At 71.1% G+C, this 98,537-nt stretch carries 89 protein-coding genes and 1 pseudogene; 40 read left to right on the top strand and 50 right to left on the bottom strand.

The window, feature by feature from the left end; all coding sequences use genetic code 11:
* Positions 1–27: 27 nt before the first annotated feature.
* Both KBX08_RS12235 and KBX08_RS12230 read right to left on the bottom strand, forming a co-directional pair.
* Entirely contained in the window at positions 28–978 is a 951-nt protein-coding gene (locus KBX08_RS12235; RefSeq protein ID WP_112583765.1) for a malate dehydrogenase, read from the bottom strand.
* A 139-nt stretch (positions 979–1,117) separates the two neighbouring features.
* Positions 1,118–1,978, bottom strand: a complete 861-nt coding sequence (locus KBX08_RS12230) for a bifunctional methylenetetrahydrofolate dehydrogenase/methenyltetrahydrofolate cyclohydrolase (protein WP_088950132.1) — start codon at positions 1,976–1,978, stop codon at positions 1,118–1,120.
* Positions 1,979–2,459: 481 nt separating this feature from the next.
* Between KBX08_RS12230 and KBX08_RS12225 the strand changes: the two genes are divergently transcribed.
* From KBX08_RS12225 to KBX08_RS12205, 5 genes are all read left to right on the top strand, one after another.
* Positions 2,460–4,061, top strand: a complete 1,602-nt coding sequence (locus KBX08_RS12225) for an ABC transporter substrate-binding protein (protein WP_210783391.1) — start codon at positions 2,460–2,462, stop codon at positions 4,059–4,061.
* Positions 4,062–4,258: 197 nt separating this feature from the next.
* Complete coding sequence (locus KBX08_RS12220; RefSeq protein ID WP_091406336.1) at positions 4,259–5,197, top strand: ABC transporter permease; 939 nt, start codon at positions 4,259–4,261, stop codon at positions 5,195–5,197.
* Positions 5,198–5,239: 42 nt separating this feature from the next.
* Positions 5,240–6,196: an ABC transporter permease gene (locus KBX08_RS12215; RefSeq protein WP_145789084.1), complete on the top strand. Its 957-nt coding sequence runs from the start codon at positions 5,240–5,242 to the stop codon at positions 6,194–6,196.
* A gap of 7 nt (positions 6,197–6,203) precedes the next feature.
* On the top strand, positions 6,204–7,235 hold the full coding sequence (locus KBX08_RS12210) for an ABC transporter ATP-binding protein (RefSeq protein WP_210783389.1): 1,032 nt from the start codon (positions 6,204–6,206) through the stop codon (positions 7,233–7,235).
* A complete protein-coding gene (locus KBX08_RS12205; protein ID WP_210783387.1) occupies positions 7,216–8,250 on the top strand; it encodes an ABC transporter ATP-binding protein in 1,035 nt (344 codons plus the stop codon). Before KBX08_RS12210 ends, KBX08_RS12205 begins: the two co-directional genes overlap by 20 nt.
* A gap of 117 nt (positions 8,251–8,367) precedes the next feature.
* Here KBX08_RS12205 and purH read toward each other — a convergent pair whose 3' ends face one another.
* Positions 8,368–9,939, bottom strand: coding sequence for a bifunctional phosphoribosylaminoimidazolecarboxamide formyltransferase/IMP cyclohydrolase (gene purH / locus KBX08_RS12200; protein WP_210783385.1), 1,572 nt, complete (start codon positions 9,937–9,939; stop codon positions 8,368–8,370).
* Positions 9,936–10,556, bottom strand: coding sequence for a phosphoribosylglycinamide formyltransferase (gene purN, locus KBX08_RS12195; protein ID WP_091406347.1), 621 nt, complete (start codon positions 10,554–10,556; stop codon positions 9,936–9,938). Before purN ends, purH begins: the two co-directional genes overlap by 4 nt.
* A 289-nt stretch (positions 10,557–10,845) precedes the next feature.
* On the opposite strand from purN, the gene KBX08_RS12190 reads away from it, so the two are divergent.
* Entirely contained in the window at positions 10,846–11,400 is a 555-nt protein-coding gene (locus KBX08_RS12190; RefSeq protein WP_210783383.1) for a DUF4190 domain-containing protein, read from the top strand.
* A 95-nt stretch (positions 11,401–11,495) separates the two neighbouring features.
* Here the strand turns inward: KBX08_RS12190 and KBX08_RS12185 are convergent, their stop codons facing one another.
* Complete coding sequence (locus KBX08_RS12185) at positions 11,496–12,785, bottom strand: DUF6350 family protein (protein ID WP_210783381.1); 1,290 nt, start codon at positions 12,783–12,785, stop codon at positions 11,496–11,498.
* A 200-nt stretch (positions 12,786–12,985) separates the two neighbouring features.
* On the opposite strand from KBX08_RS12185, the gene KBX08_RS12180 reads away from it, so the two are divergent.
* The gene (locus tag KBX08_RS12180) at positions 12,986–13,252 is read left to right on the top strand and encodes a DUF4190 domain-containing protein (protein WP_196919730.1); all 267 of its coding nucleotides are present in this window, start codon (positions 12,986–12,988) and stop codon (positions 13,250–13,252) included.
* Positions 13,253–13,312: 60 nt separating this feature from the next.
* Here KBX08_RS12180 and sucD read toward each other — a convergent pair whose 3' ends face one another.
* The 3 genes from sucD to KBX08_RS12165 form a co-directional block, all read right to left on the bottom strand.
* On the bottom strand, positions 13,313–14,200 hold the full coding sequence (sucD, locus tag KBX08_RS12175) for a succinate--CoA ligase subunit alpha (RefSeq protein WP_210783379.1): 888 nt from the start codon (positions 14,198–14,200) through the stop codon (positions 13,313–13,315).
* A gap of 2 nt (positions 14,201–14,202) precedes the next feature.
* Positions 14,203–15,381 carry an ADP-forming succinate--CoA ligase subunit beta gene (sucC, locus tag KBX08_RS12170; RefSeq protein ID WP_210783377.1) on the bottom strand — a complete coding sequence of 393 codons (1,179 nt, stop codon included), beginning with the start codon at positions 15,379–15,381 and terminating at the stop codon, positions 14,203–14,205.
* 431 nt (positions 15,382–15,812) lie between these two features.
* Positions 15,813–16,217: a cobalamin B12-binding domain-containing protein gene (locus tag KBX08_RS12165; RefSeq protein ID WP_210783375.1), complete on the bottom strand. Its 405-nt coding sequence runs from the start codon at positions 16,215–16,217 to the stop codon at positions 15,813–15,815.
* A 486-nt stretch (positions 16,218–16,703) separates the two neighbouring features.
* Here KBX08_RS12165 and KBX08_RS12160 point away from each other — a divergent pair, with 486 nt between their 5' ends.
* Both KBX08_RS12160 and KBX08_RS12155 read left to right on the top strand, forming a co-directional pair.
* Complete coding sequence (locus tag KBX08_RS12160) at positions 16,704–17,411, top strand: M23 family metallopeptidase (RefSeq protein WP_210783373.1); 708 nt, start codon at positions 16,704–16,706, stop codon at positions 17,409–17,411.
* A 273-nt stretch (positions 17,412–17,684) separates the two neighbouring features.
* Entirely contained in the window at positions 17,685–18,455 is a 771-nt protein-coding gene (locus KBX08_RS12155; RefSeq protein WP_210783371.1) for a M23 family metallopeptidase, read from the top strand.
* Between the two features lie 96 nt (positions 18,456–18,551).
* Here KBX08_RS12155 and pcrA read toward each other — a convergent pair whose 3' ends face one another.
* Entirely contained in the window at positions 18,552–20,957 is a 2,406-nt protein-coding gene (pcrA, locus tag KBX08_RS12150) for a DNA helicase PcrA (RefSeq protein WP_210783368.1), read from the bottom strand.
* A gap of 326 nt (positions 20,958–21,283) precedes the next feature.
* Between pcrA and KBX08_RS12145 the strand changes: the two genes are divergently transcribed.
* Positions 21,284–21,673: a chorismate mutase gene (locus tag KBX08_RS12145; protein ID WP_210783366.1), complete on the top strand. Its 390-nt coding sequence runs from the start codon at positions 21,284–21,286 to the stop codon at positions 21,671–21,673.
* A gap of 170 nt (positions 21,674–21,843) precedes the next feature.
* Here the strand turns inward: KBX08_RS12145 and KBX08_RS12140 are convergent, their stop codons facing one another.
* The 7 genes from KBX08_RS12140 to KBX08_RS12110 all read right to left on the bottom strand — a co-directional run bounded on the left by KBX08_RS12140 (position 21,844) and on the right by KBX08_RS12110 (position 30,112).
* The gene (locus tag KBX08_RS12140) at positions 21,844–22,857 is read right to left on the bottom strand and encodes an ABC transporter ATP-binding protein (RefSeq protein ID WP_210783364.1); all 1,014 of its coding nucleotides are present in this window, start codon (positions 22,855–22,857) and stop codon (positions 21,844–21,846) included.
* On the bottom strand, positions 22,850–23,878 hold the full coding sequence (locus tag KBX08_RS12135; RefSeq protein ID WP_210783397.1) for an ABC transporter ATP-binding protein: 1,029 nt from the start codon (positions 23,876–23,878) through the stop codon (positions 22,850–22,852). Before KBX08_RS12135 ends, KBX08_RS12140 begins: the two co-directional genes overlap by 8 nt.
* A gap of 25 nt (positions 23,879–23,903) precedes the next feature.
* Positions 23,904–24,872, bottom strand: a complete 969-nt coding sequence (locus tag KBX08_RS12130) for an ABC transporter permease (RefSeq protein WP_210783362.1) — start codon at positions 24,870–24,872, stop codon at positions 23,904–23,906.
* Positions 24,865–25,791, bottom strand: coding sequence for an ABC transporter permease (locus KBX08_RS12125; RefSeq protein ID WP_210783360.1), 927 nt, complete (start codon positions 25,789–25,791; stop codon positions 24,865–24,867). The genes KBX08_RS12130 and KBX08_RS12125 overlap by 8 nt, the downstream gene beginning before the upstream one ends.
* A gap of 148 nt (positions 25,792–25,939) precedes the next feature.
* Positions 25,940–27,577, bottom strand: coding sequence for an ABC transporter substrate-binding protein (locus KBX08_RS12120; protein ID WP_210783358.1), 1,638 nt, complete (start codon positions 27,575–27,577; stop codon positions 25,940–25,942).
* 580 nt (positions 27,578–28,157) lie between these two features.
* Entirely contained in the window at positions 28,158–28,844 is a 687-nt protein-coding gene (locus KBX08_RS12115; RefSeq protein ID WP_030337843.1) for a response regulator transcription factor, read from the bottom strand.
* Positions 28,845–28,846: 2 nt separating this feature from the next.
* Positions 28,847–30,112: an ATP-binding protein gene (locus KBX08_RS12110; protein WP_091406533.1), complete on the bottom strand. Its 1,266-nt coding sequence runs from the start codon at positions 30,110–30,112 to the stop codon at positions 28,847–28,849.
* A gap of 155 nt (positions 30,113–30,267) precedes the next feature.
* Here KBX08_RS12110 and KBX08_RS12105 point away from each other — a divergent pair, with 155 nt between their 5' ends.
* The 3 genes and pseudogenes from KBX08_RS12105 (at position 30,268) to KBX08_RS12095 (ending at position 34,116) form a co-directional block, all read left to right on the top strand.
* Positions 30,268–32,040, top strand: a complete 1,773-nt coding sequence (locus KBX08_RS12105) for a PspC domain-containing protein (RefSeq protein WP_247669273.1) — start codon at positions 30,268–30,270, stop codon at positions 32,038–32,040.
* Positions 32,037–32,276: pseudogene (locus tag KBX08_RS34690) on the top strand (hypothetical protein); the annotation flags it as partial. The gene KBX08_RS12105 and the pseudogene KBX08_RS34690, both read left to right, overlap by 4 nt.
* Positions 32,277–32,862: 586 nt before the next feature.
* The gene (locus tag KBX08_RS12095; RefSeq protein ID WP_210783356.1) at positions 32,863–34,116 is read left to right on the top strand and encodes a phosphatidylserine decarboxylase; all 1,254 of its coding nucleotides are present in this window, start codon (positions 32,863–32,865) and stop codon (positions 34,114–34,116) included.
* Between the two features lie 61 nt (positions 34,117–34,177).
* Here KBX08_RS12095 and KBX08_RS12090 read toward each other — a convergent pair whose 3' ends face one another.
* The 3 genes from KBX08_RS12090 to KBX08_RS12080 all read right to left on the bottom strand — a co-directional run bounded on the left by KBX08_RS12090 (position 34,178) and on the right by KBX08_RS12080 (position 37,722).
* Positions 34,178–35,122 (bottom strand): phosphatidylcholine/phosphatidylserine synthase, encoded by a 945-nt coding sequence (locus KBX08_RS12090; RefSeq protein WP_210783354.1) that lies wholly within the window; start codon positions 35,120–35,122, stop codon positions 34,178–34,180.
* 345 nt (positions 35,123–35,467) lie between these two features.
* Entirely contained in the window at positions 35,468–36,418 is a 951-nt protein-coding gene (locus KBX08_RS12085; RefSeq protein WP_210783352.1) for an NUDIX hydrolase, read from the bottom strand.
* Between the two features lie 353 nt (positions 36,419–36,771).
* Positions 36,772–37,722 carry an NUDIX hydrolase gene (locus tag KBX08_RS12080; protein WP_210783350.1) on the bottom strand — a complete coding sequence of 317 codons (951 nt, stop codon included), beginning with the start codon at positions 37,720–37,722 and terminating at the stop codon, positions 36,772–36,774.
* 143 nt (positions 37,723–37,865) lie between these two features.
* Between KBX08_RS12080 and KBX08_RS12075 the strand changes: the two genes are divergently transcribed.
* Positions 37,866–38,234 (top strand): PspC domain-containing protein, encoded by a 369-nt coding sequence (locus KBX08_RS12075; RefSeq protein WP_210783348.1) that lies wholly within the window; start codon positions 37,866–37,868, stop codon positions 38,232–38,234.
* A 7-nt stretch (positions 38,235–38,241) separates the two neighbouring features.
* On the opposite strand, the gene guaA is transcribed toward KBX08_RS12075, so the two are convergent.
* Together guaA and KBX08_RS12065 are read right to left on the bottom strand one after the other, a co-directional pair.
* Entirely contained in the window at positions 38,242–39,798 is a 1,557-nt protein-coding gene (gene guaA, locus KBX08_RS12070; protein WP_124856346.1) for a glutamine-hydrolyzing GMP synthase, read from the bottom strand.
* 66 nt (positions 39,799–39,864) lie between these two features.
* Positions 39,865–41,562 (bottom strand): FAD-dependent oxidoreductase, encoded by a 1,698-nt coding sequence (locus KBX08_RS12065; protein ID WP_210783346.1) that lies wholly within the window; start codon positions 41,560–41,562, stop codon positions 39,865–39,867.
* A 145-nt stretch (positions 41,563–41,707) separates the two neighbouring features.
* Here KBX08_RS12065 and KBX08_RS12060 point away from each other — a divergent pair, with 145 nt between their 5' ends.
* Positions 41,708–42,826 carry an LCP family protein gene (locus KBX08_RS12060; protein WP_210783344.1) on the top strand — a complete coding sequence of 373 codons (1,119 nt, stop codon included), beginning with the start codon at positions 41,708–41,710 and terminating at the stop codon, positions 42,824–42,826.
* A 7-nt stretch (positions 42,827–42,833) separates the two neighbouring features.
* Here the strand turns inward: KBX08_RS12060 and KBX08_RS12055 are convergent, their stop codons facing one another.
* Both KBX08_RS12055 and KBX08_RS12050 read right to left on the bottom strand, forming a co-directional pair.
* The gene (locus tag KBX08_RS12055) at positions 42,834–44,291 is read right to left on the bottom strand and encodes a M1 family metallopeptidase (RefSeq protein ID WP_210783342.1); all 1,458 of its coding nucleotides are present in this window, start codon (positions 44,289–44,291) and stop codon (positions 42,834–42,836) included.
* A gap of 110 nt (positions 44,292–44,401) precedes the next feature.
* Positions 44,402–45,802: a M1 family metallopeptidase gene (locus tag KBX08_RS12050; protein ID WP_372494797.1), complete on the bottom strand. Its 1,401-nt coding sequence runs from the start codon at positions 45,800–45,802 to the stop codon at positions 44,402–44,404.
* A 209-nt stretch (positions 45,803–46,011) separates the two neighbouring features.
* Between KBX08_RS12050 and KBX08_RS12045 the strand changes: the two genes are divergently transcribed.
* A complete protein-coding gene (locus KBX08_RS12045; protein WP_210783338.1) occupies positions 46,012–47,127 on the top strand; it encodes a sugar phosphate isomerase/epimerase in 1,116 nt (371 codons plus the stop codon).
* A gap of 71 nt (positions 47,128–47,198) precedes the next feature.
* On the opposite strand, the gene KBX08_RS12040 is transcribed toward KBX08_RS12045, so the two are convergent.
* Positions 47,199–48,317: a GuaB3 family IMP dehydrogenase-related protein gene (locus KBX08_RS12040; RefSeq protein ID WP_112589254.1), complete on the bottom strand. Its 1,119-nt coding sequence runs from the start codon at positions 48,315–48,317 to the stop codon at positions 47,199–47,201.
* A gap of 30 nt (positions 48,318–48,347) precedes the next feature.
* On the bottom strand, positions 48,348–49,910 hold the full coding sequence (gene guaB / locus KBX08_RS12035) for an IMP dehydrogenase (RefSeq protein WP_210783336.1): 1,563 nt from the start codon (positions 49,908–49,910) through the stop codon (positions 48,348–48,350).
* Positions 49,911–50,096: 186 nt separating this feature from the next.
* Between guaB and KBX08_RS12030 the strand changes: the two genes are divergently transcribed.
* Positions 50,097–50,516, top strand: coding sequence for a DUF5319 domain-containing protein (locus tag KBX08_RS12030; protein ID WP_030337860.1), 420 nt, complete (start codon positions 50,097–50,099; stop codon positions 50,514–50,516).
* A gap of 170 nt (positions 50,517–50,686) precedes the next feature.
* On the opposite strand, the gene KBX08_RS12025 is transcribed toward KBX08_RS12030, so the two are convergent.
* A complete protein-coding gene (locus KBX08_RS12025) occupies positions 50,687–51,502 on the bottom strand; it encodes a response regulator transcription factor (RefSeq protein ID WP_210783334.1) in 816 nt (271 codons plus the stop codon).
* A 253-nt stretch (positions 51,503–51,755) separates the two neighbouring features.
* Here KBX08_RS12025 and KBX08_RS12020 point away from each other — a divergent pair, with 253 nt between their 5' ends.
* Together KBX08_RS12020 and KBX08_RS12015 are read left to right on the top strand one after the other, a co-directional pair.
* Entirely contained in the window at positions 51,756–52,139 is a 384-nt protein-coding gene (locus KBX08_RS12020) for a WhiB family transcriptional regulator (RefSeq protein WP_091406539.1), read from the top strand.
* Positions 52,140–52,857: 718 nt separating this feature from the next.
* Entirely contained in the window at positions 52,858–53,424 is a 567-nt protein-coding gene (locus KBX08_RS12015; protein ID WP_210783332.1) for a hypothetical protein, read from the top strand.
* Positions 53,425–53,710: 286 nt separating this feature from the next.
* On the opposite strand, the gene KBX08_RS12010 is transcribed toward KBX08_RS12015, so the two are convergent.
* The 3 genes from KBX08_RS12010 to groES all read right to left on the bottom strand — a co-directional run bounded on the left by KBX08_RS12010 (position 53,711) and on the right by groES (position 57,556).
* Positions 53,711–55,396: a molybdopterin-dependent oxidoreductase gene (locus tag KBX08_RS12010; RefSeq protein WP_210783330.1), complete on the bottom strand. Its 1,686-nt coding sequence runs from the start codon at positions 55,394–55,396 to the stop codon at positions 53,711–53,713.
* 134 nt (positions 55,397–55,530) lie between these two features.
* A complete protein-coding gene (gene groL, locus KBX08_RS12005) occupies positions 55,531–57,171 on the bottom strand; it encodes a chaperonin GroEL (RefSeq protein WP_210783328.1) in 1,641 nt (546 codons plus the stop codon).
* Between the two features lie 70 nt (positions 57,172–57,241).
* Positions 57,242–57,556, bottom strand: a complete 315-nt coding sequence (gene groES / locus KBX08_RS12000) for a co-chaperone GroES (RefSeq protein WP_030330046.1) — start codon at positions 57,554–57,556, stop codon at positions 57,242–57,244.
* Between the two features lie 258 nt (positions 57,557–57,814).
* On the opposite strand from groES, the gene KBX08_RS11995 reads away from it, so the two are divergent.
* The 8 genes from KBX08_RS11995 to KBX08_RS11960 all read left to right on the top strand — a co-directional run bounded on the left by KBX08_RS11995 (position 57,815) and on the right by KBX08_RS11960 (position 65,359).
* The gene (locus tag KBX08_RS11995) at positions 57,815–59,011 is read left to right on the top strand and encodes a methyltransferase domain-containing protein (protein ID WP_210783326.1); all 1,197 of its coding nucleotides are present in this window, start codon (positions 57,815–57,817) and stop codon (positions 59,009–59,011) included.
* A 25-nt stretch (positions 59,012–59,036) separates the two neighbouring features.
* A complete protein-coding gene (gene ybaK / locus KBX08_RS11990; protein WP_210783324.1) occupies positions 59,037–59,516 on the top strand; it encodes a Cys-tRNA(Pro) deacylase in 480 nt (159 codons plus the stop codon).
* A gap of 179 nt (positions 59,517–59,695) precedes the next feature.
* Complete coding sequence (locus KBX08_RS11985) at positions 59,696–60,781, top strand: sugar ABC transporter substrate-binding protein (protein WP_210783322.1); 1,086 nt, start codon at positions 59,696–59,698, stop codon at positions 60,779–60,781.
* Between the two features lie 114 nt (positions 60,782–60,895).
* Positions 60,896–61,714, top strand: coding sequence for an ATP-binding cassette domain-containing protein (locus KBX08_RS11980; RefSeq protein WP_196919761.1), 819 nt, complete (start codon positions 60,896–60,898; stop codon positions 61,712–61,714).
* Positions 61,711–62,973: a sugar ABC transporter permease gene (locus tag KBX08_RS11975; protein WP_210783320.1), complete on the top strand. Its 1,263-nt coding sequence runs from the start codon at positions 61,711–61,713 to the stop codon at positions 62,971–62,973. Before KBX08_RS11980 ends, KBX08_RS11975 begins: the two co-directional genes overlap by 4 nt.
* 22 nt (positions 62,974–62,995) lie before the next feature.
* A complete protein-coding gene (locus KBX08_RS11970) occupies positions 62,996–64,177 on the top strand; it encodes an ROK family protein (RefSeq protein WP_112737048.1) in 1,182 nt (393 codons plus the stop codon).
* Between the two features lie 19 nt (positions 64,178–64,196).
* Positions 64,197–64,493, top strand: coding sequence for a DUF1707 domain-containing protein (locus KBX08_RS11965; protein ID WP_210783318.1), 297 nt, complete (start codon positions 64,197–64,199; stop codon positions 64,491–64,493).
* Positions 64,494–64,618: 125 nt separating this feature from the next.
* Positions 64,619–65,359 carry a DUF4142 domain-containing protein gene (locus tag KBX08_RS11960; RefSeq protein WP_210783316.1) on the top strand — a complete coding sequence of 247 codons (741 nt, stop codon included), beginning with the start codon at positions 64,619–64,621 and terminating at the stop codon, positions 65,357–65,359.
* 33 nt (positions 65,360–65,392) lie between these two features.
* Here the strand turns inward: KBX08_RS11960 and KBX08_RS11955 are convergent, their stop codons facing one another.
* From KBX08_RS11955 to tsaB, 4 genes are read right to left on the bottom strand one after another with little or no spacing between them, the layout of a single operon-like run.
* The gene (locus KBX08_RS11955) at positions 65,393–65,647 is read right to left on the bottom strand and encodes a hypothetical protein (protein WP_053660576.1); all 255 of its coding nucleotides are present in this window, start codon (positions 65,645–65,647) and stop codon (positions 65,393–65,395) included.
* 14 nt (positions 65,648–65,661) lie between these two features.
* Positions 65,662–66,708, bottom strand: coding sequence for a tRNA (adenosine(37)-N6)-threonylcarbamoyltransferase complex transferase subunit TsaD (gene tsaD / locus KBX08_RS11950; protein ID WP_210783314.1), 1,047 nt, complete (start codon positions 66,706–66,708; stop codon positions 65,662–65,664).
* Positions 66,701–67,183 carry a ribosomal protein S18-alanine N-acetyltransferase gene (gene rimI / locus KBX08_RS11945; protein WP_210783312.1) on the bottom strand — a complete coding sequence of 161 codons (483 nt, stop codon included), beginning with the start codon at positions 67,181–67,183 and terminating at the stop codon, positions 66,701–66,703. The genes tsaD and rimI overlap by 8 nt, the downstream gene beginning before the upstream one ends.
* Positions 67,180–67,857, bottom strand: coding sequence for a tRNA (adenosine(37)-N6)-threonylcarbamoyltransferase complex dimerization subunit type 1 TsaB (gene tsaB / locus KBX08_RS11940; protein ID WP_210783310.1), 678 nt, complete (start codon positions 67,855–67,857; stop codon positions 67,180–67,182). The genes rimI and tsaB overlap by 4 nt, the downstream gene beginning before the upstream one ends.
* A gap of 217 nt (positions 67,858–68,074) precedes the next feature.
* Between tsaB and KBX08_RS11935 the strand changes: the two genes are divergently transcribed.
* A complete protein-coding gene (locus tag KBX08_RS11935; RefSeq protein ID WP_210783308.1) occupies positions 68,075–68,779 on the top strand; it encodes a helix-turn-helix domain-containing protein in 705 nt (234 codons plus the stop codon).
* 43 nt (positions 68,780–68,822) lie between these two features.
* Here KBX08_RS11935 and ung read toward each other — a convergent pair whose 3' ends face one another.
* From ung to KBX08_RS11905, 6 genes are all read right to left on the bottom strand, one after another.
* Positions 68,823–69,524: a uracil-DNA glycosylase gene (ung, locus tag KBX08_RS11930; protein ID WP_210783306.1), complete on the bottom strand. Its 702-nt coding sequence runs from the start codon at positions 69,522–69,524 to the stop codon at positions 68,823–68,825.
* 65 nt (positions 69,525–69,589) lie between these two features.
* Positions 69,590–70,072 carry a tRNA (adenosine(37)-N6)-threonylcarbamoyltransferase complex ATPase subunit type 1 TsaE gene (gene tsaE, locus KBX08_RS11925; RefSeq protein ID WP_210783304.1) on the bottom strand — a complete coding sequence of 161 codons (483 nt, stop codon included), beginning with the start codon at positions 70,070–70,072 and terminating at the stop codon, positions 69,590–69,592.
* Positions 70,069–71,172: an alpha/beta fold hydrolase gene (locus KBX08_RS11920; protein WP_210783300.1), complete on the bottom strand. Its 1,104-nt coding sequence runs from the start codon at positions 71,170–71,172 to the stop codon at positions 70,069–70,071. Before KBX08_RS11920 ends, tsaE begins: the two co-directional genes overlap by 4 nt.
* Positions 71,169–72,287, bottom strand: coding sequence for an alanine racemase (gene alr, locus KBX08_RS11915; protein ID WP_210783298.1), 1,119 nt, complete (start codon positions 72,285–72,287; stop codon positions 71,169–71,171). The genes KBX08_RS11920 and alr overlap by 4 nt, the downstream gene beginning before the upstream one ends.
* A gap of 90 nt (positions 72,288–72,377) precedes the next feature.
* On the bottom strand, positions 72,378–73,847 hold the full coding sequence (locus KBX08_RS11910; protein WP_210783296.1) for an NAD(P)H-hydrate dehydratase: 1,470 nt from the start codon (positions 73,845–73,847) through the stop codon (positions 72,378–72,380).
* Between the two features lie 55 nt (positions 73,848–73,902).
* The gene (locus KBX08_RS11905) at positions 73,903–74,271 is read right to left on the bottom strand and encodes a holo-ACP synthase (protein ID WP_210783294.1); all 369 of its coding nucleotides are present in this window, start codon (positions 74,269–74,271) and stop codon (positions 73,903–73,905) included.
* A 174-nt stretch (positions 74,272–74,445) separates the two neighbouring features.
* Here KBX08_RS11905 and KBX08_RS11900 point away from each other — a divergent pair, with 174 nt between their 5' ends.
* Positions 74,446–74,742, top strand: coding sequence for a hypothetical protein (locus KBX08_RS11900; protein ID WP_210783292.1), 297 nt, complete (start codon positions 74,446–74,448; stop codon positions 74,740–74,742).
* The gene (locus tag KBX08_RS11895; protein ID WP_210783290.1) at positions 74,739–76,331 is read left to right on the top strand and encodes an alpha/beta hydrolase; all 1,593 of its coding nucleotides are present in this window, start codon (positions 74,739–74,741) and stop codon (positions 76,329–76,331) included. Before KBX08_RS11900 ends, KBX08_RS11895 begins: the two co-directional genes overlap by 4 nt.
* Before the next feature lie 3 nt (positions 76,332–76,334).
* Here KBX08_RS11895 and glmS read toward each other — a convergent pair whose 3' ends face one another.
* The gene (gene glmS / locus KBX08_RS11890) at positions 76,335–78,248 is read right to left on the bottom strand and encodes a glutamine--fructose-6-phosphate transaminase (isomerizing) (RefSeq protein WP_210783288.1); all 1,914 of its coding nucleotides are present in this window, start codon (positions 78,246–78,248) and stop codon (positions 76,335–76,337) included.
* Positions 78,249–78,628: 380 nt separating this feature from the next.
* Between glmS and KBX08_RS11885 the strand changes: the two genes are divergently transcribed.
* Positions 78,629–79,786 carry a pyridoxal phosphate-dependent aminotransferase gene (locus KBX08_RS11885; protein ID WP_238689187.1) on the top strand — a complete coding sequence of 386 codons (1,158 nt, stop codon included), beginning with the start codon at positions 78,629–78,631 and terminating at the stop codon, positions 79,784–79,786.
* Here the strand turns inward: KBX08_RS11885 and KBX08_RS11880 are convergent.
* Positions 79,752–80,384, bottom strand: coding sequence for a PadR family transcriptional regulator (locus KBX08_RS11880; RefSeq protein WP_210783284.1), 633 nt, complete (start codon positions 80,382–80,384; stop codon positions 79,752–79,754). The genes KBX08_RS11885 and KBX08_RS11880 overlap by 35 nt on opposite strands.
* Positions 80,385–80,456: 72 nt before the next feature.
* Between KBX08_RS11880 and KBX08_RS11875 the strand changes: the two genes are divergently transcribed.
* Both KBX08_RS11875 and KBX08_RS11870 read left to right on the top strand, forming a co-directional pair.
* Positions 80,457–83,282, top strand: coding sequence for an ABC transporter permease (locus tag KBX08_RS11875; RefSeq protein WP_210783282.1), 2,826 nt, complete (start codon positions 80,457–80,459; stop codon positions 83,280–83,282).
* 5 nt (positions 83,283–83,287) lie between these two features.
* Positions 83,288–84,034, top strand: coding sequence for an ABC transporter ATP-binding protein (locus KBX08_RS11870; RefSeq protein ID WP_210783280.1), 747 nt, complete (start codon positions 83,288–83,290; stop codon positions 84,032–84,034).
* A gap of 18 nt (positions 84,035–84,052) precedes the next feature.
* Here KBX08_RS11870 and glmM read toward each other — a convergent pair whose 3' ends face one another.
* The 9 genes from glmM to KBX08_RS11825 form a co-directional block, all read right to left on the bottom strand.
* Complete coding sequence (gene glmM / locus KBX08_RS11865; RefSeq protein ID WP_091402319.1) at positions 84,053–85,408, bottom strand: phosphoglucosamine mutase; 1,356 nt, start codon at positions 85,406–85,408, stop codon at positions 84,053–84,055.
* A 116-nt stretch (positions 85,409–85,524) separates the two neighbouring features.
* Positions 85,525–85,998, bottom strand: a complete 474-nt coding sequence (gene rpsI / locus KBX08_RS11860) for a 30S ribosomal protein S9 (RefSeq protein ID WP_112626216.1) — start codon at positions 85,996–85,998, stop codon at positions 85,525–85,527.
* Positions 85,999–86,018: 20 nt separating this feature from the next.
* Positions 86,019–86,462, bottom strand: coding sequence for a 50S ribosomal protein L13 (gene rplM, locus KBX08_RS11855; protein ID WP_053653864.1), 444 nt, complete (start codon positions 86,460–86,462; stop codon positions 86,019–86,021).
* Positions 86,463–86,671: 209 nt separating this feature from the next.
* Positions 86,672–88,054: a NarK/NasA family nitrate transporter gene (locus KBX08_RS11850; RefSeq protein ID WP_124854248.1), complete on the bottom strand. Its 1,383-nt coding sequence runs from the start codon at positions 88,052–88,054 to the stop codon at positions 86,672–86,674.
* Positions 88,055–88,214: 160 nt separating this feature from the next.
* Complete coding sequence (locus KBX08_RS11845) at positions 88,215–88,508, bottom strand: hypothetical protein (protein WP_091402325.1); 294 nt, start codon at positions 88,506–88,508, stop codon at positions 88,215–88,217.
* The gene (locus KBX08_RS11840; RefSeq protein WP_091403518.1) at positions 88,498–88,755 is read right to left on the bottom strand and encodes a DUF6364 family protein; all 258 of its coding nucleotides are present in this window, start codon (positions 88,753–88,755) and stop codon (positions 88,498–88,500) included. Before KBX08_RS11840 ends, KBX08_RS11845 begins: the two co-directional genes overlap by 11 nt.
* Positions 88,756–88,843: 88 nt before the next feature.
* Positions 88,844–89,539: a class I SAM-dependent methyltransferase gene (locus tag KBX08_RS11835; protein ID WP_210783278.1), complete on the bottom strand. Its 696-nt coding sequence runs from the start codon at positions 89,537–89,539 to the stop codon at positions 88,844–88,846.
* A 282-nt stretch (positions 89,540–89,821) separates the two neighbouring features.
* Positions 89,822–90,019 (bottom strand): DUF397 domain-containing protein, encoded by a 198-nt coding sequence (locus tag KBX08_RS11830; protein ID WP_210783276.1) that lies wholly within the window; start codon positions 90,017–90,019, stop codon positions 89,822–89,824.
* Positions 90,010–90,777: a helix-turn-helix transcriptional regulator gene (locus tag KBX08_RS11825; protein WP_210783275.1), complete on the bottom strand. Its 768-nt coding sequence runs from the start codon at positions 90,775–90,777 to the stop codon at positions 90,010–90,012. The genes KBX08_RS11830 and KBX08_RS11825 overlap by 10 nt, the downstream gene beginning before the upstream one ends.
* Before the next feature lie 371 nt (positions 90,778–91,148).
* Here KBX08_RS11825 and KBX08_RS11820 point away from each other — a divergent pair, with 371 nt between their 5' ends.
* From KBX08_RS11820 to KBX08_RS11790, 7 genes are all read left to right on the top strand, one after another.
* Positions 91,149–91,373 carry a hypothetical protein gene (locus tag KBX08_RS11820; RefSeq protein WP_210783393.1) on the top strand — a complete coding sequence of 75 codons (225 nt, stop codon included), beginning with the start codon at positions 91,149–91,151 and terminating at the stop codon, positions 91,371–91,373.
* Entirely contained in the window at positions 91,370–91,645 is a 276-nt protein-coding gene (locus KBX08_RS11815; RefSeq protein ID WP_210783273.1) for a hypothetical protein, read from the top strand. The genes KBX08_RS11820 and KBX08_RS11815 overlap by 4 nt, the downstream gene beginning before the upstream one ends.
* A 115-nt stretch (positions 91,646–91,760) precedes the next feature.
* Positions 91,761–93,935 (top strand): molybdopterin oxidoreductase family protein, encoded by a 2,175-nt coding sequence (locus KBX08_RS11810; protein ID WP_210783271.1) that lies wholly within the window; start codon positions 91,761–91,763, stop codon positions 93,933–93,935.
* Positions 93,932–95,371, top strand: a complete 1,440-nt coding sequence (locus tag KBX08_RS11805) for an FAD-dependent oxidoreductase (RefSeq protein WP_210783269.1) — start codon at positions 93,932–93,934, stop codon at positions 95,369–95,371. Before KBX08_RS11810 ends, KBX08_RS11805 begins: the two co-directional genes overlap by 4 nt.
* Positions 95,368–97,905, top strand: coding sequence for a nitrite reductase large subunit NirB (nirB, locus tag KBX08_RS11800; protein WP_210783267.1), 2,538 nt, complete (start codon positions 95,368–95,370; stop codon positions 97,903–97,905). The genes KBX08_RS11805 and nirB overlap by 4 nt, the downstream gene beginning before the upstream one ends.
* Positions 97,902–98,249, top strand: coding sequence for a nitrite reductase small subunit NirD (nirD, locus tag KBX08_RS11795; RefSeq protein WP_210783265.1), 348 nt, complete (start codon positions 97,902–97,904; stop codon positions 98,247–98,249). Before nirB ends, nirD begins: the two co-directional genes overlap by 4 nt.
* Positions 98,249–98,537, top strand: a 289-nt coding sequence (locus KBX08_RS11790) for a uroporphyrinogen-III synthase (RefSeq protein WP_210783263.1), incomplete at its 3' end; no start/stop codon positions are given. The genes nirD and KBX08_RS11790, both read left to right, overlap by 1 nt.

Here is a 98,537-nt window from a genome sequence, read left to right as displayed (position 1 = left end):
CTTCGCTGGTGCTGTGGTTCGGGGGAACTACATGCTGGAGATGTCGCCCTGCTTGGCGCGGACGGCTTCGGCGGCCTCCAGGAGGCTGGCGCGCTCGTCGGCGTCCAGGTCGGTCTCGACGACCCGCTTGACGCCCTCGGCGCCGATCTCGGCCTCGACACCCAGGTAGACACCGGAGATGCCGTACTCGCCGTCGACCCAGGCGCAGACCGGCATGACCTCGCCGGAGTCCTCCGCGACGGCCTTCGCCATCCGGGCCGCGGCGGCGGACGGGGCGTAGTAGGCCGACCCGGTCTTGAGCAGCGCGACCACCTCGGCGCCACCGTTGCGGGTCTTGACGACCAGTTCCTCGATCTGCTCGGCCGGCATGGCGTCGCGCAGCGGCTTGCCGTTGACGGTGCTCTTCGACGGCACCGGGACCATGGTGTCGCCGTGCGAGCCCAGGGTCAGCGTGCGGACCGAGGCCACCGGCACGTTCAGCGCCTCGGCGACGAAGTTGCTGAACCGCGCGGTGTCGAGCATGCCGGCCTGGCCGAGCACCCGGTTCTTCGGGAACTGGGTGGCGAGCTGGGCCAGCGCGGTCATCTCGTCCAGCGGGTTGGAGACCACGATGACGACGGCGTTCGGGGCGTACTTGGCGACGTTCTCGGCGACCTGGCGGACGATCTTGGCGTTGGTCTCCAGCAGGTCCATCCGGCTCATGCCGGGCTTGCGCGGCAGACCAGCGGTGATCACGACGACGTCGGAGCCCTCGATGCTCTCGTAGCCCTCACCGTTGGGGCCGGTGGTCACGCCGACCACCTTCGTCTCGAAGCCCTCGATGGCCCGGGACTGGTTGAGGTCGAGCGCGAGGCCCGCGGGCTTGCCCTCCACGATGTCGGTGATCACTACGGTGTCGAAGACGTCGTACTCGGCCAGGCGCTGTGCGGTGGTGGAGCCGTAGAAGCCAGCCCCGACGACAGTGACCTTCTTACCCATGGTCGTCCCACTCCCTGATACCAGTCGGTTTTCCGGACCGTATCAGTCATCCTGGCACCGATCAGGCCAGGGGCGGCGGCCATCGCCGGGATGGGGCGAACGTCACCGCCGTCCTGGTTCGGCGCCGCCGATGTGCGGGTCAGCCGCGCTCGGCGCGCTCGACGACGTTGGTGAGCAGCATGGCCCGGGTCATCGGGCCCACGCCGCCGGGCATGGGGACCAGCGCGCCGGCCGTCTCGGCCACCTCCGGGTCCACGTCGCCGGTGTAGCGGCCCTTGCCGTCCGCGCCGATCACGCGGGTGATGCCGACGTCCACCACCACAGCGCCGGGGTTGATCATGTCGGCGGTGAGCAGACCCGGTACGCCGGCCGCGACGATGACGATGTCGGCGGCCCGGGTGTGCGAGGCGAGGTCGAGGGTGCCGGTGTGGCAGAGGGTGACAGTGGCGTTCTCGCTGCGCCTGGTGAGCAGCAGGCCGAGCGGTCGGCCAACCGTGTTGCCGCGACCGACCACCGCGACGGTGGCCCCGCGCAGCGCCACGTCGTGCCGGCGGAGCAACTCGACGATGCCGCGCGGCGTGCACGGCAGCGGACCGTCGTAGCCGAGCACGAGCCGACCCAGGTTGACCGGGTGCAGGCCGTCGGCGTCCTTGTCCGGGTCGATCAACTCCAGCACCCGCTGGGTGTCCAGGTGGGCCGGCAGCGGCAGCTGAACGATGTAGCCGTGGCACGCCGGGTCGGCGTTCAGCTCGGCCAGCACGTCGTCGACCTGCTGTTGGGTGGCGTCGGCAGGCAGTTCGCGGCGGATCGAGGCGATGCCCACCTCGGCGCAGTCGCGGTGCTTGCCGTTGACGTACGCCTGGCTGCCCGGGTCCGCCCCGACCAGGACCGTGCCGAGCCCTGGAGTGATGCCGCGTTCCGCGAGTGCCTTCACCCGGATGCGCAGCTCGTCCTTGATCTCCGCTGCGGTTGCCTTGCCGTCCAGAAGCGTCGCCGTCACGACCAGATCGTCTCACGGCCACCGCCTGCGGATCAGACGACCTCGCTCGGGCCGTCCGCCGCCCGCTTCGGTGGGGCGGTCATCGGGCCGGCCGGCCACGGTGGGGTGACCGCCGCTGGGGTAACCGTGTGTGAGGTGTTGCTAGTCACTTTCGGTGACGATCTGTGGGTTCGATCACGGTCGAACCAGACAGGCCGAGTCGGTACTGCGGAGACCGGACGCCTGCCCCAGGCGGCGCTGGGACGGCCGAGCGGGGCCAAACGCGCCGTCAACCATCGCGATTTCCGCAGGCCACCGCCGCTAAACCCGGCCTGGGCTAGCAGATTCGCTCGTCCCCGACAAGAGGGGCACCCCCGGACCGTTACTCACTCGCAACCGCGTCGTTGTCGAAGGCCCGTCGCCGACCTACCGTTACCGCTTGTTGCGCAGCGTAACCCAGCGTCGGGCCTGACTGCGCAGCGTGAGGAGATGAGGAGGCTCAATGCGAGTTCGTAGACTCGCCGCCTGGACCGCCCTCCCGCTCGCGGTGACGCTGGGCCTCGCGGCCTGCGGCAGCGGCGGAGACGGTGGATCCGGTGGCAGCGACAGTTCGGTGGTCAGCATTCAGATCGCCGAGCCGAAGCACCTGGTTCCCACAAACACCACCGAGGTGTCCGGCGCGCAGGTGCTCACCGGCCTGTTCAGCCCGCTCGTCGACTACGACGCCCAGAACAAGCCGTACGAGGTCGCAGCGCAGTCGATCACCTCGTCCGACAACAAGGTCTGGACGATCAAGCTCAAGGACGGCTTCACCTTCCACAACGGCGAGAAGGTCACGTCCGAGGACTACGTCAACGCGTGGAACTACGGCGCGTACGCCCCCAACGGTCAGGACAGCAACTACTTCTTCGAGAAGATCGCTGGCTACGCGGACCTGCAGGGCAAGACGCCCAAGGCCAAGGAGATGTCCGGTCTGAAGAAGGTCGACGACCTCACCTTCACCGTGACGCTCTCCGAGCCGTACATCGACTTCAAGACGGTGCTCGGTTACACCTCGTTCTACCCGATGCCGGACGCCGCATTCTCGGCCCCGGGCGTGCTCAAGGACTCCTACGAGCAGGCGCCGATCGGGCAGGGCCCCTTCAAGATGAAGGGCACCTGGCAGCACGACAGCAAGATCGACGTCGAGCGCTACGACGCGTACCCGGGCGAGAAGCCCAAGGTCAAGAACATCGAGTTCCGGATCTACCAGCAGCTCACCGCGGCCTACGCGGACGTCCTGGCGGACAACCTGGACGTGCTGCCCACGATCCCGACCGAGAGCCTGAGCACCGCGCCGAGCGACCTGGGTGACCGGTACAGGACCAGCCCGATGTCGTCGTTCCAGTTCCTCGCGTTCCCGACGTTCGACAAGGACTACAGCAGCCCGGACGTGCGCAAGGCCATCTCGATGGCGATCGACCGTGACGAGATCACCAAGTCGGTCTTCAAGGGTTCGCAGACGTCGGCGCGTTCGTTCGTCTCGCCGGTCCTGCCGGGCTACCGGGAGAACACCGCGGGCAAGGCCGCCGAGTTCAACCCGACCGAGGCCAAGAAGCTCTACCAGGCCGCCGGCGGTCCGTCGAAGATCGTCATCTCGTACAACGGCGACGGCGGGCACAAGGACTGGGTCGACGCCACTGTCAACCAGCTCAAGGCCAACCTGGGCGTCGACGCGGTCGGCTCGGCCGAGCCGAAGTTCGCCGACCTGCTGACCAAGGTCGAGAAGAAGACGCCGGTGGGTGCGTTCCGGATGGGTTGGGTCATGGACTACCCGACCATGGAGGACTACCTCGGCCCGCTGTACAGCACGAACGGCTCGTCGAACTACTACGGCTACAGCAACCCGGAGTTCGACAAGCTGGTCAAGGAGGGTTCCGCCGCCAAGACGCAGGACGAGGCGATCGCCAAGTACCAGCAGGCGGAGGACATCCTGGCCAAGGACATGCCGGTGATCCCGCTCCGCTTCGGCGAGAACGTGTTCGGCCACTCGTCCAAGGTCAAGAACGTGGAGATGGACCTGTTCCAGCGGGTCAACCTCGTCAAGATCGAAGCAGCCAGCTGAGCTGACCATGGTGCGGGCCATCCGGGCGACGACGCCCGGATGGCCCGGACCGCACCACCGGGGCCGGGCCGCAGCAGCGTGCCCGGCGTCGGTGGTGCCGGCTCCCCCGGGCCGGACGGCACGTCTCGGATATTTCGGGTACGACCAGAGATGCCGTCCTGCGACCCTTTCGCACATTTCCGGAGAGACTGCTAAGCATGTTCCGCTACATCCTGCGGCGCCTACTGCAGATGGTCCTGGCGTTCTTCGGGACCACCCTGATCGTCTACGCGCTGACATTCGCCGGGCAGGGCGACCCGATCCAGGCGCTCGCCGGCGAACGGCCGGTGACGCCAGCCCAACGGGCCTACCTGACCGAGAAGTACAACCTGGATCAGACGGGCGTCGGCGGCTTCTTCTACCGCTACTTCGACTACGTGAAGGACCTGCTCCAGGGCAACCTGGGCGAGTCGCTCACCGGTCGGAGCATCGGGGACATCCTCCAGCAGGCCTGGCCGGTCACCGTGCGGCTCGCGCTCATCGCGCTCGCCGTGGCGATCATCTTCGGCGTCACCGCCGGGGTGCTCGCCGGGATCCGCCGGGCCAGCATCTTCGACAACTCGACGCTGGTGCTGACCCTGCTGGTGCTGGGCATCCCGACCATCGTGCTGGCGCCGCTGGCGCAGTACTTCCTGGGCGTCAAGTGGCAGCTCTTCCCACCCACCGCCGGCTCCGACCCGACGTTCTACGCGCTCCTGCTGCCGGGCATCGTGCTCGGCTCGCTGTCGCTGGCGACCGCCCTGCGACTCACCCGGGCCTCGGTGGCGGAGAACCTGCGCGCCGACTACGTCCGGACCGCCCGGTCCAAGGGTCTGGTCAAGCGGCGCATCGTCGTCGTCCACGTGCTGCGCAACTCGCTGATCCCGGTGGTCACCTTCCTCGGTGTGGAACTGGGCAACCTGATGAGCGGCGCGATCATCACCGAGGGCGTCTTCAACATCCCCGGCGTGGGCTTCAACCTCTTCCGCGGCATCCGCACCGAGGACGGCCCCCTGGTGGTGGGCATCGTCAGCGTGCTCGTCGTGGTCTACCTGGTCTCGAACCTGGTGGTGGACGTCCTGTACGCCGTACTCGACCCGAGGATCCGCTATGAGTGAGCGCAGCGACAGTGCCGGCGCCGAGCGCAGCGAGGTGCAGGCATGAGTGACTTTGAGACCGTGGCGGCCACCGAGAACCAGGCCGCGCGACGTGGCCCCTCGGGGGAGCCGGGCACGCCCAATCAGGTCGGCGCCGCGAACAAGCCCCGCAGCCTGGCCGGGGACGCCTGGCGCGACCTGCGCCGCAACCCGATCTTCTGGATCTCGCTGGCACTGGTCGTCATCTTCACCCTGATGGCGCTGCTCCCGGGGGTCTTCACGGCCAACAACCCGAACGACTGCCTGCTCTCCCGGCAGCACGCCGGGCCGTCCGGCGGGGCCATTTTCGGGTACGACTTCCAGGGCTGCGACACGTACTCCCGGGCGGTCTACGGCACCCGGGCGTCGCTGCTGGTGGGTGCGCTCGCCGCGTTGGGCACCGGCATCATCGCGCTGGTGGTCGGCATGCTGGCCGGTTACTTCGGCCGCTGGGTCGACGCGGTGCTCTCCCGGGTGATCGACGTGGTGCTCGGCATTCCGCTGCTGCTGGCCGCGATCGTGCTGCTCAAGCGGGTGTCCAGTGACAGCCAGGCGGCTCGGATCGGCGCTGTCGTCTTCGTGTTGGCTCTCCTCGGCTGGACCACGGCCGCCCGCGTGGTCCGGTCCTCGGTGATCACCGCGAAGGAGCAGGACTACGTCGCGGCGGCCCGGATGCTCGGCGCCGGCAACAGCCGGATCATGTGGCGGCACATCCTGCCGAACTCGCTGGCCCCGGCGATCGTCGTACTGACCATCGCGCTCGGCTCCTTCATCGCGGCCGAGGCGACGCTGTCCTTCCTCGGCATCGGCCTGAAGGCGCCCACCATCTCGTGGGGCCAGGACATCGACACCGGCCGGATCCACATGCGGGAGGCGGCCACCCCGTTGATCGTCCCGTCGGCCTTCCTGGCGCTGACCGTGCTGGCGTTCATCATGCTCGGCGACGCGATCCGTGACGCCTTCGACCCGAAGCTGCGGTGAGAACACCATGACCGTCAATCCAACTCCCGCCTCTGCCACACCTGAGGGCGGTCACCTGCTGGAGCTGCGGGACCTGCACGTCGAGTTCCGCACCAACGAAGGTGTCGCCCGGGTGATCAACGGTGTGTCGTACCACCTGGACGCCGGCGAGACCCTTGCCGTGCTCGGCGAATCCGGCTCGGGCAAGTCGGTCACCGCCCAGGCGATCATGGGCATCCTGGACACCCCGCCCGCGTTCGTCCGCTCCGGCCAGATCCTCTACCGGGGTGAGGACCTGCTCACCCGCTCCGAGGAGCAACGCCGGCAGGTACGCGGCAAGGAGATCGCGATGATCTTCCAGGACGCGCTCTCCGCCCTCAACCCGGTCTTCCCGGTCGGCTGGCAGATCGGTGAGACGCTGCGCCAGCGTGCCGGCATGTCCCGGGCCGACGCTCGACGTCGGGCCGTCGAGCTGATGGACCTGGTCAAGATCCCGGGTGCCGCCAAGCGGATCGGCGACTACCCGCACCAGTTCTCCGGCGGCATGCGGCAGCGCGTCATGATCGCCATGGCGTTGGCGCTGGACCCGAAGGTGCTGATCGCCGACGAGCCCACCACGGCCCTCGACGTGACAGTGCAGGCCCAGATCATGGACCTGCTGGCCGACCTGCGCCGGGAACTCAACATGGCGATGATCCTGATCACCCACGACCTGGGTGTGGTCGCCGGTGTCGCGGACCGGATCGCTGTCATGTACGCCGGCCGGATCGTCGAGCACGCCGACGTCCGCTCGCTCTACAAGGCGCCCGCCCACCCGTACACCAAGGGGTTGTTGGAGTCGATCCCGCGCCTGGACGTTCGCGGCCAGGAACTGTCGACGATCAAGGGGTTGCCGCCGAACCTGATGCGCATCCCGTCCGGCTGCCCGTTCCACCCCCGGTGCCCGTACGTCCAGCAGGTCTGCGTGGACGAGGTGCCGCACGACCTGGTCCTCGGCGACGGCCGGACCAGCGCTTGCCACTTCGCGCAGGAGGTCCGTGATGACAGCGTCGCCCGCTAACCCCACCAAGGTCCGCGGCGAGACCATCCTCTCCGTCGACAACCTGGTGAAGCACTTCCCGATCACTCAGGGCGTGCTGTTCCAGCGGCAGATCGGGGCGGTGAAGGCCGTCGACGGGGTGAGCTTCGAGCTGCGTCGGGGTGAGACGCTCGGCGTGGTCGGCGAGTCCGGCTGCGGCAAGTCCACCCTCGCCCGGCTGCTGATGCGGTTGGAGACGCCCACCTCCGGACGCGCCACCCTGGAGGGCAAGGACCTGTTCAAGGCTTCCGGGGCTGAGCTGCGCCGGCTGCGCCGCAACATGCAGATGGTGATGCAGGACCCGTACACCTCGCTGAACCCGCGGATGACCGTCGGCGACATCATCGGCGAGCCGTTCGAGATCCACCCGGATGCCGCGCCGAAGGGCAGCAAGGCCAAGCGGGTCCAGGAGCTGTTGGACCTGGTCGGGCTCAACCCGGAGCACATCAACCGGTACCCACACCAGTTCTCCGGCGGTCAGCGTCAGCGCATCGGCATCGCCCGCGCCCTCGCGCTGAAGCCCGAGGTGATCGTCTGTGACGAGCCGGTGTCGGCGCTCGACGTCTCCATCCAGGCCCAGGTGATCAACCTACTCAAGCAGTTGCAGGGCGAGCTGGGGCTCTCGTACATCTTCATCGCGCACGACCTGTCGGTGGTGCGGCACATCGCCGACCGCGTCGCGGTGATGTACCTCGGCCGGATCGTCGAGATCGGCACCGAGGACGAGATCTACGAGCGGGCCACCCACCCGTACACCCAGGCTCTGCTCTCTGCCGTGCCGGTGCCGGACCCGGAGGCCCGCGACCAGCGCAACATGATCCGGCTGGTCGGCGACGTGCCCAGCCCGGCCGACCCGCCGAGCGGGTGCCACTTCCGGACCCGCTGCTGGAAGGCCCAGGACATCTGTGCCGTCGAAGACCCGGCGACGGTCCCGCGGGCAGCCGACCCCCACCCCTCCGCCTGCCACTTCGCCGAACTCCGCCCCACCCCGGCCTGACCGCGCCGGACCCCTGCGGTTGATCATGAAGTTGTTGCCCAGACACGCCGACGTGCAGGGCAACAACTTCATGATCGCCGGGGTCGAGCGCCGGTGGGACGGGGAGCCGGGGTGGGGTTAGTGGTAGAAGTGGCGGGTGCCGGTTAGGTACATGGTTACGTTGGCCTTCTTGGCCGCTTCGATGACTTCTTCGTCGCGGATGGAGCCGCCGGGCTGCACGATGGCGCGGACACCGGCGTCGATGAGGATCTGCGGGCCGTCGGCGAACGGGAAGAACGCGTCCGAGGCGGCGACCGAGCCGCGGGCCCGGTCGGCGCCGGCGCGGCTGACCGCGAGCTGCGCCGAGTCGACCCGGTTGACCTGACCCATGCCCACGCCGACGGTGGCGCCGTCCTTGGCGAGCAGGATCGCGTTGCTCTTCACCGCGCGGACCGCCCGCCAGGCGAACGCGAGGTCCCGCAGCAGCTCCTCGTCGGCGGCCTCGCCGGTAACCAACTGCCAACTCGCCGGGTCGTCGCCGGGGGCGTTCACCCGGTCGGCGACCTGGGCCAGCACACCACCGGTCACCGGCCGCAACTCCACCAGCGCCGGCTTCCAGGCCGGTGCCCGCAACAGCCGGATGTTCTTCTTGCCCTGCAACACCTCGACCGCGCCCTCGTCGAAGCCGGGGGCGACCACCACCTCGGTGAAGATCTCGGCGACCTGCCGGGCCAACTCGACCGAGACCGACCGGTTGACAGCGATGACACCGCCGTACGCCGACACCGGGTCGCAGGCGTGCGCCCGGCGGTGCGCCTCGGCGACGTCCGCGCCGACCGCGATGCCGCACGGGTTGGCGTGCTTGATGATCGCCACCGCCGGCTGGTCGGAGAAGTCGTTCGCGGCCCGCCAGGCGGCGTCAGCGTCGACGTAGTTGTTGTACGACATCTCCTTGCCGTGCAGCTGCTCGGCCTGGGCCAGCCCGGCCGGGGCGTCCGGGTCGGTGTAGAGCGCGGCGGGCTGGTGCGGGTTCTCGCCGTAGCGCAGCGCTGTCGACTTGCGCAGCGCCAGCCCCGCGAACTGCGGCCACCAGTCGTCGGCGGGTGCCAACTCCTGGGCGCACCACTGGGCCACCGCGACGTCGTACTCGGCGATGTCGGCGAACGCCCGGGCGGCCAGCGCACGACGCTGGGCCATTGTGAAGCCACCCTCGCTGAGCGCGCCGAGCAACGCCGGGTAACCGGCCGGGTCGGTGAGCACGGCGACCGAGGCGTGGTTCTTGGCGGCGGCCCGCACCATGGCCGGACCACCGATGTCGATCTGCTCCACGCACTCCTCGACGTCGGCGCCGGAGGCGACGGTCGCCTGGAAGGGGTAGAGGTTGGAGACCAGCAGGTCGAACGCCGCCACGCCCAACTCGTCGAGCTGGGCCAGGTGCGTGTCCTTGCGCAGGTCCGCGAGGAGACCCGCGTGCACCTTCGGGTGCAGGGTCTTCACCCGGCCGTCGAGCACCTCGGGGAACCCGGTCACCGTCTCCACCGACGTCACCGGCACCCCGGCTGCCGCGATGGTGCCCGCCGTGCTGCCGGTGGACACGATCTCCACACCGGCCGCGTGCAGGGCCTGAGCCAGCTCGACCAGCCCGGTCTTGTCGTAGACGCTGACCAGCGCCCGCCTGATCGGGCGGCGCCCGTCCTGAGTGGGACTCACGGAACCGTGACCTTCCTTCCGGTGATGGTCCAGCCTTCACGGACCAGCCGACCGACCTGCTCGACGAGCTGGCGTCGCTCGGCTTCCTTGATGCGCTCGGTGAGCGTGTCGACGTCGTCGTCGTCCAGCACCGGCACCGCGACCTGCGCGACGATCGGCCCGGTGTCCATGCCGGCGTCGACGAAGAAGAGGGTGGCTCCGGTGAGCTTCACGCCGTAGGCGAGGGCGTCACGCGGGCCGTGGATGCCGGGAAACGCCGGCAGCAGCGTGTTGTGGGTGTTCAGGTAGCGGTCACCGAAGGCGGCGAGGAAGTGCGGGCCGACCAGCTTGAGGAAACCGGCGGAGATGACCAGGTCGGGTTGGTGCTTCGCGACGTGCGCGGTGAGCGCGCGGTCCCAGTCTTCCCGGGTGTCGTGGTCGCGGACCCGCTCGACGAAGGTCGGCACCCCCGCCGCGTCGGCCCGGTCCAGGCCCGCGATGCCGTCGCGGTCCGCGCCGACCGCGACGACCTGTGCGCCGTACGCGGGGTCGGCGGCGGCATCCAGCAGCGACTGAAGGTTGCTCCCGGAGCCGGAGATGAGGACGACGATGCGGGCGACAGGCGCGGGCTCGGTCACCGGGCCACCCTATCGGGCAGGTCAGGGACACCCTTCGACTGGGCGGTACGCCGATCTTCGGCAGTGCCGACGTGCGTCGACCCGGTACGCTGCCGCTCGCTCGGGCCGAACGCCGCGCCGGCCCACACACCGCCCCTGATCCGGCACACCAAGCGGTTGACAAGGGCCTTTTGCCTGCTTTGGGAGACATGTCGTCCTGTTGCTGTACTGGGCTTTGGGAGGACTGACCGCGATCATGGATGGAAACAAAGAGCACCAACTGACGGAACCAGTCCAAGGAGCTTCTCGAATGCAGCCCGGTAACCCCGGTCAGGACCCGTACGGCCAGCAGCCCAACCAGGACCCGACCGCTCCCCAGCCGCCGGCCGCCCCGTACGGCCAGCAGCCCACCTCCGGCCAGCCGTACGGTCAGCAGCCGCAGGACCCGTACGCCGCGCCGCAGGCCCCGTACGGTCAGCAGCCCACCTCGGGGCAGCCGTACGGTCAGCAGCCGCCGTACCAGGACCCGTACGCGCAGCAGCAGCCCCCGTACGGCGCCGGCCCGACCTACCCGAACGCCGGGTACCCGCAGGCACAGGGGCAGAACAACACCCTCGGCCTGGTGTCGATGATCCTCGGTATCGCGTCGATCCCGCTGATCTGCTGCCTCTACCTGGGCATCCCGGTCGGCATCGCGGGCATCGTGACCGGCTACCTCGCCAAGCAGAAGGTGGCCCAGGGCCAGGCCAACAACGCCGGCCAGGCCAAGGCCGGTCTGATCTGCGGCGCGGTTGGCGTCGGGCTGGGCATCCTGCTGCTCATCCTGAGCGTCGTGGCGCAGGTCAACCTGCCCACCCAGCCCTGACGGGCTCAGATTCGACGGGGCGCTCCGGGTTCCACCCGGGGCGCCCCGCGCTCGTCTACAGCGCGGGTCGACAGGTCAGCGCCCGGGTGGCGGCTCTACTGCGCGGGACCGCGGCTCAGCGCCCGGGTGGCGGCGGCGCCGAGCAGCGCGCCGACCGCTATGACACCGGCCGCCACCGCCCCGACCTGCCAACCCACCGGCCCGACCTGGGACAGCCGACCGACGCCGAGCGGCCCGCCGGAGACCGCTGCGGCCGCCCCGAGCACCACCCCGGCCACCGGCCCGGCCAGCACCGCCGGCGCCAGCAACTCGGCCCAGCGCTGCGCGGCCCGCTCCTGCACGGCGAGTCGAGCCACCCGCCGGGCGAGCAGCCAACCGGCGACCATCCCGGCGAGCACCGGCACCGCGAGCAGCAGGGTGCCGAAGCCGTCCACCGGGCCACGCGGCAGGCCAGCGAGCAGCGGCACGGCCGGCAGCGCGCCGACCGACACCTCGCTGGTACGGACCGCGGTGTCGGTCCCGACGGCGAACCCCGGCCCGAGCAGGTAACTGGTCGACCAGACCGCCGCGTTGGGCGCGTACGCGACGCTGACCAGAGTGATGCCGGCCTGCCCGGCGACTCCGGTCCGGTACGCCCCGATCATGTCGGCCGCGTCGCCGCCGCCGGTGGCCACCGCCAGGCCGGCTGCGCCCGCGCCCGCGCCGAGCAGTAGCAGCCCGGCCACCAGGCCGGTGCGAACCCCGTCGCGCACCGGGCACGGAAGCTGGGTGACGAGCAGCCGGGTCACTGCGGTGATCCGGACCGCGCCGACCAGCGCGGCGAGTGTGCCGACCGCCGCGAACGTGGCGCCCGCCCGGACCAGCGACACATTCGGCCCACCCGTGCCTACCAGCACCGCCGCGAGCGCGCCGAGCAGCGCGTACGCGATGCCGACCGCTACCGCGGCGAGCAGTGCCCGGCGCGGTGAGCGGGTGTCGCGAGCACCGATCGCGCGGCTGACGTGCACGCCGGCGCGGGTCAGCCGCCAGAGCGCGAGCACTGTCAGCGCCAGCGGGACGAGCCCGAGTGGCCCGGTCTCGGTGTGCAGGGGCACGCCGTGCCCGAGCAGCCAGCCGGCCAGCGCGGTGCGCAGGGTGCCGGTCACTGTGGTGGAGTCCGCGCCGAGCTGCACCAGGCCGAGCACGACGGCGACCGGCAGGTAGGAGGTGAGGGCGGCCCAGCAGGCGGCCACCCCGGCGGCGACGGGCAACGGCGCCCGCCCGCGCGGCGACCCGCCCGCGCGAGGCGCGGGCACCCGCCGGGCCGGTGCGGCGCGGTCGACCGGCCGGTCGTCGGCGCTCACACCGCCGGGACGGCTGGGACGATCAGGGGTGACGGGGGACATCCGCTCTACTCTGGCACGTCGCGCGGGCGGTGGCAGTCCGTTAACCCCTCCTAAGGTCGGCGAGTTCACCGAACCGACGTCCTGCCCACCCGGGCCGGTCTAGCCTCGGCCCTGAGGGGGCGCGAGTCGCCGCCACCCGGGACGGGCCCGCCGGTCGCGGTCCGGGCCGGCACGTCGCCCATGACCGCTCGGAGGACGCTGTGACGACGCCATACCCGCCTCCCCCACCACCACCGGCCCGAGGACGCGACCGGACCACCCTCTGGGGCGTGCTGGGCATCGTGCTGGGGCTGATCTGCTGCGGCATCTTCGGCATCGTCTTCGGCTACCTGTCCATCCGCGACGCCCGGCGGTACGGGCAGTCCCCGCTGCTCGGTTACCTCGCCATCGCGTTCGGCGTGATCAACATCATCGGCGGGGCGATCCTGCGCTCGACCGGCAACTACCCGTTCTGGAACAACGACTGACGCGTACGCCGAAGGGGGTCGACCGTGACCGGTCGACCCCCTTCGTCATGCCTGACCGGCTCAGTTGCCGGACATGATTTCCCGCATCAGCTTCGCGGTCTCGGTCGGCGTCTTGCCGACCTTGACGCCGACGGCCTCCAGCGCCGCCTGCTTCGCCTCGGCGGTACCGGCGGAGCCGGAGATGATCGCCCCGGCGTGACCCATGGTCTTGCCGGGCGGAGCGGTGAAGCCGGCGATGTAGCCGACCACCGGCTTGGTGACGTTGGCCTTGATGAACTCGGCGGCCCGCTCCTCGGCGTCGCCACCGATCTCACCGATCATGACGATGGCGTCGGTCTCCGGGTCGGCCTCGAACGCCGCGAGGGCGTCGATGTGGGTGGTCCCGATGATCGGGTCACCGCCGATGCCGACGCAGGTGGAGAAACCGATGTCGCGCAGCTCGTACATCATCTGGTAGGTCAGCGTGCCGCTCTTGCTGACCAGGCCGATCCGGCCGGAGCCGGTGATGTCGGCCGGGATGATGCCGGCGTTGGACGCGCCCGGCGAGGCGATGCCCGGGCAGTTCGGCCCGATGATCCGGGTCTGCTCGCCCTGCGCCACGTTGTACGCCCAGAACGACGCGGTGTCGTGCACCGGGACGCCCTCGGTGATCACCACGGCCAGCGGGATCGCGGCGTCGATCGCCTCGACCACGGCGGCCTTGGTGAACTGCGGCGGTACGAAGATGACTGTGACGTCGGCCCCGGTCTCGGCCATCGCGTCCGCGACGGACGCGAAGACCGGCAGCTCGGTGCCGTCGAAGTCGACAGTCTGGCCCGCCTTGCGCGGGTTGACGCCACCCACCACGTTGGTGCCGGCAGCCAGCATCCGCCGGGTGTGCTTGGAACCCTCGGAACCGGTCATCCCCTGGACGATGACCTTCGAGTCCTTGGTCAGCCAGATAGCCATGATCAGACCCCCGCAGCTGCCAGCTCGGCGGCCCGCTCGGCCGCACCGTCCATGGTGTCCACCCGCTGCACGAGCGGGTTGTTCGCGCTGTCCAGGATCGCCCGGCCAGCCTCGGCGTTGTTGCCGTCGAGACGGACGACGAGCGGCTTGGTGACCTGCTCGCCGCGCTGCTCGAGCAGGGCCAGCGCCTGGATGATGCCGTTGGCGACCTCGTCGCAGGCGGTGATGCCGCCGAAGACGTTGACGAAGACGCTCTTCACGGCCGGGTCGGACAGCACGATCTCCAGCCCGTTCGCCATCACCGCGGCGCTCGCGCCGCCGCCGATGTCGAGGAAGTTGGCCGGCTTGACGTTGCCGTGCCGCTCACCCGCGTACGCGACCACGTCGAGGGTCGACATGACCAGACCCGCGCCGTTGCCGATGATGCCGACCTCGCCGTCGAGCTTGACGTAGTTGAGGTCCTTGGCCTTGGCGGCCTGCTCCAGCGGGTCCACAGCGGCCTGGTCGACGAGCGCCTCGTGGTCCGGGTGCCGGAACCCCGCGTTCTCGTCCAGGCTGATCTTGGCGTCGAGCAGCAGCATCCGGCCGTCGCCGTTCTTGGCGAGCGGGTTGACCTCGACCAGGGTGGCGTCCTCGGCGACGAACGCCTGCCACAGGCCGACGGCGATCTCGACCACCTGGTCGGCGACCTCGGCCGGGAAGCCGGCAGCGGTCACGATCTCGCGGGCCTTGGCCTCGTCCACGCCCTTCACGGCGTCGATCGGGGCCTTCACGACCTTGTCGGGGGTCTCGGCGGCGACCTGCTCGATGTCCATGCCGCCGGCGACGCTGGCGATGCAGAGGAAGGTGCGGTTCGCCCGGTCGAGCAGGTACGAGAAGTAGTACTCCTCGGCCACGTCCGCGGTCACCGTGATCATGACCTTGTGGACGGTGTGACCCTTGATGTCCATGCCGAGGATGTCGGTGGCCCGGGCCACCGCCTCATCCGGACCCTCGGCCAGTTTGACGCCGCCGGCCTTACCTCGGCCGCCGACCTTTACCTGCGCCTTGACGACCACACGGCCGCCAAGGCGTTCGGCGATCGCGCGGGCCTCTTCCGGGGTAGTGGCGACGCCGCCGGCCAGCACGGGCAAGCCGTGCCGCTCGAACAGGTCCCGCCCCTGGTACTCGTACAGGTCCACGATTGCGCGTCCCGTCCCGTCTCCGCGGCGCGCCGTCGCGCCGCCACCAGCGTTCAGAAAACAGTTTGACGCCTGTCATCAGTTGAAACAGGCCATTGGCCGCAGCCTAGCGAGGTCGGCACCACCGGCAACCGAGCGGGTGCACGGTGTGCGGTAATGCACAACCGGAGATCAGGTGTGGCCGGTTTCCGGCCATGACTCGGGTGGCATCCACCGTCCGGGCGATGTTGTCCGGCTTGCGTAACCCTGCCGTGGGGGCGTCGTTGAGTCAGATGTCGGAGCGCTGAACAGCGCAAAGACGGGATACGGCCGATGCCCTGTCGGTCGAGGGGTGGCGGCGGGGCATCGTGCATAGAGGGGCCGGACGTGTGAGGGGTGCGTCCGGCCCCTCCCCCGTGCCCAAAATCGGTGGCGCAGCAGATCGGCGTGCCTCAGGAAACCGGCTGGGCCACGTTCTGTCGGACCCACTCGACAATCGCCTGAGTGGTGGCGCCAGGCGTGAAGATCTTCGCGACGCCCAGCTTCTGCAACTCGGGAATGTCGCCGTTCGGAATGATGCCGCCACCGAACACGACGATGTCGCGGGCGTCCCGCTCACCGAGCAGTTCCAGCACCCGCCGGAAGAGCGTCATGTGCGCCCCGGAGAGCACTGACAGACCGACCGCGTCGGCGTCCTCCTGGATGGCGGTCTCCACGATCTGCTCGGGAGTCTGGTGCAGGCCGGTGTAGACGACCTCCATCCCGGCATCCCGCAGGGCGCGCGCGACGACCTTCGCGCCCCGGTCGTGGCCGTCCAGGCCAGGCTTCGCGACGACGACCCGAATCCGAGAGCTCATCAGCGCACACCTTTCACCGGCTTGACCGCCTTCACCTTAACGAACGGTAACCCGGCGGGCCCGGCCCGGGAAATCCGGGCTCCGTCACCGGCCGTTACCCGGCGTGTCCACCGCGCAACCCGGAGAGGTCCGGTCTGGCGCCGTCACCGCTTCGTCGCCACCGCGCCGCCGGCAGGGCCGGGGACACCATCCCGACACTGCCCGGAGTCAAGCCGGACGACTCCGCCGGAACGGTCACGGTCGGCGACGAACGGGCAGCGACGGGGGCACCGTTCGGCGTCGCGATGCATGACAATCACGGACGCAAACGGACAGATCGACACGCCAATTTTTCCGTCTAGCTTGTGACTCGCCTGGCGGTTGGCTAACGTGTCCACGGTTGTCATCAGGTCCATGGACGGGTGACGACGCGGTCAGCGGACGTCTCACTGGACCTTCAGGGGACGCCCACCGGCCGCTTCGGAACCCCGACAACGGAGGGTGTGCGTGCGCCAGCGCCTGTCGTCTGAGCCCGATCGATATCGCGGTCGCCGCCGCGTACCCACCCCACCCCGCAGCCGTTACGCCGCTGTCGTCACCACCGCGTTCGTCGGTGCCGGCATCGTGGCCCTCGGCGCGAGCGCCCTGCCGGACGCCAAGGACGTCAGCCCGACGGTCCTCGACGAGCTCAAGCAGGCGTCGGTCACCAGCCAGGACGCCGCGGCCCGTGCGGACAACGCCGACCGCGCCTCCCGGGACAGCCGCAGCAAGGACAGCGTCGAGCGCGAGGTCTGGCTGCTGCCGCTGCAGGGCTACGACTTCAACTCCCCGTACGGCGTCCGCTGGGGCAAGATGCACACCGGCGTGGACCTGGTCGCCGGCGAGGGCACGCCCTACGTGGCGATCCACGACGGGTTGGTCACCAAGGCCGGCTGGTTCGGCGGGTACGGCAACGCGGTGATCGTCCAGCACGCCGACGGCAGCGAGGCCATCTACGGCCACTCCTCCGCGGTGAGCGTCAAGGAAGGCCAGCAGATCAAGGCGGGCGACCAGCTCGGCCTCGTGGGTCAGACCGGCCACGCGTACGGCACCCACCTGCACCTGGAGATCCATGTCAAGGGGCAGCCGATCGACCCGGTGCCGTTCCTCCAGGAACGCGGAGTGGACATCAAGCTGCAAGTCGAGGCAATCTACAGCGAGGTAGCCGCCGGCTGACGTTGTGTAACGACCGTTGACCGCCCGGATCTGTCGATCCGGGCGGTTTTTCGTTGCCTCGGCCGGGTGGATGTATCCCGGGTCACACCGGCGATTGTGATCGGCGACACCACACAGCATGATCACTTTTCCGGATAGAGCGCCGTAGAGCGGGTCATATCCGGGCAGCCATCACTTCGCCCGCCGCGCGGTCACCCGGTCCCCGCGCCCACCCCGGCTCGGCCCGACACCAGTATTTCGAGGTCAAGTGCCCCTCGACTCTGAAGGTCCGCCGTGCAGGAAGACAGCCCCGTCCAGAACGAGAACACCCCCGACACCCCCCACACCGAGCAGCCGCAGCGCGCCGGCCGGCGGAACCGCCTCGTCGTGCTCAGCGCCGCCGCCCTGGTGGCCCTCGGCCTCGGTGGCGTCGCCGTCGCCACCACAGGCGGCGACCACCCGGCACCCGCCGCCGTCTCCCTCGACGCCCAGGCCCGGGCCGAGGCCGCGAGCCGGGCCGACCGCTCGGTCCGTGGGTCGAGCACCCCGGTCGCCCCCTCGCTCAGCCCGACGCCCAGCCCGTCGGCGGTCAGCGCCAGCCCGACCCCCGCGAAGAAAGCCGCCGCGAAGGCCAAGCCGAAGCCGAAGAAGACCACCAGGCCCACACCCGCCTGGGTCGACCCGATGCCGGGCGCAGCCGTCACGTCCTGCTACGGGCAGCGCTGGGGCACCCTGCACGCCGGTATCGACCTGGCGCTGCCCTCCGGCACGCCGATCCACGCAGCGGCCGCCGGCACCGTGACCCAGGCCGGCGACGCCTCCGACGGGTACGGCAACTCCGTCTTCATCGACCACGGCAACGGGTACCTGACCCACTACGCCCACCAGAGCCGCATCGCTGTCACCGTCGGCCAGAAGGTCAAGGCCGGCCAGGTCATCGGCTACGAGGGCGCCACCGGCGATTCCACCGGTCCGCACCTGCACTTCGAGGTGCACCAGGGCATGTGGAACCAGATCGACCCGGCCCCGTTCATGCGGGCCCGTGGCGTCGACCTGGGCTGCTGAGGCGGCATCCCCCTCGGTCCACGCGCAACAGCAGGGAAGGAGTGGCGTGAGGCCACTCCTTCCCTGCTTCAGTGCGATGGTGCGGGCGCGACGGGGTCAGAGCTTGTCGACCGGGGCGTGCCGGAGCACCAGCCACATGGTCTGGTCGCCGAAGTCGATCTGCGCGCGGGCACCCGGGCCGTGCCCCTCGACGGCGAGCACCCGCCCCAACCCGTACCGCTGATGGTTGACCCGGTCGCCCGCTGACACCTTCGGCCCCTGCGGCAGCTCGCTGGCCGTGGTCAGCCGGCTGGCGTCCACGCCGAGCCGCTGGGCCAGCTGCGCCGCCTTCGGTGTGCCTCCGGTGAAGTTGCCGCGCACGCCGGGCGCGCGGTCCGCGCGACCACCGACGCCGCCGCCCCCGCCAGCCCACGAGGTGTACGACCCCTCGGTGCGCTCCCAGTGCACCAACTCGGTCGGCAGCTCCTCCAGGAAGCGCGACGGCGGGTTGTAGGACGGCTGCCCCCAGGCCGAGCGGGTCACCGCCCGGGACATGTAGAGCCGCTGCCGGGCACGGGTGATGCCGACGTACGCCAGGCGGCGCTCCTCCTCCAACTCGCGGGTGTCGCCCAGCGAGCGCAGGTGCGGGAAGACGCCGTCCTCGAGCCCGGTCAGAAAGACCACCGGGAATTCCAGTCCCTTGGCGGTGTGCAGCGTCATCAGGGTGACCACGCCCTGGTGGTCGGGGTCGTCGGAGGGGATCTGGTCGGCGTCGGCGACCAGCGCCACCTGCTCCAGGAAGCCGGCCAGGGTGGCCCGCTCGCCCTCCTCGCCCAGCGCCTCGATCCGCTCGGTGTACTCGCGGGCGACGCTGACCAGCTCCTGGAGGTTGTCCACCCGGCCGGCGTCCTGCGGGTCGAGGCTCTCCTCCAGCTCGGTGAGGTAGCCGGAGCGGGTCAGCAGCGCCTCCAGCACCTCCTCCGGGGTCCCGGTCTCGGCCAGCTCGCGAGCGCCGTCGAGCAGCGCCACGAAATCGGCTATGCCGTTGGCCGCCCGACTGGAGATGCCCGGCGCCTCCCGGGCCCGGCGCAGCGCCGCGCCGAAGGAGATCCGGTCGCGGCTGGAGAGCGCCTCGACACAAGCCTCGGCGCGGTCGCCGATGCCCCGGCGCGGGGTGTTGAGCACTCGCCGCAGGCTCACCGTGTCGTCGTCGTTGACCACCGAACGCAGGTACGCCAAGGCGTCGCGGACCTCCTTGCGCTCGTAGAAGCGCACCCCGCCGACCACCTTGTAGGGCAGGCCGACCCGGATGAACACCTCCTCGAAGACGCGGGACTGCGCATTGGTGCGGTAGAAGACGGCGACGTCGCCGGGGCGGGTCTCGTCGGCGTCGACCAGCCGGTCGATCTCCCGGGCCACCCAGTCGGCCTCGGCGTGCTCGGTGTCGGCCACGTAGCCGACGATCTGCTCGCCGGCGCCGGCCTCGCTCCACAGCCGCTTCGGTTTGCGGGAGGTGTTGCGGTCGATCACCGCGTTGGCCGCGTTGAGGATGGTCTGGGTGGAGCGGTAGTTCTGCTCCAGCAGGATCGTCCGCGCGTCGGTGAAGTCCCGTTCGAACTCCAGGATGTTGCGGATCGTCGCACCCCGGAACGCGTAGATCGACTGGTCGGCGTCGCCGACCACGCACAGCTCGGCGGGCTCCAGCCCGTCGGTGCCGGAGACCAGCTGCTTGATCAGGACGTACTGGGCGTGGTTGGTGTCCTGGTACTCGTCCACCAACACGTGCCGGAACCGTCGGCGGTAGCTCTCCGCGACATGCGGGTGGGACTGGAGCAGGTGCACCGTGGTCATGATCAGGTCGTCGAAGTCCAGGGCATGTGCCTCACGCAGCCGACGCTGGTAGAGCGTGTACGCCTCGGCCAGCGCCCGCTCGTTGGGCCCGGTGGCCCGCGCCGCGAACTGCTCCGGGTCGACCAGCTCGTTCTTGAGGTTGGAGACCTGGGCGGCCAGCCCACGCGCCGGGTAGCGCTTCGGGTCGAGATCCAGCTCGCGGGTGACCAACTGCATCAACCGGCGGGAGTCGTCCGCGTCATAGATCGAGAACGTCGACTTGAGGCCGGCGTGCTGGTGCTCGGCACGCAGGATCCGCACGCAGGCCGAGTGGAACGTCGACACCCACATCAGGCGGGCCCGGGGGCCCACCAGCGCGGCGACGCGCTCCTTCATCTCGCCGGCGGCCTTGTTGGTGAAGGTGATCGCGATGATCTCACCGGGGTGCACGTCCCGAGCGGCGAGCAGATAGGCGATCCGGTGCGTGAGCACCCGGGTCTTGCCGGACCCGGCGCCGGCCACGATCAGCAGCGGCGAGCCGGCATGGCTGACGGCGTCGCGCTGCGGCCCGTTCAGACCGGCGAGCAGCTGCTGCGGATCGAGGCGCGCGGCGGCCGCCCCGGGTCGGTGCGGGCGGGCCGGCGCGGACTCCGGCGCAGGCGGGGACGCGGGGATGTCGAAGAGAGGATGCATCGCCCGACAAGTCTATGCCGCGGGCCGGACACTGCGCCTCTGGCGCTCAGCAGCTCGTGCCCGACGGCGCGCACCACCATTCGGGACGCCCAACCGCCGGGAAGGTGCCCTTCACGACGCCGAATGCTTGCGCACCCGGCAACGACGTGGGCATACTCGACGGCGTGATCGCTGCGCGCTTCTACTTTTACTATGGCACCGGGAGTCCGGCTGCCGTAGGTCGCGCCTGATCGATTCAGACCTGCTAAAGCCCCGGGCTCCTGGAGTCCGGGGCTTTTTCCGTCCCAGGTTCCGGGCACCGGGCACCACAGTGCGAGAGGTACCCGATGATGACAGACGTGATGGAGCAGAGCGGCAGCCCGATCCGACCGGGGCAGCCCGTCGTGCAGGGGGCTGAGCCGGCGGTGGCCACACCACCGACGGGTGCGGACGCCGAGCCGGCCGAGCAGCAGACCGGCACCCAGGAGCCGTCCGCCTCGGCGCGGATCGTGCAGATCAGGGAACGGATCGACGAGATCGACCACGCATTGATCACGCTCTGGCAGGAGCGGGCCGCGTTGTCCCAGGAGGTCGGGGTGACCCGGATCGCGTCCGGTGGGACCCGCCTGGTGCTCTCCCGGGAACGGGAGATCCTGGAGCGTTTCCGGGTTGCGCTCGGCGCCGACGGCACGCAACTGGCGTTGCTGTTGCTCCGCGCGGGCCGCGGCCCGCTGTGAGCCGCCCCCAGCCCGCGCTGAACCGGGCCACGGCCACCTGGTGAGCCGCACCGCCCGTCGTGCTTGCTGACGCCGCGTGGGCGGCCGGGTGCCGCGCGGCCGATGCGGGTCACGGACAGACGAAACCGCCTGCCGTCGTCGTGGCGACGGCGGCAGGCGGTTTCGGTGACTCACACCTCGTGGCTGGCGACGATCTCGCGCTTCTCCGCGAAGTGGCAGGCGCTCGGGTGGTCCGAGTCCCGACGGATCTCCAGCAGCGGGACCTGCTCGGCGCAGACGTCCTGCGCCTTCCAGCAGCGGGTCCGGAACCGGCAGCCCGACGGCGGGCTGATCGGCGACGGCACGTCACCCGTGAGCCGGATGATCGTCTTGTTGTGCCGCTGGGTCGGGTCCGGCACCGGCACCGCGGAGAGCAGCGCCTGGGTGTACGGGTGGGTCGGTCGCTCGTAGATCTCGTCCTCGGTGCCGATCTCGACGATCTTGCCGAGGTACATCACCGCGACCCGGTCCGACAGGTGGCGGACCACCGACAGGTCGTGCGCGATGAAGACGTACGAGAGGCCGAACTCGCCCTGCAACTGCTCCAGCAGGTTCATGACCTGGGCCTGGATGGAGACGTCCAGCGCCGACACCGGCTCGTCGCAGACGATGATCTCGGGCCGCAGCGCGAGCGCGCGGGCGATGCCGATGCGCTGACGCTGACCGCCGGAGAACTGGTGCGGGTACCGGTTGATGTGCTCCGGGTTGAGCCCGACCAGGTCGAGCAGCTCGCGAACCTTGGCCCGGCGGCTGCCCTTCGGGGCCACCTCGGGGTGGATCTCGAACGGCTCACCGAGCAGGTCACCGACGGTCATCCGCGGGTTCAGCGAGGTGTACGGGTCCTGCATGACCAGCTGGATCTGCCGGCGCAGGCGCCGCAGCGCCCCACCGGACAGCTTGGAGATGTCCTGGCCCTTGTAGACCACGTTGCCGGCGGTCGGCTTCTCCAGGTTCATCAGCACCCGGGCGAGCGTCGACTTGCCGCAGCCGGACTCGCCGACCACACCGAGCGTCTCACCGGCGCGCAGACCGAACGAGACCCCGTCGACCGCCTTGACCTGACCGACGGTCTTCTTGAACACCACACCCTGCGTGACGGGGTAGTGCTTGACCAGGTCATTGACCTCGAGGATGTTCTCAGACACGGTTCACCAGCTCCTCGGCGAAGTGGCAGGCGCTGGCCCGGGCGGGGCCGACCTGCAGCAGCGGCGGGACCTTCTCCCGGCACACCGGCTGAGCCATCGGGCACCGCGGGTTGAACGGGCAGCCCGGCGGGATGTTCATCAGGTTCGGCGGGAGGCCCTTGATCGTCCGGAGCTGCTGCCCCTTCTCGTCCATGCGCGGGATCGAGTCGATCAGACCCAGCGTGTACGGGTGCGCCGGCTTGGCGTACAGGTCGTACACGTTGGCTTCCTCGACGATCCGGCCCGCGTACATGACCGCGATCCGGTCCGCGACGTCGGCGACCACACCGAGGTCGTGGGTGATCAGGATCATGCCCATCTGCCGCTCGCGCTGAAGCTCGGCCAGCAGGTCCATGATCTGGGCCTGCACTGTCACGTCGAGGGCGGTGGTCGGCTCGTCCGCGATCAGCACCTCGGGGTCGAGCGCCAGCGACATCGCGATCATCGCGCGCTGCCGCATGCCGCCGGAGAACTGGTGCGGGTAGTTGTTGAACCGGCCCTTGGCGTTCGGGATCTTGACCTGGTCGAGCATGTCGATCGCGCGCTTCTTGGCCTCGGCGCGGCCCATGCCCCGCCGGACGCGGAACTGCTCGGCGATCTGGAACCCGACGGTGAAGACGGGGTTCAGCGCGGAGAGCGCGTCCTGGAAGATCATCGCGATGCCCTCACCGCGGATGCGGCGGCGCTCCTCGTCGGCCATGCGGAGCATGTCCTTGCCGTGGAAGCGGACCTGCCCACCGGTCACGAAGCCGGGCGGCGTGTCGAGGATGCCCATGATGGTCTGTGCGGTGACGCTCTTACCGGAGCCGGACTCGCCGAGCACGGCGAGGGTCTCCCCCGCGTCGACGTGGTACGTGACCCCGTTGATGACCTTTGCGACGCCGTCCCGGGTACGGAACTCCACCCGCAGGTCTTCGACCTCGAGCAGGCGGCCGGAGGGACGCCCGGACCCGCCGGGTCCCGGCGCGGACTGCTCGGACACGAGAATGTCGGACACTGGATCTCCCCTAGCGGAGTTTCGGATCGAGGGCCTCGCGGACCGATTCACCGAGCATCACGAAGCTCAGCACTGCGGTGACGAGGAACGCGGCGGGGAAGAACACCAGCCCTGGCGCGACCCGGACGAAATTCTGCCCGTCACTGATCATGATGCCCCAGGACACCACCGGCGACTTCAGACCGACGCCCAGGAACGACAGGGTGGCCTCGGCGCCGATGAACGAGCCGACCATGATCGTGCCGTAGACCAGCAGCGGGGCCAGGCAGTTCGGCAGCAGGTGCTTGAGGATGATCCGGCCGGTGCCGGCGCCCAGCGCGCGGGCCGCCACGATGTAGTCGGCCTCCTTGGTGGCGAGCACCGAGGAGCGCATCAGCCGCATCACGACCGGCCAGCTCAGCACGATCAGTGACGCGATCACCAGGCCCATGATCTGGGCCTTGCTGTTGCCGGCGCCCGACCCGTTGAACGTGGTCAGGATGACGATCGCGCCGAGCACGAACGGCAGACCGAAGAAGACGTCGGCGATCCGGCTGAGCAGCCCGTCCACCCAACCACCGCGGTAACCGGAGATGATGCCCATGGTTCCGCCGATGAGCAGGGTGCCCATCACGGAGAGCACGGCGACCACGATGGAGGCCCGTGCGCCGTAGATGACCCGGGCGTACACGTCGCGGCCCTGCACGTCGTAGCCGAACCAGCCATTTGCGGACGGCTTGTCGAGGCTGCGGGACAGCGAGCCGTTGACCGCGTCGCCCGGGGCGAACAGCGCCGGGAAGGTGGCCATCAGCAGGAAGATCACGATCAGCGTGGCCGAGATCCAGAACAGCGGCTTGCGCCGCAGGTCCCGCCAGGCGTCGCCGAGCAGGCCGCGCGGCTTCTCGTTGCTCTGCGGCTGGCCCGCGGTGGCGGGGGCGGCGGAGTCGGTCGGGTGTGCGCCAGGGGTGCTGACGATCGATGCGGTACTCGGGTCACTCATAACGGATCCTCGGGTCCAGGGCGGCGTAGAGCAGGTCAACCAGCAGGTTCATCACGAGATAGACCAGCACCAGGACGACCACGATTCCTACCACCGTGGCGCTTTCCTTGGTGATGATCGCCCGGAAGACCTGGCGGCCGATTCCGTTGATGCCGAAGATTCCCTCGGTGACGATCGCGCCACCCATCAGGGCACCGAGGTCGGTGCCGAGCAGGGTCACCACCGGGATGAGCGAGTTGCGCAGCAGGTGCACACCGACCACCCGGCGCATCGGCAGGCCCTTGGCGATGGCGGTGCGCACGTAGTCCGCGCGACGGTTCTCGGCGATGCTCGTTCGCGCCACCCGGGCGATGTACGCCACTGACGCGCTGCCCAGCACGAAGCCCGGCACGATCAGCTCGGACCACCGCATCTCGGAGGAGACGGTCGGCTTGATGATGCCCCACTGCACGCCCAGCAGCCACTGCAGCACGAAGCCGACCACGAAGACCGGCAGCGCGATCAGGAAGAGGGTGGAGACCAGGACCAGGTTGTCCAGGAAGCCGTTACGCCGAAGACCGGACAGCACGCCGGCGCCGAGGCCGATGATCGCCTCGATGGCGAGCGCCACGAGGGCCAGCTTCAGGGTGTTCGGGTACGCAGTCAGGATGATGTCGCTGATCTCGCGTTGCTGGAACGTCTGACCGAAGTCGCCCTGGAGCAGGTTCTTCATGTAGTTGCCGTACTGCACGAAGACGTTCTGGTCGAGGTGGTACTTCTCGGTCATGAAGGCGATGTACTGGTCCGGGCAGCGACGCTCGCCGCACTTGCCGGCGAACGGATCGCCCGGAACGGCCCAGACGAGCCAGTAGATCAGGAACGTCGTACCGATGAAGACCGGCACGAGTTGGAGCAGCCGTCTCAACAGATAACGGCCCATGGGGTGGTCCTCCAGACAGGGGGCGCGTCGGACGGCCGACACGGTGGTGACAACGTGCGAGTGGAGTGTTGTAACACCCAATCGCGGAACGGCCCCGGGTCGGGCTCACCGGATGTGGCGAGCCCGACCCGGGGTCAGACCGTTCGGATCAGAGCTCGACCGAGGTGATGTCGATCTCGCCGACGTTGTTCAGCTCGAGCTTCTTGATCTTCTCCGAGTGGCCGGACTGCTGACCGTAGAAGTAGACCGGGATGCTCGGGACGTCCTGGTCGACCTTCTCGACCGCCTTGGCGAACGCCTCGTGCGAGGCCTCCAGGCTCGGAGCGCCGCTGGCCTGCTTGGCAAGGGCGTCGACCTCGGTGTTGCTGTAGAGGCCGTCGTTCGAGGAGCCGTTGGTGACGAACAGCGGGTTGACCCAGTTCTCGACGTCCGGGTAGTCCTGCTGCCAGGCAGCACGGTACGGGCCGGTCATCTTGTGGGCGTTGATGTTCTGGCGGAACACCGCGAAGGTCGGCACACCCTCGGCCCGAGCGTTGATGTTGAGGTTGGTCTTGACCTGCTGCGCGACGGCGTCCATCCAGTCCTTGTGGGCGGAGTCCGCGTTGTAGTAGAAGACCATCTCACCGGTGAAGCCACCGGCCTCGGCGAGCAGCGTCTTGGCCGTGGCCGGGTCGAACTTGCAGGCGGTGCAGTTGCCCGGCTTGGCGCCAGGGGTCAGCGGGTTCGCCCAGCTGTCGGCCGGCTTGCGGGTGCCGAAGAAGATCTTGTCCGAGATCTCCTGCCGGTTGACCGCCAGCGACACGGCACGACGCAGCTTCGGGTTCTGGAAGCGCTTGTCGTAGATCGGGAACGCGATGAACGCGGTCGACGGCGTGACGGTCGAGCGGCCCCGGTCACCGAGGTCGGTCTTCCACTTGTCACCGGCGAGCGCCGAGGTGGGAACAACCTCCATGAAGTCGAGGTTGTTGGCCAGCAGATCGGCGTAGGCGGCGTTGTCGTCCTGGTACAGCTTGACGTCGACGTCCTTGACCTTCATCTTGTCGCGAAGGTTGTAGTCGTCGAAGCGCGTCAGCTTGATGAGGGCGTTGTCCTCCCAGGACACGAACTTCACCGGGCCGTTGGCGATCGGCTTGCGGCCGAACTCTTCCGGCTTCATGGTGAAGAACACGTCCGGCAGCGGCATGAAGGCGCTGTAGCCGAGCTTGGTCGGGAAGACCGCGGTCGGCGCCGCCAGGGTGACCTCGAAGGTCTGGTCGTCGATGACCTTCAGGCCGGACATCTTGTCGGTCGTCGGCGTCGGGGCCTTCTTCGGGCCGTCCGCGCCATCCGGGTCCGTGGTGTAGGTCTGGTCGAAGCCCGCGATGTCCGCGAAGAAGGTGCCGTTCTGCGCGCCGTTCGGCGAGTAGGCGGCCCAGTTCCAGGCGTCGACGAAGTTCTTCGCCTTGACCTCGGTACCGTCGTGGAACTTGGTACCGGCCTTGATCTTGATCGTGAAGACCTTGGAGTCCGTGGTGTTGATGGACTCCGCCAGCGCGTTACGCGGGGCCCCACCGTCGTTCGGGTACTCGACCAGGCCGGTCCACATCCAGTCGATGATCTTGCCGCCACCGGTCTCCGTGGTGTTCGACGGGACCAGCGGGTTCTCCGGCTGGACGCCGTGAACAACGATCGAGCCATCCGTGCTGGCGGCAGTGTCGCCGTCGCCGCCGCTCGAGCAACCGCTCGCGACAAGCGCGGCAGCCGCGCTGAGCGCGATGGCGCTCGTCGCCCGCTTCGAGACTCTCATTCCGAGGGGCCTCCTCTTTCTAACCAGGTTCCGTCGTGGGTTTCACGCACGTTTGGGGGTGACACCGCCCGACCACCCCGGGGCGCGGGTCGCCGGGACCACAGGGAAGTTGGGGACACCCCTGATGTTCCGATCCGCCGGGCTCCCCCACCAACGAGGCTTGGCACGACGCAATCGACACAGCCACGGGCCGCCGAGATCGGCGAAATCGTGGTCGTGGGGCGTACGGAGTGCCACACACCGATGGTGAGGTGCTGCCACTGTGACACCCACTGGCCTCTTCCGTGAAGGTGCCGTTATCAAGCCGTTAGTTGCCCGCCACGTTGCCGATACTTGAAAAATGATCATAAAACGCCCGACGCGGGCGGCACTGAGCAGGAAATACGTTGCGCCACCCGAACAGTCGGCCTCGGCCCCCGCACGAGCCCCGAGGTCACCCGAGCCCGGTGGGACGTCCGTCACGACTCATGTTTCGACCCATCCGGATGAGGGCCCCCACGGCTACCCGGACACGATCATCGGCTGGGTGTACGAGGGCGCGCCGGACGTTTCTCTGATCCTCGTCGGTGCCGACCCGCCGTCACACGAGGCGGCGATCCGCCGCCCAACGGGAGAGCTCGTAGCGGTTGGACATCTGAAGCTTGCGCAACACGTTCGACACGTGCGTCTCCACCGTCTTGATGGAGATGAAGAGCTCCTTGGCGATCTCCTTGTACGCGTACCCCCGGGCCAGCAGCCGCAGCACCTCACGCTCACGGTTGGTGAGCTGGTCCAGCTCCGGGTCGGCCACCGGCGCGTCCGGCCGGGCCGCGAAGGCGTCCAGCACGAACCCGGCCAGCCGTGGGCTGAACACCGCGTCCCCGTCGGCCACCCGACGGATCGCGGCAGCCAACTCGTCCGGGGAGATGGTCTTGGTGACGTACCCGCGGGCGCCGGCACGGATCAGCCCGATCACGTCCTCCGCCGCGTCGGAGACGCTCAACGCGAGGAACTTGACCTGCGGGTGCGTACGCCGCATCGCCTCCAGCACCGCGCGACCGCCGCCGTCGGGCATGTGCACGTCGAGCAGCACCACGTCCGGGCCGACGGCGGCGATCCGGGTGACCGCCTCGGCCACGGTGCTCGCCTCGCCCACCACCTCGACGTGGGCGCCCAACTCCGCGCGCACCCCGGCTCGGAACATGGCGTGGTCGTCCACCAGGAACACCCGCAGCCGCTCGGGGCGGGCATCCGCCGGGTCGAGGTGCTCGGTCGACTGCTCGGCCATGGTCATCTGTTCCTCTCCGCTGCGGACGAGTCCCGGGAGATCGGCAGGATCAGCCGGACCTCGGTCCCCTCCCCCGGGCCGGACCGTATTTCGGCCCGTCCGCCGTGCCGCTTCATCCGCCCGATGATCGAGCCGCGTACGCCGTGCCGGTGGTCCTCCACGGTATCCGGATCGAAGCCCTTCCCCCGGTCCCGGACGAAGACACTGACCTGATCCGGTTCCACCTCGGCGTAGAGCGACACGGTCTGCACACCGGCGTGCCGGGCGGCGTTCACCAACGCCTCCCGCGCGGCCGCGACCAGCGCCCCGACCTTCTCGTCGGTCTCCCGGTCCCCCACCACCACCGTCTCCACGCTGATCGCGAAGGTGTCCTCGACCTCGGCCGCGGCCTGCTCCAGAGCGGCGGCGAAGCGCTCGCTCGGCGAAGCGGTCGGCTTGTAGAGCCAGTTGCGCAGCGAACGCTCCTGCCCTCGGGCCAGCCGCTGCACCGTCTTGACGTCGCCGGCGTTGCGCTGGATCAGGGCCAACGTGTGCAGCACCTGGTCGTGCACCATCGCGGCCAACTCGGCCCGCTCCTGCTCGCGGATGCGCCCCTCGCGCTCCGAGCGGAGCTGGCTGTACGTCCGCCAGAGCACCGGCGCGGCGACCACTCCGACACCCGCCAGCCCGACCAACGCGAAGATCACGCCATTGATCACCGCGTCGAAGTTCTGTGCCGGTGAGTAGACGGCCGCGACGCCGATGATGCCGACCGCGACCAGCACTCCCCCGCCGATGAACCGCAGCACGAAGGCCCGCCGGTCGCTCTCCTCGACGACCGCGCCGAGCCAGGGCACCGGCATCGCGTCGCCCCACTGCCGCCGCCGCTCGGGCGCGGACTGGTGCCAGATGACCCCGGCGCCGACCGCGATGATGGCCACCAACCACCCGGCGGTGCCCGCCGCGCCGACCGAGTCGAAGACCATCACCTGGATCAACAGCACACCGAGCCCGATCCCCACGAACGGCAGGAGTTGGGCGACGTCCCGCCGGGGCGGCACCGCTGTGTCACCGGGACGCAGCGGCACCACCGCCCAGAAGGCGGCGTAGAGCAGCAGGCCGAGCCCGCTCAGCCCGAGCAGGACCATGAACGCGACGCGCACCCGCAGCACCGAGATGCCGAGATGGTCGGCGATACCGGCGGCAACGCCGGCGGCCATCCGGTGCTCCGGGGCGCGGTACAGGCGCGGGGGCGGGGTCACGGTGCTGATCGGAGGCTCCCTGGTCACGGTGGCGGACAGGTCGAGGTCGGTGACTCGATCGTCACACGCTGCGGCGTCCGCGACCACGGGGACGCCCCCGACATTCCGGCCGCCGGATCTCAGGGTGGGGTCAGGGTCGGGTCCTGAGGTCGTTCGGGTGGACCGGGCAGCAGGATCGAGGCATGACCGAGGAAGCTGCCCCGCCGCCCCGACCGGGGTCGGCACAGCCGGGCGGTTCAGCACCGCCCCCGCCCACCACCACGCCCACCGAATGGACCGAGCCCAGCACGTTCGGTCCGCACTCCGGCACCGACGCGACCGCCGGCACCGCGCCCGGCGAGCCGGCCGGCGGTCACGCGCCGCCCACGGCCGGCTACGGCCCTGGCCCGGGGTTCGCGGCGGGCACCGGCTACGGCCCGGGCGGCACGCCAACCGGGCCGGGCGGTCCCGGTCCGTCCGCGCCGCCACCGCCGCTGGGCGGCACCGGCTTCACCTCGCGGTACGGGCTGGTCCGGCCGCGCGAGGGCCGGTATCTGGCCGGTGTCTGCGCGGCGATCGGGCGGGCCACCAACACCGATCCGGTGCTCTGGCGGGTGCTGCTCGCGGTGCTCGGGTTCTTCGGGGGCATCGGCATTCTGGTGTACGTCGCCGCCTGGCTGATAATCCCGAACGAGGGCGACACCGCGTCCCCCGTCGAGTCAATGCTCGGTCGCGGTCGCTCCAGCATGTCCCCGGTGACGGTGATCGTCCTAGGCATCCTGGTCGCGGCCAGCTTCGCGTACATCGTCACCGACGCCTTCCGCGCGGTGCTGCTCGGCGCGGCCATCCTGGTCGCCGGCGCGCTCCTGCTCAACCGGGACGGCCGCAACCCACGACCCGGCACCCCGGGTGGTCCGCCGCCCGCCGCACCGTCCGGCGCGGTCGTCCCACCGGTGACCTGGCCGTCGTACGGCGTGGCGCCGTCGACCGGCCCGGCGGCGACGCCGCCGATGTTCAGCACCGGTCCGGGGTACCCCACCGCGACGACGGGGGCGACGCCCACCGTCACCATCCCGGCGTACGACGCGCCGCCGACCAGCGCGACGCAGCCGGTGTCCGGGGTCGGCCCGGTGTCCGGGCAAGCGGCCGGCACGACGGCCGCCCAGCCCGGTTGGCCGAGCACCGCCATGCCCAGCGCCGGCTGGCCGTCGGCACCGGTGAACACACCCGCGGCCCCGGCCGGCTATCCGACCGCCCCGCCGCCCTCCGGTTACCGTCCCCCGTTCGCGCCACACGGCCCGTACGCTTCGCCGACCCCGGCCGCGCCTCCTCCGCCGAAGCCACCGAAGCCGCCGAAGCGCCCCAAGGAGCGGTCGCCGCTCGGCGCGGTGACCTTCTCGCTGATCTTCCTGGTGCTCGGTCTGGTCGCCCTGCTCGACCTGCTGGACGTCTTCGCCATCAGCGCCTCGGCGTACTTCGCGGCCGCGCTGGCCACGATCGCGCTGGGCCTGCTGGTCGGCACGTGGTTCGGGCGGGCGCGCTGGCTCATCGCGCTCGGTCTGGTGACCGCCGCGGCGCTGGGCACGGCGACCGTCGCCGAGTCCTACGACCGGATCCGGGGGGTCGACGGCGCAGTGACCTGGGCGCCCACCGACTACCGCGACCTGGCGGACCGGTACGAGAACAGCTTCGGTGACGCCGTGCTCGACCTGCGCGGGATCGACTTCGCGAAACGGGACAGCCAGGTGACAGTGGCCGTCAACTTCGGCCAGGCGACTGTGGTCGTGCCGCCGAACGTGGACGTCACCACAGTGGCCGACGTCAACGCGGGTGACGCCACCATCTTCGGCAACCGCTCCGGCGGGCTGGACGGCCGCCTGCGGGAATCCACCGACGTCGGAGCGGACGGGCCCGGCGGCGGAACCCTGCGCCTCTACATCCATGTCAATGCCGGCAACCTGGAGGTGACCCGGTGAAGGCTCACCGCACGGATCTGGTGTCGTTCGCCTTCGGGCTCGTGTTCCTGGCGCTGTCCGCCTGGTGGCTGCTCGCCCAACTGCTCGGGCTCGCGCTGCCGCCGGTCGGCTGGTTCCTGGCCGGCGCACTCATCCTGATCGGGGTCTTCGGGCTGGTCGGCGCGCTGCGCTCGGGTCGACCGAACCAGTCGGAGCCGATTGCCGAGGCCGGGGCCGTCGCGCCCGTCTCCGGCACGTCCGTCTCCGGCGCACCGGTCTCCGGTGCTCCCGTACCGGTCTCCGGTGCCGCCACGTCGACGTCCGGCACGGCCCTGCCGGTCTGGGAAGCCGAACGGTCCACCTGGGACCCGCCCTCCTCGGACCCGACGCTCGTCTCGGACCGGACCTTGGAGACGCCGACCGCCGAGGTGCGGGCGCAGGATGCGCCGGCCACCGACGTGATCCACCCGGCCTGGCTGGCACACCCGCCGTCGGAGCCGCCGACCGAGCCCATCCCTGCCCAACCCGGCGACGGAGACGACGAGCCGACCGTCGGGAGCCTCGCCCGACCGGCCTCGTCGGAGGGGGACGAGCCGACCCGGTCCGACCAACCGGTCGAGGCCGTCGGCGACCAGGCGGGTGACGACCGGGAGGGTCCGCGCAGGGAAGCCTGACCTCGGGCGGCTGTCCGCGTCGGTGCACCGCATCCCCACGGCGGTGCGGCCGGCGCGGACGGACGCATATGCTGGCTGGTGGAGATCTCGCCTCCGCCGGCCGGCCCGTCCCGCCCATGGCGGTCCCGCCGCGATTCCCGTCTCTACCCCCGTCAGGAGCCCGCCCGACATGACCCAGTCCCCCGCCGTGCGTACCACCGGCCGGTCCGGTCCGGTCCGCATCGGCGAGCGAGCCGCCCGTACCCTCGTCGCCGAGCTGGCCCGGATCAACGACCCCAAGGCCGCCCTGCTGGTAGGGGTGACCCCGGACTCCGCCGTGCTGGCCGCGGCGGTCGACGCGCTGCTCCCCGGTGACCGGCTCACCGTGGTGCCCGCCGAGCCGTTCGGCGCCGCGGCGCTCCGCGAGCACGTCACATCCCAGGGCCGCTGGGTCGCCGACCGGGTGAGCGTCGTCGACTCACTGGCCGAAGCCGAGGCCGCCGCTGTCGTCGTCGCCGGTGAGGCGTTCACCGGCACCGCCGAGGCCACCCGCAGCGGCGTCGAGGGGTTGGCCAAGTACCTGACCGACGGGGCGGTGCTGAGCGTGGCGACCGCCGCCACCCCCGGCCGGACCGAGGGTGCCGCCGCCGAGCTGGCCCGACAGGACGCCCTCTACGGCGTCGGCGCCGACCTGGTGCTGCGTAACTCCCCACCGGTGCGGGTCTACCGACTGCGGTTCACCCCGGCCAGCCCGGCCACGGCCGACAGCCTGGCCCCCGCGTACCGGCCGTCGAGCGTGCCGGTGACCAGGGGCATGCACATCGACTCCAACGGCGTGGCGGCGGCGGGCATCGCGCTGGGCCTCGCTGCGCTGGCCCGGGTGGCGCGCCCGTCGTCCAAGCTGTGGCTGCTGCCGGCCCTGGCCGCCGGGCCGGTCGCCGCGTTCTTCCGGGATCCCGAACGGGACGTGCCGGAGGACCCGAGCGCCGTGGTCGCCAGCGCGGACGGGAAGGTTCTGTCGGTGCAGCGGCTGCACGACGAGCGCTTCGGCGACGGCGAGTGGCTGCGGATCGCGGTGTTCCTGTCGGTGCTGGACGTGCACGTCAACCGCGCCCCGGTCGCCGGCAAGGTGGTGGACTACTTCGTCGCCGATGGCGGCTTCGTCAACGCGATGAAGCCGGACGCCGAGCACAACGTCGCCGCGTACACAGTGCTGGACACCGCTCGCGGCACTGTGGTGGTCGCGCAGCGGACCGGGCTGATCGCCCGCCGGATCGTGCAGCGCGCGCCGATCGGCGCGCTGCTGGCCAAGGGCGAGCGCTTCGGGCTGATCCGGTTCGGTTCCCGGACCGACGTCTACCTGCCCGCTGAGGGCGCGGACCCGCTGGTCGGGCCGGGCGACAAGGTGGTCGGCGGGTCAACTGTCATCGCCCGCTGGCGCTGACCCGCAAACGAGGAACGGGGCGCCGCTGTCCGCGGCGCCCCGTTCTTTCTGTCTGCTCAGATCAAGCGGTACGACGTTGCCGCAGCCAGAGAACCGGCCCGCTGACCAGGTAGCCCACCACGATCAGGGCGAACGTGAGCCGGATGTCGACAAGCGCGCCGATCACCGGGGCCAGCCAGAGCCACGGCGGCAACTTCACCAGGCGGGCCAGCTTGGCGTACGGGAAGCTCGAAACCATCGCGAAGGCCAGCAGCGCCACCCCGGCGACCAGCACGGCGCCCGGCACCGGCAGGCCGATCGCCACCGTCACGGCGAGCACCGCGGCCGCCATGGTGGTGGGCACCCCGCAGAAGAACCTGCCGTCCTTCGGCGAGACGTTGAAGCGGGCCAGTCGAATCGCGGCACACGCCGCGACCAGGGCGCACGCCACCGCCGCCGCCGCCGTGGAGACGGAGCCGGCGAGCGAGGCGTAGACCACTACCGGCGCGGCGAGACCGAACGAGCACATGTCGGCCAGGGAGTCCATCTGCGCGCCGAACGGGCTGGCCACCCCGAGCCGTCGGGCCAGCGCGCCGTCCAGACCGTCGAAGCCGACGCACGCGATCAGGCAGAGCGCCGCCATGCGCACCTCGCCCTGCATGGCCAGGAAGATGGCCAGCATGCCGAGCATCAGGCTGGCCAGCGTGCAGGCGTTGACCAGGCCGAACTTCATCCGGCGCGCGATGGTGCGCTCGCCGGGGAGCAGTGGGATCGAGTGGGCCTCGTCGGTCTGCGTCATCGGCGGCATCGCCGGGCTGACCGGCATGACCGCGTCGGCTCGGTCCAGGCCCAGTGTCGGGTCCACGCCCAGTGTCGGCCGGCTGAGCCGGTCCAGGCCGTAGCGACGGCGCTGCCGATCGGCGTACCGGTGCTCGGTCGGGGCCAGGTCGGTCGGGTGCAGGTCGCCGTCGCGGCGACCGACCCGGACCAAGAGCACCTGGCGGGCGAACGTGCTGCTGCGGCGCAACCGGCCCGCCCAGCGACGCCCTGCTGGGCGCGGACTGTCAGTAGTACGACGCCGGCGCCATGGGGCTCTCGGCACGTTTCCTCCATCACCGGATCTGCTGACCGCCGAGTGGCGGGTGTCCGGCTGTCTCGTGCCGGACCTTGCATGGCCCGGCAGCCGTTTTGCGGAGTACACCATCGCATAGGGGAACATGGCTTGGCGATAGCTGCCGGCGGTACTTATATCTGGCTTAAACCGCTCGAACCGCTCGCTTGTTCCCATCCCGGGCGTCATCGCCCGTTTCCTCCATCATTCCCGCCTTTGACTGTACCGGAGGGTCACCAAGTCGGCTCACCGAGCGGGGTGCTATCGGCCACTCTGTCCGATTGCCACGACAGCGATGTCGCTCAACGGCAGGTCAGTCGCCTCGTCCCGGGTGAACCACCCCGCCCGCGCCGTCGACCCTCCGGCGGACTCGGTGACCACCGCGTCGGTGGGTACGTCCACCAGCACCCGATAGATCACCCGTACGCCGTGCCAGTCCAGAGGTCGGCCCTCCGGGCCCAGCGCGGCCGGATTGTGCAGATTGTTGACGCCGAGAAGCTCCACGACCCGGCCCACCTGCCCGCCCTCCTCGACCAACTCCCGCAACAACCCGGTGGCCGGCTGCTCGCCGTGGTCGGTGCCACCGCCGGGCAGATGCCACAGCCCGGCCCCCGGGTAGCCCGCTGCGATCTGGGTGAGCAGGATCCGCCCAGCGGGGTCGGTGACCAGCCCGTACGCCCCGAAGCGCAGCCGGCGGTCGGGGTGCTGCGGCGGGAACAGGTCCCGCGACCGGTGCGCCGGCGGCGGCAGTGGGGTGACCGGCAGGCCGAGCGCCTCGGCGGTGAACGGGGTCAGCGGCAACTGCGCCACCTCCGCCGGCGAAAGCCAGCAAGCGTGATCAACCAGTCCAGCCTCGACGCCCGGCAACCCGCCCCCGAGCCGCGCGCTCTCAGGCCCCGAACCGTCGGACGGTGCGCCGTGGGGAGTGCTGAGCTCGAACAACAGCCGGTCGGTGTGCAGCGCGGCCTTGTCCTCCGGAAAGGTGGCCACATCGGCGACCACCGCGAGTAGTCGCGTCACGGCGACCGTCAGCCCGGCCTGCTCGGCGACCTCGCGGACCACGGCACGCTCCGGGTCCTCGGCATGCCCGACGGCACCGCCCGGCAACCGCCAGACGCCGGGAAACTCACCCTGCGCCCCGTCCCGAACCACAAAGACCCGACCCGAGTCCCGCAAGAGCCCGTAGGCCCCGACTCGACGCGTGAATTGCACCTTTGCTCGCCCCCGCTTCGCACCCACACTTGTTGATCAAGTTATCGCCGTCCATCTCGCGTTCCGACAATAACTTCATGATCAACGCGAGACGGTGCACGGGGAACCCGCGGAGCTTGGCGAGCCGGCGCGTTCGGGCCGAGGTAGCCGGCCCTTGACGACAACCGACAAGCCTCGTTCAGCGCCCTTCAGCCCGTTTCGCGACCGGCCCGCTTCACCCCATCAACCCTCATTGTGGAGTCCATTCGCGTCACGGCAGGTCGAGTCCAGCGCTGATCACAGGCTGGAGGCAGCGTGGGGCAAGGCACGGCCGGCGGCGTGGTACGCGCTGACCCCTCGCGGACTGGTCGGGGTCAGGTGAGTTGGGCGGCTTGGACTGCTTCGGCGGTCACCTCGGTGAGGCGGTCGGTGGGGAGGGCGCCCAGCTCCTCGCGGCCGAACCAGCGGGCCTCGCAGGTGGAGCCGCCCACGTCGGCCACGGTCAGTGGGTTGGGCTGGTCGACGACGACCCGGTAGAAGGCGCGTACGCCGTGCCAGTCGATCGGGTAGCCCTCGGGGCCGAGTGAGGCGGCGTCGCGGTGGCTGGCGACGCCGAGCAGCTCGACGAGGCGGCCGGCCTGGCCGGTTTCCTCGATCAGCTCCCGGATGAGTGCCGCGCCGGGCTGTTCGCCGTAGTCGGTGCCGCCACCGGGCAGGTGCCAGCAGCCGGCACCGGGGTAGCCGTCGGAGATGCGGGTGAGCAAAACTCGGCCGGCGGGGTCGGTGCAGACCGCGTACGCGGCGAAGCGCTGGGCCCGGTGCAGCCCGTCGGGGCCGGGCACGGCGTAGAAGGAGGGGAACTCGGGTGCCTCGTCGGGGACCACGTCGGCCGAGGAGGCGGGCAGCCCGAGGGCGCGTGCGGTGAACGAGCGCAGCGGCAGCTCGCGCGCCTCGTCGAGGGTGTACCACCGGGCCAGGTCGGTGGGGCGCTCGCCGACCCGGTCGGCGAGGGTGCCACCGCGCACGGCCACCCGGTAGATCAGCCGGTCGGTGTGGATGGTGATGCCGCGGTCGGGGAGTGCCCGCATGTCGGCGAGCACGTCGGCCAGGCCGGAGACGGCGACGGAGAGGCCGGTTTCGGCGGCGGTCTCGCGAACGACTGTGTGGTTCGGGTCCTCGCCGTGGTCGACCGCCCCGCCGGGCAGCGACCACGCGCCGGGGGTGCCGGAGCGCTCCGATGCGCGGACCAGCAAGACTCGGCCGCTTGAATCAGCACAAACTGCGTATGCCGCGATCCTGCGGAGCGGCTTGAGCAAGGTGGTCACGGAAGCAAATTCTCCCCGGGCCGGGTTACCGGAACGGAAAAGAGTCGGATTCCTGACTATCTGTTCCCGGTCAGGGATTGGTCAGGGTAGGGATCCGGGCGGTCACCGAGGGCGGGCCGGGCGCCAGCGCGGACCGTGGGGGTATGACATCGACCACCGCTCCCCGTGCCCCGTACAAGCAGCTTCGGCGACCCACCACCGACCGCATGGTCGCCGGGGTCGCCAGCGGCGTCGGCCGCTACTTCGCCGTCGATCCCACACTGGTCCGGGTGATCTTCGCGGTCACCGGCCTGCTCACCGGCGGGCTCGCGCTGTTCGCGTACCCGATCATGTGGTTTCTGATGCCGGAGGAGCCCACCGGCGCGCCGGCCTGGCCGCACGCCGCGGGCGTCGCGCCGCAGAACGGCCCGCCGCCCACCGCCGGGCCCGCGCCCGGCGGGCCACCGCAGGGGTACGCCCCGACGCCGCCCTACCCGCCGACGACCCCGTCCAGCCCGCCGCCGGCGGCCTGAGCGGCGCTCACTCCCACTCGATGGTGCCCGGCGGCTTGCTGGTGACGTCCAGGACCACCCGGTTGACCTCGGCGACCTCGTTGGTGATCCGGGTGGAGATCCGGGCCACCACGTCGTAGGGCAGCCGGGACCAGTCGGCGGTCATCGCGTCCTCGCTGGAGACCGGGCGCAGCACCACGGGGTGCCCGTAGCTGCGCCCGTCTCCCTGCACACCGACGCTGCGCACGTCGGCGAGGAGCACCACCGGGAACTGCCAGACACCCCGGTCGAGGCCGGCGGCGGTCAGCTCCTCGCGGGCGATCAGGTCGGCCTGGCGGAGCAGGTCGAGGCGCTCCTGGTCGACCGCGCCGATGATCCGGATGGCCAGACCGGGGCCGGGGAACGGGTGCCGCCAGACCATCGCCTCGGGCAGGCCCAGTTGGAGGCCGAGCGTCCGGACCTCGTCCTTGAACAGAGTGCGCAGCGGCTCGACCAGCGCGAACTTCAGGTCCTCCGGGAGGCCGCCGACGTTGTGGTGGCTCTTGATGTTGGCGGTGCCGGTGCCGCCGCCGGACTCCACCACGTCGGGGTAGAGGGTGCCCTGGACGAGGAACTCGACGTCGCCGTGTGCGGCGATCTCGCGGGCCGCGGCCTCGAAGACCCGGATGAACTCCCGACCAATGATCTTGCGCTTCTGCTCCGGGTCGGTCACCCCGGCGAGCGCGCCGAGGAACCGGTCGGTGGCGTCGACCACCTTCAGCTTGATGCCGGTGGCGCTGACGTAGTCCTTCTCCACCTGCTCGGCCTCGCCGGCGCGCAGCAGGCCGTGATCGACGAAGACACAGGTGAGCTGGTCACCGACGGCCTTGTGCACGAGCGCCGCGGCGACCGCCGAGTCCACCCCGCCGGAGAGGCCACAGATGACCTCCTTGTCGCCGATCTGGGCGCGGATCCGGGCGACCTGCTCGTCGATGATGTTCTCGGGAGTCCAGGTCGGCTCGATGCCGGCGATGTCGTAGAGGAAGCGGGTCAGCATCTCCTGGCCGTGCGCTGTGTGCCCGACCTCCGGGTGGAACTGCACGCCGGCCCGGCGACCGGCCAGGTCCTCGAAGGCGGCGACCGGCGCGCCCGCCGACTCGGCGGTCACAGTGAAGCCCTCGGGCGCCTCGGTGACGCAGTCGCCGTGGCTCATCCAGACCGGCAGGTCCGCCGGCAGGTCACGCAGCAGCACACCGGGGTCGAGGAGGCGGGGTCGCAGCGGAGTGCCACCGTACTCACGGTTGCCGGTCCTGGTGACAGTGCCGCCGAGCGCCTGGGCCATCGCCTGGAAGCCGTAGCAGATGCCGAAGACCGGCACGTCGGCGCTGAACACGCCCGCGTCGATCTGCGGCGCGTCCGGGGCGTAGACGCTGGCCGGACCACCGGAGAGGATGATCGCGGCGGGGTTCTTCGCCAGCATCTCGGCGATCGGCATCGAGTGCGGCACGATCTCGGAGTAGACCTTCGCCTCACGGACCCGGCGGGCGATGAGCTGGGCGTACTGGGCTCCGAAGTCCACCACGAGGACGGGGCGAGGCAGGCTCATGTGCACGAAGCCTACCGACAGTCACGGCCGCAGCCGGCACCGGCTCGCCGTGGCGGCCGGCAGGGTTCAGGAACGCAGCGCACCCGGGGCGTCCGGCGGGACGGCCGGGTGGCGCGGGGGTACGGGTGTGAGGCGGCGGTACGGGGCGCCGAGCGCCGGGCGGGGGTCCTTGTCGCCTTTGTTGGGCCAGAACGACATCGCCCGTTCCGCCTGCGCGGTGATCGTCAGGGACGGGTTCACGCCCAGGTTGGCCGAGACGGCCGCGCCGTCGACCACGTGCAGCCCGACGTGCCCGTACACCCGGTGCCAGGGGTCGATCACCCCGTCGGCCGGGGTGGCCCCGATGACCGCCCCGCCCAGGATGTGCGCGGTCATCGGGATGTCGAAGGGTTCGGTGAGTGAGCCGCCGGGGGTGCCGCCGATCTCGTCGGCGAGCATCCGGGCGGCGGTGTTGCCGGCCGGGATCCAGGTGGGGCTGGGCGTGCCGTGGCCCGGGCCGGTGACCAACCTGCTGCCGAGCGGGCCACGCCGCCACCGGGTGGTCAGTGAGTTGTCCGCGGACTGCATGACCAGGGCGATCACCGTCCGTTCCGACCAGCCGCGTACCGACAGCATCCGCGCTGCCAACCGGGGCTGCCGCACGATGCTGCCCAGCCAGCGGCGGACCCGGTGCGGGCCGCCGTCGACCAGCAGCGACTGGAGCAACCCCATCGCGTTGGAGCCCCGCCCGTAGCGGACCGGCTCGATGTGCGTCTGCGGGTCGGGGTGGAACGAGCTGGTGATGGCCACCCCCTCGGTGTAGTCCAACCGCTCGGACCGGGCCCGTTGGCGTGGCACCGAGGCGCCGAGGATCGCCTCCGAGTTGGTCCGGGTCAGCTCGCCGAGGCGGGACGAGAGCCCGGGTAGCGCACCGTCGGCCCGCATCCCGTGCAGCAGCCGCTGGGTGCCGAGTGCCCCGGCGGCGAAGACCACGTGATCGGCGTGGACGACCTGCCGAGCCTTGCGCAGCCAGGCCCCGGTGCGTTCGGTGTGCACCTCGTACCCACCGCCGTCGGCGGGCCGGACCGCGGTCACCGTGGTCAGCTGACGGACCGTGACCCCGAGCCGTTCGGCGAGCCAGAGGTAGTTCTTCACCAGTGTGTTCTTCGCCCCGTGCCGGCAGCCGGTCATGCAGGAGCCGCAGTGCAGGCAGCCGGTGCGTTCCGGGCCGGCACCGCCGAAGTACGGGTCGGCGATCCGCTGGCCGGGCCGGCCGATGTGCACGCCCACCGGGGTGGCGTGGAAGGTGTGCCCCACCCCCATCCGCTCGGCCACCGCGCGCATGGCGCGGTCCGCGCCGGTGTGCACCGGGTACGTGGTGACGCCGAGCATTCGCCTCGCCTGGTCGTAGTGGTGGGCCAACTCGTCGCGCCAGTCGGTGATGTCCCGCCACTGCGGGTCGCTGTAGAAGGCCGGAAGCGGTTCGTAGAGGGTGTTCGCGTAGACCAGCGAACCGCCGCCCACCCCGGCGCCGGAGAGCACCAGCACCCCGCCGCCGGATCGCCTGTCGGCCGGGCGGAGCAGGGTGAGCCGTTGGATGCCGTAGCAGCCCAGCTTCGGTGCCCAGAGGAACCGGCGGACCCGCCAGGACGTCTGCGGGAACTCGTCGTCGGCGAAGCGGCGGCCGGCTTCCAGCACCGCTACCGAGTAGCCCTTCTCGGCCAGTCGGAGCGCGGTGACGCTGCCACCGAAGCCGGACCCGATGACGACCACGTCGTACCGCATGGACGCATCATTACTCGCGAGTAGCGCTCGCGCCAGCGGCACTTTTCGCGCGATCATGCTCCGGCCGACCGACCCGGCGTCTTCCGGCCGCAACCCGGAGCACCCGTCGGAGCGTTGTTCACCAGACGGGTGGAAGGAATCCAACATGGTTCTCGGGTCGATGGCGCCGCGCCGACGGTGGCTGCTGCTGGGGTTGGCGGCCCTGGCCGTCGTCGCGCTGATCGCGGCCGGCACTGTGGTGATCACCCGACTGACCGGCGACAACAAGCCGGGCGGCGCTCCGGTGGCCGGCTCACCGACCCCGACGCCCATCGGCACGCCGACGCCGAGCCCCAGCGGCCCACCGCCGGGCGCGGACATCACCGGCCCGCTCAACCTGCTGCTGGTCGGTGTGGACACCCGGGTCAGCGTGCCCGGGTGGGAGCCGCACTCGGACGCCGTGCTGGTGCTGCACGTACCCAAAGGGTTGGATCGGGCGTACCTCTTCTCGCTCCCCCGCGACCTGCTGGTGGACATCCCGGCGTTCCCGAAGGCCGGCTACAAGGGCGGCAAGACCAAACTCACGCACGCGATGAGCTTCGGCAGCCGGGTGCCGGGCAAACCCAAACAACCCAGCACCGCCCAGGGGTACGAGCTGCTGCGCAGCACTGTCAGCGGTTACACCGGGCTGCGCATCGACGCCGGCGCGGTGCTCACCTTCAACGGGTTCGACCGGCTGGTCGACGCCCTGGGTGGGGTGGACATCTACGTCGACCAGCGGGTCGAGTCGCTGCACCGCCGACCGGACGGCAAGCACCGGGAGAGCGCGCCGGGCGGCTACAAGGGGCCGCAGCAGGTCTACGAGAAGGGCGACCGGCACCTCAACGGCTGGCAGGCGATCGACTACGCGCGGCAGCGCTACATCACCGGCGGTGACTACGCCCGGCAGCGTCACCAGCAGCAGCTGATCCGGGCGATGACCCGCAAGATCCTGGACGAGGGCCTGGCCCGGCAACCGGAGCGCGTCGACCAGGTGGTCTCCGCGCTGGGCGACACGCTGGTCTACGTGGGCGGGCGCCGGATCGTGGACATCGCGTACGCCCTCAGTGGCCTGCCGGAGAACCGTTTCACGCTGGTCGGGCTACCCGGTTCCGGCGTCGGCAAGGGCACCGCCTACCGGGGTGAACAGCTGACCAGCGAGGGCCGGAAGTTCCTCACCGAACTCCGCGCCGGACGCGCCGACGCCTACCTGGCCGCCAACCCCAAACTGGTCGTCAAGAACTGACCGCCGCTCAGAGCCGCTTCGGCAGGGCCGGCTTCCTGGTGCCGTAGAGCCAGGCGTCGAAGATCGCGTCGAGCTGCTTGCCGGAGATCCGCTCGGCCACTGCCACGAACTCGGCAGTGGTGGCGGTGCCGTCGCGCTTCTCCGCCGCCCAGGTCTTGACGATCTCGAAGAACGCCTTGTCGCCGACGGCCACCCGCAGGGCGTGCAGGGTCATCCCGCCGCGCTGGTAGACCGACTCGCTGAACAGCTTCTCCACGCCCGGCTTGCCCGGCGGTGTCTGCCACACCTGCGCGGACATGCTGGCGTACCGACTGTCGAACGCCTCCTTGGCGGTGTACGCCCTGGTGTGCTCGGCCCAGAGCCACTCCGCGTACGTCGCGAAGCCCTCGTTGAGCCAGATGTCCTCCCACTTGGCCAACGCGACGCTGTCGCCGAACCACTGGTGGGCCAGCTCGTGGGCGACGACCTCGGTGTTCTCGCCCTGCCGGAAGAAGCTCGCCGCGTAGACCGGTCGGCTCTGCGTCTCCAGGGCGTAGGAGATCCGGCTGTCGGAGATCACCACCCCGCCGTACGCGTCGAACGGGTACGGCCCGAACACACTCTCCAGGTAGTCGGCCACAGCGACGGTCTGCGCGATCGACGCGTCCGCGTTGCCCTTGGCCTCGGTGGTGGTGACCGCGTTGTAGACCGGACGGCCCTTGTGCTCGCCGGTGGTGATCCGGAACTTGCCGATCACCAGCGTGCTCAGATAGCTGGCCATCGGCGACTTCTCCGACCACTTCCAGGTGGTCCAACCGCCCGTGCTGGTCTTCCCGCCGGGAACGCCGTTGCTGATCGCGGTCAGGCCGTCCGGAACGGTGACCTCGAAGTCGTAGGCAGCCTTGTCCGACGGGTGGTCGTTGACCGGGAACCAGGTGCTGGCCGACTCGGGCTGACCCAGCGCGATGGCACCGTCGGCGGTGTGCAGGAAACCGCCGTCACCGAGCGCCTCGTTCTTCAGCGGCTTCGGCTTGCCGGCGTAGGTGACCTCGGCGACGAACCCGTTGCCGTTGATCAGGCCGGAAGCCGGCTTGATCACCAGCTCGTTCCGCTTGCGGCTGTGGCTCGCCGGTGCGCCGTCCACGGTGACCGCGCCGACGGTCAGGCCGGCCAGGTCGAGGTTGAACGTCGACAGGTCAGCGGTCGCGGTGGCCCGCACTGTGGTCGTACCCGTCAACTGGTCCTTGGCCGGGTCGTAGCGCACCTTCACCGTGTACCGCCCGACGTCGTAGCCGCCGTTGCCGTAGGTCGGGAAGTAGGCGTCGCCGACCCCGTCGGCGCCCGCTGTGAACGTCCGCGCCGGCGTGGGGGACGCGCTCGGTGGTAGGGCCGTCTCCGGCCCCGCCGAGTCGCATCCGGACAGTGCGAGCGCACCGGTCACCAGCAGGCCGGCAGCCACTCGCAGTCTGTGCCGCGTCCCCCGCATCCCACACCCTTTCCGCACGGTGGCCGGTCACGGCCTCCGCCGTCCCGCGCGAACGGGCACCCACCCGCCGTTCGCAGGCGGCAGCATATCGACCGGGCAGCGGGGCCGGGTCACGGCAGTGTGGGGGCCGACCCACCCACCAACCAGGCGTCGAAGAGCGGACGCAGTTGCCGCCCGGCGACCCGCTCGGCCAGCGCGACGAGGTCCGCGGTGGTCGCGTTGCCCGCCGCCCGCTCGCTGGTCCAGGTACGCAGGATGCGGAAGAAGAGGTCGTCACCGACGGTCCGGCGCAACGCGTGCACGGCGAGCGCCCCGCGCTTGTAGACGGCGGTGCCGAACATCTGCTCCCGGCCCGGCTCGACCGACGGCTGCGTCCAGTCGGTCGCCGCGTACTGGATCTCGAAGTTGCGCTGGGCGGTCCGGCCGCCGTCGTGCTCCTCCCACAACCACTCGGCGTAGCTGGCGAAGCCCTCGTTGAGCCACATGTCGCTCCACCTGGTCAGCGACACGCTGTCGCCGAACCACTGGTGCGCCAGTTCGTGCGCGACGACGCTCGGGTTCGGCCGGTCGTCAGCGAAGAAGCCGGGCCCGTACACCGGCCGGGACTGGGTCTCCAGCGCGTAGCCGATCCGGTCGTCGGCGATCACGATGCCCCCGTACGAGTCGAACGGGTACGGGCCGAAGCGGCTGGCCAGGAAGTCGACGATCGCGCCGGTGCGGGCCAGCGAGGTGGCCGCGCCGCCGGTCGCCGGCAGGCTCGCGGCCACCGCCGTGACCATCGGCCGGCCGGCGTGCGTGCCGGTCACCACCCGGTAGTCACCGATCACGAGCGTGCTCAGGTAGCTGGCCATCGGGGCGCGCTCCGACCAGCGCCAGGTGGTCCAGCCGTCGGCGCTGCTCTTCGGCCCGGGAACGCCGTTGCTCAGCGCGGCCAGGCCGTCCGGGACGGTCACCGCCAGGTCGTAGGTGGCCTTGTCCGACGGGTGGTCGTTGACCGGGAACCAGGTGGCGGCCGACTCGGGTTGGCCGAGCGCCACCGCGCCGTCGGCGGTGTGCAGGAAGCCGCCGCTGCCCAACGCCCCGTCGTCGACGGCCGTGGGGACGCCCGCGTACTCGACGGTCACTGTGAACTGCCGGCCGCGCGGCAGTCCGTCGCTGGGGGTCACCACCAACTCGCCGTCGCCGCGTCTGTGCTCGGCCGCCGCGTCACCCACGCTGACCGCGCGAACCTCCAGGCCGACCAGGTCCAGGTTGAACCGGGACAGGTCCTGGGTGGCGGTGGCCGTGATGACGGCTCGACCGGTCAGCCGGTCGGTCGACGGGTCGTAGCGGACGTCGAGGCCGTAGTGCCCGACGTCGTAGCCGCCGTTGCCGTGCCCCGGCACGTACGGGTCGCCGACGTCGGCCGCGCCGGGCCGGAAGCCGTCGCGGTCATCGCCGGTACAACCGGCGGCGGCCAGCCCGATCGCGCAGGTCAGCGCGGCGGCGACGCTCAGTCTCCGTCTGATCAGGACCACGCGCACCCCTCCTGCGGCGTTCCGGCCTTTCGCGGCGTTCCGGTCAGGACGAGCGTAGTCAGCATCGCGGGCCGAGCGGCCGGTATCGACGATCATCAGTGACTTTCGTCGAATCGAACAAAAGCTGCCGTCGATCGAACCTTTCTTTCGACTTAGACCGACGTTAGTGTCTGTCTCCGACCACCGTCGCGAAAGGTGGAACCATGCCAGACCACACCGCCCCCGACGCCACCCCCACCGGCCGGCTCAGCCGCCGATCCCTGCTCGCCGCCTCCGCCGGCGCCGCCGCCGCGATCGGCGCGGCCGGGCTACCCGTCCTCGCCACCGGCACCCCCGCGCTCGCCAACCCCGGCAACGCGAGCAAGCTGCGGGTGGAGCCGCTGATCCCGGCCAGGAACCGCGGCATCATCCTCTACAGCGTCCGCGACCGGATCACCGCCGCACCCGACGACAGCGGGGTGCCGTACGGCTTCGAGCGCGTCCTCGCCCGACTCGCCGAGATCGGTTACAAGGAAATCGAGTTCGCCGGCTACACCCAGAGCACCGAGATCCTGGGCCGGCAGATCACCCCCGCCGAGATCCGCAAGATCCTCGACGACAACGGCCTGGTGGCCAACGGCACCCACGCCTCGATCCAGCCGGCCACCTTCCAGCAACAGCTGGACATCGCCGAGGAACTCGGCATGAAGAACATCGGCACCGGCAGCGACCCGACCAGCAGCGCGTACAAGGCCGAGTGGGACGCCGCCGCGGACATCTGGAACGAGCTGGGCCGGCAGGCCAAGGCCCGGGGCATGCGGCTCTACACGCACAACCACGACGCCGCGTACAACTTCCTCATCGACCGGGGCCCGCGCGACGCGCAGGGCCGGCAGACCCGGTCCTCCGGCATCCGCCGGCTGGAGTACTTCTTCGAGATCACCGACCCGCGGTACGTCTTCTTCGAGCTGGACATCTACTGGGCCTACGTGGCCCGTTACAAGCACCAGAAGTACGTCAACCCGGCCGGCCAGGAGGTGACCGACCTGTTCGACCCGATCCTCACCGTGGCCGACCGGACCACCCGGTTCCCGCTCTTCCACGCCAAGGACGGCGACCGGGACACCAGCGTGCCCAACGGGTACCAGATGACCCCGCTGGGCGACGGCGACCTCAACTTCCAGCAGTTCTTCCAGACCATCGGCGAACGCAACTTCCACCACGCCAACTGGGAGATGGACACCGCCCCCGGCGGCGTGGACAACAAGGGCCAATCGCTCGACTTCGCGGCGACCAGCTACCGCAACATGTCCGACCTGACCATCTACGTGGAGAAGTGACTCCGCGCTGAACGCGACGAAGGCCGGCCCCGCACCAGGCGGGGCCGGCCTTCCGGCGTCTGACGGATCGGTCAGCGGTCGAGGACCAGACCGACCTTCTGGAACTCCTTCAGGTCGCGGTAACCGCACTTGGCCATCGCCCGACGCAGCCCACCGAACAGGTTGAGCTGGCCGTCGGCCTCGTCCGCCGGCCCGAAGAGCAGCTGCTCCATCGACCCGAGCGGCTCACCGGAGACCTCGAAGGCACCCCGGGGCAGCGACGGGTGGCTCGCCGCCGAGTGCCACCAGGCACCACCGGCGGGGGCCTCGTCGCAGAGCGACAGCGGCTCACCGAGCATCACCGCGTCCGCGCCGCAGCCGAGCGCCTTGGCGATGTCGCCCGAGGTCTGGATGTCACCGTCGGCGATCAGGTGCACGTACCGACCGCCGGTCTCGTCCAGGTAGTCACGGCGGGCCGCCGCGGCGTCGGCGATCGCGGTGGCCATCGGCACCCGGATGCCCAGCACCGACTCGGTGGTCGACCACTCGTCGCCACCGATGCCCACGATCACGCCGGCCGCGCCGGTACGCATCAGGTGCAGCGCCGTCTTGTAGTCGGTGCAGCCACCGACGATCACCGGCAGGTCGAGGTCGGCGATGAACTCCTTGAGGTTCAGCGGCTCATCGGTGGTCGACACGTGCTCGGCCGAGACGATGGTGCCCTGGATGACCAGGATGTCCACCCCGGCGTCCAGGATCACCGGCGCCAGCGCGAGGGTGTGCTGCGGGGAGACCCGAACCGCCACCGTGCTGCCACCGGCGCGCAGCTCGCGGACCCGCTCCGCGATCAGGTCCGGGCGGATCGGCTCGGCGTACACCTCCTGGAGCCGCTTGGTGGCGCGGGCCTCCTCGTCGAGGCCGGCCAGCTCGTCCAGCACCTTGGTCGGGTTCTCGTAGCGGGTCCAGAGCCCCTCGACGTTGAGCACGCCGAGGCCGCCGAGCTGACCGAGCCGCACCGCCGAGGCCGGGCTCATGGTGGCGTCGGAGGGGTGGCCGACGCACGGGATGCCGAATGGGTACGCGTCGAGCTGCCACGACGTCGAGACGTCGTCGACGTCGCGGGTACGGCGGCTCGGCACGATGGCGATGTCGTCCAGGTGGTAGCCGCGCTGCGCGGTCTTGCCCAGCCCGATCTCGACCACGTCACGCATGGGGGACTCCAGGTGGTTGGGGGTGTTGGGTCAGCGGGTGTGGTAGTTGGGCGCCTCGACGGTCATCTGGATGTCGTGCGGGTGGCTCTCCTTCAGACCAGCCGCGGTGATCCGGATGAGCTGGCCCCGGCGGTGCAGATCGGGGATGTTCTCCGCACCGGCGTACCCCATGGCCAGCCGCAGCCCGCCGACCAACTGGTGGGCGACCCGGGACAGCGGCCCCCGGTAGGGCACCTGACCCTCCACGCCCTCGGGGACCAGCTTGTCGTCGCTGAGCACGTCCTGCTGGAAGTAACGGTCCTTGCTGTACGACTTGGCCTGACCCCGGGACTGCATCGCGCCGAGCGACCCCATCCCGCGGTACGTCTTGAACTGCTTGCCGTTGACGAAGATCAGCTCGCCGGGGCTCTCCTCGCAACCGGCCAGCAGGCTGCCGAGCATCACCGTGTCGGCGCCGGCCACCAGGGCCTTGGCGATGTCGCCGGAGTATTGGATGCCACCGTCGCCGATCACCGGCACGCCGGCCGGGCGGGCGGCCCGGGCCGCCTCCATGATCGCGGTCACCTGCGGCACGCCGACCCCGGCGACGATCCGCGTGGTGCAGATCGCGCCCGGCCCCACGCCCACCTTGACGCCGTCGGCGCCGGCGTCGACGAGCGCCTTCGCGCCGGCGTACGTGGCCACGTTGCCGCCCATGATGTCGACCGCCACGTCGGCCTTGAGCCGGCGGACCATGTCCAGCACGGCCCGCTGGTGACCGTGCGCGGTGTCCACGATCAGCACGTCGACGCCCGCGTCGACCAGGGCACGGGCCCGCTTGTACGCGTCCTCGCCCACACCGATGGCGGCGGCGACACGCAGCCGGCCGGCGTCGTCCTTGCTGGCGTCCGGGTACTGCTCGCTCTTGGTGAAGTCCTTGACGGTGATCAGGCCACGCAGCCGGCCCGACTCGTCGACGATCGGCAGCTTCTCGACCTTGTGCTGACGCAGCAGCGCCAGGGCGTCGTCCTTGCTCACCCCGACCCGCGCGGTGACCAGCGGGGTGTGGGTCATGATCTCCCGAACCGGAGTGTTCGGCTCGGAGACGAAACGCATGTCCCGGTTGGTGACGATGCCGACCAGCTGGCCGTCGCCGTCCACCACCGGAACGCCGGAGATGCGGTAACGGCCGCACAGCTCGTCGACCTCGCGCAGCGTGTCGTCCGGGCTGGCGGTCACCGGGTTGGTGATCATGCCGGACTCGGAGCGCTTCACCAGGTCGACCTGGAGGGCCTGGTCCTCCAGGGAGAGGTTGCGGTGCAACACACCGATGCCACCCTGGCGGGCCATGGCGATCGCCATCCGGGCCTCGGTCACCGTGTCCATCGCGCTGGACAGCAGCGGAATGGACAACTCGATGTTGCGGGTGAGCTTCGTCCGGGTGTTGACCCGGCTGGGCACCACGTCCGACTCGCCCGGCTGGAGCAGCACGTCGTCGAAGGTGAGGCCGAGCGGAACCACCCGGGCGGAGCCGGCCGGCAGCTCGGGCAGGTGGCCGCCCAGGTCGGCGTGCTCGACGCCGGCCGGAAGATCGGTGCTGGGCGAATTTTCCACGATTGCTCCCCTGAGCTGCTCGGATGGGCTTCAGCGAGGTGGCGCGGGCGGGCACCGGAGCGCGCCACGATGCCGGCACGTCGCCTCATCGTACCCAGTGAGCTGGGCGACCCGTCCGTGGCAGGCCGGGCCGGCGCGGAGGCCGGGGGGCGGACGTTCGCGCCGCGTTGGGTCTACGGTGAGGGGGTGCACGACGAGCCCATCGACCCGTTCAATGGCGACCCGGCCGATCCGACCGCGGGTCTGGATGACCCGGGCGATGACGCGACGCCGGATCCGCTGACCGACGTCGAGCGGCAGGATGTGCTGGAAGACCTCGCTGACCTGGAGATCTACCAGGCTCTGCTGGCCCCGATCGGGGTTCGCGGGCTGGTGATCGAATGCGAGGACTGTCGCGAGCCGCACTACTTCGACTGGGACCTGCTCCGCGGCAACCTGCGGCACCTGCTCAACTCGGGCCGACCCCGGGTGCACGAGCCCGCCTACGACCCGGACCCGGACCACTACGTGACCTGGGACTACGCCCGGGGGTACGCGGACGGGGTGCACGACACCCTGTCCGAGGGCACCGAGGACGAGCCGGGCGCCCCGACCGCCACCAAGTAACGCCGCCGGGCGGCGGGTACCCCCGCTGCCGCGCGGCGTGCCCTGTTGCCGCGCGGCGTGCCCTGTTGCCGCGCGGCGTACCCCGGCTGCGGCGCGCCCCGGGCGCTTACAGTAGCGCGGCGTGCCCTGCAGTCGCGCCCGGTGCCCTGCAGCCGCGCGGCGTGCGTATGTCAGGCGACCAGACCGGCGCGGAAGCCCGCCGCCACCGCGTGGGCCCGGTCCCGGGCGCCAAGCTTGCGGAACAACCGGCGGGCGTGCGTCTTGACGGTGTCCTCCGAGACGAACAGCTCCCGGCCGATCTCCGCGTTGCTCTTGCCCTCGGCCATGCCGAGGAGCACCTGAAGCTCACGCTCGGTGAGGCCGATCGACGCCCGACTGGGCCGGGCGTTCGGGGCGGGACGGCCCGGGTCGGTCTGCGCCGGCGACTCGCCGGTCCCCGCCTCCGCCTCGTCGTCGCCCCGCTGCACCGGCACCGACGCCACCCCGGCCGGCCCGTCGGCGGCTGCGGCCGCCCAGCCGGGCTCACCGGAACCGCGCGGCGACGGCCCGGAACGGCCGGAACCACCCACCGCCGCCGCGTCGCGGGCCGGATCGGTGATCCGCTGCCGGGAGGCTCGGCCAGGCGCCGTGAGCAGCAGGAGCGCCTTGGCCACCGCGCTGGTCAGGTCATGGTCGACATTCTGGATGAGCCCCCGGGCGCCGGCGCTGATGGTGGCCGCCGCGGCCTCGGACTCCTCGGTGCCGAGCAGCAGCACCGCCGCCTGCGGCGCACGCGCCAACACCCGGCGGACGAAGCCGGCGCTGTCCGGCCGGGTCAGGGCCGTGTCGGCCAGGACCACGTCGGCCGGTCGCTCGGCCAGCCGCAGCATCACCTCGGGATCAGAGACGGCGGTACGAACGATCGCGGACAACCCCAGCCGCGCGGCAGCAGAAGTAAGGTGCTGGGCCGCGAGTGGTGTCCGAACGCACACAAGAACGGTACGCACTGTGGTCTCCTCTCCGCCAACGAGCAGACCATGACGCGGTCGGCTGGGGAGGGGGTTCCCGGCAATCCTTCGAACTTTTCCGACAGATGGGGCAAAAGCCGCAATTTCCCGGACGTTTTCGATCACAGACGTGTGAGTTGACGACAGCCCGGGTACCGGGAGATCCAGGCCGGGAACGGTGCGCCTGCGCGGCCCGCCGCCCGGATGCCGGCCATAAGGATTCTCGCGGAGCCGCGCGGGAGGAGGGGTGCTGATGTCGAACGTACGTAGACTGCCCGGACCCATCGTCGATCTCTGGGACTGGCAGCGACTCGGTGCCTGCCGAGGGCGCGACAGCGCCCAGTTCTTCCACCCCGACGGTGAGCGTGGTTCTTCCCGGCTGCGTCGCGAGTCCGCTGCCAAGTCGGTCTGCCGCGCCTGCCCGGTTCGCGCCGAGTGCGCCGCCCATGCCCTGTCGGTACGGGAGCCTTACGGCGTGTGGGGCGGCTTCAGCGAGTCGGAGCGCCTGCGGCTGCTCGCCGTCGGCTGGGAGGACCTGGCAGACCGCCGGCACGCCCGGGTCGACGTCGCACGGCTGGAGGCCCGACTGGGCCGCCCGCACAAGTCGACCGTCCCGGCTCAACGCAACGTCGCCTGACCCGACGCGTCCCCAACATCCACGAAACCGCGCCCTCACCCTGGGGGGCGCGGTTTCTTGTCGTTCATGCGGTTCCCCCACCACCAAGGCCCCCGCCGCCGCCAATGCCTTGATCAACACGGCTTCCTTGATGTCGGGGCATCCCGTCGGCCCGGACACCCCCCGACTTCCAAGAACCCGAGTGGATCATGCCAAGTGGCCGGTCCGAGGGGCAGGCAGAGTAAACGGCCTGGGAGGTTTGTCCATTCTGGGGGCATTCAGGCGGGTGCAGGGCTTAGGCTGCTGCGAGGTACGCGACCTTTGTCCGGTGATCGGGCGCACTCGTGGGCCGGAATCATGGCCGGGCCGGGGTCGTTACACACCCTGACGATCGCAGCACCACCGACCGGCCGCCGCACCCATGGGCTGGTCGCGCAGGCCGGAATGCCAGCCTCCACCGGGTCGTTACAGTCCCCACGAACGACCACCGGGCACCGCCACGACGAGGGTGCTCATGGATGGGCCGACCCCGGAATGACCCCGGCCCGCCGGTCGTTACACAGGGACCCGGCGCCACGAGCCCCGCTCGCCAGGTCGCCGACCCCGACGCCCGACAGGGTGTCACCCCCCCAAGACTTTTCCCCTTGGTACGTGCAGCGCCGGACGAGGTGCTCACACCCATCACCGCCGTCCCCCTCTTTGGCGGTGTGGGTGTTCTACCCCCGAAGGAGCTACCCCCATGAACACGATCTTCCGTAAGAGCATGCTGTCTGTTGCTGGTCTCGCGTTCGCCGGTGGTGTGTTCGCCGGCCCGATCGCCGCCCACGCCGCTACCCCGGCCGTGGATGCCAAGGCGGTTGCGGTGGCCGTGCAGTCGGCGGCGCCGAAGCCGCAGGGCGAGCAGTCCCACATCACCCTCAACGACGAGCAGACCACCAACGTGAAGGCCATCATCGCGGCCACCAAGAAGGCCGGCCTCCCCGAGCGGGCCGCGGTCATCTCGATCGCGACGAGCCTGCAGGAATCCAAGCTGGAGAACCTGGGTCACCTGGGCGACCGGAACGACCACGACTCGCTGGGCCTGTTCCAGCAGCGCCCGAGCTCGGGTTGGGGCACCCCGGAGCAGATCACCGACCCCGAGTACTCCACCACCGCGTTCCTCAAGGGCCTCAAGCAGGTCGACGGGTGGCAGAACATGCCGCTGACCGACGCCGCCCAGACCGTACAGGTGTCGGCCTACCCGGACGCCTACGCCCAGTGGGAGCAGCAGGCCACCGACCTCGTCGCCCAGCACTGGAACAGCTGACCCACACCACAAGCACCCAGCACCCAGCACCCAGCACCCAGCACGGCAACACCACAACACCACAGCACCACACCGACCACTGGCCGGCACCCCGCAACCCGGGGCGCCGGCCAGCGGCGTTTCTTTGCTCTGAGTGCGCAGATCTTGGACATTTTCCGTCCGGCCCTAACGGAAAGTGTCCAAGATCTGCGGACCGGGTTCTGGGGTACCACCGGTCAACCAGCCGGCCCGGCGACCCGCAGAGCAGGTCACGGACACCGCCCGGGTGGCGACGTCATGGCGTGGATCAGCGGACGGTGACGGTGATCGTGTGCCAGCCGGTGGCCCCGTCCGGGACGACGTCCTGCGTACGTTCGGTTTGGGTCTCACCTGTCGCGTCCGTCGCGCGGACCTGAAGCCGGTGCTCGCCCGGTGTGGCGTCCCAGCGCCAGGACCACTGCACCCAGGTGTCCACCGACACGGTCGGGGCCAGCGCGGCTTCCTGCCACGGGCCGTCGTCGACGCGTACCTCGACTCGGCGGATGCCCCGGTGTTGCGCCCAGGCCACCCCGGCGACGGTCACCGGGCCGGCTGTCAGCCGGTTACGTCCTCTGGGCGTGTCGATCCGGGACTGGGTCTTGATCGGCCCCTGGGGCGACCAGCCGCGCGGCACCCAGTACGCGTCGAAGTCGGCGAACCTGGTCAGCTCCAGTTCGGTCACCCATTTGCAGGCCGACACGTAGCCGTAGAGGCCCGGCACCACCACTCGGACCGGGAAGCCGTGCTCGACCGGCAGCGGCTCGCCATTCATCCCGACGGCCAGCAGCGCGTCCCGTCCGTCGCGCAGCGCGGCGGTGGGGGTGCCGCAGGTCCAGCCGTCGACCGACCGGCCGACGACCTGGTCGGCGTCGTCGTCCGGCTCGACCTCGTCCAGCAGTTCCCGCAGGGGTACGCCGAGCCACAGGGCATTGCCGATCAGGTCCCCGCCCACCTCGTTGGAGACGCAGGCCAGCGTGACGTACCGCTCGACCAGCGGTCGGGCCAGCAGATCCGCGTAGCTGTAGGTGCGTTCCCGGCCGACCCGTCCGTGGATCCGCAGCCGCCAGGTGTCCGGGTCGACCTGGGGCACCACCAGCGCTGTGTCGATCCGGTAGAACCCGAAGTTCGGGGTGACGTACGGCGCGAGCTGCGCCAGTGAGAGGTCCGCGCCCGCCGGTACGGCCGGTGCGGCGGCGACCGGCGCGGGCAGGCGGATCGCGTCGCGGGCTGCGGACACACCGCGCCGTCCCGCCAGCCACCGCCCACCGAGGCCGGCCACCACGGCCGTGCCCAGCAGCACCCCGCTGCCGGTGAGGAACCGCCGCCGCGACTCCGGGTCCACTTCGGCAGGCCCGACCGGTTCGACAGCCGCCGTCGGCCCGGCCGGAGTCACCGGCACCGGCCCCGCCGGAGACACCGGCACCGACTCACCCGGCGACCCCGGACCAACCGACGACCCCGGGCCAGCGGACGACACCGGGTCGGCGGGCGGCGTGGGTGGTGACCAGGACCAGGGGTCCAGCTCGAACGGTCCGCCGATGAACAGCCAGAGCACCAGGGCACCGAGACCGGCGCCGACCAGGGACGGCAGCGCGTCGGCGAGGTCAGCGCCGGAGCGGGTCAGCGCGGCGGCCACGCCGATGGCGCCGAACGCGGCAATACCGGCCAGGCCGAGTGCCAGTCGGCGGACCGCCAGTACGCCGAAGAGCGCGGCGAAGCCTGCCAGCAACACGGCAGTGCCGACCAGCAGCGCGATCTTGTCGGCGGTGCCGAAGAGGTCGATGGCGAGTTGCTTCAGCGACTCGGGGACGGCGTCGACGATCACCCCGCCGACCGCGACCAGGGGCGCCGACCGGGGACCGGTCAACACCGCGACCGGTTCGGCGATCCCGATCCCGACGGCGGCGGCGGTGATTCCGGCCAACGCGGCGTACCGCCGTGACGTGGTGCTCATCGGCCCAGTGTGCGCGATCATCTCGCCCGGTCGCCAACAACGTCAGCGTTCGGTAATGACCTACCAGCCCGCGAGAACGAGCCGGGGCGCACCGCCGTACGGCGGTGCGCCCCGGAACGGGTGTCGCTACCGGATCAGAAGCCCGGGCCGTGCTGGTGGCCGTGACCGTGGCCGTGCCCGCCGCCGGCGGCCGGCTCGGCCTGTTCCGGCTTCTCCACCACGAGGCTCTCCGTGGTGAGCAGCAGACCGGCGATCGAGGCGGCGTTGGTGACCGCGTTGCGGGTCACCTTCACCGGGTCGATGATGCCGGCCTTGACCAGGTCGACGTACTCGCCCTTGGCTGCGTCGAGGCCGTTGCCCCACTTGAGGTCGGCGACCTTCTGCGTCACGACGTAGCCGTCGTGACCGGCGTTCTGGGCGATCCAGCGCAGTGGCTCGACGAGCGCCTTGCGCACGACCGAGACGCCGACCTTCTCGTCACCGGTGAAGCCCAGGTCGTCGTCGAGCACCGAGAGGATCTGCACCAGGGCGGCGCCGCCGCCGGGCACGGTGCCCTCCTCGACCGCAGCCTTGGTCGCCGCGATGGCGTCCTCGATGCGGTGCTTGCGCTCCTTCATCTCGACCTCGGTCGCCGCGCCAGCCTTGATGACGGCGATGCCACCGGAGAGCTTCGCCAGCCGCTCGGCCAGCTTCTCCCGGTCCCAGTCGGAGTCGGAGGCCTCGATCTCCTTGCGGATCTGAGACACCCGGTCGGCGACGTCGGCCTTCTGGCCACCGCCGTCGACGATCGTGGTGTTCTCCTTGTCGACCACGACGCGCCGGGCGGTGCCGAGCACCTCCAGGCCGACCTGGTCGAGCTTGTAGCCCAGCTCCGGGGCGACCAGCTCGGCACCCGTGGAGATCGCGATGTCCTGGAGCATTGCCTTGCGCCGGTCACCGAAGCCCGGGGCCTTGACCGCGCAGACCTTGAGGGTCTTGCGCAGCGAGTTGACCACCAGGGTGGAGAGCGCCTGGCCGTCCACGTCCTCGGCGATGATCAGCAAGGGCTTGCTGTTCTGCAGGACCTTCTCCAGCAGCGGCAGCAGCTCCTCGATCGCCGAGATCTTCTGGGTGGTGACCAGGATGTACGCGTCCTCAAGGACGGACTCCTGACCCTCCAGGTCGGTGACGAAGTTCGGCGAGATGAAGCCCTTGTCGAACTGGAGACCCTCGGTCACGTCCAGCTCGGTGGTGAGCATCGAGCCTTCCTCGACGGTGATGACTCCGTCGCGGCCGACGCGCTCCATCGCCTCGGCGATCAGGTCGCCGATCGTGGAGTCCTGCGCGGAGATCGTCGCCACGTTCGCGATCGACTCCTTGCTGGTGACCTCGGCGGCACGGCCGAGCAGCGCCTCGGAGACCTTCATGGCCGCCGCGTCGATGCCCCGCTTGAGGCCGGCCGGGTTGGTCCCGGCGGTCACGTTGCGCAGACCCTCGCGAACCATCGCCTGGGCCAGCACTGTCGCGGTGGTGGTCCCGTCGCCGGCGACGTCGTTGGTCTTGGTCGCCACCTCCTTGACCAGCTGCGCGCCAAGGTTCTCGTACGGGTTGGTGAGCTCGATCTCCTTGGCGATGGTCACACCATCGTTGGTGATCGTCGGCGCACCGAATTTCTTGTCCAGGACGACGTTGCGCCCGCGCGGGCCGAGGGTGACCTTGACCGCGTCCGCGAGGGCGTTGACACCGTGCTCCAGCAGGTGCCGGGCGTCGTCCGAGAAGCTCAGGATCTTCGCCATTAATGTCCCTTCGAAGCGCCATTGCCCCGGCCCGGCGAGCCGGACCGGGGCAGTGGCACTGATCGGTTGCTTACTTCTCGATGACCGCGAGGACGTCGCGGGCGGAGAGCACCAGGTACTCCTCGCCGGCGTACTTGACCTCGGTGCCGCCGTACTTCGAGTAGAGGACGGTGTCGCCGACCTGCACGTCAACCGGAACCCGGTTGCCGTTGTCGTCGACGCGCCCCGGGCCCACAGCGAGGACAGTGCCCTCCTGCGGCTTCTCCTTGGCGGTGTCGGGGATCACGATGCCCGACGCCGTGGTGGTCTCAGCCTCGTTCGCCTGGACCACGATGCGGTCCTCGAGCGGCTTGATCGCAACCTTGGTCGCGGTAGTCACGGGCATACCCTCCTGGGGTACTGGTTTCGTTGCTGGCCAGCGGGGCTGACCAGCGTCAATCTGCCTCATGCCACCGGGCGGTGCCGTCGTCGCGGGTGCCGGTCCGCCTGGCGTGCGCACCCGGGTCGCGAGACCCGGAAGCTGGCACCCTCAGGGTGAGAGTGCTAATCGCAGGTTATTCCGTGGCTAGCACTCCGTCAAGGAGAGTGCCAGCGCGTCGCGCCCCGCCAGCCAGGATTTCCGGGCGGCCGGGACAATGACCGGGTGGATCTCGATCAACTGGCGGCGCTGCGTACCCCTGAGGGGTCGGCCGCGCTCACTGCGGCGGCCGACCTGGCCGGCGGTGATCCACTGGTCGCGGCGTCGGCGCTGCGGGCGACCGGGGTGCCGCCGACGTTGGCCGCGGCGGCACTGACCCAGGCCGAGCTGCGTCATCGGGCGGTGGGCAAGTTCGGCCCGGCCGCCGCTGGGATGTTCCTCACCCGCCCCGGCCTGGAGCAGGCCACCCGCCGGGTGGTCGCCGACCGTCGGGCCGCCCGGTTGTACGCGGCCGGCGTGCGCACCCTGGCCGACCTGGGCTGCGGGCTCGGGGCCGACGCGCTGGCCGCCGCCCGTGCCGGCATCCGGGTGTACGGGGTGGAGGCCGACCCGGTGACCGCGGCGATGGCCGCCGCCAACGCCGACGCGGCCGGCCTGGCCGAGCTGTTCACCGTCGAGTGCGGCGACGCGACCGGGTTCGACGTGTCACGGGTCGACGGGGTCTTCTGCGACCCGGCCCGCCGCACCACCGGCACCGGGCGGCGGATCTTCGACCCGCGCGCCTACTCGCCACCGTGGGACTTCGTCACCGGGCTGGCCGAGCGGGTGCCGCGAACCGTGGTGAAGGTCGCGCCGGGCCTGGACCACGCGCTCATTCCGGCCGGCGCGGAGGCCGAGTGGGTGGGCGTGGACGGCGACCTGGTCGAGGCCGCGCTCTGGTGCGGCGAGCTGGCGGAGGTGCCCCGCCGCGCCACCCTCTATCGTCAGCGGGGCGCCGAGGCTCACCGCCACCAGCTCACCGGCTCGGGTGCCGCCGAGGCGCCGGTCGGGCCGCCGCGCCGCTACCTGTACGACCCGGACCCGGCGGTGGTGCGCGCGCACCTCGTGGCCGAGTTGGCCACCGAACTGGACGCCAACCTGGGTGATCCGAGCATCGCCTACCTCTACGCCGACCAGCCGATCCGCACCCCGTACGCGCGCTGTCTGGAGATCACCGACGTGCTGCCGTTCTCGCTCAAGCGCCTGCGGGCGCTGCTGCGCGAGCGCCGGGTGGGCCGGGTGGAGATCCTCAAGCGGGGTTCGGCGCTCACCCCGGAGCAGCTCCGGCGGGACCTGCGGCTGGCCGGTGACGCGGCGGCGAGTCTGGTGCTCACCCGGGTCGACGGCGCACCGACGGTGCTGATCGGTCGGCCGGTGGGCTAGCGCCGTCTCGACTAGCCTCGTCGCTGTGGCGGGACAGGGCACGCCGGCAACGGCACTGTTGGTCAAGCGCGGCATCCCGCATCGCACCCATCCGTACCGGGTGGCGCCGGACGCCCCGAACTACGGCGCGTTGGTGGCGGTGGCGCTCGGCGTGGCACCGGAGCGCGTGTTCAAGTCTCTGGTGACCGCTGTCGACGGCGCGCTCACAGTGGCGGTCGTTCCGGTCACCGGCGAGCTGGATCTCAAGGCGCTCGCGGCGGCGGTCGGCGGCAAGCGGGCGGGGTTGGCCGACCGGGCGGTCGCCGAGCGGGCCACCGGTTACGTGCGCGGTGGAATCAGCCCGCTCGGGCAGCGTCGACGGTTGCCCACGGTGCTGGACGAATCCGCGCTGGATCTCCCGACGATCTACGTCTCGGCTGGTCGGCGTGGTCTGCAACTCGAACTGGCCGCGGCGGATCTGGTGGCGCTGACCGACGCCAGCACCGCGCCGTTGCAGACCCACTGACGACAGTCGTTACGTCGACTCCCCCGTGGGATACCCGGGGAGTAACAGTCGCGTTGCTGAATTGTTATCGCTCCCAACAAACTATGCACCTGCGCGGTCTTGTGGAGCCGGTGTGACGCGAAATACGTTGCCGGACACAACAAAACAACACCTCCCCCACCTCCGAAAGGACCCTGCACATGCGTAAGGGGATCCTCACCATCGCCGCCGTGGGCCTGCTCACGACCGGCGGCTTGACCGCCTGTAGCGACGACTCCGGCGACAAGGCCGCCTCCGCCAAGACCCCCAAGATCGGCGTGATCCTCCCGGACAGCAAGTCCTCGGCCCGCTGGGAAACGGCGGACCGTCGGTTCCTGGAGGAGGCGTTCAAGGCCGCCGGCGTCCAGTACGACATCCAGAACGCCCAGAACGACAAGACCGCCTTCCAGACCATCGCCGACCAGATGATCACCGGCGGCGTGACCGCCCTGATGATCGTCAACCTGGACTCCGGCACCGGCAAGGCCGTGCTCGACAAGGCCAAGTCGCAGGGTGTGGCCACCATCGACTACGACCGGCTCACCCTCGGCGGCTCCGCCCAGTACTACGTCAGCTTCGACAACGAGACCGTCGGCAAGCTCCAGGGCGAGGGTCTGTCGAAGTGCCTGACCGAGAAGGGCGCCAAGAACCCCGTCGTGGCGTACCTGAACGGCTCCCCCACCGACAACAACGCCACCCTCTTCAAGGCCGGCTACGACTCGGTGCTCAAGCCGAAGTTCGACGCCAAGGAGTACGTCAAGGGCCCTGAGGACGCGGTGCCGGCGTGGGACAACGCGCAGGCCGCGACGATCTTCGAGCAGCAGCTCACCAAGGCCAACGGCAAGATCGACGGCGTGCTGGCCGCCAACGACGGTCTCGGCAACGCGGCCATCTCGATCCTCAAGAAGAACAAGCTCAACGGCAAGGTGCCGGTGACCGGGCAGGACGCCAGCACCGAGGGCCTGCAGAACATCCTCGCCGGTGACCAGTGCATGACCGTCTACAAGGCGGTCCGGGAAGAGGCCAAGGCCGCCTCCGACCTGGCCATCGCCCTCGCCAAGGGCGAGACGAAGGACACCGGCCAGACGGTCAAGGACGGCGACCGGGACGTCCCCTCGGTGCTGCTCACCCCGAAGGCCATCTACAAGGAGAGCGTCAAGGACGTCATCGCCGACGGCTACGTGACCAAGGAAGAAGTCTGCACCGCGGCGTACGCCAAGTTCTGCGCCGAAGCCGGCATCAGCTGACCGACGCCGCAGTACCCGCCGGAACGACCATCGCCGCCCGGCACGGGAGCACCCTCCCGTGCCGGGCGGCGCCCGCCGGACGGGCCCCGACCCTCCCTTAAGAAGGAGACCCCCGTGTCCGCGACCCCCCTGCTGGAACTCCGCGGGATCGACAAGAGCTTCGGTCCCGTCCAGGTGCTCCGCGACGTCGCCCTGACCGTCCACCCGGGCGAAGTGACCGCACTGGTCGGCGACAACGGCGCCGGCAAGTCGACCCTGGTGAAGTGCATCAGCGGCATCCACCCCACCGACGCCGGAGAGTTCCTGTTCAACGGTGAACCGGTGCACATCGGCAGCCCCCGCGACGCCGCCACGCTCGGCATCGAGGTCGTCTACCAGGACCTCGCGCTCTGCGACAACCTGGACATCGTGCAGAACATGTTCCTCGGCCGGGAGAAGCGCAGCGGCATCGTCCTCGACGAGCCGACAATGGAACAGCTCGCCGCCGAAACCCTGGCCGGGCTCTCCATCCGCACCGTCACCTCACTGCGCCAGCACGTGTCCAGCCTTTCCGGCGGTCAACGCCAGACCGTGGCCATCGCCAAGGCGGTGCTGTGGAACAGCAAGCTCGTCATCCTGGACGAGCCGACCGCGGCGCTCGGCGTGGCACAGACCGCCCAGGTGCTCGAACTGGTCCGCCGCCTCGCCGACAACGGCCTGGCCGTGGTGCTCATCTCGCACAACATGAACGACGTCTTCGCCGTCTCCGACCGGATCGCCGCGCTGTACCTCGGCCAGATGGTCGCCCAGGTGAAGACCACCGACATCACCCACGCCCAGGTGGTCGAGCTGATCACCGCCGGGCGCTCGGGCGGGCTCGGCCTCGCCACCGACCCGGGCAGCAACGGCGACGGCCCGCAGCCGGCCGACTCGATCTCAGGAGGCGTCCGATGACCACCACCGCCGTGCGGAAGGACGGTCCCGCCGCCGTCACACCGACGCCGACCATCGGAGGCCACTTCCGCAACTACCTCAGTCGGGTACGCGGTGGCGACGTCGGCGCACTACCAGCCGTACTCGGCCTGATCGTGCTCTGCACCGTCTTCGCGATCATGCGGCCGTCGTCGTTCCTGTCGGCCGGCAACTTCGCCAACCTCTTCACCCAGGGCGCGGCGGTCACGCTGATCGCGATGGGCCTGGTCTTCGTGCTGCTGCTCGGCGAGATCGACCTCTCCGCCGGCTTCGCCAGCGGCGTCTGCGCGGCGGTGCTGGCCAATGTGGTCACAGTGCTCGGCTACCCCTGGTGGGTCGCCGTGCTCGCCGCTGTCGCCACCGGTGTGGTCATCGGCAGCACGCTCGGCATGCTCGTCGCGAAGATCGGCATTCCGTCCTTCGTGGTCACCCTCGCCGGCTTCCTCGCCTTCCAGGGCGTCGTGCTGCTGCTCGTCAAGGATGGCACCAACATCGCCGTCCGCGACGACGTGCTGGTCGCCATCGCCAACCGCAACCTCGGCCCCACCTTGGGCTGGGCGCTGACCGCCCTCGCGGTCATCGGCTACGCGGCGGTGCAACTGCTGCGCCACCGCACCCGGGTGGCCCGCGGCCTGATCACCGACCCGCTCGCGGTGGTGGCGCTGCGGATCGGCGGGCTCGCCGTCATCCTCGGCACCGCTGTGTACGTGCTCAACCTCGAGCGCAGCCGCAACGTCCTCATCGTCTCGCTCAAGGGTGTGCCGATCGTGGTGCCGATCATCGCGGTGCTGCTGATCATCTGGACCTTCGTGCTCCAACGCACCAGCTACGGCCGGCACATCTACGCCGTGGGCGGCAACCGCGAAGCGGCCCGCCGGGCCGGCATCGGAGTCGACCGGATCCGAATCTCCGTCTTCGTGATCTGCTCCTCGATGGCCGCCATCGGTGGCATCGTGGCGGCCAGCCGGGCCAACTCGGTCGACCCGAACACCGGGGGCAGTAACGTACTGCTCTACGCGGTCGGCGCGGCGGTGATCGGCGGCACCAGCCTCTTCGGTGGCAAGGGCCGCGTCCTCGACGCCGTACTCGGCGGCGCGGTGGTCGCGGTCATCGAAAACGGAATGGGCCTGATGGGGTACACCTCGGGAGTCAAGTACGTGGTCACCGGCGTCGTGCTGCTGCTCGCCGCCAGCGTCGACGCGCTCTCCCGCCGCCGCGCGGCAGCCACCGGCACCCGCTGACCGCGCGGGAGGTAGCACCAGCATGCGCCCAGGACCGAGCCAGGATGACGTCCGACGGCAGAACCTCGGGGCCCTGCTGCGACACGTGCACGTCCACGGGGCGACCACCCGTGCCGAACTGACCACCACGCTGGGCCTCAACCGCAGCACCATCGGCGCGCTCACCGCCGACCTGTCCGCGGTGGGGCTGGTCAGCGAAGGGGCACCGAAGGAAACCGGCCGAGCCGGACGACCGTCACTGGTCGTCCGGCCCGAGTCGGCCCGGGTCTACGCGTACGCGTACTCGGTGGAGGTGGACCGGCTGCGCGCCGCCCGGATCGGGCTGGGTGGCGCGGTCCTGGACCGCCGGGATCTGGACCGGCCGCGCGGGCTGCTGGCCGCGGAGGCCGCGCCACTGCTGGCCGGCGCGGTCAAGGAGATGCAGCAACTGGTGCCGGCAGACGCGATCTGCGTCGGTGCCGGCGTCGCGGTCTGCGGCATGGTCCGCCGGGACGACGGCCTGGTCCGGCTCGGCCCCACCACCGGTTGGGTGGACGAGCCGATCGGCGCGGCCCTCGCCGACGAGTTGGGCATCGACGTACCGGTCACAGTGGGCAACGTGGCCGACGTCGCCGCGTTCGCCGAGCACGCACGAGGTGTGGCGGCAGGCTGCGACAACGTCCTCTACCTGTACGGCGACGTGGGCGTGGGTGCCGGCATCATCGCCGGTGGGCGCCGGCTGACCGGGCACGGTGGCTACGGCGGCGAGGTCGGCCACATGAAGGTGGTCCGCGACGGCAAGCCCTGTGAGTGCGGCTCCCGGGGCTGTTGGGAGACCGAGATCGGCGAGCACGGCCTCCTGCGCGCCGCCGGACGCTCCGACGCCCGGGGCCGTGACGCGCTGCTGGAGGTCTTCGACGCGGCCGACCGCGGGGACGCCAGGGCCCAGACGGCGGTCCGCCAGGCCGGCGACTGGCTCGGCTTCGGGGTGGCCAACCTGGTGAACGTCTTCAACCCCGAGATGGTCATCTTCGGCGGGACAATGCGTGACCTCTACCTCGCGGCGGCGGCCCAGATCCGCAGCCGGCTCAACTCCAACGCGCTCGGTGCCTGCCTGGAGCACGTCCGGCTGCGCACGCCGAAACTGGGTACTGACGCGCCCCTGATCGGTGCCGCCGAGCTGGCCTTCGAACGGCTCCTCGCCGACCCCCTCGACGTGGGCTGATCCGCGTACGCTGTCCGGCGTGGATGTCGAGCTGCGCGCCTCCGACGACGACCGCAACCGGGTGGTCGCCGCGCTGCACCAGCACACCGCGGCGGGCCGGCTGACGCTCGACGAGTTCTCCGATCGGGCCGGTGCGGTGTGGACGGCGCGCACCCTCGGTGACCTGGCCGCGCTGACCCGCGATCTACCGGCCCTGCCCACCTCGGTCGTCGACGTCGGCCCGGTCGGGCGCGGGCGTCAGGAGTTGCTGATGGTCTTCGCCGCCGCGGCGCTCACCCTGCTGCTGCTCGGCGGCCTGCTCGCCGTCACCCGCTGATCCCTGTCGCTCCGCGATGAACTGATCGCGCGATCAGTCCGTACCAGTGGGCGGACGGGCAACCGGCAGGGTACGGCTGCCCGGTCCAGACGCGTTCCGGTCCGGACCGAGGAGGCACCACAGACATGGCACCGCGCAGATCCGCCCACCGCCGACTGGGCACCCGGACCCACCGAGCGGCGATGCTGCTCATCGCGATCATCGCGGGGGTCGGTGTCCTGCCCGGCGTGGCCGTCGCCGCGCCCGCCGGTGGCCAGCAGCTCAACGCCGCCGACATGACACTGCTCAACGGAGTGCGGCTGGCCGGGCTGTGGGAGATGCCAGCCGGCCAGATGGCCGCCGAGAAGGGACAGTCGGCGAAGGTCCGGGAGATCGGCGCCGGCATCGCCAGCGAGCACCAGAAGCTCGACCAGCTCGTGGTCGACGCGGCCAACAAGTTGGGCGCGACGATCCCCAGCGAGCCGACCGCCGAGCAGAAGGGCTGGCTTGCCGAGATGCAGAAGGCGTCCGGCGCTCGGTTCGACCAGATCTTCGTCACCCGGCTCCGGGTCGCCCACGGCAAGATCTTCCCGGTGATCGGCGCGGTCCGCGCCAGCACCCGGGACGCCACCGTCCGCAAGCTCTGCGAGGACGCCAACGCGTTCGTCCAGCACCACATGCAGATGCTGGAGAGCACCGGCCTGGTCCGTTGGCCGGAGCTGCCGCCGGCCGCGCTGCCCGCCCCGGGTGAGGACGGGCTCCTGGCCGCTGCCTCCGCCAACTCCGGCCCGCAGGTCGGAGTCAGCAGCACGGTCGTCTGGCTGGTCTTCCTCGCCGCGCTGGGCACGGGTGGAATCGCCACCTACCGGATGTTGCGCCGCAGCTGACCGATCAGGCAGCGGCCTGGATGGTGGCTCGCGTCAGCGGTCTACCTGGGTGAAGTCCCAGGAGTGCGGGGCGCGGGCCACCAGCAGGGCTGGCGGGTCCGGCAGCGGGCGGGGGTTGCTGCGCCACTTGGAGATCACCACCACTCGGTGGTCGGTGGAGGAGAAGACCTCGCTGGAGACATGGAGCGGGTCGTGCTCCAACTCGGGCAGGGCGGTGTCGCACACCCAGGTGATCAGGTCGGCGACTCCGTACGCCTCGGCGCGCGCCTCCCACATCCGCACGATCATGTCCGCCGCTCCCGTCACACGCTGACCGTTGTCAACGGAAGTGCCGAGTCGGCTGGCAGGTCCAGTCGGCTCGGAGCGACCCCGGCGGCGACCAGGTGCGAACCGAGCGCGGCCACCATCGCGCCGTTGTCGGTGCACAGCTTCGGCCGGGGTACCCGGACCCGGATGCCGTACTTCTCGGCTCGCTGCTCGGCCATCGCCCGCAGCCGCGAGTTCGCCGCCACTCCCCCGCCGATGACCAGGGTATCGATGCCCTGCGCCCGGCAGGCGGCGAGCGCCTTGCTGGTCAGGACGTCACAGACCGCCTCCTGGAAGGACGCCGCCACGTCGGCCACCGGCACCGGCTCACCGGCACGCTGACGGGCCTCGACCCACCGGGCCACCGCCGTCTTCAGGCCCGAGAACGAGAAGTCGTACCGGTGGACGGCGAGATCCTTCGCGGCGGTCAGACCGCGGGGGAAGGCGATCGAGGCGGCATCGCCGGCCCGGGCCTGCCGGTCGATGGGCGGACCGCCCGGGAACGGCAACCCGAGCAGCCGGGCGACCTTGTCGAACGCTTCCCCGGCCGCGTCGTCGATGGTGGCGCCCAGCGGGGTGACACCCCGGGCCAGGTCGTCCACGAGCAGGAGGGACGAGTGGCCGCCGGACACCAGGAGCGCGATTGCGGGTTCGGGCAGTGGGCCGTGCTCAAGGGTGTCCACCGCGACGTGGGCGGCGAGGTGGTTGACGCCGTAGACGGGTTTCTCGGCGGCGACCGCGTACCCCTTGGCGGCAGCGACGCCGACCAGCAACGCACCGGCGAGCCCCGGCCCGGAGGTGACAGCGATCGCGTCGATGTCGGCCAGCGTGACGCCGGCCTCGGTCAGTGCCCGGTCCATGGTCGGCACGATGGCCTCCAGGTGTGCCCGGCTGGCCACCTCCGGCACCACACCCCCGAACCGGGCGTGTTCCTCGACGCTGGAGGCGAGCGCGTCGGCCAGCAGGGTGTGCCCCCGCACGATGCCGACACCGGTCTCGTCGCAGGAGGTCTCGATACCCAGGATCAGTGGTTCGTCAGCCATGGTCGTGTGGTCCGTCCCCGGTCGACTCGGCGTCGCGCCGCATGACCAGCGCGTCGGTGTTGCTCGGTTGGTAGTAGCCGCGCCGCACCCCGATCGGCTCGAAACCGTACGTCGCGTAGAGCCGCTGAGCTGCCGCGTTGTCCACGGCGACCTCCAGCAGGGTGCTGCGGGCGTCGCGCCGGACCGCCTCGGCGAGCAACTCCTCCAGCAGGGCACGGCCCACGCCGCGCCGCTGGGCGTCCCGGCGGACGGCGATGTTCTGCACCCACACCTCGTCCGGCGGAACGCCGGCGAGCCCGGCGTAGCCGAGCACCGACCCGTCCGCGTCGACGGCGATCCGGTAGTGGTGCCCGTTGGCGAGCTCGCTCCAGAACATGGCGGGCGACCACTTCTCAGCGCCGAAGAGGTCCGCCTCGATCGGCAGCACGTCGTCGATGTGCCACCAGCGGAACGGTTCGAGCCGTACCGCCGTCATGGCAGGACCGGTTTGCGGCCGGTCGCCGCCACCGCGTCGGGGCGGCGCAGGTAGAGCGGGGTGAGCCGCTCACTGGACGCGCCCGCCCGGACCCGCTCGGCGGCGAGCAACGCCAGCACTGTCGCGTCCGGGTAGCGCGGCTCGACCCGAACGGGCAGGTCAAGGACCTCGGCGTACCGGTGTGCCCCGTCACCGACCGCGATCGTCGCGCCCAGTTCGCGGGCGCGCGCGGCGGCGACCGCCGGCGCGGACACCTCGGGCCCGACGATCCGCTGGCCGGCACCGTCGTAGACGGCCCAGTAGAGTTCCTTGCGCCGGGCGTCGGTGGCGGCCAGGACCGGCGCGCCGGACGCCGCCGGGTAACCGATGGCGTCCAGCGAACAGACGCCGTACGTGGGGATGCCGAGCACCTGACCCATCGTCGCGGCGGTGACCAGGCCGACCCGTAGCCCGGTGAACGGACCCGGGCCGAGCCCGGCGACGATGGCGGCCAGGTCACGCGGGCGCGCGTCAGCGTCGGCGAGGACCGCATCCACCTGGGGCGCGAGCAGCTCACCGTGCGCGCGGGCGTCGACGGTGCACCGGTGCGCACGCGACGCCACGCCGTCTGCCGAGACCTCCACCAGCGCGGCGGTGACCGCGGGGGTCGAGCTGTCCACCACGAGTACGAGCACGGTAAGCCAGCCTAGCCGCCCCGCCCACGCGCCCCGGTCACGCCCCGCCACCGCCGCTCCGAATGAGCGGTGGAGCCACGTTCCCGAATGAGCGTGATGTCTGTGGGTCATCGTGATGACTCACAGACATCACGCTCATTGAAGTAAGGCGACCCGCCATCCGCCGATCTGCCGCAACGGGATCGCGGACGTCTCGCCCTTGGTCCACCATGCCGGGATGTCATCCACTCGCCTTGTCACCCTTCTCGGCGCTGCCGTACGGCAGCAACGACATCTGCGCGACCTGAGTCAGCGTCAGTTGGCCGCGCTGGCCGAGGTCGACCAGGCAGCGGTGGCCCGCTTCGAACGCGGTGAGCGGGCGCCTACCATCGCCGTACTGGAGCGGTTGCTTGCCGCGATGGATGTGCAGTTGGTCGTCGGGGTCGAGCCGTTGGACGCGCACCTCGACGCCCGGATCGACGACCTGGCCGCCCGGCCGATCGCCGAACGGATCGACGGGCTGGGGTTGGATCGGCTGCTGGATCGGCTCACCGACTTTCCGCAGGCGATCACCGGGAGCGCTGCGGCGCTGTTGCAGGGCGCACCGGTGCCGGTCGACGCGCTCGAGATCGCCCTGCGCTGGCAGGACTCCAAACCGTTCACCCGCTGGCTGGAGACGAACTACGGGCAGCGGTGGAACGCCCGCTGGGGTGAGTTCGGCGGGGTGTGGTTGGAGCCAGAAGAGCCGGGCGAACACCTGTGGTCGACACGGTACGGGGAGATCAGGGCCACCATGTGCGACGAGCTGCCCGAGACGATCGAGGTGCGCCACGGTGGACGGAGTTACCAGGTGGTGCCGCTGGTCGAGCTGGAACTGAGCGAGCCACGCGCCGCCGAGTTGCTGCGCCGCTACCGGAACCGGCAGCTGGCCAGCGACGGCTGAGCCAGTGCCGGTCCAAACCAGCAGCAGGACGTCGACGAGCGGCTCAGCCGGCGGTGCGCTCCCAATCGACTGTGGGCAGGCCGGCGTCGGCGAGTGCCTTGTTGGCCGCGCTGAACGGGCGGCTACCGAGGAAGCCGCGCGGGTTCATCGGGCTGGGGTGACCGGCCTCCAGCACCACGTGCTGCGGGTTGGTGACCAGCGCGGCCTTCTTGCGGGCGTAGCCACCCCAGAGCAGGAAGACCACCCGCTCCGGCGCCGCGTCCAGTGCCCGGATGGTCGCGTCGGTGAACTCTTCCCAGCCGGCGTTGGCGTGCGACCCCGGGGTGGCCTGCCGGACGGTCAGCACCGCGTTGAGCAGCAGCACCCCCTGGGCGGCCCACCCGTTCAGGTTGCCGCTGCGCGGCTTGGGGACGCCAACGTCCTCGCCCAGCTCCTTGAAGACGTTGCGCAACGACGGCGGCACCGTCACACCGTCGCGGACGCTGAAGCTCAAACCGTGTGCCTGCCCGGCCCGGTGGTAGGGATCCTGCCCGAGGATGAGCACCCGGGTGCCCTGCGGCGGGCAGAGCCGGTATGCCGAGAACAGATCCTCCACCGGCGGGAAGACCGTCTGCGTCGCGTATTCCCGGGCGACGAACTCGCCCAGCGCTGCGGTGCGTGCCGGATCGAGGTGCGGGGTGAGCGCTGTGCGCCACTGCTCCGGCAGCAGGGCCAGCAGATCCAGGGCGGGGGCGTCGTCGGGCATCGGGAACCTCTCACAGCGCGGGTCGGACCCCCGCACTCTAGGCATCGGGTACGACAGCCGCCGACCTAGCCCAGGTCGGCGAGCCGCCGGGCCCAGTCACCGCCGACCGGGTCCAGCTCGACGATGCGGGTGTCGTCGTCGCGGCGGTCGATGCGAACCCGCAGGTGCGCGTCCACCAACTGCTCCACCAGGCCCTCGCCCCACTCCACCACTGTCACCGAGTCGTCCACCGACGCGTCGAGGTCCAGGTCGTCGATCTCGGCGCGTGGGTCGGTGGCGTCACCCAACCGGTACGCGTCGGCGTGCACCAGCGCCACCCGGCCGCCCCGACCCGGATCGGGGCGGTGCACCCGGGCGATCACGAAGGTCGGCGAGGTGATGTCCCCGAGAACACCGAGCCCGGCGCCGATGCCCTGGGTGAGTGCGGTCTTGCCGGCGCCCAACGGGCCGGTCAACAGCACCAGGTCGCCGGCGCGCAGCAGCCCGGCCAGCCGCCGGCCGAAGTCCCGAGTGTCCTCGACGGTCGGCAGCTTGACGACGTGACTCACCGTTCCTCCACGCTCTGCAGTGACTCCAGGAACCGCGCCAGGGCGGCGTTGACCTCGTCCGCGTGCTCCAACATCACCACGTGACCGCTGTCCTTGATCTTCACGAACTCGGCGTGCGGCAACCGGCGGACGATCTCCTCGGAGTGGGTCACCGGCGTGATCATGTCCTTGTCGCCGACCACCACCAGCACCGGAGCCGCCGCCAGCGCCGCCAGCGCCGGGAAGCGCGAGTGGGTGGCCAGGGTCCGCAGGTAGCGGGTCACCGTGTCGGCCGACGTCCGGGAGTTCATCGTCTCCACGTAGGACACCAGCGACGGGCTGGGCTTGCGGGTGCCGAAGCCGTACTTGCGGGTCAGTAACCAGGCCACGTTCGACGTCGACTTGCGGGCCTTGTCGATCACCGGCCCGCCGTACCGGGTGGCGTTGCTGACCATGTAGAGCACCGGGCCACCGACCCGGCCGAGCAGCGCGGGCGCGACCAGCTTGGTCTCCGCGACGAGCCCGCCCGACGTGGCCATCAGGACGGTGCCCACCACCCGGTCACCGAACAGTTCCGGGAACAACTCGGCGAAAGCCATGATCGTCATGCCACCCATCGAGTGGCCGACCAGCACCAACGGCCCGTCCGGGGCGGTCCGGTCGATCACCTGGCGCAGTGTCCGGCCGAGCACCGCGAGGTCGTACTCCCCGGTCTCCAGGCGGCCGGATCGGCCGTGACCGGGCTGGTCGTACGCCACGATCCGGTAGTCACCGCGGGCGGCGAGCATCTGGCGCTGGAAGTGGAACGTCCCCATGTCCAGGCAGAAGCCGTGCACCAGCACCACCGTCGGTCGCCCCGGCACCGGCCGGGTCGGCTCGACCACCTCGACGTGGATGTCGGTGCCGTCCGGCAGCTCCAGGCGGAACGCCTCGTCGTACCGCTGCTTGTCGAACGTCTCGTGCGCGTAGCGGTCGGCCGGGTCGGCCTTGAGCCGGCGGACCAGGGTCCGCTCGGTAGCGACGCCAGCCGCCAGACCTGCCGCGGCCACCCCCACCGCCGCGCCGACGATCCCGGCTACCCGGCCCGCGGCCGTCCGCGGACGCGGAATCCGATAGCTCATGGTTTCTCGCCGTCGTAGACCCGGGGCACCCGCGTGCCGCCGAACCGGGTGACGATCTCGTAGTTGATCGTGCCGACCGCCTCGGCCCAGTCGTCAGCTGTCGGCTCGCCGTCGACGCCGCTGCCGAAGAGCGTCGCCACGTCGCCGTCGGCCACCGGGTCGTCGCCGCAGTCGAGCACGAACTGGTCCATGCAGACCCGCCCCGAGATCGTCCGGCGTACGCCGCCGAGCTGCACCGGGCCGGTGTTGGACGCGTGCCGGGGGACCCCGTCGGCGTACCCGAGCGGCACCACGGCCAGGTTCGCGTCGGCGTCGGTGGTGTAGGCGTGCCCATAGGAGATGCCGGTGCCGGCGGGCACCCGCTTGGTGAGCATCACCCGGGCGCGGGCGGTCATCGCCGGCCGCAACCCGTACGTCTCGCCGGCCACCGGGGAGAGCCCGTAGATGGCCAGGCCCGGGCGGACCAGGTCGAAGTGGGTGTCCGGGCGGGTGAGGGTGGCGGCCGAGTTGGCGAGGTGCCGCCAGCGCGGTCGCAGCCCGGCCCGCTCGACCATGGCCAGCCCCTCGTGGAAGACGGCCAGTTGACGGTCGGTGGTGGGGTGGCCGGGCGAGTCCGCGTACACGAAGTGGCTCCACACGCCGACCACCTCGACCAGGCTGTCGGCCTGCGCCTTCGCGGCGGCGTCCAGCAGCGCGGGCCAGTCGGCGACCGTCGCGCCGCCCCGGGACAGCCCCGTATCGATCTTGAGGTGCAGGCGGGCGGGGCGCCCGGCGAGGCGACTCGCCTCGATCATCTCGTCCAGTTGCGCCAGGCTGGCCGCGCCCAGGTCCACCCCGGCGGTGACCCCCTCGTGCAGCGGCAACCCGGGGGCGAGCAGCCAGGCCAGCACCGGCACTGTCACCCCGGCCCGCCGCAGGGTGAGCGCCTCGTCGAGGGTGCAGACACCGAGCCAGTCAGCGCCGGCGTCGAGCGCCGCGCGGGCGGCCGGAAGCATGCCGTGGCCGTACCCGTCGGCCTTCACCACTGCCATCAACTCGGCGGTGGTGCCGGAGCGGAGCCTGCTCACGTTCTCGCGGATGGCGTCAAGATCGACGCGTACCTCGGCCTGCCACATGTGCCCAGCCTACTTTCCGCCGTGATCACCGCGGGCGGCGACGCACGTCCCGACGCGGCGATCCGGTCACCGCACCCGGAACCGCCCCGTTCAGCCCAGCCGGGCCAGCACCGGACGCAGCGCGGTCGCCACGTCGGGCGCGGTCACCGGCCCACCCCGGGCCGCCTCCCGCCCGGCGAGCCCATGCAGGTACGCGGCCGAGGCGGCGGCCCGATCGGCGGGTACCCCGGCTGCCAGCAGCGAGCCGAGCAGCCCGGCCAACACGTCGCCGGTGCCGCCGGTGGCCAGCGCCGGGGTGCCGGTCGGGTTGACGTACGCCCGACCGTCCGGCGTGCCGATCACCGTGCGGTCGCCCTTGAGCAGCACCACAGCGTTCATCCAGGCGGCCAGCCGCAGCGCGGCGCCGACCCGGTCGGCGCCCGGCTCCTCCCCGCAGAGACGGGTGAACTCCCGGTCGTGCGGGGTGACCACGATGGGCGCGTCCCGGCCCCGCAGCCGGTCGGCGAGCGAGCCGTCCACCAGCAGGGTCAGGGCGTCGGCGTCGAGCACCACCGGCACCGGGGCGGCCAGCACGGCGCGCAGCTCGGCCGCCGCGTCGGCGCCGGTGCCCAGCCCGGAGCCGCAGACCCAGGCCTGCACCCGGCCCGCGTCGGCGACCCGCCCACTGGCGATCACCGACGGGTGCTGGTGCAGCACCTCGGCGCGGGCGCTGCCGGCGTAGCGGACCAGGCCGGTCGGCCCGGCCAGTGCGCCGCCCACGGAGAGCACCGCCGCACCGGGGTAGGTCGCCGACCCGGTCGCCACCCCCACCACGCCCCGGGTGTACTTCTCCGACGCCGGCCCCAGCTGGGGCCACCAGTCGACGAGGTCGGACCACTCGGTGACCCGCATCGCCGGAGTGCCGCGCAGCCACTGCCGCAGCCCGATGTCGACCAGCTCGACCTGCCCGGCCAGCGCGGCGGCCGGCCCGACCACCAGGGCGGGCTTCAGCGCGCCGAAGGCCACCGTAACGTCGGCGCGGACCGCGGTGGGCCGACCGGACGCGGACAGCGGCACGTGACCGGTGTCGACCGCGACCCCGCTGGGCACGTCGACCGCCAGCACCGTGGCCCGTTCCCCGTCGCGTCCACGCAGCTCGCCGAGGCGCTGGACCACCTCGTCCGCGTTCGCCCGTAGCCCGCCGGTGCCACCGATGCCGACGATGCCGTCGAGGACAAGGTCGACCGGGCCGGTCGGATCCTGGACCAGCCGGCCGCCAGCGGCTCGCAGCGCGGACAGACCGCCGGCGTGCGCCCGCCCGGGGGTGAGCAGCAGGGCGGACACCTGGACACCTCGACGGGCCAACCGCTCCCCCGCGTACAGCGCGTCGCCGCCGTTGTCACCGGAGCCGACCAGCAGCAGCACCCGGCCTCCGTAGACCCCGCCCCGCTCGGCGAGCAGGAGCGCGGCCCGGCGGGCCAGGCCGGCCGCGGCCCGCTGCATCAGCGTCCCCTCCGGCAGCGTGCCCATCAACCCCGCTTCGGCCGCCCGTACGTCGGCCACCCGCCACACCGATCTCATGCCACCGTGTCCCATTCCGTTAGCGGGCGGACCTGACCGGCCCTCCCGGCCGACGTCATCGTTCCGCGACCACCATCGCCGACGCGATCCCGCCGTCGTGCGACAACGAGAGATGCCAGTGGTTGACCCCGCGTGCGTCGGCCACCGCCGCGACAGTGCCGGAGACGGCCAGCCAGGGGCGGCCGTCCGGGTCGGGCACGATCTCGCAGTCTTGCCAGCTGAGCCCGGCCGGGGCGCCGAGCGCCTTGGCCACCGCCTCCTTGGCGGCGAACCGGGCGGCGAGCGACTCGGGCGAGCGCGGGCTGCCGGAGCGGGTGTGCCGCTCGGCCTCGGTGAAGAGCCGGTCGGCGAGCAGCGGCGTCCGTGCCAGGGCCCGGGCGAACCGGTCGACCAGGACGACGTCGATGCCGACAGCGACGATCACCACACCACCCTACCGGCGGTCGAGGCCGCAGATTAACCGTCGGGCTCGCGCTGGGCAACGCCTGTGGACACCCCGGGGTACGCCTCGACGTCGGCTGTCCACAGGGCACCGCGCGGCCTCCGGTACGTGCCTAGCGTCAGCGCGTCGATGCCGATCGTCCACGGGGGTGTGGTCATGACCGACGAGCCGTTCGCCGTCCAGCCGGAGGAGTTGCGGGCTGTCGCCGTCCTGCTCGACGACGAGGCGCGCCGGTTGGCGTTGGGCCTCGCGGGGTTGCCCGGGCTGGTGGTGGCGGCGCCCGAGTGGCGAGCCGGCGCGGCGTTGGCCGGGTTGGAGGCGGCCGGGCACGCCTGGTTCTGCCGGCTGGGTGCCGGGGTCGCGGCGACCTCCGGCGGGGTCCGGGCGGCGGCGGAGGCGTACGAGACGGTGGACGACCGGGCCGCCGGCCGGTTCGCCTCCCTACCCCGGTGAGCAGTGTCGGTTACCGACAGCTGTGGGCTGTCGATCCGGGCGGGTGGCGGGCCGCCGGGGCGGCGTGGGCGGGGTTGGCCGGGCCACTCGATCGGCACCTCGGCGAGCTGCGCACGGCCACCGGGCGGTTGCGGGGCGGTTGGTCGGGTGCGGCAGCCACGGCGGCGGGCACTCGACTCGGCGGTCTGCGTGACGAGCTGGCCTCGATCGCACCCGCGCTGATCGAGGTCGACCAGGTGCTGGCCGAGTTGGCCGGTGGGCTGGCGGTGGCGAAGGCACGGCTCTCCCAGGCGGTCGCCCAGGCCGAGGCGGCCGGCCTGCTGGTGGACCGTTCGGGTGGGGTGCGGGTCGATCCCGCCCGGTTTCGGCCCACCGAGCGGGCCGGGGTGGCAGCGGCTGGGGTGGCCGCGGCCCTGCGGGCCGCGCTCGACGGGGCAGCCGCCACAGACCGGGTCGCCGCCGACCGGTTGGATGACCTGGCGAGGGCCGCCGGCACCGGTTGGGCGTCCCCGCCCCCGCCGGGCCGACCGGCCCTCGGTGCCGCACCCGCGCTGGTCAGCGCCTGGTGGTCCGGGTTGAGCCCGGCGCAGCGACGGTGGCTGATCGGGCGCGAGCCGGCACTGGTCGGCCGGTTGGACGGGCTACCGGTTGCCGTCCGCGACCAGGCCAACCGGTTACGGCTCGACGCCTGGCGTGCGGAGCTGCTGGCCGAGCGGCGACGGCTGCTGTCCCAGGTGTCGCCAGGGCCGCTCGCGTTGATCCGGTTGCGCGGGGTGGCCGGACGGCTGGCCGGTCTGGACGCGCTGGTCGAGCGACTGACGGCCGGCGAGGCGCCGCGGGCGTACCTGCTCGGGTTGGATTCGGCGGGTGAGGGGCGGGCGGTGGTGGCGCTCGGCGACCCGGACCACGCCGACCGGGTGCTGACCTACGTGCCGGGGATGACCGCCGGCCTGGACGACGCCTCCGGCGAGCTGGGCAGGGCGGCCCGGGTGCTGGAGCGCTGCGCCGCGCTCGCCCCGGATGAGCGCAGCGCGGCGGTGCTCTGGTTGGACTACGACGCTCCGGATCTGCTGACCGAGGCCGCCTCGGCGGGTCAGGCCCGGGACGCCGGCCCGGCGTTGCACCGCTTCCAGGAGGGGCTGCGCGTCAGCCACGACGGGCCGCCGGCTCGGCAGACGGTGCTCGGGCACAGCTACGGGTCGCTGGTGGTGGGTGTGGCCGCCCGGGAGCACGGCCTGGCCGCCGACGCGCTGGTCTTCGTCGGCTCCCCCGGTGTCGGCGCGTCGCACGCCACCGAGTTGGGCGTGCCACCCGGGGAGGTCTGGGCGAGCAGCGCCCCCGACGACGTGATCCGGGCGGCCCGGTCACCGGAGGAGCTGGGCCGACAGGCCCTGCTGCGTACGGCTCCGCTGGCCGCCGTGCTGGGCTGGCCGGGCCAGACCGGGCACGAACTGTGGTTCGGGCACGACCCGTCGGATCCCGGGTTCGGCGGTCGGGTCTTCGGCAGTGGGCGAGGCGGGCACACCGGTTACTGGGACCCGGGCAATCCCGCGCTGGACGGGATGGCCCGGGTCGTGTTGGGCCGCTGAGGCTTACTCGACGGTGACCGACTTGGCCAGGTTGCGGGGCTGGTCCACGTCGTGCCCCCGAGCGGCGGCGATCTCGGCGGCGAGCACCTGCAACGGCACAGTGGTGACGAGCGGGGCAAGCAGGGTGGGCGTACGCGGCACGTAGATCAGGTGGTCGGCGTACCGGACGACCGCCTCGTCGCCCTCCTCAGCGATCACGATGGTCCGCGCGCCACGAGCCCGGACCTCCTGGATGTTGGAGACGACCTTGTCGTGCAGCATGCCCCGGCCCACCGGCGAGGGCACCACGCAGATGACCGGGGTGCCCTTGTCGATCAGGGCGATCGGGCCGTGCTTCAGCTCACCGGCGGCGAAGCCCTCGGCGTGCATGTACGCCAACTCCTTGAGCTTCAGCGCGCCCTCCAGGGCCACCGGGTAGCCGACGTGCCGGCCGATGAACAGCACTGTCGGCTCGGACTTCAGCTCCCGGGCCAGCTCGCGGACGGGCTCGATCCGGTCGAGCAGCTCACGCAGCTTGCCGGGAATCTCCTGCAACTGCGCGACCACCGCGCCCACCTCGTCGGCGAACTTGATTCCGCGCACCTGGGCCAGGTGCAGGCCGATCAGGTAGCAGGCGACGACCTGGGTGAGGAACGCCTTGGTGGAGGCGACGGCGATCTCCGGCCCGCCGTGGGTGTAGAGCACGGCGTCGGACTCGCGGGGGATGGTCGAGCCGTTGGTGTTGCAGATCGCCAGCACCCGGGCCTTCTGCTCCTTGGCGTGGCGCAGCGCCATCAGGGTGTCCATCGTCTCGCCGGACTGCGAGATGACCACGATCAGCGTGGACCGGTCGAGCACCGGGTCGCGGTAGCGGAACTCGCTGGCCAGCTCCACCTCGCACGGGATCCGGGTCCAGTGCTCGATGGCGTACTTGGCGACCATGCCAGCGTGGTACGCCGTGCCGCAGGCCACGATGAAGATCTTGTCGACGTCGCGCAGGTCCTGGTCGCTGAGGCGGACCTCGTCGAGGGCGATCTCGCCGCTCTCGGTGAGCCGGCCCAGCAGCGTGTCGGCGATGGCCTGCGGCTGCTCCTCGATCTCCTTGAGCATGAACCAGTCGTAGCCGCCCTTCTCCGCGGCCGAGGAGTCCCAGTCGATGTGGAAGTCCTTGCCGGCGGCGGGCTGGCCCTCGAAGTCGGTGATCTCGATGCTGTCACCGGTGATCAGCACGATCTGGTCCTGGCCCAGCTCGACCGCTTCCCGGGTGTGCTCGATGAACGCGGCCACGTCGCTGGCCAGGTAGTTTTCCCCGTCGCCCCGGCCGACCACCAGCGGCGAGTTGCGCCGGGCGCCGACGACCGCGCCGGGCACTGCGGCGTCCACCGCGAGCAGGGTGAACGCGCCTTCCAATCGCTGGCAGACCACGCGCATGCCGGCGGCGAGCAGTTGCGGGCTGTCCGGCTGGCCGGCGGCGCGCAGGTCGGCCAGCGCGGCGGCGAGCAGGTGCGCGGCGCACTCGGTGTCGGTGTCGCTGGTGAACTGGACGCCGTCGGCCTCCAGCTCGGCGCGGAGCTTGGCGAAGTTCTCGATGATGCCGTTGTGGATCACCGCGACCCGTCCGTCGGGGGCGACGTGTGGGTGGGCGTTGCGGTCGGTCGGGCCGCCGTGGGTGGCCCACCGGGTGTGCCCGATGCCTGTGGTGCCGTCACCGATGCCGATCGGGCTGGCCGCGCAGGAGGTCGGGTCGTCGGCGGCCCGCTCGGACAGCACCTTCTCCAGGTTGGCCAGCTTGCCGGCCTTCTTCTCGGTCAGCAGCTTGTCGTCACAGACGATCGCGACGCCTGCCGAGTCGTAGCCACGGTATTCCAGTCGCCGCAGCCCGTCGAGGACGATGCCGAGTGCGGGGCGCGCGCCCGCGTATCCCACGATTCCACACATGGCCCGCAGCCTAACCCAGTTTCACTCATGTTGGTTGCTCGAAAGTCGGGTTATCAATCACGGAATCTGAGCGATCAGTGCCTGCGCGGCCGCAACGGGACGAGCGTCACAGGCAGCTCGCGCCCCGCTCCGGAGGGCGGGGTTGCGACACGCCTTCGGGTGCGACAGTCTCTCGGCGGGTTTGGCGCTCCCGTCCACGGCCCGTCCGTCCCATACCCACTCCCGCCCGGAGCAGCCATGTCCGACGCGCCGTCGCCCGACCCAACGCCCTCATCCGCTCCGGCCCCGGCCTCCCGAGTGAGGCTGGGGTCCGAGCCGGGTATGGCCGTAGGCTGGCGCAGGTGACGACGAGCACCGATGTCGACCCGCTGGTGGCCCGGATGCGGCCGTTCGGCACGACGATCTTCGCCGAGATGTCCGCCCTCGCCGTACGCACCGGCGCGGTCAACCTCGGCCAGGGCTTCCCCGACACCGACGGTCCGCCGGAGATGCTGGCCGCCGCCGCCGAGGCGCTCCGCAACGGGCAGAACCAGTACCCGCCCGGCCCGGGGATCCCCGCCCTGCGCGCGGCCGTCGCGGCGCATCAGCGGCGGTTCTACGACCTGGGGTACGACCCGGACAGCGAGATCGTGATCACGGCGGGCGCGACCGAGGCGGTCGCGGCGAGCATCCTCGCGCTCTGCGAACCGGGCGACGAGGTGGTCTGCTTCGAGCCGTACTACGACTCGTACGCCGCCTCGATCGCGCTGGCCGGCGCGGTCCGCCGGCCGGTGACGCTGCGCCCCACGGCCGACGGCCGGTACGCCTTCGACCCGGCGGCGCTGCGTGCGGCGTTCGGGCCGCGCACCCGGCTGGTGCTGCTGAACTCGCCGCACAATCCGACCGGCAAGGTCTTCACCCCGGCGGAGTTGGCGCAGGTCGCCGAGTTGTGCCAGGAGTTCGGCGCGTACGCGGTCACCGACGAGGTGTACGAGCACCTGGTCTTCACCGACGCGGCGAGCAGGCACGTGCCGCTGGCCAGCCTGCCCGGGATGCGGGAGCGGACGCTGCGCATCTCGTCGGCCGGCAAGACGTTCTCCTGCACGGGGTGGAAGGTCGGCTGGGCGAGCGGCCCGGCGGCGCTGGTCTCGGCGGTGCTCCGGGTGAAGCAGTTCCTCACCTATGTCAACGCCGCGCCGCTGCAACCGGCGGTGGCCGTGGCGCTGGCCCTGCCGGATGACTACTACACCGGTTTCCGGGACGGTCTCCAGCAGCGGCGTGACCAGCTCGTGGGTGGTCTGACCGACGCCGGGTTCGAGGTGCTCGACTCGGAGGGGACGTACTTCGTCACCGCCGACATCACCGCCCTCGGCGGCCGGGACGGGGTGGAGTTCTGCCGCTCTTTGCCGGAGCGCTGCGGTGTGGTGGCGGTGCCCACCCAGGTCTTCTACGACGACGTCGACGCGGGCCGGCGGCTGGTCAGGTTCGCCTTCTGCAAGCGCCCGGAGGTGCTGACCGAGGCGGTCAGCCGGCTGCACGCTCTGGGCTCGAGCCGCTGACGTGCCCGGAGCCGGCCGATCCCGGGTCGGTCGCCGACTGATCCGCTGTCGAAGCCGCGAGTCGGGTGAGCAGTTGGCCCTCGTCACCGAGCAGCACCGCCTCGGCGTCGTCAACGAACGACAGGTCCGCGGTCACGTGCCGGCTGGCCGCGGTGAGCAGCAACCTGACCACCTGATCCTCGGCGGCCCTCCGTAGGCCGTCCAGATTGCGCAGCTCGCGCAGCAGGTGCCCACGCTGGTTGCTCAGGACGGCGCGAACCGTGGTCGCGGAGCCGGACCGGGCGGCGGCGGTGACCTTGAGGAAGAAGTCGTCCCGGAATCCGCCGCTGCGCGGGCTCGGCTCGGCCAGCCACCGCGCCAACTCCGAGCGGCCGGCCGGGGTGATCTGGTAGACCACCCGGTCCGGCTTGATCGGCTGCGGCTGCCGTTCGGCGACGACCAGCTCGTCCCGGGAGAGCCGGTCCAGGATCTGGTAGAGGTGGCCGATGTTCAGCGGCCCCCACTGCGGGCCGACGGCGGCCTCGAACGCGCCCTTGAGCTGGTAGCCGTGGCTGGGGCCACCAGCGAGCAGGGCGAGGACAGCGTGCTGGATCGCCATGTCACCTCCGGTACGGGTCTTGCATTGTCACAATGTATCGCGCAGAGTGGGGACAGCACACGGGGAGGCGCGATGCTCGGCTTCATCTGGAGACAGCTGCGCGGCCGTGCGGGGCGGTCGGTGGCGCTGCTGGTCGGCGTGCTGGTGGCGACCACCGGCTTCGTGGTCCTGACCGGCGCCACCACCACCTCTCGTCTGGACGTCACCGGCACTGTCGAGCGCAACACCCAGGTCGCCTACGAGATCCTGGTCCGTCCGAAGGGGACCCGCACCCCGCTGGAGGCCGAGCGCGGGCTGGTCCGCCCCAACTATCTCTCCGGGCTGTTCGGCGGCATCACCACACAGCAGTACGAGCAGGTGACCACAGTCCCCGGCGTCGAGGTGGCGGCCCCGATCGCGATGCTCGGCTATTCCACCACGCTGCTACCGACGCCGCTCGACCTCACCGACGCCGTCGACCGCTCGCTGGATCGTCAGGTCATTCGGGTCGACCCGACCTTCCACGCCGAACGCGGTCTCTCCAGCGCACCGGGCAAACCCCGGTACGTCTACGTGACCAAGAAGCCGCTGATCTACCCCCGGATCGACAGGGGAATCGACGGTGACGCCGTGCCGTACTCCGATGGACGGTCCTACTCCTGGTCGGACACCTGCGGGCCGACGCCCCGCGAGGTACAGCCGGACGGGCGCAGCCTTCCCATCTGCGATCCGGGATACGCCCTGCTGGGCAACCCGGGCACCTACTCTGAGCGCGAGGATTGGTCCCTGCACGCCGTCCAGCTGCTGCCCGACGGTCGGTTCCAAGCCGACTCCTACATCCTCGCTACCGACCGGGACGGCTCTGCTACACCCAATGACCGGCTGGTTATGGCGTACGACCTGACCGTGCCGTTCCTCCTGGCCGCTGTGGACCCGGCGGCCGAGGACCAACTCGTCGGACTCGACGATGCCGTGGTCACCGGTCGAGCCGTCCGCACCGACGACAAGGTCGCCGTCAACCGCCGGGGCTCAGCGGACAACCACGAGGTCCCGGTCCTCGTCACCAACCGACCCTTCATCGACGAGTCGCTGGCGGCCAGGTTCACCCGGCTCGCGATCAGCCCCGCAGGGGTGGAGGCGATCGACCTGGAGGAGACGTTGAGCCGCCCCGAGGGGACTCCCGCCGGGTCCGGTCGGTACGACCTCACCGCCGGGCACCAGGCGATGCTCACCGAGGAGCTTTCCCTGGCCGGGTGCTGCCACGGCCAACTTCAGACGGTCGTGCAGTCGGCCGAGGTGCAGTACGACCGGCTACCCGACGGCAGCCTGCGGGCCCGCCAGCAGCCGCCCGGCGACCCCGCGGTGTACGGCAAGATGGAGGCGTTCAACCCGCTGCCCCGACCTTGGCTCGCCGACGACACCGGATCCCGATCGATCCGGGCGCTGCCGCTACCCGTGGGCGCGAACACCGCCAATCGCTTCTGGCGGGCAGTCGGTGTCTTCGACCCGGGCCGGCTGGCCGGGTTCAGTGACCTCGGCCAACTGCCGCTGGAGACCTACCAGGCGCCGACGGCGGAGGGTGCGGACGACCGCAGCCGGGCAGCGCTGGGCGGTCAACCGCTGTCGCCCAGCGGCAACCCTGCCGGCTACCTGTCCGCGCCGCCGCTGCTCCTCACCAACCTCGGCAGCGTGCCGAAAATCCTGGAGGGTGGCGGCGGGCCACAGGCCAAGGCCCCGATCAGCGCGATCCGGGTGCGGGCGGCCGACGTGGGCGGCTACAGCGAGCGGTCGGCCGAGCGGGTCCGACTGGTCGCCGAGCAGATCGCGGCACGCACCGGGCTGGACGTGGACATCACCCTCGGTTCGTCGGGTGCGCCGCAGACCGTGGAGCTGCCCGCCGGCTCGTTCGGCCGGCCGATGCTGCGGCTGACCGAGAACTGGTCGGCACTCGGCGTGGCGTCGGTCATCACCCAGGCGGTGGACCGTAAGAGTCTGGTGCTCTTCGTACTGGTGCTGGTGGTCTGCGTGCTCTTCCTCGGCAACGCGGTCAGCGCCGCCGTCCGGGACCGGCGCTCCGAGCTGGCGGTGCTCTCGTGTCTCGGCTGGCCGGTCCGCCGCATCGCGGCGCTGATCGTGGGCGAGGTCGCTCTACTCGGGCTCGTCGCCGGTCTGCTCTCGCTGACCCTCGCGATCCCGCTCGGGATGGCGCTCGGCATCGACGTCGACTGGCGGCGGTCGGCCCTGGCCGTACCCATCGCCCTGCTGCTCGCGGTGGCAGCGGGCCTGGTGCCGGCGCTGCGGGCCGCGCGCACCCACCCGGCCGCCGCCCTCCGCCCGATCGTCGCTCCCGCCGGCTGGGTACGCCGGCCACGCACCCTCTTCGGGTTGGCGCTGGTGAATCTGGCCCGCACCCCCGGGCGCACGTTCCTCGGCGCCGGCGCGCTGGCCATCGGGGTGGCCGCGCTGACGCTGGTCACCGCCGCCGCGTGGGCGTTCCGGGGCGCGATCGTCGGCAGTCTGCTCGGCGACGTGGTTTCGCTGAGCGTGCGCGGCGCGGACACCGTGGCCGCTGCGGCCACCGTGCTGCTCGGTGCCGCTGCGGTGGCGGACGTGCTCTACCTGAACATCCGCGACCGGGCCGCCGAGTTGGCCACCCTGCGGGCGGTCGGCTGGACCGACGCCGAACTCGGCCGGCTGGTCGGCTACGAGGGGTTGACGCTGGGGCTCGTCGGTTCGACGACCGGCGCGGCGATCGGCCTGGCCAGCGCGGGTTGGCTGATCGGCGCCCTTCCCGGCGCGCTGCTCCTGGTGGCCGCGCTGGTCGCGCTGGCGGGCGCGTTGGTCAGCGCCTTCGCCGCGCTGGTGCCCGCCGCCCTGTTGCCGCGCCTACGACCCGCCCGACTTCTGGCAGAGGAGTAGCAGTCATGAGCGAGCAGATCGGTAGCGCGATCTCGGTCGACCACCTGACACGGCGATTCGGCACCGGGGCGGACCAGCTGACCGCGGTCGACGACGTGTCCCTGACCGTCGCGGCCGGCTCGGTGGTGGCGTTGACCGGGCCGAGCGGGTCGGGCAAGTCGACGCTGCTGCATCTCATCGGCGCGATCGAGCAGGCCGACGAGGGCAGCGTGACAGTCGACGACGTGGTGGTCAGCGACCTACGTCGGGCTGCACTGGCCCGCTACCGGCAACGGGTCGGGTTCGTGTTCCAGCGCTACCACCTGCTGCCCGCACTCACCGTGCTGGACAACGTGATCGCGCCGGTCCTCCCCCGCCGGGGCCGGGCCGATCACGCGACCCGTGCCCGCGAGTTGCTCGACGCGGTCGGCCTGGCCGGGCGGGAGCGCGCCCTGCCCGCGCAGCTCTCCGGCGGCCAGCAGCAACGGGTCGCCATCGCCCGCGCCCTGATGGGAGCGCCGGGCCTGCTGCTGGCCGACGAGCCCACCGGCAACCTCGACTCCACCAACGGCGGGCAGATCCTCGACCTGCTGCTCGACCTACGTGAACGGCACGGCATGACCATCCTGCTCGCCACCCACGAACAGGCCATCGCTGCCCGCTGCGACCGACTGGTCCGACTTACCGACGGACGCGTCACCGAGGATCTCGACCTCACCGACGGCGAGGACCCCGCCGACACGTACGAGCGGGCGGCCCGACTGCGGTTGTGACGCCGCCCCGAGGTGGTCTCAGGCGACCGGGCTCGCGGTGCGGACCAGCTCGGCGATCCGCTCGGCGACCTCACGGGCGGTCGCCTCGGTGGCCGCCTCGACCATCACCCGGACCAACGGCTCGGTGCCCGACGGGCGCAGCAGCACCCGGCCGGTCTCCCCCAACTCCGCCTCGGCCCGCTCGACCTCGGCGCGTACGGCGGGTGCGGCGGCGCCGACGGTCCGGTCGCCGACCGGCACGTTGATCAGCACCTGGGGCAGCTTGGTGACCACCGAGGCCAACTCGGCGAGGGACTGGCCGGTGGCCGCCATCCGAGCCATCAGGTGCAGGCCGGTGAGCACCCCGTCGCCGGTGGTGGCGTGCGCGGGCATCACGATGTGGCCGCTCTGCTCACCGCCGAGCGCCAACCCGGAGGCGCGCAGCTCCTCCAGCACGTACCGGTCACCGACCTTGGTCTCGATCAGGCGGATGCCCTGCGCGGACATCGCGAGGCGCAGCCCGAGGTTGCTCATCACGGTGGCCACCAGGGTGTCCTGGGTGAGCGTGCCGGCGTCCCGCATGGCCAGCGCGAGGATTGCCATGACCTGGTCGCCGTCCACCTCGTCACCGTCGGCGGTGACCGCCAGGCAGCGGTCGGCGTCGCCGTCGTGGGCGATGCCCAGGTGGGCGCCGTGCTCGACCACTGCGGCGCGCAGCGCCTCGATGTGGTTGGAGCCACAGTCGTCGTTGATGTTCAGCCCGTCGGGCTCCGCGTGGATGGCGATGACCTCCGCGCCGGCCTCCCGGTAGGCGACGGGGGCGACCTCGGCGGCGGCGCCGTTGGCGCAGTCGACCACTACCTTGATCCCGTCGAGCCGGTGCGGAACGGTGCCCACCAGGTGCTGGACGTAGTGGTCGGCTCCGTCGAGCAGGTCGTGCACCCGGCCGACGCCGGCACCGATCGGCCGGTCCCAGGCGGTGGTGGCGTTCGTCTCGACGGCCGCCTCGATCTGCATCTCGATCTCGTCGGGCAACTTGTGCCCACCGGCGGCGAAGAGCTTGATGCCGTTGTCCGGCATCGGGTTGTGCGACGCGGAGAGCATGACACCCAGGTCGGCCTTGGCCTCCGCGGTGAGGAACGCCACCGCCGGGGTGGGTAGCACGCCGACCCGCACCACGTTGGCGCCGGCGCTGGTCAGCCCGGCGACCACGGCGGCCTCCAGCATCTCGCCGCTGGCGCGGGTGTCGCGACCGACGACGGCGAGCGGCGGATGACTGCGGTCCGTCTCGGCGAGTGTGTGCGCGGCTGCCACCGCGAGCGCCAGCGCCAATTCCGGGGTGAGATCCGCGTTTGCCCGCCCGCGTACGCCGTCCGTGCCGAACAACCGACCCATACCCGCCAACCTCCGAAAGAGCACTGCCAGTGAGGAGAAAGCGGAACGGCCGACCCGCCTCCCCCGAGGGGGAGGCGGACCGGCCGTCCGTCAGAAGTACAACGCGCTGGAAAAGATCAGCGCTTCGAGTACTGGGGAGCCTTACGGGCCTTCTTGAGGCCGTACTTCTTGCTCTCCTTGACGCGGGCGTCACGGGTGAGGAAGCCGGCCTTCTTCAGGGCCGGGCGGTCGTCCGGCTCGTTGATGATCAGCGCGCGGGCGATGCCCAGCCGCAGCGCACCGGCCTGGCCGGTGGTGCCGCCGCCACGCAGGTTCGCGATGACGTCGAACTGCTCGAGCTTCTCGGCGGTGACCAGCGGGTCCTTGATGAGCTGCTGGTGCACCTTGCTCGGGAAGTAGGCCTCGAGGTCCTGGCCGTTGCAGGTGATCTTGCCGGTGCCCGGGACGATGCGGACCCGGACGATGGCCTCCTTGCGGCGGCCCACGGTCTGGATCGGCCGGTCACCACGAGGCGCGCGGGCAACGGGCGCCGGCGCCTCGGTGGCCTCGGGGGCTTCCGGGGCGACCTCGGTCTCGATGATGTCGGTCATGCTGCTTCCTTCGCCCGCGCTCACTGCGCGATCTGCTTGATCTCGAACGGCACCGGCTGCTGCGCGAGGTGCGGGTGCTCGGCACCGGCGTAGACCTTCAGCTTCTTGATCAGCTGACGGCCGAGCTTGTTGTGCGGGAGCATCCCCTTCACGGCCAGCTCGATGGCCCGCTCGGGACGCTTGGTCAGCAGCTCGTCGTAGCCGATCTGCTTCAGACCACCCGGGTAACCGGAGTGGCGGTAAGCGACCTTGGTCTGACGCTTGTTGCCGGTCAACGCAACCTTGCCCGCGTTCACGATGACGACAAAGTCGCCCGTGTCGACGTGCGGCGCGAAAGTCGGCTTGTGCTTACCACGCAGCAACGTGGCGGCGTGGGTGGCCAGGCGGCCCAGCACGACATCAGAGGCGTCGATGACGTGCCACTGACGCTCGATCTCACCCGGCTTCGGGCTGTACGTACGCACAGGTCTACCTTGTCTCGTCGTCGGTCTGGGGTCGCGCGCCGAGGTGACCAGATCTAGCAGGCCGGACCAGCGCGCACGAACGACCAAGCGTACCTGAAGGGGCACGCCTCTGGATGTCGTACAACAGCAGGCAACGATACCCGGCGCCCCGTCCGCAGGTCAAAACGGGGGTGCGGTCCCGCGCGGCGACGCGCCGAGGGTGTCTCACCTCACACGTTGGCGAGTCGACCGGCCCTCGGACGGCGGTAGACCACCCAGGTGACCGCGAAGCACAACGCGTACCAGCCGATGAAGGCCAGGTAGGCGGCGTCGGCGTTGCCCGAGCTGAGGAACGACTGGCGGAACGCGATGTTGACCAGCACCCCGCCGAAGGCGCCGATCGCACCCGCGATGCCGATCAACGCGCCGGTCATCCGACGCGCCCACCGCGCGGCGGCCTCCGGATCACGCTGACCCGTGGCCACCGCGTCCGCCGACCGGGCCCGGAAGATCGCCGGGATCATCTTGTAGGTGGAGCCGTTGCCGACGCCGGAGAAGACGAAGAGGGCGAGGAACCCGGCGAGGTAGAGCCCGAACGAGCGCTCCCGGGCCGCGTACAGCACGGTGCTCGCGCCGGCCGCCATCGCCACGAAGTTCCAGAAGGTCACCCGTGCCCCGCCCAACCGGTCGGCGAGGTGCCCGCCCAGCGGCCGGATCAGCGAGCCGACCAGCGGGCCCAGGAACGTCAGCCAGGCGGCGTCGACCGGGGTGGGGAACCGCTCGGCGAACTGGAGCTGGAGCACCTGACCGAAGGCGAAACCGAAGCCGATGAACGAGCCGAAGGTGCCGATGTAGAGCAGCGACATCACCCAGGTGTGTGGATCACGGGCCGCCTCCCGCAACGCGCCCGGTTCGTTGCGCGCCCCGGGCACGGTGTCCAACCAGCGGGCCGCGGCGAGCGCGGCCAGCACGATCAGTGGCAGGTAGACCGCCGGCACCAACCGGGGGTACGCGGCGCCCGCGGTGGCGAGGACCGCCAGGCCGACCAACTGCACGGCGGGTACGCCCAGGTTGCCGCCACCGGCGTTGAGCCCGAGCGCCCGCCCCTTGAGCCGCTGCGGGTAGAACAGGTTGATGTTCGCCATCGAGGAGGCGAAGTTGCCGCCGCCGACCCCGGTGAGGCAGGCGAGCACCATCAGGGTGGTGTAGGACACCCCGGGTTCCAGCAGCACCGTCATCGGGACCGCGGGCACCAGCAACAGCAGTGCGCTGATGATCGTCCAGCGTCGTCCGCCGAAGCGGGCCACCGCCAGCGTGTACGGCAGCCGCAGCACCGCGCCCAGGGCGGCCGGCACGGCGGTGAGCAGGAACTTCCCGGCCGGATCGATGCCGTAGGCGGGGCCGAGGAAGAGCACGGTGACCGACCAGAGACTCCACACCGAGAAGCCGACGTGCTCCGCGAAGATCGAGACCCAGAGGTTGCGCCGGGCGATCGGCGCGCCGGTGGCCTGCCAGAAGTCCGGGTCCTCGGGGCGCCAGTCGTGCAGCGGTTGCCGGCGACCGGTGACGGCAGGCGGCTCGGCGGTGACTACGGTGCTGGTGAGCGTGCTCACGGCGGCTCCTCCTCGTCGATGTGACGAGGGGAAACGCTAGGAACGCCCGGTTACCTGGCAGTGCCCGTCGCGGGTCGGGCCGGAAACGGCTATCGCACCACGGGCCGGCGGCGATGGTGAGCACGCCACCGGGACGGCGCGATCGGAGCTGCCCTTACGGTCAGAGCTGCTGGAGGATACGCAGCGCGCGGCCGACCCGGAGCATGGTGTCGGTGTCGGCGACGTCCACGCACGCGGTGAACCACTTCTTCATGGGCGAGGAGATCCGGTCGGGCATCACCACGTACCGGCCCATCGACACGGCGAGCGGCGAGTCCCGCAGCAGCGACTCCTCAACCACCTCGACCACGATCACGATGGGCACGTCGGTGGAGTTGTAGACGTCCGAGCTGATCACGAGGCCGAGGCGTTCCCGAGCGCCCTCGATGCGCCAGATCTCACCCCTACGCAGCACGCGGCCGTCCGCCGGAGAACAGGTCGTTGACCATGCCCACCTCGCGGGCGTCGGCGAGCGCGGCGGACTCCAGATCCAGGCTGGCGCGGCCCACGGCGGCGGCGTGCGCGGTGAAGACCTCGCGCAGCGCCTTCTCCCGGGCGGCCTGGTCCATCCACGCGGAGAGCGACAGCCCCTCGCGCTTGGCGAACCGCCGCGCTTCCTCGATCGTCTCGTCCGTGAACGAGAGAGTCACCTTGGCAGTCATGCCGAGCAGATTACCCACCGGTGTGACCAACAGTCATCCCTGCTTCCTCGACTCGCCCCCGGGCGGGGAAACGCACATTCCGTCAGGCTTACCCGGCCCGACCGCCGAACACCGCGAAGCGCCACTCCTTGAAGTAGCAGTCGACGTCGACCAGGCCCGCCTCGGCGAGCCACCGGCACTGGTCGGCCACCGTGGCCGGGCGGTCGTGGCGCATCCGCTCCCGGGAAGCCGCGATCTCGTCGGGGGACGCGCCCAACTCGGTGATCCGCTCCAGCCACACCTCGTCGTAGCGCCGGTCCAGCTCCGGGGTCGGGCCGGCGACCTGCTCGGCGTTGACGAACACCCCGCCCGGTGCCAGCGCGGCGGCGGCCCGCCGGTAGAGCGCGCGCTTGCCGGCGTCGTCCAGGTGGTGGATCGCCAGCGCGCTGACCACCGCGTCGTACCGGCCCGGCGGCAACTCGTCGGCCAGGTCGGCGTGGACCGTTCGGTGTGGCACGGACCGCCCGTCCAACTGGTCGGTGGCGCGGGCGAGCATCGCCGGCGCTCCGTCCACCAGGGTCAGCCGGACTCCGGGCACCGCTGCGGACAGCAGCAGGGAGAGCAGGCCGGTGCCGGCGCCCAGATCCAACACCTCCGGGGTACGCCCGGTGGCGAGCGCGGCCCGCAACGGCGGCGCGGCCACCTGGACGGCGGTGCCGTAGAAGGCGTCGAAGCACGGGATCAACCGCCTGCGCGCCTCGTCGTACGTGCCGGCCACCGCGTCGAAGACGTCCGTCACGCTCATCGCGCACTCCCGTCTATTGAGACAGATTTCCCACATTATAAGCCAACGAACCGGTGTTGATGTCGTCAGCGATTCAGCTCCAAAGGCCATCCCGACTCGTACCTGCCATCGCCCGAGTCACCGCTGATTCCGCCGCAGCGAAGCCGGACCGTCGCGAGCGGTCTACGTGGTCGGTCCCTGGCCGCGCATGCGCTGCCTGGCGGGTGGTTGACCCCGGACACGCGAAAGCCCCCGGCGCTCTCCTGAGGTTCCAGGAGCCGAGGGCTCACTGCGTCATGCTGGTCAGGCCGGGTCGTGTGCCTTCGCCATACCGACGAACGCCCGCCAGGCAGCTGACCCGAAGACCAACGCCGGCCCTGCCAGGTCCTTCGAGTCCCGGACGCCAACGACGCCAGGCAGGTTGTCGGCAACCTCGACGCAGTCGCCGCCATTGCCGCTGCTGCGGGTGCTCTTACGCCACTGCGCGCCGGTCAGTTCCATGTCTTCGCCATCTCCGTAAGTAGATCGACGGATTGCCAGTGGGACAGCGCCTCGCCGCGTACGTTCTCCCATGCGGCCAGCATCGCCGCTATGTCCTCGGCACCGGTAACGACTTGCCCCTGAAGCTGATTGTCGAGGTAGCCGGCAATCCGATGCTCGGACCCCACGGCGATCACGAAGGGACCGTTCAGGCCAGCGTACGCGCCGACGGTGGAGGGGACGATGTGCACGCGGACGTGCGGGGCCCCGCACGCGGTGATGAGAGCCTGCACCTGCTCACGCATGGTGGCTCGCCCGCCGACTGGCCGCCGCAGCACGGCTTCGTCCACAACGGCGGTGAAGTGTGGCGGGTCGTCGCGGGTCAGGATGCTTTGCCGGGCCAGTCGTGAGGCTAGGTGCCGCTCGACGTCGCTGCGGGCGATGACGTCGGCTCCGGCGAGCACGGCGCGAGCGTATGCCTCGGTCTGGAGCAGGCCGGGAAGGACGGTCGACTGAAACGACCGCAGCGAGATCGCCTCGCGCTCGATCTCTTGCCATGGTCGGAACCAAATTGGCTCGCGGCGTCTTGAAGTGTCCGGCCAGATGTCCCCTATGGGCCGTCGGAGCGCACTCGCCGCCGCCTCCCGGTGTCGGGGGTGGGGAATGTGGTCGTGGTTCAGCCAGCGCGCGACCGTCTTCCGATCGACCCCGACCAACCCTGCCAGGGACTCAATCGAGTGTCCCGTCTCGGCTAGCGCGGCGCGCAGCGCATCGTTCACGGCTTCCCCCGTCGGATGCGCGGAATGTCTCGTGACCATATCGCTACGGGCTGTTCTTGTCCCATCACTGCCCGCAAGGTGGGATCCGGCGGCGCGGCCGGTAGGGACCCTGAAAACCGGTGGACGCGTTCGTACCGGGGGCCGCCCCTGGACTGCGCAGATCTTGGACACTTTCCGTTACGCGAGAACGGAAATTGTCCAAGATCTGCGCGGGCGAGCTTGCACGGGGTGGCCCTTCCCAAAGTGACGAGCAGGGGGAAGACACCGTGCCGGACAAGCCGCCCGATCGGGAACCCGAGCCGCCGCCCAAACCGCGAAAGCCGCACACGGGTGACGTCTTGCACCTGACCCGCGCCGCGAGTGTGCAGTTCATGCGCCCGATCTTCGTCCGCGTGATTCGCGTTCTCGACTGGCCGACGTACGACGGGTGGCTGTGGATTGACGCTTACGAACTGGCCGCGAGCGGCGATGCGGTCGCGCGCCGGTCCCTGTTCGTGATGCCCGCGGGCCTGATCTGGCCGGACCCGCCCGCCCCGCCGGCCCGTCGGCCAACCACCCGCAGGCCCGTCAAACGCGGTCCGGTGAGGGTCGGATGACCCGCCGCCCTCGCCCGCACCATCCGATGCGCCCGGCGTGGCTCTGCCGCAACTGCGCCGCGCCCTGGCCGTGTGCGCCGGCTCAGCTTCACCTCGCGACCGAGTACTACGGCCACTCGATCGCCCTGGCCTTCTACCTGGCAGCGAACATGCATGACGCGGTCGACGACCTGTACTCCCTAGGCCTTCGCCCTGACCTGCGGGCACTCCACGCCCGGTTTCTGGGCTGGCTGTCCCTGACCCGCCGACCACGCCGCGCCGGCTCGCGCTGACCGGCCGTCACCCACCCGTCACACTCGCTGCCCCTGTGCGGTGTGAGCCCCACTTGACAGGACCGAAACAGAAGGGACCCGGACCGGAAACCGCCCGACGGCACGCTTTCCCGACATGACAGACGGTGCACGGTCGGCGACTCCACCGGGGCTGACGCCCCGGGAAGTGGCGACGCACTGCCCGTACTGCGCACTGCAGTGCGGGATGACGCTGCGCGCGGACGACGCCGGTGTGACGGTCCACCCGCGTGAGTTCCCCACCAACCGGGGCGGGCTCTGCCAGAAGGGTTGGACCGCCGCCGAACTGCTCGACCACCCGGAACGGCTGACCACTCCGCTGGTGCGCGACGCGGCCACCGGCGAACTGCACCCGGCGAGCTGGGACACCGCGCTCGATCGGGTGGTCGCCGGCATCCGCGCCGTCCAGGACGACGCCGGCCGGGACGCGGTCGCCGTCTTCGGCGGTGGTGGCCTGACCAACGAGAAAGCGTACGCGTTGGGAAAGTTCGCCCGGATCGGGCTGCGCACCCGGCACATCGACTACAACGGACGGTTCTGCATGTCCTCGGCGGCAGCCGCCGGGATGCGCGCCTTCGGCATCGACCGTGGGCTCCCGTTCCCCCTCGCCGACCTGGGTCGGGCCGACACCCTGCTGCTGGTCGGAGCGAACCCGGCGGAGACCATGCCGCCGCTGGTGCGCTGGCTCACCGAGCAGCGCCGCAACGGCGGGAAACTGATCGTCATCGACCCCCGGGTCACCGCCACCGCCCGCCAGGCCGATCTGCACCTGCAACCGCTGCCCGGCACCGACCTCGCGGTGGCCAACGCGCTGCTGCACATCGCCCTCACCGAGGGTTGGGTCGACCGCGCCTACGTGGCGGACCGCACCACCGGTTTCGACGCGGTCCGTCGAGGCGTCGCCGCCTGGTGGCCGGCCCGCGCGGAACAGCTCTCCGGGGTGCCGGTGGCCGACCTGGAGGCGACCGCCCGCGCGCTGGGCACCGGCGGTCGCGTGATCATCCTGACCGCGCGCGGCGCGGAGCAGCACGCCAAGGGGGTGGACACCGTCACCTCGTACGTCAATCTCGCCCTCGCCCTCGGTCTGCCCGGCCGCGACGGTTCGGGGTACGGCTGCCTCACCGGCCAGGGCAACGGCCAGGGCGGCCGGGAGCACGGGCAGAAGGCCGACCAGCTCCCCGGTTACCGGCGGATCGACGACCCGGCGGCCCGCGAGCACGTGGCCGGGGTCTGGGGCGTGCCGGCCGACGAACTGCCCGGCCCGGGAGTGCCCGCCTACCAACTGCTCGACTCGCTCGGCACCCCGGGTGGCCCGCGCGCGATGCTGGTGTTCGGATCGAACCCGGTGGTCTCGGCACCCCGGGCGGCCCGGATCGAGGGCCGGCTGCGCGACCTCGACCTGTTGGTCGTCGCGGACCTCCTGCTCTCCGAGACGGCCGCGCTGGCGGACGTGGTGCTGCCCACCGCGCAGTGGGCCGAGGAGGACGGCACCATGACGAACCTGGAAGGTCGGGTGCTGCGTCGACGCGCGCTACGGCCGCCCCCGCCGGGTGTCCGGACCGACCTCGCCATCATCTCCGACCTGGCGGCACGGCTGGCCGACGCCGAATCGGCTGACGTCGACCCGACCGACGCCAACCCGGCCAGCGTGCGACCGGCCGCCGTCGCGGCGGCTCGGTTCCCGGCCGACCCGGCCGTCGTCTTCGCCGAGCTGCGCCGCGCCTCCGCAGGTGGGGCCGCCGACTACGCCGGCATCAGCTGGGACCGGATCGACGCCGACGACGGGGTCTACTGGCCCTGCCCGACCGAGGACGGGCCGGACACGCCCCGACTCTTCGCCGACCGGTTCGCCACCCCGGACGGCCGGGCCCGCTTCCACCCCGTCGACCATCGGCCGGCCGCCGAGGAGGTCTGCGCCACGTACCCGCTGCACTTCACCACCGGTCGGGTGCTGGCGCAGTACCAGTCGGGCACCCAGACCCGACGGGTGGCCGCGCTGCGCCGCGCCGCCCCGGAGGCGTTCGTCGAACTGCACCCCGACCTGGCCACCCGGCTGGGCATCGACGACGGCGACCCGGTCCGGGTCACCTCCCGGCGAGGTGAGTTCCGCGCGCCGGCCCGGCTCAGCGCCGGGATCCGACCCGACACCGTGTTCGCCCCGTTCCACTACGCGGGGGCGGGACGCGCCAACTCGGTGACCAATGACGCGGTGGACCCGATCTCCGGGATGCCCGAGTTCAAGATCTGCGCGGTTCGGGTGGAGAAGGCATGACCGCCCGGGTGGTCATCGTCGGCAACGGGATGGCGGGCGCGCGCCTCGCCGGTGAGCTGCACGCCCGGGAGGGAGACCGGAAGGTCACAGTGCTCGGGGCCGAGCCGCACCGCGCGTACAACCGGATCCTGCTCTCCACCCTGCTGGCCGGCCGGATCGACGAGCCGGACGTGGAGCTGACCGAAGCCGCCGGGCACGGCGTCGACCTGCGCAGCGGCGTACCGGTGATCGCTGTCGACAGGTCCGCCCGGGAGGTCCGCACCGACGACGGCGAACGAATCGGGTACGACCACCTGGTGCTGGCCACCGGCGCGCGGGCGGTGGTGCCGACGCTTCCCGGCCTCGACCCGGCGAACCTGCCGGAGCGGGTGGTCCCCTTCCGGACCCTGGACGACTGCCGGCGGATCCTCGCCGCCGCGGACGGCGCCCGCAGCGCGCTGGTCCTCGGCGGCGGGCTGCTCGGTCTGGAGGCCGCGCGAGGGCTGGCCACCCGGGGGCTGGCCACCACAGTGGTGCACCCGAGAGAGCACCTGATGGAACGGCAACTGGACCCGACTGCCGGCGCGGTGCTCGCGGGCACGCTCGCCAATTTCGGCGTCAGCGTCCAACTGGGGGTGTCGGCGACCGGCGTGGCCGCGGACGCCAACGGTGTCCGCCTCGACCTGGCCGACGGCCGGTCGCTCCGTGCCGACCTGCTGGTGCTCTCCTGCGGCGTACGCCCGGACACCGCCCTCGCGCAGGCCGCCGGCCTGACGGTGCGGCGCGGCGTGGTGGTGGACGACAGGCTCCGCACCACCGACCGGTCCATCTCGGCGATCGGCGACTGCGCCGAGCACGACGGCGTGCTCACCGGGCTGGTCGCGCCCGCCTGGGCCCAGGCCCAGGTGCTCGCCGACGTGCTGACCGGGACGGACCCACTGGCCCGGTACCGGCCCCGGCCGGTGGTGACCCGGCTGAAGGCCGCCGGCATCGACCTGGCGTCGATGGGTGACGCGGCAAGTGGCGGGCCGGGCGAGGAGCTGACCTTCGCCGACCCGACCCGGGGCACGTACGCCCGGTTGCGGATCCGGGACGAGCGGTTGATCGGCGCGATCCTGCTCGGCGACAACCCGGCGGTCGGCACGGTGATCCAACTCTTCGACCGTGGTCAGCCGGTGCCGAGTGACCGACGGGCGCTGCTGCTCGGCCGGGCACTCGGTGCGGTCGGCGCTACCCCGGCCGCCTCACCGGCGCTGATGCCGGACGCGGCCACGGTCTGTCAGTGCAACACGGTGAGCAAGGGCGCACTGGTCAGAAGCTGGCGCTCCGGTGCCCGGACTGTCGATGCGGTGGTGGCCGCGACCCGGGCCGGCACCGGATGCGGCGGATGCCGGGACGCGGTGAGCGGCATCGTCGACTGGCTGAGCCAGGCGGAATCGGTGGAGGTGACGCGATGAGCGGCGGCGAACTGGTCGTCATCGGCAACGGCATGGTCGGGCAGCGTTTCGTGGACGCGCTGCACGCCCGCGACCCACAGGGCAACTGGCGGGTGACAGTGCTGGCCGAGGAGGGGCGCCCGGCGTACGACAGGGTGCGGCTCTCGGCGTACTTCGACGGGGTGAGTGAGAGCGAACTCAACCTGCACACTCCGCACGACGGGGTGCGGCTGCGACTCGGCGAGCCGGCCACCGCCGTCGACCGGGATCGCCAGGTCGTGACCACCGCCCTCGGCGAATACCGCTACGACGCGCTGGTGCTCGCCACCGGGTCGTACGCGTTCGTGCCGCCGGTGGCCGGCACGGAACTGCCCGGGGTCTTCGTCTACCGGACCCTTGACGACCTGGCGGCGATCCGGGCGTACGCGCGGGGCCGGCGGGTCGGCGCGGTGATCGGTGGCGGGCTGCTCGGGCTGGAGGCCGCCAATGCCCTGCGACTGCTCGGCCTGAGCACCGACGTGGTCGAGTTCGCGCCCCGGCTGATGCCGGTGCAGGTGGACCAGGCCGGCGGCGCGATGCTCCGCCGCTACGTCGACGAGTTGGGCGTACGGACCCATCTCGGGGTGGCGACCACAGCGATCCGTCAGGGCCCGGACGGCGGCGTCGCCGCCCTGGAACTGTCCGACGGCACCGCCCTCGACGCCGAGCTGGTGGTGGTGGCCGCCGGCATCCGGCCCCGGGACCAGTTGGCCAGGGACGCCGGCCTGCCGCTGGGCCCGCGCGGCGGGGTGCTTGTCGACGCGACCTGTCGTACCGCCGACGAGCGGATCTGGGCCGTCGGAGAGTGCGCGGCGGTCGACGGCACCTGCCACGGTCTGGTCGCGCCGGGGTACGCGACGGCCGAGGTGGTGGCCGATCGGCTGGTCGGCGGCGCGGCGACCTTCCCGGGCGCGGACACCGCCACCAAACTCAAGCTGCTCGGCGTCGACGTGGCCTCGTTCGGCGACGCCCACGGCACGACCGAGGGCTGCCTGGACGTCACGTTCACCGACCCGGCCACCCGGGTCTACGCGAAGCTGGTCCTCTCCGACGACGCGCACACCCTGCTCGGCGGGGTGCTGGTCGGTGACGCCAGCGCGTACCCGACGCTGCGGGCCAGTGTGGGCGGCCCGCTGCCGGCCGCGCCGCTGGCGCTGCTCGCCCCGGACGGTGGCGGCGCGGACGCCGGGGCCCTGCCCGCCGCCGCGCAGGTCTGCTCCTGCAACGCGGTGACCCGGGGCGACGTGGACGCCGCCATCGCCGACGGTTGCGCGGACGTTCCGGCGTTGAAGGCGTGCACCCGGGCCGGCACCAGCTGCGGGTCCTGCGTGCCGATGTTGAAGCAGCTCCTGGACGCGGCAGGGGTGGCACAGTCCAGCGCGCTCTGCGAGCACTTCGACGTCAGCCGGCGGGAGCTGTTCGAGATCGTCCGCGTCCGCGGCATCCGCACCTTCTCCCGGCTGGTCGCCGAGCACGGTAGTGGCCGCGGCTGCGACATCTGTAAGCCGGTGGTGGCGTCCATCCTCGCCTCGCTGGGCAGCGGGCACGTGCTCGACGGCGAACAGGCGTCGTTGCAGGACACCAACGACCACTTCCTGGCCAACCTGCAACGCGACGGCAGCTACTCGGTGGTGCCCCGGATCCCGGGCGGCGAGATCACCCCGGAGAAGCTGATCGTGATCGGCGAGGTCGCCCGGGACTTCCAGCTCTACACGAAGATCACCGGTGGGCAGCGGATCGACCTGTTCGGGGCGCGGGTGGAGCAGCTGCCGCAGATCTGGCGGCGGCTGGTCGACGCCGGCTTCGAGTCCGGGCACGCGTACGGCAAGGCGCTGCGCACCGTGAAGTCGTGCGTGGGCGAGACCTGGTGCCGGTACGGGGTGCAGGACTCGGTGGGACTGGCCGTCGCGCTGGAGCTGCGCTATCGCGGGCTGCGTGCTCCGCACAAGCTGAAGTCGGCGGTCTCCGGTTGCGCCCGGGAGTGCGCGGAGGCGCGCAGCAAGGACTTCGGCATCATCGCCACCGAGACCGGCTGGAATCTCTACGTCGGCGGCAACGGTGGTTTCCGGCCCCGGCACGCCGACCTGTTCGCCACCGACCTGTCCACGGACGCGCTGATCAGGCTGATCGACAGATTCCTGATCTACTACATCCGCACCGCCGACCGGCTGCAACGCACCGCCGGCTGGATCGAGGCCATGGACGGCGGCCTTGACCACCTGCGCTCGGTGATCGTGGACGACTCGCTCGGACTCTGCGAGGACCTCGACGCGGCGATGGCCCAGCACGTGTCGTCGTACTCCGACGAGTGGCGCGACGTCCTGGAGGACCCGGATCGGCTGCGCCGCTACACCTCCTTCGTCAACGCCCCCGACGTACCGGACCCGTCGATCACCTTCACCCGGGAACGCGGCCAGCCGGTCCCCGTACGCGACCAGTCCCCGACCGGATCCGAGCCGACCAATGGTCACCGTCGGCAACCGGTCACCCTCGGCCTACCGGAGGTACGGCGATGACCCAGACCCTCACGCTGACCTGGACCACCGTCTGCCCGCTCGACCGGTTGGAGCCGGACCGGGGCGTCGCCGCCCTGGTCGACGGGGTGCAGATCGCGCTCTTCCGGACCGCCGACGAGCTGTTCGCGATCGACAACCGCGACCCGGTCTCCGGGGCGTACGTGCTGTCCCGGGGCATCGTCGGCAGCCGCGGCGGAGTGCCGACTGTCGCGTCACCGCTGCACAAGCAGGTGTACGACCTGCGCAGCGGGCACTGCCTCGACCTGCCCGGGGTGGCCGTGGCCCGACACGACGCACGTTGCCGCAACGGGCTGGTCGAGGTGCGGCTGCGACAGGAGGGTTGATGCGGGAAGAACTGGCGGGCTTCACCATCGGGGTGACCGCCGACCGGCGGCGCGACGAGTTGGCCGCGCTGCTCGAACGACGGGGCGCCCGGGTGGTGCTCGCCCCGGCGCTGCGGATCGTGCCGCTGTCCGACGACACCGAGCTGCGCGAGGCGACCCGTGCCTGCCTCGACCAGCCGCCGGACATCTTGATGGCCAACACCGGCATCGGCATGCGCGGCTGGTTGGAGGCGGCCGAGGGCTGGGGGCTGGCCGAGCCGCTGCGATCCGTGTTGGCCAGCTCGTACG

Source organism: Micromonospora sp. H61 (assembly GCF_018070325.1).
Lineage (GTDB): Bacteria > Actinomycetota > Actinomycetes > Mycobacteriales > Micromonosporaceae > Micromonospora > Micromonospora salmantinae.
The sequence above is the reverse complement of the archived record's forward strand: the minus strand, read 5'-3'. Positions and strand labels throughout refer to the sequence as shown.

What these genes read in the sequence shown, in the direction of transcription:
- KBX08_RS12235 (WP_112583765.1), bottom strand. Translation starts at nt 978, where the DNA reads ATGGGTAAGAAGGTCACTGTCGTCGGGGCTGGCTTCTACGGCTCCACC.
- KBX08_RS12225 (WP_210783391.1), top strand. Translation starts at nt 2,460, where the DNA reads ATGCGAGTTCGTAGACTCGCCGCCTGGACCGCCCTCCCGCTCGCGGTG.
- KBX08_RS12220 (WP_091406336.1), top strand. Translation starts at nt 4,259, where the DNA reads ATGTTCCGCTACATCCTGCGGCGCCTACTGCAGATGGTCCTGGCGTTC.
- KBX08_RS12215 (WP_145789084.1), top strand. Translation starts at nt 5,240, where the DNA reads ATGAGTGACTTTGAGACCGTGGCGGCCACCGAGAACCAGGCCGCGCGA.
- KBX08_RS12210 (WP_210783389.1), top strand. Translation starts at nt 6,204, where the DNA reads ATGACCGTCAATCCAACTCCCGCCTCTGCCACACCTGAGGGCGGTCAC.
- KBX08_RS12205 (WP_210783387.1), top strand. Translation starts at nt 7,216, where the DNA reads ATGACAGCGTCGCCCGCTAACCCCACCAAGGTCCGCGGCGAGACCATC.
- KBX08_RS12190 (WP_210783383.1), top strand. Translation starts at nt 10,846, where the DNA reads ATGCAGCCCGGTAACCCCGGTCAGGACCCGTACGGCCAGCAGCCCAAC.
- KBX08_RS12185 (WP_210783381.1), bottom strand. Translation starts at nt 12,785, where the DNA reads ATGTCCCCCGTCACCCCTGATCGTCCCAGCCGTCCCGGCGGTGTGAGC.
- sucD (WP_210783379.1), bottom strand. Translation starts at nt 14,200, where the DNA reads ATGGCTATCTGGCTGACCAAGGACTCGAAGGTCATCGTCCAGGGGATG.
- KBX08_RS12165 (WP_210783375.1), bottom strand. Translation starts at nt 16,217, where the DNA reads ATGAGCTCTCGGATTCGGGTCGTCGTCGCGAAGCCTGGCCTGGACGGC.
- pcrA (WP_210783368.1), bottom strand. Translation starts at nt 20,957, where the DNA reads ATGCATCCTCTCTTCGACATCCCCGCGTCCCCGCCTGCGCCGGAGTCC.
- KBX08_RS12145 (WP_210783366.1), top strand. Translation starts at nt 21,284, where the DNA reads ATGATGACAGACGTGATGGAGCAGAGCGGCAGCCCGATCCGACCGGGG.
- KBX08_RS12130 (WP_210783362.1), bottom strand. Translation starts at nt 24,872, where the DNA reads ATGAGTGACCCGAGTACCGCATCGATCGTCAGCACCCCTGGCGCACAC.
- KBX08_RS12125 (WP_210783360.1), bottom strand. Translation starts at nt 25,791, where the DNA reads ATGGGCCGTTATCTGTTGAGACGGCTGCTCCAACTCGTGCCGGTCTTC.
- KBX08_RS12120 (WP_210783358.1), bottom strand. Translation starts at nt 27,577, where the DNA reads ATGAGAGTCTCGAAGCGGGCGACGAGCGCCATCGCGCTCAGCGCGGCT.
- KBX08_RS12115 (WP_030337843.1), bottom strand. Translation starts at nt 28,844, where the DNA reads ATGGCCGAGCAGTCGACCGAGCACCTCGACCCGGCGGATGCCCGCCCC.
- KBX08_RS12105 (WP_247669273.1), top strand. Translation starts at nt 30,268, where the DNA reads ATGACCGAGGAAGCTGCCCCGCCGCCCCGACCGGGGTCGGCACAGCCG.
- KBX08_RS12095 (WP_210783356.1), top strand. Translation starts at nt 32,863, where the DNA reads ATGACCCAGTCCCCCGCCGTGCGTACCACCGGCCGGTCCGGTCCGGTC.
- KBX08_RS12075 (WP_210783348.1), top strand. Translation starts at nt 37,866, where the DNA reads ATGACATCGACCACCGCTCCCCGTGCCCCGTACAAGCAGCTTCGGCGA.
- guaA (WP_124856346.1), bottom strand. Translation starts at nt 39,798, where the DNA reads ATGAGCCTGCCTCGCCCCGTCCTCGTGGTGGACTTCGGAGCCCAGTAC.
- KBX08_RS12065 (WP_210783346.1), bottom strand. Translation starts at nt 41,562, where the DNA reads ATGCGGTACGACGTGGTCGTCATCGGGTCCGGCTTCGGTGGCAGCGTC.
- KBX08_RS12060 (WP_210783344.1), top strand. Translation starts at nt 41,708, where the DNA reads ATGGTTCTCGGGTCGATGGCGCCGCGCCGACGGTGGCTGCTGCTGGGG.
- KBX08_RS12055 (WP_210783342.1), bottom strand. Translation starts at nt 44,291, where the DNA reads ATGCGGGGGACGCGGCACAGACTGCGAGTGGCTGCCGGCCTGCTGGTG.
- KBX08_RS12045 (WP_210783338.1), top strand. Translation starts at nt 46,012, where the DNA reads ATGCCAGACCACACCGCCCCCGACGCCACCCCCACCGGCCGGCTCAGC.
- KBX08_RS12040 (WP_112589254.1), bottom strand. Translation starts at nt 48,317, where the DNA reads ATGCGTGACGTGGTCGAGATCGGGCTGGGCAAGACCGCGCAGCGCGGC.
- KBX08_RS12020 (WP_091406539.1), top strand. Translation starts at nt 51,756, where the DNA reads ATGTCGAACGTACGTAGACTGCCCGGACCCATCGTCGATCTCTGGGAC.
- KBX08_RS12015 (WP_210783332.1), top strand. Translation starts at nt 52,858, where the DNA reads ATGAACACGATCTTCCGTAAGAGCATGCTGTCTGTTGCTGGTCTCGCG.
- KBX08_RS12010 (WP_210783330.1), bottom strand. Translation starts at nt 55,396, where the DNA reads ATGAGCACCACGTCACGGCGGTACGCCGCGTTGGCCGGAATCACCGCC.
- groL (WP_210783328.1), bottom strand. Translation starts at nt 57,171, where the DNA reads ATGGCGAAGATCCTGAGCTTCTCGGACGACGCCCGGCACCTGCTGGAG.
- groES (WP_030330046.1), bottom strand. Translation starts at nt 57,556, where the DNA reads ATGCCCGTGACTACCGCGACCAAGGTTGCGATCAAGCCGCTCGAGGAC.
- KBX08_RS11985 (WP_210783322.1), top strand. Translation starts at nt 59,696, where the DNA reads ATGCGTAAGGGGATCCTCACCATCGCCGCCGTGGGCCTGCTCACGACC.
- KBX08_RS11975 (WP_210783320.1), top strand. Translation starts at nt 61,711, where the DNA reads ATGACCACCACCGCCGTGCGGAAGGACGGTCCCGCCGCCGTCACACCG.
- KBX08_RS11970 (WP_112737048.1), top strand. Translation starts at nt 62,996, where the DNA reads ATGCGCCCAGGACCGAGCCAGGATGACGTCCGACGGCAGAACCTCGGG.
- KBX08_RS11960 (WP_210783316.1), top strand. Translation starts at nt 64,619, where the DNA reads ATGGCACCGCGCAGATCCGCCCACCGCCGACTGGGCACCCGGACCCAC.
- KBX08_RS11955 (WP_053660576.1), bottom strand. Translation starts at nt 65,647, where the DNA reads ATGATCGTGCGGATGTGGGAGGCGCGCGCCGAGGCGTACGGAGTCGCC.
- tsaD (WP_210783314.1), bottom strand. Translation starts at nt 66,708, where the DNA reads ATGGCTGACGAACCACTGATCCTGGGTATCGAGACCTCCTGCGACGAG.
- rimI (WP_210783312.1), bottom strand. Translation starts at nt 67,183, where the DNA reads ATGACGGCGGTACGGCTCGAACCGTTCCGCTGGTGGCACATCGACGAC.
- KBX08_RS11935 (WP_210783308.1), top strand. Translation starts at nt 68,075, where the DNA reads ATGTCATCCACTCGCCTTGTCACCCTTCTCGGCGCTGCCGTACGGCAG.
- ung (WP_210783306.1), bottom strand. Translation starts at nt 69,524, where the DNA reads ATGCCCGACGACGCCCCCGCCCTGGATCTGCTGGCCCTGCTGCCGGAG.
- KBX08_RS11920 (WP_210783300.1), bottom strand. Translation starts at nt 71,172, where the DNA reads ATGAGCTATCGGATTCCGCGTCCGCGGACGGCCGCGGGCCGGGTAGCC.
- alr (WP_210783298.1), bottom strand. Translation starts at nt 72,287, where the DNA reads ATGTGGCAGGCCGAGGTACGCGTCGATCTTGACGCCATCCGCGAGAAC.
- KBX08_RS11910 (WP_210783296.1), bottom strand. Translation starts at nt 73,847, where the DNA reads ATGAGATCGGTGTGGCGGGTGGCCGACGTACGGGCGGCCGAAGCGGGG.
- KBX08_RS11900 (WP_210783292.1), top strand. Translation starts at nt 74,446, where the DNA reads ATGACCGACGAGCCGTTCGCCGTCCAGCCGGAGGAGTTGCGGGCTGTC.
- glmS (WP_210783288.1), bottom strand. Translation starts at nt 78,248, where the DNA reads ATGTGTGGAATCGTGGGATACGCGGGCGCGCGCCCCGCACTCGGCATC.
- KBX08_RS11885 (WP_238689187.1), top strand. Translation starts at nt 78,629, where the DNA reads ATGCGGCCGTTCGGCACGACGATCTTCGCCGAGATGTCCGCCCTCGCC.
- KBX08_RS11880 (WP_210783284.1), bottom strand. Translation starts at nt 80,384, where the DNA reads ATGGCGATCCAGCACGCTGTCCTCGCCCTGCTCGCTGGTGGCCCCAGC.
- KBX08_RS11875 (WP_210783282.1), top strand. Translation starts at nt 80,457, where the DNA reads ATGCTCGGCTTCATCTGGAGACAGCTGCGCGGCCGTGCGGGGCGGTCG.
- KBX08_RS11870 (WP_210783280.1), top strand. Translation starts at nt 83,288, where the DNA reads ATGAGCGAGCAGATCGGTAGCGCGATCTCGGTCGACCACCTGACACGG.
- glmM (WP_091402319.1), bottom strand. Translation starts at nt 85,408, where the DNA reads ATGGGTCGGTTGTTCGGCACGGACGGCGTACGCGGGCGGGCAAACGCG.
- rpsI (WP_112626216.1), bottom strand. Translation starts at nt 85,998, where the DNA reads ATGACCGACATCATCGAGACCGAGGTCGCCCCGGAAGCCCCCGAGGCC.
- KBX08_RS11840 (WP_091403518.1), bottom strand. Translation starts at nt 88,755, where the DNA reads ATGACTGCCAAGGTGACTCTCTCGTTCACGGACGAGACGATCGAGGAA.
- KBX08_RS11835 (WP_210783278.1), bottom strand. Translation starts at nt 89,539, where the DNA reads ATGAGCGTGACGGACGTCTTCGACGCGGTGGCCGGCACGTACGACGAG.
- KBX08_RS11830 (WP_210783276.1), bottom strand. Translation starts at nt 90,019, where the DNA reads ATGGAACTGACCGGCGCGCAGTGGCGTAAGAGCACCCGCAGCAGCGGC.
- KBX08_RS11820 (WP_210783393.1), top strand. Translation starts at nt 91,149, where the DNA reads ATGCGCCCGATCTTCGTCCGCGTGATTCGCGTTCTCGACTGGCCGACG.
- KBX08_RS11815 (WP_210783273.1), top strand. Translation starts at nt 91,370, where the DNA reads ATGACCCGCCGCCCTCGCCCGCACCATCCGATGCGCCCGGCGTGGCTC.
- KBX08_RS11810 (WP_210783271.1), top strand. Translation starts at nt 91,761, where the DNA reads ATGACAGACGGTGCACGGTCGGCGACTCCACCGGGGCTGACGCCCCGG.
- KBX08_RS11805 (WP_210783269.1), top strand. Translation starts at nt 93,932, where the DNA reads ATGACCGCCCGGGTGGTCATCGTCGGCAACGGGATGGCGGGCGCGCGC.
- nirB (WP_210783267.1), top strand. Translation starts at nt 95,368, where the DNA reads ATGAGCGGCGGCGAACTGGTCGTCATCGGCAACGGCATGGTCGGGCAG.
- nirD (WP_210783265.1), top strand. Translation starts at nt 97,902, where the DNA reads ATGACCCAGACCCTCACGCTGACCTGGACCACCGTCTGCCCGCTCGAC.